We start from the raw sequence: 84671 nt of genomic DNA, 5'->3' as shown, positions 1-84671 counted from the left end.
GCGCGCCCCCCCCGCGGCCCCCCCCCCCGCCGCCCCCCCCCCCCCCCCCGCGCCCGGCCCCCCCCCCCCCCCCCCCCCCCCCCCCCCCCCCCCCCGCGCCCGCCCCTGTTGTGGCCGCGTTCACCCGCAGGACCGTCATCGGTCGCCCGCGACCGCGCGAATGTATCCGTCGCCATCGCCGAGCACCGCCCCGCGGGGGCCGCAGGCCAACCGCACGAACCAGCCGAGGAGTGCAGTCGATCATGGCATTCGCCGCTCCGGACACCGACTCGTCCGATCACACAGAAGGAGTCGGCGAGCCCGGCGGCGACTGGCGCGAGGCGGACCGGCCGCGCGCCATCTCGGCGCCCGTCGCGGTCGGCGACCAGATCTTCCGGTGGGTGCTGCGGTGCGCGGGGCTCTCGGTCTTCGCGATCATGGGGCTCATCGCGTTCTTCCTCTTCTACCGGGGCCTCAAGGCGCTGCGGGTGGTCGGCTGGTCCTTCTTCACCGAGTCGAGGTGGCAGACGCAGTCGCACATCTTCGGCATCGCCGCCGTACTCCCCGACGGCATCATCATCGCCCTGGTGGCGCTGGTGATCGCCGTCCCCGTCTCGCTCGCCTCCGCGCTCTACATCTCCGAGTACGCCCCGGTGCGCATCCGCTCCACGCTGGTGTCGCTGGTGGACCTGATGGCGGCCATCCCCAGCATCGTCTACGGGCTGTGGGGGCTGTTCTTCCTCCAGCCGCGAATCGTCGGATTCGTCCGCTGGCTGACCATGCACCCGGGCGGGGCCGTCCCGTTCCTCAAGGTGCGCACCGGAGACATCGACACCTCCTACACCTCGTCCGCGTTCATCGCAGGAACCGTGGTCTCGCTGATGATCATCCCCATCATGACCTCGCTCAGCCGGGAGGTCTTCTCGCAGGCCCCGCAGGGCGAGCGGGAGGGCGCCTACGCGCTGGGCAGCACCCGCTGGGGAATGGTGCGCAGCGTGGTGCTGCCGTTCGGCAAGGGCGGTGTGATCGGCGCGGTGATGCTGGGCTTCGGCCGGGCGATGGGCGAGACCATCGCCGTCGCGCTGATCATCTCGCCCTCCTTCCACGTCACCTCGCACGTCCTGGAGAACGGTGCCAACTCGATCTCCGCGCTGATCGCGCTGCGGTTCGGCGAGTCCGACCCGCTGTCACTGTCCGCGCTGATGGCCGCGGGCCTGGTGCTCTTCCTGCTGACCCTGCTGGTCAACATGCTCGCCGCCGTGGTCATCGGACGCTCCAGGTCCGGCTCGACGATCGCGGACTGACCCCGGACCACGTGCACGCCTGACCCGAACCCAGGAGCCCGGCAGCAGCCGGCCCACACCGAGCGGACCGCACAGAGCAGGAGTACGACCCATGACCACGTTGGAGCCCGCAGCGCGGAAAGCGCAGCAGGGGACGGGGCCGGAGCCAGCCTCCCGCCCGCGGTCCGACCCGGCGAACGCCCCCGAAGTCCGGGTCAGGCTCGGCGCGACCGGCGACGGCGGGATCGGCGCCCTGGCCGGGGCGGCCGGCGGCTCGCTGGCCCTCACCTGGCTGCTGTTCGAGCGGATGCTGCCCCTCAGCGGCGCCTTCGGCTTCCTCGTCTGCTGGTACCTGCTCTTCCTCGGCATGCTCTGGGGCGTCGGACGCCTGATGTGGGACGCCAGGACCGCCCGCGACCGGCTGATCCAGACCGTCGTGGCCACCGCGGGGCTGCTGGTGGTGGCGCTGATCGCGGACCAGGTCGGCTACGTGCTCTTCCGCGGCGAGCACGCCGCCTCGCACCTCAACTTCTTCACCCAGACCATGCAGTCCACGGCCACCCTCTCGCCGATCACCTCGGGCGGCGCGCTCAACGCCATCGTCGGGTCGCTCGAACAGCTGGGCCTGGCCACGCTGTTCGCCGTGCCGCTGGGCATCGCCGCAGCGGTCTTCATGTCGGAGATCGGCGGCCGGCTGGCCCGCCCGGTCAGGACCGTGGTGGAGGCGATGACGGCGCTGCCGTCCATCGTCGCCGGCCTGTTCATCCTCGGCGTGGTCATCCTCACCCTGGGCCTGGAGAAGAGCGGCTTCGCCGCCTCACTGGCGCTGACCGTGATGATGATGCCGATCGTCACCCGTGCCGCCGAGGTCGTCATCCGGCTGGTCCCCGGCACGTTGCGGGAGGCGTCGTACGCGCTGGGCGGCAGCCAGTGGCGCACCGTGCTCAGCGTGGTGCTGCCCACCGCGAGGCCCGGCCTGGTCACCGCCGTGGTGCTCGGCATGGCCCGCGGTGTGGGGGAGACCTCGCCGGTGCTGCTGACCTCGGGCTTCACCTCGGGGATGAACGCCGACCCGTTCTCCGACCACCAGGTCTCCCTGCCGCTATACATCTGGAACTACGTGAAGTACCCGGCGCCCGACATGGTGGCGCGCGCCTTCGCCGCGGCCCTGACCCTGATGGTCGTCGTCCTGGTGCTGTTCGTCACCGCCCGGATCCTCGGCGGGCGCCGGCCCGGCGACCTGAGCCGCCGTCAGCGGCGCCGGATCAGGCGCGAGATGACGGCGGCCCCGTGAACCGCCGTCAGCAGGACCCTGTCCGCCCGACCCCCGCCGTCCCGCTGCCCGGAGGAGCCTCCATGTCCACCACGCCCACGGCGCACCGCCGTTGGCCCCGGCTGCTCGCCGTGCTGACCGCCGCGATGGCGCTGCTCGCGGTGGGGAGCGGCACGGCCGGTGCCACCACCTCGCTCAACGGCGACGGTTCCAGCTGGGCAGGCCCGGCACTCGACCAGTGGCGGCAGGACGTGGGACCGCAGGGCATCAACGTCAACTTCTCCGCCGTCGGCTCGGCCATCGGCCGCGCCCAGTGGGCGCTGGGCCAGGACGACTTCACCGCGTCCGACGTGCCCTTCCGCACCGGGGGCGACGCGGGGAACGTCGGCGGTGCGTACAACGGCGCGGAGAACCCGGTCTACGACTTCTCCTACGTGCCGGTGACGGCCGGGGGCACCGCGTTCATGTACCACCTCACCGTCGCGGGCAAGAAGGTCACCAACCTGCGGATGTCCACCGACACCCTGGTGAGGATCTTCACCGGGAAGATCACCTTCTGGAACGACCCGGCGATCGAACACGACTACGGCGGCAAGCTGCCGCACACCCCGATCACCCCGGTCGTGCGCTCCGACGGGTCCGGCGCGACCGCCCAGTTCACCCGCTACATGGAGCACACCCACAAGTCCCAGTGGGACGCCTACTGCAAGTCCGTCCTCAGCAGCACCTGCGGCGACTACACCGAGTTCTACCCGCCCAGCGGCCGGATGGTCGCGCAGAACGGCTCCGACGTCGTCGCCAGCTACATCCAGTCGCGAACCGGCGAGGGGACGATCGGCTACGACGAGTACGCGTACGCCAAGCGGGTCAACTGGCCGGTCGTCAAGGTCCTCAACCCGGCCGGCTTCTACACCCTGCCCGGCCCGTCCAACGTGGCCGTGGCGCTGACCGCCGCCAGGATCCGCGGCGTGGACGACAAGACCTCGCCCAGCGACCCGAACTTCCTCCAGCAGAACCTCGACGGCGTCTACACCATGCGTGATCCGCGGTCCTACCCGATCTCCAGCTACAGCTACCTGATCGTGCCGCGCTCCGGCGGGAAGCGAGGAGTACCGCCCCGCTTCAACACCACCAAGGGCTCCGCGCTCAGCCGCTACATCGGGTACATCCTCTGCACGGGCCAGGGCGAGGCGGGCCAGCTCGGCTACTCGCCGATCCCGCGCGGGCTGGTCAAGGGCGGCCTGCTCCAGGTCTCCCACATCCCCGGCAACCAGAGCGGCATCAACCCCAACACCCTGTCGAACTGCGCCAACCCGACCTTCAACTCGGCCGGCAAGCTCACCGTCCTGACCGACGCACCGCAGCCCAGCGCCTGCGACAAGGTCGGCGCGCCGCTCGACTGCACGGTGCGCAACGGCAAACCGGTCGCGGCCGGCGCGAGCTCCTCCGGCGGTTCCTCCTCCGGCGGCGGCTCCGGCGGCACCGGCGGCGGTTCCTCGGGCGCGACCGGCGGCACCTCCGGCGGTGCCGCGACGGGCGGCGGCACGGGCGGGACCGGCGGCACCGTCATCGATCCGCAGACCGGCCAGGTCGTCCCCGACGCGGGCGCGGGCACATCGGGCGGCACCTCTGACGGAGGCGGTTCCGCCGTCCCCGCCGACGTGGTCGCGCTGGCCGGCCGGGACGACGACTGGCTGCTCGGCTCCCTCACCGCCCTCGAACTGCTGGCCGTGGTGACGGTGCCGCCCGTGCTCGGCTACCACCTGCGCGGCCGCCGGCGCGCGACGGCCGCAGGTCCCGGGCCGCGTCCAGGCGGATGACCGGGGAGCGCCGCAGGGCGCACCCGCGCCGCCCGCCACCGGCACCGCACCCGTCCGGCCGGACCACAGGAGAGGAACCACAGCCATGAGCACGCCGACTCTCGCGAAAAAGGCGGACGCCGGCGGCGGCCGGACGCCCGGGACCGCGTCCCCGCCCGCCGGGCCGACCGCAGAACCCGGCGCCCCGGCCGCCGGCGTACCGCGCACCGGCTTCCGCCTGCGGATGAACGGTCCTGTGGCGGCCGCCCTTTCGTGCCTGCTGCTGGGCCTGCTGATGATCAGCTTCGTCGGCTACCTGTTCGCCGCGTCCAGGCTCCAGGAGGAGCACTTCCAGTCCACCGCGCGCAAGACCTTCGCCAACCAGCTCGCCAACGCGCTCGCCCCGGTCGGCACGGCCCCCGACGGATCGCCGGTCGCGGTCGTCGACATCCCGGCGATCGGGCTGCACCAGGCGGTGGTGGTCGAGGGGACCACAGGGCGCGACCTGATGCGCGGCCCCGGGCACCGCAGGGACACCGCACTGCCCGGACAGCAGGGCGTCAGCGTGCTCTTCGGCAGGCACGCCACCTTCGGCGCCCCGTTCGCGGACCTGACCGATCTGCGGATCGGCGACGTCATCCACGCCACCACAGGCCAGGGCGAGTCCACCTACACCGTCAACGCCTTCGGCGACAGCTCCCACCCGATCAAGGACACCGCCACCGACCGGCTGGTCCTGGTCACCGGCGACTCCGACTGGATCCCCACCCGCACGCTGCTCGTCGGGGCCCGGCTGGACGGAACCGGCAAGCCCGACCCCGGCGGGCGGCCGGCCGTCGTCGACACCGACCGGGCGCTGGCCTCCGACACCGCGGCCCTTCCCGCCCTCCAGCTGTGGGCGCTCGGCCTGCTCCTCGCGGTGATCGCGGCGGTCGTCGCCGCCCGGCGGCGGATGCCGCGCGGCGCCGTCCACCTGATCTTCGCGCCGGTCCTGGCCGCGCTGCTGTGGTGCGTCCATGAGAACGCCGCCGCGCTGCTGCCCAACCTCTACTGACCACCCGCCCGCCGCCCGGCGGCGACCGCCCCGGTCGCTCCCACACCACGGCCGACCGTCCAAGGAGTACCGATGACCGACACCAGCGCTGCCGGCGGGCACGCGCCGGAGGCGCAGCCCGTCCCGGTGGGGGCCGGAGCGCGCGCGTCCGCCACCGACCCCGACGCGACCGACACCGCCGTGCTGCCCCGTGTGCCGCCGTCCGAGGCGGTGTCGGCCCCTGCCGGATCCGGCGGCCCGGCCGAGGCCGCCGCTTCCGACCTCCACGGCATCGAGAGCCGTGCGGTGTCCGCCTGGTTCGGCGACCACAAGGTGCTCGACCGGGTCTCGCTGCGCATGCAGGCCGGCCAGGTCACCGCGCTGATCGGCCCCTCGGGCTGCGGCAAGTCCACCTACCTGCGCATCCTCAACCGGATGCACGAGATGGTCCGGGGTGCCTCGCTGGCCGGCGAGGTGCTGCTGGAAGGCGCCGACATCTACGCGTCCGGCCGCCGCCCCGCCGATGTCCGGCGCCGGATCGGCATGGTCTTCCAGCGGCCCAACCCCTTCCCCGGCATGTCGCTCTACGACAACGTGGCCAGCGGGCTGAAGCTCGCCGGGATCAAGGTCAGCCGCGACCACCGCGACCACCTGGTGGAGACCAGCCTGATCAGGGCCGGCCTGTGGAACGAGGTGCGCAACCGGCTCAGCACGCCGGGCGGTGCGCTCTCCGGCGGCCAGCAGCAGCGGCTGTGCATCGCCCGCTCGCTTGCCGTCTCACCCGACGTGCTGCTGATGGACGAGCCGTGCTCGGCCCTCGACCCGACCTCCACCCGGCGGGTCGAGGAGACCATCGCCGAGCTGCGCGGGCGGCTGACGATCGTCATCGTCACCCACAACATGCAGCAGGCGCAGCGGGTCTCGCAGTCCTGCGCGTTCTTCCTCGCCACCCACGACACCCCCGGCCGCATCGTCGAGGCGGGCGACACCGAGCAGGTCTTCGGCGACCCGGTGGACTCCCGCACCGCGGACTACGTCAACGGCCGCTTCGGCTGAGGGCGGCGATGTCACTGCGCGGGGCGGTGCGCGGGGCGGTGCGCGGGGCGGTCCTGGCCGCGGCCGCCGCGCCCCTGCTGGCGGGCTGCGGGCCCGGGACCCCCTCGGGGGCGCCCGCACCGGGGTCGGCCGCGCCCACCACCCGGGTGGCCGACCGGCCGGCGCCCCCGCCGTCCGCCGCCACCGGCACGCCCGCGCGGGCCCGCACCGTACCCGCACGGCGGCCCTCGCCGGCGCCCGCGGGCAGCACCGCCGCGGCGGCCCGGCCGCCGACGGCCGCCGCCACGGCTCCCGCCCCGCGGGCGAGCGCGACCGCGGTGCCCGCCCCGCGGCCCGGACACACCCCGGCCACCGCGATGGTGCTGCACATCGGCGCCTGGTCACGCCCGGTGGTCCGGGGCGACCAGGCCACGATCGACGGCTGCCGCGCAGCGGTCCTCTTCGCCGGACCGGAACCGGCCGTCGCGGACGGCTCCGGCATGCAGACCTCGGTCATCGTCGGCCACGACTTCTGCGGCTACGACCGTCTCGCCCCGCTGCCGGTCGGCACCCGCGTCACCCTCGACACACCCGGGGGCACGATCTCCTACCGCGTCTACGCCAACGACATCGCCCCCGGGCAGGGCGGCCCCGCCCACGGCCTGTACTGGGGGGACCTCACCTTGCAGACCTGCGTCGGGAAGGACACCGGCTTCAGCTATCTGATGCGGGACCAGGCCCCGCCGTCCTGACCGCCGTGGGCGGCGGGACGGCGGGCGCCGCCGCCCGGCAGGCGGGGCCGAGGCCCGGCCGCACATGCCCCGGTGGGCGGGTCCGAGGGGGTCCGAGGCGGGCCTGAGGGGGGTCCGTCACGCTCGGTCGGCCCGCGGTGTGCCGCGCCTGCATCGGCAGGCGGGGCTGAGGCCCGGCCGCTCATGCCCCGGTGGGCGGGTCCGAGGGGGTCCGAGGCGGGCCTGAGGTGGGTCCGTCACGCTCGGTCGGCCCGCGGTGTGCCGCGCCTGCATCGGCAGGCGGGGCCGAGGCCCGGCCGCACGGTCCGAGGCGGGCCTGAGGGGGGTCCGTCACGCTCGGTCGGCCGGCGGTGTGGCGCGCCTGCATCGGCAGGCGGGGTCGAGGCCGGGGCGCTCATGTCCCGGTGGGCGGGTCCGAGGCGGGTCCGCACCGTATCCGGGCGCAGGCCCGCATCGGCGCCCGCGGGCAGCACCGCCGAGGGCGCGGCATCCGCGGGGCCGGGCCTACAGGCCCGCCGCCGCGGCCAGGTCGGACTTCAGGGCGGCCAGCACCGCGGCGGCGGCCGAGCGGGCGGCCGGGACGACGCCCGAGACCGGGACGACGACCTCCAGATAGCACTTGACCTTGGGCTCCGTCCCGCTGGGCCGGACCACCACGCGGGCCGAGGAGACACCGTCGCCGGCCAGCCGGTAGCGCAGCCCGTCGGTGGGCGGCAGGCCGCCGGCGCCGTCGAGGAGGTCCTCGGCCGAGACGACGTCGAGTCCTGCCAGCCGCACCGGCGGCTCGGAGCGCAGGCGGGCCATCACGTCCGCGATCAGCGACAGGTCCGCGACCCGCGCCGAGAGCTGGTCGGTGGCGTGCAGGCCGTGCGCGACGGCGAGTTCGTCCAGGACGTCGGCGAGCGTACGGCCCTCGCGCCGCAGCTCCGCCGCCATCTCCGCGATGAGCAGTGCCGCGCTGATGCCGTCCTTGTCCCTGACGCCCGCCGGGTCGACGCAGTAGCCGAGGGCCTCCTCGTAGCCGTAGCGCAGCCCCGGCACCCGGGCGATCCACTTGAAGCCGGTGAGGGTGTCCTCGTAGCCGAGACCCGCGGCGGCCGCGATCCGCGACAGCAGGGAGGACGACACGATGCTCGCGGCGAAGACGTCCCGGCCGGGTTCCGCCGCGCCGCGCCGTACCAGGTGCGCGGCCAGCAGCGCGCCCAGTTCGTCGCCGCGCAGCATCCGCCAGCCCGCGTCGGCCGCGGGGTCGGGCACGGCGACGGCGCAGCGGTCGGCGTCCGGGTCGTTGGCGATCACCAGGTCGGGGCCGGCGTCCCTGGCCGTCTTGAACGCCAGGTCCATCGCCCCCGGCTCCTCCGGGTTGGGGAAGGCGACGGTGGGGAAGTCCGGGTCGGGCGCGGCCTGTTCCGCGACGGTCACCGGCGCGGGGAAGCCCGCACGCTCGAAGGCCGCCGTCAGGGTCTCGAGGCCGACGCCGTGCATCGGGGTGTAGACGGTGGACAGTTCGCGCGGCCCGCCGGGCGCGAGCACGGCCACCGCCCGTCGCAGATACGCCTCGACGACGTCCTCGCCCAGGACCTCCCAGCCGTCCGCGGCGAGCGGCACGGACGCCAGCGGGCCGATGGCCGCGATCTCGGCGGCGATGTCCGCGTCGGCGGGCGGCACGATCTGGGAGCCGTCGCCGAGGTAGACCTTGTAGCCGTTGTCCTGCGGCGGGTTGTGGCTCGCGGTCACCATCACGCCCGCGTCGGCGCCGAGGTGGCGGATCGCGTAGGCGAGGACGGGGGTGGGCAGCGGCCTGGGCAGCAGGTGGGCGCGCAGGCCGGCCGCGGTCATGACGGCGGCGGTGTCGCGGGCGAAGTCGTACGACTTGTGGCGGGCGTCGTAGCCGATGACGGTGGCCGTGCCGCCGTGTGCGCGCAGGTAGGCCGCCAGGCCGGCGGCGGCGCGGATCACGACGGCCCGGTTCATGCGGGTCGGGCCGGCGCCGAGGGGCCCGCGCAGGCCCGCGGTGCCGAACTCCAGGGTGCCGGCGAACCGGCCGGTCAGCTCGGGGAGGTCGCCGGCGGCCAGCAGCGCCTCGAGCTCCGCCTTGGTGTCGGGGTCCGGGTCCTCCGCGGCCCATGCGCGGGCCCGGGCGAGTACGTCGTCCATGGGGGTGCCTCCTCTTCTGCGGTGCCGGTGCGTTGTGCCTGGCGTGCGGACACGCCGTGGACACGCCTCAGAGACGGGCCAGGAGGTCCGCGAGCAGGCTGCCCATCCGGGTGGCGGACTCGTGGCCCGCCGCCAGGACCTCCTCGTGGTTGAGGGGTTCGCCGGTCATGCCGGCGGCGAGGTTGGTGACCAGGGAGATGCCGAGCACCTCGGCGCCCGCCTCGCGGGCCGCGATCGCTTCGAGGGTGGTGGACATGCCGACCAGGTCCCCGCCTATCGCCCGGACCATGCCGATCTCGGCGGGCGTCTCGTAGTGCGGGCCGGGCAGCTGGACGTAGACGCCCTCTTCGAGGGTAGGGTCTATGTCCCGGCACAGGGCGCGCAGCCGGGGGGAGTAGAGGTCGGTGAGGTCCACGAAGTTCGCGCCGGCGATGGGCGAGGTCGCCGTCATGTTGATGTGGTCGCTGATCAGCACCGGCTGGCCTGGGCGGAAGCCGGGGCGCAGGCCGCCGCAGCCGTTGGTGAGCACGACCGTCTTGCAGCCCGCCGCGACCGAGGTGCGCACCCCGTGGGCGACGCTCGCGACCCCCAGGCCCTCGTAGAGGTGGGTGCGGCCGAGGAAGACCAGGGCGCGGACGCCCCCGACGCGTACCGAGCGCACCCGTCCCGCGTGGCCGGCCACCGAGGGCGCGGGGAAGCCGGGCAGCTCGGTGATCTGCAGCTCGGCGTCTGCGGTGCCCAACCGGTCGGCGGCGGGTACCCAGCCCGAGCCCATGACCAGGGCGACGTCGTGCGTCTGCGCACCGGTCAGCGCGCGCAGACGGGCGGCGGCGGCGTCGGCCGCGGCATAGGGGTCGGGGTTCACGGAAGCGTTCACGCGCTGAGCGTAACCTGTCAGGGCCTACGCGCGTAGACGGCCTGACACCGAGTGCCGGAAAATCGGAGCATCCGACAATTGACGGCCGTCCCCCGCGGTCGCCGCGCGCTGCGGGGAACCGGCACCGCACCCGCCTTCAGCAGGGGCGCTTGCGCAGCCCCATCACATAGTCGTGCGGCGCACCCGCGGACTCCGCGGCGTCGGCGATCTCGCCCAGATAGCGGGCCGAGGGCAGGCCGCCCTCATAGTCGTTGAGCACGTAGAGCCACGCCGCCAGGTCGCCGTCCAGGGTGTGCACCCGGACGGTCGTACGCCGGTAGATCTGCAGCGGCACGCCCTCCCACCGGTCCATCGACTCCTCGTCGACCGGCGCGATGTCGTAGAGACCCACGAAGACCTGGCTGGCCGGGTCCTCCACCAGGGTCGCGAGGGCGCCCTCCCAGCCCATCTGCTCGCCGCCGAAGGTCAGCCGCCAGCCGTTCAGCCAGCCCGTGCCGCGCAGCGGGGAGTGCGGGGCGCGGCGCGTCATCAGCCGCGCGTCGAGGTTGCCTGCGTAAGCGGCGTAGAGCGACATGATGACGAGGGTACGGGAGCGGCATCGGCCCGGCGTAAGGAAGCGCGCGGGGCATCGGTGCTCCTTCGGCGATGCCCATGGCGGTGAGCACTTGGCGCGTGCGGGACAATGGGGTACGTGACAAGGATCGTGATCATCGGTGGCGGACCCGGCGGCTACGAGGCGGCGCTGGTGGCAGCGCAGCTCGGCGCGGAGGTGACCGTCGTGGACTGCGACGGCCTGGGCGGTGCGTCGGTGCTGACCGACTGCGTGCCGTCCAAGACGCTCATCGCCACCGCAGAGGTCATGACGACCTTCGATTCCTCGTACGAGGAGCTCGGCATCATCGTCGCCGACGACACCCCGCCGCTCCAGGGTTCCGCGCGGGTCGTCGGGGTGGACCTGGGCAAGGTCAACCGCCGGGTCAAGCGGCTCGCGCTGGCCCAGTCGCACGACATCACCGGCTCGGTGACCAGGGCGGGCGCCACCGTGATGCGCGGGCGCGGCCGGCTCGAAGGGCCGCAGACCGCGGAGGGCACCCGCACGGTCGTGGTCACCGCCGCCGACGGCACCGAGCAGCGGCTCACCGCCGACGCGGTGCTCGTCGCCACCGGCGCGCGGCCGCGCGAACTGGCCGACGCCATGCCCGACGGCGAGCGCATCCTGAACTGGACCCAGGTCTACGACCTCGACGAGCTGCCCCGCGAGCTGATCGTGGTCGGCTCGGGTGTGACCGGCGCCGAGTTCGCCGGCGCCTACCAGGCGCTCGGTTCGAGGGTGACGCTGGTCTCGTCCCGCGACCGGGTGCTGCCAGGTGAGGACCCGGACGCCGCCGCGGTCCTGGAGGACGTCTTTCGGCGGCGCGGCATGAACGTGATGTCCCGCTCCCGCGCCCAGTCCGTCAAGCGGGTGGGCGACGGCGTGGAGGCCACGCTCACCGACGGCCGGGTGATCACCGGCACGCACTGCCTCATGGCCGTCGGCGCGATCCCCAACACCTCGGGGATGGGCCTGGAGGAGGCGGGTGTGAAGCTCACCGAGGCCGGCCACATCTGGACCGACAAGGTGTCCCGCACCAGCGCGTCGGGCGTCTACGCGGCCGGCGACGTCACCGGGATCTTCGCGCTCGCCTCGGTCGCGGCCATGCAGGGCCGGATCGCGATGTACCACTTCCTGGGCGACGCGGTGGCCCCGCTGAACCTCAAGACCGTCTCCTCCAACGTCTTCACCGACCCGGAGATCGCCACCGTCGGCTACTCGCAGGCCGACGTGGACAGCGGCCGGATCGACGCCCGGCTGGTGAAGCTGCCGCTGCTGCGCAACCCGCGGGCCAAGATGCAGGGCATCAGGGACGGCTTCGTCAAGATCTTCTGCCGCCCCGGCACCGGCATCGTGGTCGGCGGTGTGGTCGTCGCGCCCAAGGCGAGCGAGCTGATCCACCCGATCTCCATCGCGGTGGACAACAACCTGACGGTCGAGCAGATCGCCAACGCCTTCACCGTCTACCCGTCGCTCTCCGGCTCGATCGCCGAGGTGGCCCGGCAGCTGCACAACCGCAAGGCGGGCGGCCAGGAGCAGGGCCTGTCGTAGGCCGCGGCTCCCTCCGGTCCATGCGGTACCCCGTCGCGGGCCCGCGCGCCCGGCGCGGCGGCCCGCGCTCTCATGGCGCGGGCGAACGTACTGTCGGCGTATAGCACTTGCCGGTCTGTTTCAGGTGCAACTTCCGTCATCTGGTGCAAAACGCTGAAAGTAGCGGTCGTTGGGGTTACTGTCGGTTCCGTGTTCGCTGCAGAACGTCGCCAATTGATCCTCGAAATGGTGCGGGCCAACGGAGCAGTGTCGCTCCGCGAGCTCGCCCGCGTCGTCCAGACCTCCGAAGTGACCGTGCGCCGTGATGTGCGGGCGCTGGAGGCAGAAGGACTGCTTGACCGCCGTCACGGTGGTGCGGTCCTGCCGGGTGGCTTCACCCGTGAGTCGGGCTTTCCGCAGAAATCCCATCTGGCGACCGCGGAGAAGACGGCCATCGCCGACCTCGCGGCCTCGCTGGTGGAGGAGGGTGAGGCCATCGTCGTCGGCGCGGGCACCACCACGCAGGAGCTGGCCCGGCGGCTCGCCCGGGTGCCAGGGCTCACCGTGGTGACCAACTCGCTGCTGGTCGCCCAAGCGCTGGCCCACGCCAACCGGGTCGAGGTGGTCATGACCGGCGGCACCCTGCGCGGGTCCAACTACGGCCTGGTCGGCAGCGGCGCAGAGCAGTCCCTCCAGGGGCTGCGGGTGTCGCGGGCCTTCCTGTCCGGCGCGGGACTCACCGCGGAGCGCGGCCTGTCCACGTCCAACATGCTGTCCGCCAGCGTGGACCGGGCGCTGGTGCAGGCGGCCTCTGAGGTCGTGGTCCTCGCCGACCACACGAAGCTCGGCGCCGACACGATGTTCCAGACGGTGCCGACCGATCTGATCACCCACCTGGTGACCGACGAGCCGCCGGCCGGCGACGAGCGCGCCGCGACGGAGCTCCAGGCGCTCGCCGACCGGGGCGTCCAGCTGGCGGTGGCCCCAGGCTGCCCCGGTGAACCGGCCGCGCCGCTCCCCGCCCCCCGCCGGCCGCACCCCCTGCGCCCGCCACCCGTTCCCCGCCTCGCCGACCTGCGTCCGCGCTGAGCCGGCCTGCGTCCGCGCTGAGCCGGCCTGCGTCCGCGCTGAGCCTTCAGGAGTCCCGCACCGCGCCGGGCCGCCTCCGGGCCTTGGCGCCGCGCCACTTGGTGCGGGCCCACACCGCCTGGGCGCCGCCGAGCACGAGCAGCACCGCCAGGCCGTCGAGCCGGTCCGCCACGCTGTGGCCCGGCAGGGTCCGCCGGGCGGCGCGTACGAGCACCGTCAGGTCCGCGGGCGCGGTCACCGAGGCCAGCGAGCCCAGGCACAGGACGGTGCCCAGCACCAGCACGGCACCGTAGGCGCGGACGGCACGGCGCCGCGCCGCGGACATGCCGCGGCTGGGGTCGGCGGCCCGTGACCTGCGGCCGGGGAGCGCACGCCGGACGAGGAAGCGGGCGTAGGCGCGGCCGTCACCGAAAAGGTCGGGGCAACCGGTGAGGTCCTGGAGGACGAAGTAGACGTCCGTCCGCATGAAGACCATGAACTGGAAGGGCAGCGGCAGCACCGCGACCAGGACCAGGATCTCCAGGGGCCGCAGTGCCGGCGAGCCGGGACCCGCGGCGGCCGCGGCCAGCAGCCCGGCGGCGGCCGTGGTGAGGTTGACGGCCATGCCGGCCAGGTAGGCGGTGAGCCGGTGCCGGCGCGGCGCGAGTTCGATGCCGCTCATGTCGGTCTGGGCGACCAGGAACTGCAGTCGGGTGCCGAGTTCGATCCGCGCGGGCACCCCGGTCGCGCGGGCCGCGAGCAGGTGGGCGAGTTCGTGCAGCAGCACCATCGACCAGCCGGCGCCGACCGTCACCAGCAGGACCAGGCTGCCGTGCCGGCTCCACAGCAGGCTGCGGTAGCCGGGGATCAGCCGCGGCTGCGCGGCCGCGGCGACGGCCGCGGCCGCGATGACCGCGCCCATGGCGACGGGCACCAGCGGGCTGAGCGACCACGCGGCGCGCCGCTGGGTGATCCAGGGGAAGGTCGGCCGCCGGGGGGCCGGGCCCGGCAGGGCGACCCCGTCGACGTCGGAGACGAATCCCAGCGCCGCCAGGCCGTCGACGAAGTCACCGACGTCGACGTCCTCGCCGGTCTCGGCGAGCACCGCCTTGCGGGTCTCGGCGACGGTCAGCCCGCGCCCCAGGCACTCGATGACCGCAAGACCGACCGCGGGGACCGCCGCGAAGTCCCCGGTGGCCAGCCGGCCGACGATCACCTCGTCGCCGGCGCGCCGGCTCTGCAGCGGGTGCAGCCGGACCCGGCTGCCGCCGGCGACGGCGGGGCGGGCCGGCGCGACGGTCACAGAACCGCTCCGCCACCCGGGATCGCGTCCGCCGCGGAGTGCGCGGCCATCGCCGCCTCACCGCAGGCCGGGCAGTCCGGGCGCCGCGGGTGGCGCTCGAGTCCCGGGTCGCCGAGCGCCGCGAGGTTGACGCCGAACCGGAAGCCGGGCTCCATCGGCGGGGCCCCGGTGAGCAGGGCCGTCGCGGCGTGCGCGATCAGCAGCCCGGACAGGCCGGCGGTGACGGCGGTCACCGGGTTCCAGGGCATCCGGGGGGACGCGGCCTCCTCGCCCTGCCCCGGCGCGAGTCCCAGGTCCCGCCGCTCGCTCTCGCCGAGCCGCTGGCACTGCCAGCAGCCGCCGGTGCCGGGGACGTGCACCCCCACGGTGGTGAGCGGGCCGCGGTAGCCGCCGTCGATCCACGGCGTGCCGGAGTCGAGGCAGACCCGGTTGGCCCACCGGCGGATCTCCGCCGGCTGGTCCGCGCACAGCAGCAGCAGGTCGTACGCGGCGGGACCGGCGTCGAGCAGGTCCGCCAGGTCGGCGGGGCCCGTCACCCGCGCCTGCTCGCTGGTGACCTCGACCTGGGAGTTGAGGGCCCGCAGGTCGTCCCTGGCCGCGTCGGCCTTGGGGCGCCCGACGTCCCTCTCGCGGTAGAGGGGCTGGCGGTTGAGGTTCGACAGGTCGACCGTGTCGGGGTCCACGCAGTGCAGGTGGCCGACGCCCGAGGCGACCAGGGCCTGGGCCGCGTACCCTCCGGTGCCGCCCAGGCCCACCAGCAGGACCCGGGAGGCCCGCAACCGCTCCTGCAGCTCCCAGGCGCTGCGGGCCGGGCTGCGGTCCAGCCACCGCAGGAGGGTGACGCCCCTGCTGTAGCGCTCCTGCTCCTGTGGCGTCAGCCTGGTGGCGGGGGCGGCCAGGTCCTCGAGGTGGCCCGCGGCCCCGAGGTCGGCGACGGCCTCCACGACATCGGCTGCGGTCACCTCCGGGTGGGCGGCAGCGACCGCCGCCGCGACCTCCGGGACGGAACGGCTGCCGTCCAGCGCCGCCACGAGGGTCCAGACCCAGCCGTCCGGGTCCTCGATCTCCACTCCGATCCCGTAGACGACACTGCCCAGCCGGACCGTTCCGTCGACCGTACGGTAGCCGGAATGCTCGGGTTTGATTCGCGGTCGTAACATGAGAAGAAGTCAACTCCGTCTAATGGAGGCGTGCTTGACAGTCCGCAGTCTCACATGACGTACTGATGGCACGTCAACCGTGTTCCGGCGATTGACGTTTGTCGCCAGCAGAAAAGGGGAGCATCGGTATGAAGAAAATTGTGATCAAGCCGCTCGACAAGAAGCAGACCACCTCGGGCAGCAGCGACACCGGTAACTGAGCGCAGGGTCGGGCGGGTGAATTGTCCGGCCGTGGTTAAAGGCGGCCGCCGGCCCGTGCCGGCGGCCGCCGCGACGTGAAATCGACGTCTGGGGTCGGGGGGACTCTTTGATGATCGACGCGTCTTCCGGCGCGGGCAGAGCGGTGATGGCCGACGACCGGTATCCGACGGTCGGTGAACTGACCGAAACCGCACGCCTGCTGGCCGCGCGGCACCCGGAAGTCTGCCGGGTGGACACCGTCGGCAGCTCCCGCGCCGGTCAGCCGCTCACCCTGCTCTCCGTGGGCCACGCGGCCGACGACGTGCTGATCGTGGCCGGGCCGCACCCGGACGAGTTCGTCGGCGGCGCGACCGCCATGGAACTCGCCCACCGGGTGCTCGCGGATCCGGCGCTGCGCGAATCGACCCGGTGGAATTTTCTGTTGTGTCTCGATCCCGACGGTGCGGGTCTGGCGAACAGCGGCCATGGGGTGCGCAGCATGCCCGAGTTCTTCGAGCACTTCTTTCGGCCGGCCTCCGAGGAGCAGCCGGAGTGGGCTCCTTCCACCGGTGTGACACTTCCGGAAAGTCGGATTCTTCTCGGCCTGATCGCGTCACTCCGGCCGTTTCTGCAGTGCTCGCTGCACGGTACAGACGTGGGCGGCACCTTCGTCCAGGTCACCCGTGATCTTCCGGAATTGGCCGAGCCTTTCAGAAGATCCGCGGCCGGACTCGGCATACCGATTGAATCGGGTTCCTACGACACCTTCTCCTGGCCGGAATCCGGACCGGGCATCTTCACGATGCCGCCGGCCGCCGGCGGACGGCGAGCAGACGGCAACAGCGGCCCCCGGGGGACCACCTGGCTGGCACCCCACGGATACGGCGGCGCGACCGCGATCGTCGAGGTGCCGATCTGGGCGAGCGACCGGCTGGGGGACCGCAGCCCGGTCCACGACCCGCGCGAGCAGCTGATCGCGTTCGCCGAGCAGATGCGCAGCAGGCGGCGCCGGATCGCGGCGCTGCTGGACGACGCCCTGCCCCACCTGCCGTCACACGACAGCCCCTTCCTCCGGTCGCTGCGCACCCAGCTGGCCGCGCTGCGGCAGCTGCCCGAGGAGTGGGATCCGCGGGTCGCCGAGGCCCGGCTGATCGGCGCCGGGCGCATGACGCGGGCGAAGCTGGCCGGCATGGAGGTGTGGGCGCACCGGCTGCCCGTCCGCGCGGTCGCGCTGCTCCGCCGCGCCCTCGAACCGGCCGGCAGGGCCGCCGCACCGGTCAAGGCCGGGATCGACGAGGCGCTGCACGACTGGTGCGCCGGCTACCAGCAGCGCTTCCGGCCGGCCTGGGTGCATGTCGCCCGGCAGGCCGAGCACCAGGCGAACACCGTGCAGGCCGCGGTCGCCCTCAGCCATCCGGCCCGCGGCGCGGGGCCGCGGGCCGCCCGGGTACGGCGGCGGCTCAGCCGCGACGGGTGAGCAGCCAGGGTTCGACCACGCCGAGTCCGCGGACCGGGCGCCGCCACATCGGCTGGAGCGCGAAGCGGTACTTCTCGGAGTCCGCCGCGTCCACGTCGGCCTCCGACAGCGGCGCCTCGCCCGCCTCCGCGAGCGCCTCCGCGAAGTCCCCGTCCACCAGGACGGCGTCCCGCGGCGCTATCGAGGTCAGGCGGGACGCGAGATTCACCGTCGTGCCGAAGACGTCGCCCATCCGGGTGGTGACGGTGCCGAAGGCCATGCCCACCCGGAGCGCGGGCATCGTCTCGTCCCCGGTCATCGTCTCGATGAGCCGTATGCCGATCTCGGAGGCGGTGCCCGGGTCGTCGGCGACGAAGAGCACCTCGTCGCCGAGCGTCTTGATCAGCCGCCCCCCGTACGCGGCGACCTGGTCGGCCGCCGTGGTCTCGAAGGCCTCGACGAGCTCGCCGAGCTCCTCCTCCTCCAGCCGCCGGGTGAGCCGGGTGAAGCCGACGAGGTCGGCGAAGCCGACGGCGAGCCGCCGGTCGACGGCCTCCTCGTCGTCGGACTGGACGACCCGGCTGGTGGCGGCCGCGACCTGGCGGCGCCACACGTAGATGAGGAATTCCTCCAGCTCCGGCAGCAGCAGCTCGACCAGCGGGTAGGCCACCTCGGCGCGGGTCATGCCCGGCTCCGGCGGCTCGGTGAGGCCTTCGAGGAAGGAGTCGGTCTGCCAGTCGGCGAGCCGCGCGGTGGTCTGGCCGGTGGAGCGGGCCACCTGGATCGCCATGGACTCGGACAGCAGTCCCGCCTCGACCAGGCCCGCGAGCCGCCGCAGCGCGAGGACGTCCGCCTCGGTGAGCGCCCTTGCCTGCCCGATGTCGGCGAAGCCCATGGCGCGCCAGAAGCGGGCGGCGAGGTCCATGGAGACGCCGGCGGTGCGGGCCGCCTGGAAGGGGGTGTAGCGGCGGGGCGCGCCGAGGATGAGCTGTTCGAGCCGCAGCGCCAGCGGATGCTCGCCGGTGTCCGTGACGGCCTCGCCGTCCGGGTCCGCTTCCGGACCCGGGTCGGCGGCGGACGGCTCGTCCGGAACGGGTGGGCCCGGGTCGTCCACGCTCATCGCCCGGCCCCTGAGGAATCCCTGCGCACAGCCCTTCCGATCATCGAGACGACGCAGCGGGTCAACGATACGGCAGGTGTGCCACAGCTCACTCTCACCGGGACCGACCCTCTCACGACCGAGGTCACCGGGAAGGCCGCAGGTGCACGACGTCGCCCGCGCCCACCGGTTGCTCGCCGTCGGGCCCGGCGATCACCAGCCGCCCGTCGCCGTCGACGGCGACCGCGGTGCCTGCCAGTTCCCGGCCGCCGGGCAGCTCGGCGCGCACCTGGCGGCCGAGGGTGGCGCAGCCGGCCGCGTAGGTCTGCTGGAGCCGGGAGGCGGCCGGGTCGCCGCCCGCCGCGCGCCAGGCGTCGTACCAGTCGGCGAGGGAGCGCAGCACGGCACGCAGCAGGGGGTCGCGGTCGGTGCCCTGGGCGCCGGCCAGCGCGAGCGAGGCGGCGGTGGGCACCGGCAGTTCGGCAGCGCGCAGCGACACGTTGACGCCGATGCCGATGACGACCCCGGTGCCGCCGCTGCGTTCCGCGAGGATGCCGCCGGCCTTGCGCTCCTCGCCGTCGACGGTGACCAGCAGGTCGTTGGGCCATTTGAGTGCCGTGTCCACGCCGGCCGCCCGGGACAGCGCGGTGGCGGTGGCGACCCCTGCCAGCAGCGGCAGCCAGCCCCAGCGGTGCGCGGGCACCGGTTCGCGTACGGGCGCCGTCGCGCCGGCGGCGGGCTCCGCGCCCCTGGCCGGGGGGGCGGGGGCCGGATCGCCCGGGCGGAGCAGCACCGAGAAGAAGAGTCCGGAGCGCGCCGGGGCGGTCCAGCGCCGGTCGAGCCTGCCGCGCCCTGCGGTCTGCTCCTCGGCGACCAGCACCGCGCCCTCCGCCTCACCCGCGGTGGCCCTCGCGGCGAGGTCGACGTTGGTGGAGCCGGTCTGCTCCACCACGTCGAGCGCGGTCCACAGCGAATCGCCGGTGACCACCGCACGGCGCAGGGCCGCGGCACTGAGCGGCGGTCGGTCGAGGTCGGACCAGCGGCTGGACGTCATGCTTCCACCCTACGAGCGCGGGCACCGGTGACACGCCGGGCCATGGCACCGGCGCCGCAGGTGCGGGAGGCGGTGGTGCAGTGTGGTGAACGCCGCAGTGTCCGTACCCCAGAGTCGCCACTACGCTACGGAAAACAGCGTTACTCACCAGTTAAGAAGCGTCCGTTCCCAGCAGGCGGTTGCCAGCAGCCGCCGGGCGCGTCAACCGCCGCCGAGAGCAGGAGAGCCGCCTCAATGGCCGAGCCGGACTACGACATCCACACCACCGCGGGCAAGCTCGCGGACCTGCGCCGCCGTATCGAGGAGGCGAACCACGCGGGCTCGGGGAAGGCGGTGGACAAGCAGCACGCCAAGGGCAAGCTGACCGCCCGTGAGCGGATCGAACTGCTCCTGGACGACGACTCCTTCACCGAACTGGACGAACTGGCCCGGCACCGCTCGACCAATTTCGGCCTGGAGGCCAACCGCCCTTACGGCGACGGGGTGATCACCGGTTACGGCACCGTCGAGGGCCGTCCGGTCGCGGTCTTCTCGCAGGACTTCACGGTCTTCGGCGGAGCGCTCGGCGAGGTCTACGGCGAGAAGATCGTCAAGGTGATGGACTTCGCGCTGAAGACCGGCTGCCCGGTGATCGGCATCAACGACTCGGGCGGCGCCCGGATCCAGGAGGGCGTCACCTCGCTCGGGATGTACGGCGAGATCTTCCGCCGCAACGTCCACGCCTCGGGGGTGATCCCGCAGATCAGCCTGATCATGGGCCCGTGCGCGGGCGGCGCGGTCTACTCCCCGGCCATCACCGACTTCGTGGTGATGGTCGATCAGACCTCGCACATGTTCATCACGGGCCCCGACGTGATCAAGACGGTGACCGGCGAGGACGTCGGCATGGAGGAGCTGGGCGGCGCGCGCACCCACAACTCCACCTCTGGCAACGCCCACCACCTGGCGGGCGACGAGAAGGACGCCTTCGAGTACGTCAAGGCGCTGCTGTCGTACCTGCCGGGCAACAACCTGGAGGAGGCGCCCTCCTTCGCCGCCGCGGCCGACCTGGCGGCCACCGCGGAGGACCTGGAGCTCGACACGCTGATCCCGGACTCGGCGAACCAGCCCTACGACATGCACAAGGTCATCGAGCACGTGGTCGACGACGGCGAGTTCCTGGAGACCCAGGACCTGTTCGCGCCGAACATCGTCACCGGCTTCGGGCGGATCGAGGGCAGGCCGGTGGGCCTGGTGGCCAACCAGCCGCTGCAGTTCGCCGGCTGCCTCGACATCAACGCCTCGGAGAAGGCCGCGCGCTTCGTGCGCACCTGCGACAGCTTCAACATCCCCGTGGTCACCTTCGTGGACGTCCCCGGCTTCCTGCCGGGCACCAGCCAGGAGTGGGACGGCATCATCCGCCGCGGTGCCAAGCTGATCTACGCGTACGCCGAGGCCACGGTCCCGCTGATCACGATCATCACCCGCAAGGCGTACGGCGGCGCCTACGACGTGATGGGCTCCAAGCACCTGGGCGCCGACCTCAACCTGGCCTGGCCCACGGCCCAGATCGCGGTGATGGGCGCGCAGGGCGCCGTCAACATCCTGCACCGCCGCACCCTCGCGGAGGCGGAGAGCCCGCAGGCCGCGGACGAACTGCGCGGCCAGCTCGTCACCGACTACGAGGACACCCTGCTCAACCCCTACATCGCGGCCGAGCGCGGCTACGTGGACGCGGTCATCGCGCCCTCGCAGACCCGCGCGCAGCTGGTCAAGGCGCTGCGGACGCTGCGCAACAAGCGCGAGAGCCTGCCGCCGAAGAAGCACGGCAACATCCCGCTGTAGCGGGACGGGCGGCGCCGCGGCAGGCGGGGCGGCACCGCGGGACACCGGGCAGGACAGTGCAGGAACGGTTCAGGAGGGAACGACCCGTGGTGATCAAGGTGGAGCGCGGCCGTCCGACGCCGGAGGAACTGGCCGCCGTCGTGGCGCTGGTCCAGGCGCGGGCCGCGGCGGCCGACGCCGAGCAGGAAGGCCCCGCGGGACCGCCCGCCGGCTGGTCGGCCCCGGCCCGCAACCTCCCGCGGGCCATGCCGCCCCCGGCGCCCGGCGCGTGGCGGATGTCCGCCTGGCCGGGCGGCCCCGCCTGATCCCCGGCCGCATGCACAGGTGCCGGGCATTCCGCTTGAGTACGCGTACTCAGGCGCCGCGAGGCAACGCGGGAGCAACCTGGGGTGCATGTTGTGGCAGGACGACCAACGCGACGAGCCCCCGGAGGAGATGCGGCACGCCCAGGTGATGCTCCGCAGGGCGATGGTGGTCGTGGCGGTGGTCGCGGGTGTGGTGATGGCCTTCGCCGGCTGGCACCTGTGAACCGCCGCCGGGACGGGCCCCCGGCCGCCCCCCGACCCCCCGCGGGCCGCCTGCCGGGGTGCGGCACCCGGCCGTGCCCGCGCTGCCTACGATGGTGCGATGACGTCGAACCGCCGTGTGCTCGTACTCGCCTCCGCGTCCCCCGCCAGGCTCGGCCTGCTGAAGCAGGCGGGGTTCGACCCGCGGGTCGTGGTGAGCGGGGTGGACGAGGACGCGATCAGCGCGGACAGCCCCGCGGAACTGGCCCGGGTGCTCGCCGAGGCGAAGGCCGCGGCCGTGGCCGGCGGCGGCATGCTGGACGGCGGGGAGATCGTCGTCGGCTGCGACTCGGTGCTCGACCTGGACGGCGAGGCGCTGGGCAAGCCCGCGGACGCCGCTGAGGCCACCGCCCGCTGGCAGGCGATGCGCGGGCGCGAGGGAGTGCTCAGGACCGGGCACTGCGTGATCGACACCGCGAGCGGCCGCCGGGTGTCGGCGACGGCGTCCACGACCGTACGGTTCGGCGCGCCGGACGACGCGGAGATCGCCGCCTACGTGGCCAGCGGCGAACCGCTGCACGTGGCGGGGGCCTTCACGCTCGACGGCCTTTCCGCGCCCTTCGTGGACGGGGTCGACGGCGACCCGGGCAACGTGATCGGGCTGTCGCTGCCGCTGCTGCGCGCGCTGCTCGCCGACCTCGGGGTGCGGATCACGGACCTGTGGACGTAGCCGGCGCGCCGGGCGGCGGGGCCGCGGGCGGGGCGGCGGCAGGCGCGCCGGGGGCGTCCTCCGGCGCGTAGAGCAGCAGGGTGCCGACCAGCAGACACAGGATCAGCATCAGCGCCGCGAAGGCCCACCAGCCGACCAGGCCGACCACGACCGCTCCGACCACGCCGTGGACCACCGCGCAGACGATGAGCACGATCCGGCCCACCCGCCCCGGCATCCGGTCGCGCAGCGCGATACGCGCGACCAGGACCGCGCAGGCGATCAGGAAGAGGGCGAAGAGCCCGCCGCCCACCCACGATCCGGCGGCCATGGCGTCGGGGTCGAGCCCGGCGAGCGACATCTCCTGGTGGCGTACGGCGAGGCCGAGTATCCAGTTCACGAAGGCGATCGCGAGGGCTTCGAGCACCAGGACCACGGCGGTGGCGACGGCTATACCTCTGCGCACGTGTGTCCCCCTCCGGTGGCCGAATCCCGCGGGTCGCACGCTACTCACGAGTAAGACGGCGGGCAAGGGTCGCGGCAAGGGTCGGGGCGGGGACAGTCGCGCGAACGGGCCCGCGGCGCGCCGGGTCCCGCCGGTCGGCCGTCACTCGTCAGGGGGGAACCGGTGGCAAACTTTGCGCGCACAATTCGTGGGGTTTCCACAAATGAACGTCAGTTCAGTGCGTCGACTTCGAGCGAGATGTCCCCCACACCCGGTAGTGCGGGACATCGGTGGGAGCGGGGCCGTACCGTGGACTGAGCAGGCGCTCGCGGGTTGTTGTGGCCCGTGGATCACCCTCCGTGTGGGCAACCTCACGTGCAGGGGTGCCTCGGCACCAAGTGTGGCCAGTACCTAAACTCGGCTTGTTTCATGGAGGGAGCCATCGTGCGCAAGGTGCTCATCGCCAACCGCGGTGAAATCGCAGTACGCGTCGCCCGTGCCTGCCGGGATGCCGGGATCGCCAGCGTAGCCGTCTACGCTGACCCCGACCGGGACGCGCTGCATGTCCGCGCGGCCGACGAGGCGTACGCACTGGGCGGCGACACACCGGCCACCAGCTATCTGGACGTCGCGAAAGTGCTTTCGGCGGCGGCCGAGTCGGGGGCCGATGCCGTGCACCCCGGCTACGGCTTCCTGTCGGAGAACGCCGAGTTCGCGCAGGCGGTGCTGGACGCAGGACTGATCTGGATCGGCCCGCCCCCGCAGGCCATCAGGGACCTCGGCGACAAGGTCGCCGCCCGGCACATCGCCCAGCGGGCCGGCGCGCCCCTGGTCGCGGGCACGCCCGACCCGGTGTCGGGCGCGGAGGAGGTCGTGGCCTTCGCCAAGGAGCACGGCCTGCCGATCGCCATCAAGGCCGCCTTCGGCGGCGGCGGGCGCGGCCTGAAGGTCGCCCGCACCCTGGAAGAGGTCCCGGAGCTCTACGACTCCGCGGTCCGCGAGGCGGTCGCCGCCTTCGGCCGCGGCGAGTGCTTCGTGGAGCGCTACCTGGACCGGCCGCGGCACGTGGAGACGCAGTGCCTGGCCGACACCCACGGCAATGTCGTGGTGGTCTCGACCCGCGACTGCTCGCTCCAGCGCCGGCACCAGAAGCTGGTCGAGGAGGCCCCGGCCCCCTATCTGACCGAGGACCAGAACAAGCAGCTGTACGCGGCGTCCAAGGCGATCCTGAGCGAGGCCGGCTACGTCGGCGCCGGCACCTGCGAGTTCCTGGTCGGCCAGGACGGCACGATCTCCTTCCTGGAGGTCAACACCCGCCTCCAGGTCGAGCACCCGGTCACCGAGGAGGTCTCGGGCATCGACCTGGTGCGGGAGATGTTCCGGATCGCCGACGGCGAGGAGCTGGGGTACGACGACCCGCCGCTGCGCGGCCACTCGTTCGAATTCCGCATCAACGGCGAGGACCCGGGCCGCAACTTCCTGCCCGCCCCCGGCACCGTGACCCTCTTCGACGCACCCACGGGACCCGGCGTGCGGCTGGACGCGGGTGTGGAGTCGGGCAGCGTCATCGGCCCGGCGTGGGACTCGCTGCTGGCCAAACTGGTCGTCACCGGTGCCACCCGTGAGCAGGCGCTGCAGCGGGCCGCCCGCGCGCTCGGCGAATTCCACGTCGAGGGCATGGCCACCGCGATCCCCTTCCACCGCGCGGTGGTCACGGATCCGGCGTTCGCGCCGCCGCAGGGCCCCTTCACCATCCACACCCGGTGGATCGAGACCGAGTTCGTCAACACCATCCCGCCCTTCACCGGTGCGGCGGTCGACGAGGAAGAGGCCCAGGGCCGCGAGACGGTCGTGGTCGAGGTCGGCGGCAAGCGCCTCGAGGTGTCGCTGCCCGCGTCGCTCGGCATGACGCTGGCCCGTACCGGACTGGCCGCGGGCGCCAAGCCCAAGCGCCGGGCGGCCGCCAAGGCCGGCGTGGCGGTGTCGGGCGACTCGCTCGCCTCGCCGATGCAGGGCACCATCGTCAAGGTCGCGGTCGAGGAGAACCAGAAGGTCTCGGCAGGCGATCTGATCGTCGTCCTGGAGGCGATGAAGATGGAGCAGCCGCTCAACGCGCACCGCTCGGGTACGGTCATCGGCCTCAAGGCCGAGGTCGGCTCCTCGGTGTCCTCCGGCGCGGTCATCTGCGAGATCAAGGACTGACGCGCCAGCAGGCCGGCGTACGAGGACGGCGGCGCGGCACCCGGACCGGGGTGCCGCGCCGCCGTCGTGCCGCGGGGGCTCAGGACAGCACGTGCCTCGGGGGCTGCCGGAGCGAGAGCACCAGCAGCAGGGCGACCGAGGTGAAGACGGCCGACAGCGTGAAGGCGGCCGTCGCGCCGTGGATGAACGGGTCGTCCCTGTGGTGCCGCGACACCGTGCCGAAGACCGTGACCAGCACCGAGAGACCCAGGCTTCCGCCGACCTGCTGCATCGTCTGGAGCAGGCCCGAGGCCGACCCGGCGTCCTTGGGCGCGACCCCTGACAGGATGAAGGTGTTGAGCGGCATCATGGTCCAGCCCATGCCGACGCCTATCAGGATCAGGGTCGGCAGGATGCCCCGCGCGTAGCCGTCCGACGCGCTGAGCTGGGTGATCCACACCGCGCCGACCACGGCGAGCGAGGAGCCGACGGTCGCGACCCGCTTGGCGCCGAAGCGGGCCAGCGCGTGCGGCGCGATCCTGGCCGCGAGGAAGAGCGGCCCGGCCAGCGGCAGGAAGGCGAAGCCGGTCTTGAGCGGGCTGTAGCCCAGGTACGTCTGGAGGTACTGCGTCGAGAAGTAGAAGGTTCCGAACATCCCGGCGGCCGTCAGCAGCATCACCGAGTACGCCAGCGCCCTGTTGCGGTCGGTGAACAGCCGCAGCACCACCAGGGGCCGCTCCACCCGGGTCTCGTTGACCAGGAAGGCGGCGAGCAGGGCGACGGCTGTCGCGAAGCTGGTCAGCGCCCTGGTGTCGCCCCAGCCGGTCTCGCCGACCCGGATGAAGGCGTAGACCAGCGAGGCCATGCCGAGGGTGCCGGTCAGCGCGCCGGCGACGTCGAAGCGGCCGCCGCGGTGCCGTTCGGTCTCCTTGATGAAACGGGGTGCCATCAGCACGATCGCGATGCCGACGGGGATGTTGACGAAGAACACCCAGCGCCACGAGCCCCAGTCGGTGAGCATGCCGCCCACGGTCAGGCCGACCGCGGACCCGGCGCCGGAGATCGCGGAGAACACGCTGAGCGCGCGGTTGCGCTCGCTGCCCTCGCGGAAGGAGGTGGCGATCAGCGCGAGCGTGCTGGGCGCGGCCAGCGCGGCGGCGGCGCCCTGGAAGCCGCGGGCGACCAGCAGGGTGGCGGAGTCGTTGGCCAAACCGCCGGCCACCGAGGCGAGGGTGAAGGCGGACACGCCCCAGACCAGCGCGGTACGCCGGCCGATCAGGTCGCCGAGGCGGCTGCCGAGGAGCAGCAGGCCGCCGAAAGCGAGGGTGTAGACGTTGAGCACCCAGGACATGCCGGTGGGCGAGAAGCCGAGGTGGGTGCCGATGCCGGGCAGGGCGACGTTCACCACGGTCGCGTCCAGAAGCAGCATCAGCTGGGTTCCGACGATTGCGGCGAGGGCGAGGAACGCGTGCATGCCGGAGGGGGCCGGCACACGGGTGGTCGAGGTTTGATCGCGCACGACGTGCGTGGACATGGCTGCTAAGCCTCCAGCGGAGAAGACAAACGGAGGTCGTCTCCGGAAACTATACGGAGACAACCTCCGGAACTACAATCGGATTCGGGGAAGCGATCCCCGGCACCCGGGAGGCGGGAAGAATGCGGGCAGACGCGCAGCGCAACTACGACCGGTTGCTCGAGGAGGCCAAGCAGGCCTTCATCGTGCACGGCACGGACGTCGCGCTCGAGGACATCGCCCGCCACGCCGGAGTCGGGATCGGTACCCTCTACCGGCACTTCCCCGACCGCTACTCGCTGATGAACGCGGTCTTCATCCGGGAGCTCGACTCCCTCACCGAGCGGGCCAGGGAACTCGTCACCGCCGCCGACCCGGCCGCCGCGCTCTTCTCCTGGCTGCGTGCGGTGGCCGCGCACTCCGGCATGTACCGCGGCCTGTCCTCCGCGATCCTCGCCCAGTCCGACGGGCGGATGCTGCAGTGCAAGACCCAACTGCGCGAATCGGGGGGCGCGCTGCTGCGGCGCGCACAGCAGGAAGGCGCGGTGCGGGAGGGCATCGAGGTGAGCGACCTGCTCAAGCTGACCTCCGCGATCGTCCTGGCCGCGGAGAAGAACCCGGAGGACCGCAAGACCTTCGACCGCCTGATGGCCCTCGCCGTCAACGGCATCCTCACCCCCCAGGCCGCCGAAGCCGCCGGTTAGGGTCCGCCGGCGGACTCCGGCGGATCCCGGCGGACCCTCACAGGTCGGACAGGCCCAGGGCGCCGGGGACCGTGGACAGGGCGACGTCGCCCCGCGCGGCCGTGCACAGCAGGGACTCCAGGCCCGACAGCAGCCGCGGTATCCGGTCCGCCGGCAGCCGGCGGGTGTCGGCCAGCAGCGAGACCTGGCAGTCCCGGCCCTGCTGGGCCAGGACCAGGCAGAAGGTCATGTCGTTGCTGTCGTAGCCGCGGACGAACGCGGGGCCGCGCTCGGAGCGCGCGCGGGGTCCCCCGGGGATGTCCCACTCGTGCGAGAGGCGGGCGTCGTTGAAGTAGCCGGTCAGGTCGAGGGGGTGGCGGCGGGCGGCGTCCAGCTCCCGGGTCAGCGCGGTCAGCGAGTCGGGATCGTACTGGGCCCGCATGTAGCCGCTGGTCGAGCGGCGGTAGACGTCGCGGACCGCGTCGTCCAGGCCCACGTCGGCGCGTTCGAAGACCATCAGGCCGTCCTGCGCGGTCGAGGCCGCCAGCCGCTGCCGGGGCTCGGCGAAGCGGTTGCCGGTGATCAGCTTCAGCGGCACCGTCCGCCGGCCGCGTATCGCGGACAGCGCGGTGGCCGCCACCGTCAGCAGCACCGCGGAGCTCGACGTACGGGTGCGCGCCGCCACATCGACCGAGGCCGCGGCCAGCGCGTTCGAGGTCAGCCACCACTGCTGGATCGGCGGCGCTGCCGGCGGGTCGTACGGCGGCCGCGGCGCGGTGTCCGGCACCTCGGCCAGCCGGGCGCGCCAATGCCGCATGGCCCGCGCGTCCTCGCGGCGGCCGCGCTCCGACCGCTCGTAGGCGGCCTGGTCCAGCGGCTGCCACACCCGGCCCGGTGCTGCCGGGCGGCCGCCGAGGATACGCAGCAGGTCGGCGCCGACCAGGTCGGCGGCCCCCGCGTCGAAGGCCACATGCGAGCAGACCACCGCCACGGCACGCACCCGGCCGCCGCGGCAGACCAGGCCGAAGCGGGCCGGCCACTCGTGGCTGTGCCGGAAGGGCTCCGCGGCCAGCTTCCTGGCCCTGCGCTCCGCCGCCGCCGCGAAGGCGCCGTCGGAGACGTGCCCGCCCGCCTCGTACACCTCGACCAGGTGCGCGCCCTCGCCCGCGACGCTCTGCCGCACCCCGCCCGAGCGGTCGGCGAAACGGGTGCGCAGGCTCTGGTGGGTCTCGACGAGCCGGCGGATCGCGGCCAGGCAGTCGGCAGGCGCCACGCCGGGCTCGGGCAGCGGCAGCACCTGGCGGAGGCTGAGGGTGGCGAAGCCGGCACCGTAGCGGAGCATGGGATGCCACATGTGGAGCTGACCCCAGGTCACCGGGCCCTCGCCGGGCTCCGCGGAGAAGGGGACCGGCTCCCATGACACCCGGGTGTCCTCCGCCGCCGCGGCCGCCGGTGCGCGCGTCGCGGACACTAGCGGCCCGTCAGGTGCGAGGCGAGCGTGTCGAGGTCGTCGACGAGGTCCCACCCGGCGTCGTCGAGGTCGATCTCGACCCCGTACTCGTCCTCCACCGCGTCGATCAGCCGCATCCTGGACAGCGAGCCGAGGCCCAGGTCGGACAGCGGGGTGCCGCTGGTGAGCGCCTGCTCCGCGGTGATCGCGCCGTCAGAGGACTCCGCGACGAGCTGGGCCAGCCGCTCCTTGATCGCAAGCTCGGTCATGCCGTTCCTTTCGATGTCGGTGAAGCGCCCTCGGCGAGCAGCCGGTCGGCCTCCGCGTCCGAGAGCTGCCCGATCTCGGCGAGCAGGGCGTCCTCCAGGGCCTGCGCGACGCCCGCGACCGTCCCACGGTCGAAGAGCGTCCTGATCGGCAGGTCCACCTCGGTGGCCGCCCGCAGTCTGGCGATCACCTTCACCGCGAGCAGCGAGTGGCCGCCGAGCGTGAAGAAGTCGTCCATGGCGCCCACCTCCGGCGCCCCCAGCACCTCGGCGAAGACCTCGGCGACCAGGATCTCCGCGTCGGTGCGCGGCGCCACCACCGCCGCGGCCCTGGCGGGCGCGGGCAGTGCGGCCCGGTCGAGCTTGCCGCCCGGGGTGAGCGGCAGCGCGTCCAGCTCGACCCACACCGACGGCACCAGGTGCTGCGGCAGCGCCGCGCGCAACCCGTCGGCGAGCCGCGCCGGATCGCCGACGGTGTAGCCGACCAGCGTCTCGCCGTGCACCGCGACGGCGCCCCTGCCGCCGAGACGGGCCTCGATCTCGCCCGGTTCGATGCGGAAACCGCGCAGCTTGACCTGGTCGTCGAGGCGGCCGAGGAATTCCAGCTGCCCGTCGGGCCGCAGCCGGGCGCGGTCGCCGCTGCGGTAGTACCGCTGCCCGTCGATCAGGACGAAGCGCTCGGCGGTCAGGTCGGGCCGCCCGAGGTAGCCGTCGGCGAGTCCTTCGCCGCCGATGCACAGTTCGCCGGGTGAGCCCGGCGGCACGGGTTCGCCGTGCGGGCCGCGCAGGACGATCCGGGTGCCGCCGATGGGCCGGCCGATCGGCGGCCGGCCGCCACCGGTCAGCTCGGCGGCCGTCGCGATGACCGTCGCCTCGGTGGGGCCGTAGGTGTTCACCAGCCGCACCCGGTCGCCGAAGCGCTCCCGCCAGCGGACCACCGCGGCCTCGTGCACCTGCTCGCCGCCGAGGATGACCAGGCGCAGGGTGTCGGGCCAGTCGATCCGGTCGATCTCGTCGACCAGGTGGTGCCAGTAGGCGGTCGGCAGGTCGAGCACGGTGACGCCGTCGAGGTGGTCGGTGAGGGTGATCGCCCCCTCGGGGAGCAGGTCGATCCGCGCCCCGGCAGCCAGCGCGGGGAAGATCTCCTCGGCGTGGGTGTCGAAGCTCAGCGAGGCGAACTGCACGATCCGGTCGCCGGGCCCCAGTTCGTACGCCTCCCGCATCCAGGCCACCCGGGCGGCAAGTGCCCGGTGCCCGACCGCGACCCCCTTGGGCACCCCGGTCGAGCCGGAGGTGTAGATCACGTACGCGGCGTCGGCCGCGGCGGAGCCCGGCTGCGGCTGCGGCCCCTCGGGTGTCAGGACCACCGAGGCACCGCTGTCCTGCGCCATGAACGCCAGCCGCTGCTCGGGGTATTCGGGATCCAGCGGCAGATACGCACTGCCCGCGCGCCAGGCGGCGAGCATGGCGGCGACCGCGTCGACACTGCGGCCGAGCCGGATGCCGACCACCCCGCCGCGGGGAAGCCCCGCGGCCAACTCGTCCGCGCGGGCGTCCAGTTCCGCGTAGCTGACCAGCCGGTCGCCGCAGGACAGCGCGACGGCGCCTGGCCGTTCGCGTACGGCCGCGGCGAACAGGTCCGCTACGGCAGGGGTCCCGCCGAGCCGCGGGCCTTCGATCACCGCGGTGTCGGCCGGGGTGAGGATCGGGATCGCGGAGAACGGCGTGCCGATGTGGTCGGGCAGCGAGCGCAGCAGGATGCCGAACCGCTCGGTGAGCCGCTCGACGGTGGCCGCGTCGAAGAGTTCGGCGTCGTAGACGAGCGAGAGCAGCAGTTCGGGACCGTCCTGCCAGGCCTCCAGCATCAGGTCGAACTTGGCCTGCTCGAAGCCGCCGTCGAAGGCCGTGCTGCGCAACCCGCGGAAGGCGTCCTCGTCGTGGTCGGCGCCCTGGGTGTGCAGGATCGCCATGGTCTGGAAGAGCGGGGTGCGCGCCGGATCGCGGACCACCCGCAGCTGCGCCGCCAACTCCTCGAAGGGGATGCCCTGGTGGGCGAAGGCGTCCAGCACGTCGGTGCGGGTCCGCTCCAGCAGCTCGGCGAAGGTCGGGTCGGCGGCCAGGTCGCCGCGCAGCACCAGCACGTCGGTGAGGTAGCCGATGGCCGGCTCCAGCTCCAGCCGGTCGCGGCCCGCCGTCACCGTGCCGACCAGGATGTCGTCGCCCCCGGTGTGCCGGGCCAGAATTGCCTGGTAGGCGGCGAGCAGCACCATGAAGAGCGTGGCCCGGTGCTCGCGGCCGAGCCGGGAGAGCGCCGAGGTCTGCCGCTCGTCCAGCCGCAGCGCGGTGAGGCCGCCGCTGCGCCGGGGGAGGGCGGCACGCGGGCGGTCCACCGGCAGCGCGAGCGGGGCGGGGTCGGCGAGCCGGCCCTGCCAGTAGTCGAGCTGCCCGGCGGTGTCCTGTGCGCGCTGCCAGATCGCGATGTCACCGAACTGCACGGGCAGCGCAGGGAGTTCGCGGCCCGAGTAGAGGGCCGCCAGCTCGTCGTAGAGGATGTTGAGCGACCAGCCGTCGCCGAGGATGTGGTGCATCACCAGGCACACGACATGGTCGTCGCCCGCGATGGTGATCAGGCTCGCCCGCAGCGGGGTCTGCGCCCCGAGGTCCAGCGGGGTGTTGGTCCTGGCCGAGACCAGGTCGAGGGCGGCCTTCTCGTCCACGGCCGTCAGCAGCTCCAGCGGCACCGGGCGCGCCGGCTCCACCACCGCGACCGGCGCCCCGTCGACCTCGGGGAAGCGGGTGCGCAGGATCTCGTGCCGTGCGGTCACCGCGTCGAGCGCGCGACGCAGGGCGGCCTCGTCCAGCGGGCCCTTCAGCCGTTTGGCCAGCCACATGTTGTAGGAGGCGTCCTGCGGGTCGAGCCTGGCCAGGAACCACAGCCTTTCCTGCGCGAAGGACAGCGGTGCCTCGGTGCCCGGCGGCCGCGGCACGGGAGCGGAGACCGTGCCGGGCGCCGCCGCCTCGACCAGCAGCGCCAGCTCCGCGACCACCGGGTGCCGGAAGACCTCCCCCATCGGGATCACGGCGCCGGTGCGTGCGGTGAGGCGTGCGGTGAGCATGGCTGCGCGCAGGGAGTGGCCGCCGAGGGCGAAGAAGTCGTCGTGGGCGTGGATGTCCTGGGCGTCGAGTACTTCGGCGAAGACGTCCGCGACGAGTTTTTCCGCTTCGGTCTGCGGGGGCCGGCTGCCTGTGGTGCGGTGTTCGTGGCCGGGGTGGGGGAGGGCTTTGCGGTCGATTTTGCCGTTGGGTGTGAGGGGGAGGGCGTCGAGGCGGATGTAGTGGGCGGGGACCATGTAGCCGGGCAGGAGGCGGGCGACGTGGTCGCGGAGGGTGTCGGGTTGCGCGGTGCCGGTGCCGGTGGTGGGTTCGGGGACGTAGAAGGCCAGGAGGTTTTCGTCTCTGACGGCGGCGACGGCTTGCCGTACTGCGGGGCTGGTTTCCAGGGCGGCGGCGATCTCGCCCAACTCGATGCGGTGGCCGAGGAGTTTGACCTGGTCGTCGGTGCGGCCGAAGAATTCGAGGGTGCCGTCGGGCAGCCGGCGCACGACGTCGCCGGTGCGGTAGACGCGGTGCCCGTCGTGGCGGGTGAAGCGTTGCGCGGTGAGCTCGGGGCGGTGGAGGTAGCCGTCGGCGACTCCGGCGCCGCCGATGAGGAGTTCGCCGGGCACGCCGATGGGGACCGGGGCGCCGTGCGGATCGACAACGTGGATCGTGGTGTTGGCGATCGGGGTGCCGATGGTGATGTGCCGCGGGTGCTCGGGGACGTCCCATGCGGTGGACCAGATGGTGGTCTCGGTGGGTCCGTAGACGTTGATCAGCCGGCTCGTTCTGGGCCGCAGTTCGTGTGCGAGCCGCAGCGGCAGCGGCTCGCCGCCGGTCAGCCCCGCCACCGGCGGGAAGTCCCCGGTGAGCAGGACCCGCCAGCCCGAGGGGGTGGCCTGGACGTGGGTGACGCCCTCGGACCTGATCAGCCCGGCCAGGGTCGCGCCGTCGCGGGCGGTGGCGGGCTCCGCGATGACCACCCGCCCGCCGGTGACCAGCGGCAGGTAGAGCTCCAGGGCGCTGATGTCGAAGGACAGCGAGGTCAGGGCCAGCCACCGGTCCTGCGCGGTGCTGCCGACCAGGGCCCGCATCGCGAGCAGGAAATTCGTCAGCGCCCGGTGGGGGACCACCACGCCTTTGGGGTTCCCGGTCGATCCGGAGGTGTAGAGGACATAAGCGGTGTCACCGGGCTCCGGCCGGGAAGCCGGAAGCGGCCCAGGCCCCGCACCCAGGACACGGTCCAGATCGGCGTCGGTGAGGACCAGCGCCGCCCCGCAGTCCCGGACCACATACGCGATCCGCGCCTGCGGGTAGTCCGGGTCGACCGGCACATACGCCGCCCCCGACATCGCCACACCCAGCAACGCCACCACCATCTGCGCCCGCCGCGAGACCCGCACCGCCACCAGCGAACCACGCCCGATCCCCCGGCCCCGCAACTCCTCCGCCAACGCCGCAGCCGCGCCGAGCAGTTGCCGGTAGGTGAGGACGGCGGTGCCGGCGACGACCGCGATCGCGTCCGGATCGGCCTCGGCACTGGCGATGACCAGGCCGACCAGCGTGAGGTCGGGCACCTCCGCAGCCGGGCCGTTCCAGGAATCCAGCAGGGCGCGCTCCGCCGGCGGCAGCAACTCCAGGGCACCGACCGGCTTTTCCGGTGTGGCGACGACCGAGCCGAGCAGGTGCACGAAGCGGTCGGCCATCGCGCGGGCGGTGCCGCGGTCGAACAGGTCGGTGCTGTGGATGAGGGAGGCGACCATGCTGCCGTCGGGCTGCTCGTAGAGGTCGAGTGACAGGTCGCAGCGGGCGGAGTGCCAGCCCAGCGGGAAGGGCTCCGCGTCGAGGCCGGGCAGCGGCTCGCTGACGGAGCCGTGCGTGTGGAGGGCGAACATCGCCTGGTAGAGGGGTGTCCTGCTCAGGTCGCGCTCGACACCGAGGGCTCCGACCAGCTGCTCGAAGGGCACCTCGGGGTGGGCGAGCGCGGCCAGCACATTCCTGCGGGTGGCCCGCAGCAGGTCGGAGAAGGACGGGTCGCCAGCGAGGTCGCAGCGCAGCACCATCGTCGTGGACAGGAAGCCGATGACGCGTTCCAGCTCGGGCCTGCCGCGCCCGGCCGCCGGGGTGCCGACGCAGAAGTCCTGCTGGCCGCTGTGCCGGGACAGCAGCACCTGGTAGGCGGACAGCAGCACCATGTACGGCGTGCAGCGCGCCTGCTTGGCCAGCGCCCTTACCCCGTCAGCCAGTTCGGAGGAGAGCTCGAAGCGCACGTCGCCGCCGGCGGTGCTGCGCTCGGCGGGCCGCGGCCGGTCGGTGGGCAGGTCGAGGTCGGGCGCCCCGGCCAGCCGCTCGATCCACCACGCGGGATCGGCCGGCACCTCCGTGGCAGGCACCAGGTCGCCGTACTGCAACGGGGCCTCGGGCAGCGGCAGTCCCGCGTAGTGCGCGGCCAGCTCGTCCCGCAGCACGTTGAACGACCAGCCGTCGCCGTTGATGTGGTGCATGACGACGCACAGCACATGGTCGTCATCGGCCAGCCGGACCAGCGTCACGCGGAAGGGCGGCGCCGCGGCAAGGTCAAAGGGGGTGTTGGCACGCTCGGCGACGATCCGCTCGGCCGCCCCGACGCCGTCGGCGTCCACCGACTCGACCACGACGGGGGACGGGTCCTCGACCACCGCCCGCGGCTCGCCGTCCTCTGCGGTGAAGCGGGTGCGCAGGGCGCCGTGCCGCGCGACGACCGCGGTGAAGGCCGCCGCCAGCGCCCCGGTGTCGAGCGCGCCGCGCAGCCGGTAGGCGTAACCCGTGTTGTGCGAGGGGTCCTCGGGGTCGAACTGGTGCAGGAACCACAGTCTTTGCTGCCCGAACGAGAGCGGTCCGGTCTTCACAGGTGACTCCACGTGCTGTGCTGGCGTGCATGTCCGGGGGGCGAGTCCGTCCGGCGCGGTCGGCGTCAGGAGGGTCTTCGCGGCGGCCCCGGGATCGGGATCGCAGGGTCGGCGGCTCGTGGCTTTCGTAAAAAAGGCCGACACATTCGAAAGGGTTGACGGCTCTGGGCGACAATGCCAGGGTGAGCCCGCTCAGTCAATGAGCTGTTGTAGGGGGTTTGCTCGCACCGAAAACGGAGCCAATCCCTTCACTTTGCCGGTGGCAGGCCGGCGCGATACGGGGGATCAGTACGTGAGCACGACCACCCTGTCCGAACTGTTGCGCGCCCGCGCAGTCGCAGAACCCGACAAAGACGCGCTAAAAGTTGCGGGCTCAGGAACGCTGACTTTCGAAAACTGGTGGCGCCGCTCGGACGCGGTGGCGGCGGGTCTGCTGCGCCGCGGCGTCGAGCCGGGCGACCGGATCGGCCTGGTCTTCGGCAACGCCGACTGGCTGGAGTACGCCGTCGCCTTCTTCGGGGTGCTGAAGGCCGGGGCCGTCGCCGTGCCGCTCTCCGACCGGCTGAGCGGCGCCGACATCGACGCGATGCTCGGCCACTGCGGCGCCTCCCTCGTGCTGCGGGCCGGCGGACTGCCCACCGCGGAGGGGACCGGGCGGCAGCCGGCGCCAGGCGACCTGGCCCAGATCCTCTACACCTCGGGAACCACCGGGCACCCCAAGGGAGTCGCCGCCACCCACGCGAACCTCGGCTACGGCTGGGGCGGCCGCCGCAGGCCCTTCGCCCACTCCAAAACCCTCGCGCACGCCTTCCCGATCGGCACCAACGCCGGCCAGTGGATGCTGGCCAACGCCGTCGGCGCCCACCCCACCGTGCTGACCCTGGGCCGCTTCACCCCCGGCCGCTTCGCCAGGATGATCGAGGAACACCGGGTCGGCACCGTCTTCCTCGTCCCCACCATGGCGATCGAACTCCTCGCCGCCGGGGCGCACACCAGGGCCGACCTGTCCAGCGTGCTGCTGCTCGGCTCCGCGGCCGCCCCGCTGCCCGGCAAGGTCGCCGCCGAACTCGCCGCGGCCTTCCCGCGCGCGACGATCGCCAACTACTACACCTCCACCGAGGCCGCCCCCGCGCAGACCGTGATGCTCTACGACGCCGCGCGACCGTCGAGCGTGGGCCGCCCCGCCTCCGGCGGCGCGGTCAAGGTCGCCACCGCCGACGGCGATCCGCTGCCCGCCAACGCCACCGGCGAGGTGTGGATGCGCTCACCGACGGCCTCAAGGAGCTACTACGGCGACACCGCCGCATCCGAGGGCGTCTTCCGCGGCGGCTGGATCCGCATGGGCGACCTGGGCTACCTGGACGAGGACGGCTACCTCCACCTGGTCGACCGGGAGAGCGACGTCGTCAAGTCCGGTGCGCACAAGGTCTCGACGCTGCATGTCGAGGAGGCCGTCTACGAGCACCCCGCCGTGGTCGAGGCCGCGGCCTTCGGTGTGCCGCACCCGGCACTCGGCAAGGCGGTCGCGGTGGCCGTGGTCGGCGCCGTCGACCACACCGACCTGCGGGCCTTCCTGAAATCCCGGCTGGCACCCCATGAACTGCCGCAGCACCTGATCACGCTCGACGCCCTGCCGCGCAACCACGGCGGCAAGGTGGACAAACGCGCGCTCCGAGAGGTCGTCCGATGAACAGCCAACTCTCCTTCACCCAGCATGGAATGTGGATCGCCGCGCGGATGGGCGCCGGCGCCGCCTACCACATGCCGATCGTGATCTCCCTCGACGGAGCACCCGACCGCGGCGCCCTCGCCAAGGCGTGCGCCGCCGTCGTCGAACGGCACCCGCTGCTCGGCTGCGCGCTGCACGACGCCGACGGCGACCCGGTCCTGGTGCCGGCGGCGCAGGCGCCCGCGCTGGAGGAGGCCGGCTCGGTGCGGGAGGTCGTCACCCGGCCGTTCGACCTCACCACCGGCCCGCTGGTCCGGTTCGCGCTGGTCGGCGACGAGACACTGGTGGTCGTCGCCCACCACCTGGTCTTCGACGGCCACTCCAAGGACCTGCTGGTCGCCGACCTGGCCGCCTACCACCGGGGTGCCGTGCCCGCGGAGCCGGCCGGCGAGACCGGCCACGCCGAGCTGGTGGCCGCCCAGCGCGACCGGGTCGCCGCACTGCTGCCGGACGCCGCCGCCTTCTGGGCCGGGCGGTGGCACGAGCCCGCCGACACCGCGGTCCCCGGCGGGTCGCTGCGCTCGCGCCGCGCCGCCGACGGCGAGGTGCGCGAATTCCCGCTGGACATACCGCGGCTCGACGCGGTGACGCAGTTCGAGGTGCTGGTCGCCGCGGTGCACGCGCTGCTCGCGTCGTACGGCAACGCCGAGGTGGTCACCGCGCTCGACCTCGCCACCCGCACCGAGCGGGAGGCCGGGCACATCGGCCCGTACGTCAACGAACTCCCGCTGTTCTCCCGGCCGTCCGGGCACACCCCCTTCGCCGCGTTCGCCGCCGCCGTCCGCACCGAACTGCGCGAGGTCTACCGCCACCGCGAGGTGCCGCTCGCCCGGGCGGTGCCGGGACTGCGTCCGCACGCGGCCCTCGCGCCCGTGTCGATCAGCTACCGGCGGCTGCCGGACACCGCGAGCACGCTGGGCGAGGTCGACTGGCTCGCCTTCAACCACAGCGTGCGCGGCGCGCTGCAACTCCAGGTCGCGCACGGGCCGCGGGGCGCGGTCGCCAGCCTGCGCCACGACCCGCTGGAATTGCCCGACGCGGGGCGCTTCGCGGCCGACCTGGCCGGGCTGCTTGCCGCGGTCGCCGCGGACCCCGACCGCCCGCTGTCCGACCTGCTGGACTTCGCTCCCGCACCGCACCCCGCGCAGCCCGCGGCGGCACCGGCCGCACCGGCGCCCCTGCCCGCAGCCGCCGGTGATCCGCCTGCTCCGGGCGATCCGCTGGTGGCGCGGATCCGCGGGATCTGGGAGGAGGTGCTGGAGATCTCGCCGATCGGGCTGGACGACGACATCTTCGACCTGGGCGGCCACTCGCTGACCATCACCCAGATCATCGCCAGGATGCAGCAGCAACTCGGCCTGGAGATCGGCCTGGACGACTTCTTCGACAACTCCACGATCGCCGGCGTGGCCGCGGTGGTCCGGCGGTGAGCGCCCCCGCCCCACTGCGGGAGCGCTCCCAGGGGCCCGCCCCGCTGCTCGGCGTCTCCGACCAGGACCTGTCGCTGATGCTGACCGTCCGCGCCTTCGAGCTGAAGCTGCTCGACCTGTTCGACCGCGGGATGCTCAACGGCACCACTCACACCTGCCTCGGCCAGGAGTACGTCCCTGTCGCGATGGAGGGGCTGCTGGCCCCCGCCGACCACGTGTTCAGCAACCACCGCGGCCACGGCCACTACCTGGCACGCCACCGCGACCCCGAGGGCCTGCTCGCCGAGATCATGGGGCGCAGCGGCGCCGTCTGCGGCGGGGTGGGCGGCAGCCAGCACATCCGGCGGGACCGCTACCTGTCGACCGGTGTGCAGGGCGAGAGCCTGCCGGTGGCCTGCGGGGTCGCCCTGCACCTGAAGCGGACAGAACCGGGGGCGCTGGCCTGCGTCTACGTCGGTGACGGCACCTTCGGCGAGGGCGCCGTCTACGAGGCGCTGAACATCGCCTCGCTGTGGGACCTGCCGCTGCTCGTCGTGGTGGAGAACAACGGCATCGCCCAGTCCACCCCGCTGGCCGGGAACATGGCGGGCAGCATCGCGGCACGTGCCGCCGCCTTCGGCATCGAGCACCGCCGCACCGACTCGGTCGACGTCGACGCGATCCGCCGGCTGCTCGACCCGGCTGTCCGCGCGGTCCGCGAAGGCCGGCCGCTGGTCGTGGAGTTCGCCACCCACCGCGTCGGCCCGCACAGCAAGGGCGACGACACCCGCAGCGCGCGGGACATCGCCGAGGCGCGCGCCGCCGACTGGTACCCGCGGTACGCGGCGGCCGACCCCGAGCGGTTCGCCCGGCTCGACGCGGCGGCGCGGGCGCACATCGACGCCGTGGCCGAGGACGTCACCGGGAGGGGCCCGTCATGAGGGTCGCCGAGAACATCAACGCGGCGCTGCACGGCCTGATGGAGCGGGAGCCCGCGCTCTACGTGCTGGGCGAGGACGTCGTCGACCCGTACGGCGGTGCCTTCAAGATCACCCGCGGGCTGTCCGGCCGCTTCCCCGACCGGGTGCTGTCCACCCCGATCAGCGAGAACGCCATCACCGGTGTCGCGGCGGGCCTCGCGCTGGCCGGCGACAGCGCGATCGTCGAGATGATGTTCGGCGACTTCACCACGCTCGCCTTCGACCAACTGGTCAACTTCGCCGCCAAATCGGTGACCATGTACGGCTCCCGGGTGCCGATGCGGATGGTCGTACGCTGCCCCGTCGGCGGCGGCCGCGGCTACGGACCGACGCACAGCCAGAGCCTCCAGAAGCACTTCGTCGGCGTGCCGGGACTCGCCCTGTACGAGGCGTCGCCCTTCCGCGACCACGCCGACGTGCTCGACGAGATGCTGCGGCGCGGCGAGCCCTGCGTGCTGTTCGAGGACAAGGTGCTCTACACCCGCCCGATGTACGAGGTCGAGGCGCCGTTCGCGCTGCGGGTGGACGGTGGCGTGGCGGAGGTGGCGCTGCCCGGCGCGGAGCCGGACTGCGTGGTCATCGCGGGCGGCGGGGTGGCGCACCGGGTGATGGACGCGATGCGCTCGCTGCTGGTCGAGGAGGAGATCGTGTGCACCCTGCTGGTGCCCTCCCGGCTCTACCCCTTCGAACTCGAACTGCCCGACGCCCGCCAGGTCTTCGTGGTGGAGGAGGGCACCGCTGGCGGCACCTGGGGGGCCGAGGTGGCGCATGTCGTCCACCAGCGCCACTGGTCGCGGCTCGACCGCCCGGTGACCCTGGTCCACTCCGCGGACTCGGTCATCCCCACCGCCGCCCACCTGGAGCGCGAGGTGCTGGTCAGCGCCTCCGGCGTCCACCGCACGATCCTGGAGAAGCTCCGTGGCTGAGCTGCTGGTACCCAAGCTCAACAACAACGACACCGACTACGTACTGACCGACTGGCTGGTCGGGGACGGCGGCACCGTCACCGCGGGCGACCCGGTCGCCGTCGTGGAGACCTCGAAGGCGAGCGAGGAACTGGAGGCGGACGCGTCGGGCACGCTGCACCACATCGCGCCCGCAGGCGCCCGCTGCCGCCCCGGCGAGGCCATCGCCGACGTACGCGGCGGGGCGGCGCCTGCACCCGCGCCGCCGGCACCCGCGCAGCCGGCCGGCTCCGGTCCGCGGCAGGTCGCGGGCCCGCTGGTCACCCGGCCCGCGCAGGCCCTCATCGACGAGCTCGGCATCGGCGCGGAGCAGGTCGCCGCGCTCGGCCTGCCGGTCGTCCGCCGCCAGGACGTCGAGGCACTGCGACCCGCGGCGCCCGCCGCCGAAGCCGCCGCAACCCCCGCCCCCGGCCCGGCCGTCGGCGCCGGACGGCGCGAGCCGATCGGCCGGGTCCAGCAGGGCGTCGGCCGGGCCGTCGACCTCTCGCACCGGACCGTCCCCGCCGCCTACACCGTGGTGCGGATGGACCTCGGCCCCGCACTCGCGCACGCGGCGGGACTGACCAGGAGCGTCCGCAGGCCCGTCGGCCTCGCCGAACTCTTCGTGCGGCAAGTGGCCGCGCTGCACGGCGACTTCCCGCGCTTCTTCGCCGCCATCGACGGCACCGACGCGGTCCTCGCCGACGCCCCGCACATCGGGGTGACGCTCGACCTCGGCGAAGGGCTCTACGTGCCCTGCGTCCGCGACGCGGCGGCCCTGACCATGGCGGAGATCGCCACCCGGCTGATGAAGTACCGGATCGCCGCGACCACCGGCACCTTCCGGGAGAGCGACCTCGGCGGCGCCAACTTCGTCATCACCCTGCACACCGAAGGGGACGTGGTGCTGGCCATCCCCTTCGTCTTCCCCGGCACCGTCTGCGCCCTCGCGGTCACCTCGCCCGCCGACGGTTCGCCCGCCAACATCGGGCTCGCCTACGACCACCGGCTGATCAACGGGCGGGACGCCTCGCTCTTCCTGCACGCGCTCAAGACCTCCATGGAAGGGCTCGCCTGATGTCGGCCGTCGAACTGTCAGAGGCGAAGCGGGAACTGCTCAGACGCCGGCTCAGCGGCCGGCGGGACGCGCAGGCGGTCCCCGAACGGCCCGAGGGCGCCCCGCTGCTGCTCGCCCCTGCCCAGGAACCCCTGTGGTTCATGGAGCAGTACATGCCGGGCACGTCCACCTACACCATCGTCCTCGCGGTACGGCTGCGCGGCCCGCTGGACATCGCGCGGCTCCAGGAGGCGCTCGCGGAACTCCCGCGCAGGCACGACAGCCTGCGGATCCGCTTCCCCGCGGACGAGGAGGGCCACCCGGCGCTGCTGGCGGTGGACGAGGCGCCCGTACCGCTGGCCAGGGCCGCCGCCGCGAGCGACGAGGAGACCGTCGCGGCCGTCGACGCCGAGTGCGGCACCCCGCTCGACCCGGAGCACGGCCCGCTGCTGCGCGCCCTGCTGGTCGAACGCGGCACCGACGACCACGTGCTGGCCCTGCTGGTGCACCACCTGGTCGCCGACGGCCAGTCCGCCCAGCTGCTGATCCGCGACCTGGTCGCGCTCTACCGCGGCGAGGCCCCGGAGCCGCCCGCGGTCCGCTTCCGCGACATCGCCGCCTGGCAGCGCGACCGCACCCTCGATCGGGAGACCGGCCACTGGCTCGCCCGCCTCGCCGACCTGCCGCGGCTGGAGCTGACCACCGACCGGCCGCGCCCCGCCCGGCAGCGCTTCGAGGGCGCGTCCGTCGTCCGCGTGCTGGACCCCGGACTCACCGCGCGGCTGGAGGACCTGGGCAGGCAGTATGGTGCGACCCGCTTCATGATCGTGCTCGCCGCCTTCCAGACGCTGCTCGCCCGCAGCACCGGGCAGCGGCGGTTCGGCGTCGGCACCCCGGTCGCGGGGCGGACCAGGCCCGAGTTCGAGCGCGTGGTCGGCATGTTCGTCAACACCCTGGTGCTGCGCGCGTCCCTGGAGGACGACCCGACCTTCACCGAACTGCTGGCCCGCACCAGGGACGTGGTGATCGACGCACTCGACCACCAGGAGCTGCCCTTCGCCCGGCTGGTCGACGAGCTGAAGGTGCCGCGCGACCCGAGCAGGCAGCCGCTGATCGACGTGCTGTTCTCCATGCACGACTTCCCCGTCGCCACCGGCGCGGACGGCGGCGCGCAACTGCGGGCCGAGGACTACCCGCTCACCCCGGGCTCGTCCCGCCACGACCTGGAGCTGTACGTCGTACCGACCGGCGACGGCGGCCTGGGATGCACCTTCACCTACAAGACCTCGCTGTTCGAAGCGGCCACCATGACCCGGATGGCAGGCCACCTGGAGACGCTGCTGCGGGCCGCGGTCGAAGGCCCCGACACCGCCGTCAGCCGGCTGCCGATGCTCGACGGCACCGAACGGGCGCTGCTGGACGGCTGGAACAGCACCACGGCCGACTTCCCCGCGGACCGGACCCTGCACGGCCTGGTCGGCGACCAGGTGCGCCGCACCCCCGACGCGACGGCCGTCGTCTTCGGCGGCGGCACCCTCAGCTACGCGGAACTCGACGCGCGGGCCAACCGGGTGGCGCACCGGCTGATCGCCGAAGGCGTCGGCCCCGGTTCGCTGGTCGCGGTCTGCGCGGAACGCTCGCTCGACCTGCCCGTCGCCCTGCTCGGCACCCTCAAGACCGGCGCCGCCTACGTACCGCTCGACCCCGAATACCCGGCCGAGCGGCTGGAGTTCATGCTCGCCGACGCCGCCGCGCAGGTCGTGCTCACCCAGCGCCGGCTGGTCGAGGGCACCGCGCAGGGCGCGCTGGGCGACACCGCGGGGGCGGGCGCCGCACTGGCCGCCACCGATGCCACCGTGCTCGTCCTCGACGACCCCGAGCCGTGGCAGGACCTGCCCGCCACGGCCCCGGAAGCCGCGGGCGACCCCGGCTCGGCCGCGTACATGATCTACACCTCGGGCTCGACGGGCCGCCCCAAGGGCGTGCCCAACTCCCACCGCGGCATCGTCAACCGGCTGGACTGGATGCAGAAGCGGTACGGCCTGGCCGCCGCCGACTCGGTGCTCCAGAAGACCCCGGCGAGCTTCGACGTGTCGGTCTGGGAGTTCTTCTGGCCGCTGCTCAACGGGGCCAGGCTGGTGCTCGCCGAGCCCGGCGGCCACCGCGACCCCGGCTACCTGCGCGACCTGATCGCGGCCGAGGGCATCACCACGGCCCACTTCGTCCCCTCCATGCTCGGCCTGTTCCTGCCCCCGGAAGCCGGGACCGGGACCGGGACCGATACCGGTCCCGGCGCGGAAGCCGGCCCCGTCGCCGGCTGCGCCTCGCTGCGCCGGATCATCTGCAGCGGCGAGGAACTGCCGGTCGACCTGGCGCTGCGCTGCCTGCGCGCGCTGCCGGACACCGAACTGCACAACCTCTACGGCCCCACCGAGGCCGCCATCGACGTCTCCGCGTGGCAGTGCACGCAGGCGGGCCTGGCCGGACGGGCCCGGGTGCCCATCGGCAGCCCCATCCAGAACGTCACCCTGCACATCCTGGACGCCCACCGCGAACCCGTGCCCGTCGGAGTGCCCGGTGAACTGCACATCGGCGGCGTCGCGGTGGCGCTCGGCTACCACCGGCGGCCGGAGCTGACGGCGGAGCGCTTCGCCGACGGCCTCTACCGCACCGGCGACGCGGCACGCAGGCTGCCCGACGGCACCGTCGAATTCCTCGGCCGGCTCGACAACCAGGTCAAGCTGCGCGGCCTGCGCATCGAACTCGGCGAGATCGAGGCGGCGTTGCGCGACAAGGCCGGCGCCCGCGAGGCGGCCGTGGTCGTCAGCGCCGACCAGCGGCTGATCGCCTACCTCGTCGGCGGCCCCGACGACACCGCCGAGGCCCGCGACGCGCTCCGCGGCACCCTTCCCGACTACATGGTGCCCTCGCACTTCGTCGCCCTCGACAGCCTGCCGCTGACCCCCAGCGGCAAGCTCGACCGCAAGGCACTGCCGGAGCCCGAGGTCACCGCCGCCGCGTACCGCGAACCGGCCACCGAGGCGCAGAAGGTGATCGCCGCGGTATGGGCCGAGACCCTGGAGATCGAGCGGGTCGGCCTCGACGACGACTTCTTCGACCTCGGCGGCCACTCGCTGCTGGCGATCCAGGTGGTCGCGAGACTGCGTGCCGTCCTGCCCGCGGGCGGCCGTCCTGTCGGCCTGGTCGACATGTTCTCCTGCCGCACGGTCGCGGAGCTCGCCGACTTCGCCTCGCAGGCCGCCCCCGAGGGCCCGCGGGCACTGCTCCAGCAGCTCACCCCGCGCCGCCGCGCCACCGCCAGGGTCACCTACGTCTGCGTGCCCTACGGCTCGGGCAGCGCGATCGTCTACCAGCCGCTGGCCGACCGGCTGCCGCTGAACGAGGCCCTGTACGCGCTGTCCATACCCGGCAACGACATCGGCCTCGACGAGGACCCGATGGAATTCGACGAGCTGGCCGCGCGGACCACGCAGGAGATCCTGGCCATCGAGGGGCCGCTGGTCATCTACGGCCACTGCGGTGTCGGCGCCGCGCTCGCCGTCGAGCTGACCCGCCGCGTCGAGGCCGCCGGGCGCGCCGTCGAGGCCTGCTACATCGGGGCGATCTTCCCCTTCGCCAAGCCCGGCGGCATGTGGCGGGGCCTGACCCGGCCCGACTTCTTCGAGCGGCTGCGCAGCAGCCAGAGCGACCTGGACTCGCTCAAGGCCCGCGGCGTCGACCTGGACGAACTCGACCCGGCGGTCGCCGACCGCATCATCCGGACGATGCGGCACGACTCCAAGGCGGCGGAGGAGTACTTCACCAAGCTCTTCGACGCGCCCGACCGGCGGAAGCTGGACGCCCCGATCATCTCCGTGGTGGGCGACCGCGACCCGGCGACACAGCTCTACGAGGAGCGCTTCAAGGAGTGGCGCTTCCTCACCGACACCTCGGCGCTCGTCGTCCTCGACGAGGGCGGCCACTTCTTCCTCCGCTACCGCGCCGAGGAACTGGCCTCGGTGATCAAGACCCACACCCGGCTCGACGACCCGCCGCCGCGTACCGCCGCCGACACCTGGTGGGTCGAGGACATCGCGACCCCGGAGACGGAGGCGGCGGCCAAGGCGAGGTCGGCCTCGGAAGTGCGCCCGAGCATGGGCCGCTTCCTCACCATCGCCAGCGGCCAGCAGATCTCCCTGATCGGCTCGGCACTGACCGGCTGGGCGCTGCCGCTGACCGTGCTGGTCGACCACAAGTCGATCGCCCAGTTCTCGCTGCTCGCCGTGCTCAACCTGGCCGGCCTGCTGATCTCGCCGCTGGCCGGGGCCATCGTGGACCGCGGCAGCCGGCGCCGGGTGATGCTGCTGGCCGACTGCGCGTCGGGCGCGATCGAAGCGGTGCTCGCGGTGCTGCTCCTGACCGGCGGCATCCATCTGTGGCAGATATACCTGCTGGTCACCGCGCTGTCGGTGAGTACGACCTTCCAGCGGCTCGCCTACGGCTCCGCGGTGCCGCAACTGGTGCCCAAGCAGTACCTCGGCCACGCCATCGGCGTCACCCAGATGACCAACGGCGTCGCCCAGCTGGTGGTCCCGCTGATCGCCGCCGGCCTGCTGGACGTGATGGGCCTGGGCGGCATCGTCGTCATCGACGTCGTCTCCTACGCCTTCGCCATCGTCGTGGTGCTCCTCGTCCGCTTCCCCGACACGCTGCCGTGGCGGCCGCGGGAGCCGCTGACCACCGAGATCGCCAAGGGCTTCAGCTACACCTGGCGGGACCGCGGGCTGCGCTCGATCCTGACCTACTTCGCGGTGCTGAACATCTTCCTCTCCCCGCTGCTGCTGCTCGTCTCGCCGCTGGTGCTGTCCTTCGCGACGCTCGGCGACGTCGGCCGGGTCTCCGTGGTCAGCGGTCTCGGCGTGATGCTCGGCGGCACCACGATGGCGCTGTGGGGCGGGCCGCGCAGCCGCCGCTTCCAGGGCGTCCTGACCACCACGCTGTGCATGGCCGCGGGCGGGGCGCTGATCAGCCTGCGCCCCTCGCTGTGGCTGATCGGCGCGGGCGCCTTCGCGCTGACCTACTTCCTGACCATCATGAACTCGCTCTACACCACGATCGTGCAGCTCAAGGTGCCCTACCGCTACCACGGCCGGGTCTTCGCGCTGAACACCCTGGTGGCCTGGTCCACCCTGCCGATCGGCATGGGCCTGGTGGCACCCCTCGGCTCCCAGCTGTTCGACCGGCTGCTCGCACCGCACGGGGCGCTCGCCTCCAGCGCGGGCTCGATCGTCGGCGTCGGGCCGGGCCGCGGCGTGGCGTTCATGTTCCTGCTGTGCTCGGCCGGCATGGCGCTGGTCGTCGCCGGATCGCTGCGGATCAGGCGGCTGGCCCGCTTCGACACCGAGATGCCCGACGCGCTGCCGGACGACCTGCTCGGCGTCGAGGCGCTGGCGGAGAAGCGGGAGCCGGAGCTTCAGCCGGAACCGGAGCCGCAGCCGGAGCCGGCGGGCGTGCGAGGATAGCCGGGTTCACGGTCGTTAACCGGGAGGCGGTCCGATGGGTGAGGTGCGGTACGGCGAGTGGGTGCGGGTCGAGCGCCACGGCGCGCGGGTGGCCGAGCTGGTGCTCGACCGCCCCGCGGCGATGAACGCCGTGTCGTCGGCGATGGCCGAGTCCATCGCTGCGGCCTGCGCCGCGCTCGCCGCGGACCGCACGGTGAGCGTCACCGTCCTCAGCTCGTCCAGCGAGAAGGCCTTCTGCGTCGGCGCCGACCTCAAGGAGCGCAACTCCCTGACCGACGCCGAACTCGGGCGGCAGCGGCCGCTGGCCCGCGCCGCGTACACCGGGGTGCTCGACCTGCCGATGCCGGCCGTCGCCGCGGTGCACGGCTACGCGCTGGGCGGCGGCTTCGAACTCGCCCTCGCCTGCGACCTGATCGTCGCCGACCCGAGCACCGTGGTCGGCCTGCCCGAGGTGTCGGTGGGCGTCATCCCCGGCGGCGGCGGCACCCAGCTGCTGCCCCGCAGGGTCGGCGCCGCCCGCGCCGCCGAGCTCGTCTTCACCGCCCGCCGGGTCGCCGCCCAGGAGGCGGCCGCGCTCGGCCTGGTCGACCAGCTCGCCCCGGCCGGGGAGAGCGCCCGCGAGGCCGCGCTCGCCCTCGCCGAGCGCATCGCGGGGAATTCACCGGTGGGACTGCGCGCCGCCAAGCGCGCCCTGCGGCTCGGCCACGGCCTCGACCTGCGCGCCGGCCTCGACATCGAGGACGCCGCCTGGCGCACGGTGGCCTTCTCCGGCGACCGGGCGGAGGGCGTCGCGGCCTTCAACGCCAAGCGGACCCCGGACTGGCCGGGGGAGTAGCGGCGCTCCCCGCGGGGAGTTCCGCAGGCGCGGGTGCCGTCGGACGGCCGTTCGGCGTATCCGCCGCCCGAACCCGGTCAAAGCTCTCTAACCTGGGGAGATGGTGGACGGGACGGCCGATCTACGGCTCCGGGCTGTCGTCGAGCTGACACAGGCGCTCGCGACCGCGCAGACCCCGCAGGACGCGGCCCGCGCGGGTGCGCACCGGGCGCGGCTGGCGATGGGCGGCTCCTTCGCCGCGGTGTCCGCGTGGGAGCGGGAGACCGGGCGGCTGCGGGTGCTGGTCAACGACGGCGACCTCGCACCCGGCGAGGAGCCGGAGCCCGAGAACGAGACGTACTCCGTGCACGACTTCCCCGAGATCGCCGAATTCCTGCACGGCAGCTGGGCACGCGGCGGCGAACCGCACGCCTGGGTCGAGACCTCCGAGGGCACCGGCGCCTCGCCAGGCGGCAGCAGCTGGGGGCGGGCCGCGGCGCTGCGGCGGCGCGGGCGCGGCAGCTGCGTGGTCGCTCCCCTGGTGCTGCACGGACGGGCCTGGGGAGAGGTGTACGTCGCCCGCGAGCACAGCGAGCCGCCCTTCGGCCGGCCCGACGCCGACTTCGCGACGGTGCTCGCCGCGATCATCGCCTCCGGCATCGCCCAGACGGAGCGGCTGGCCGAGGTCCAGCGGCTGGCCTTCACCGACCCGCTCACCGGACTCGGCAACCGCCGGGCCGTCGACCAGCGCCTCGACGAGGCGCTGGAAAGGCACCGGGCCGACGGTACGGCCGTCAGCCTGGTGGTCTGCGACCTCAACGGCCTCAAGAAGGTCAACGACCAGCTCGGCCACGCCGTCGGCGACGGCCTGCTCGAACGCTTCGGCTCGCTGATGTCGCTCTGCGGGGCCATGCTGCCTGGCAGCCTGGCGGCCCGGCTCGGCGGTGACGAATTCTGCATCGTCGCCGTGGGCAGCCCCGCGGACGAGGTGGTGCGGGCGGCCGCAGAACTCTGCACGCGGGCGGCGAAGCTCGACGTGGGGGAGGGGGTCGCGTGCGGCGTCGCCTCCACCGACGACCCGATCGGGCCCGTCCGCTCCGCACGCCGGCTCTTCCGGCTCGCCGACGCGGCCCAGTACCGGGCGAAGGCGCTGCGCTCCGCCCAGCCGGTGGTCGCCGGCCGCGAGGGCCCGGAGGACCCGGTCCTCCACCTGGCCGACTCCCCGCCCCCCGCCGTGTCGGCCGAACGCCGCCGCCTCCGGGGCCACCCCCTGTAAGCCGGGGGTCCCACCCCCAGCCCGCGCGGCCCGCCCGCCTCCTCCCCCGGGACCGGCTGCTTCGGACGTGGCCTCCGGGTCGGCGGTCCGGTGGTGGCCTTCCGTGGGTGCGGGTCGGCAGCTTGGGTGGTCGGCTGCTGCTTTTGCCGGGTCGGTGGTCCGGGGTGGCCTTCCGCGCGTGCGGGTCGGCGGTCCGGGCGTGACCCTTCCGCGCGGCGCGGGGCGCGGGGCGCGGGTCGGTGGTCCGGTGGTGGTCTTCCGCGGGTGCGGAGCCGGAGCTTGGGTGGTCGGCTGCTGCTTTTGCCGGGTCGGCGGTCTGGGCGTGACCCTTCCGCTCGGTGCGGGTCGGTGGTCCGGTGGTGGTCTTCCGTGGGTGCGGGTCGGCGGTCAGGGTGATCGCCTGCTGCCTTTGCCAGGCTGGCTGCCCTGAGGGTCACCTTCCGCGGGCGCGGGCGCGGGCGCGGGCGCGGGTTCGGCGTCCGGGCGGTCGGCCGCCTCCGGGGCGGGCCCGTCGCTCGGGCGGGCGCAGTGTGCTTGCCGGCTTCGTCCGGGCGACCGGCTCGGATGGCTCGGGGCCGCACCTCCGCCGCCCGCGGCGGTCGGGTCCTCGGGGGACAACCGGCGTTCTCCCGGTCACGGCGGTGCCGCGACATGGCGGGTTTCGGGGCGGCACGGGCGAGTGCTCGTCTGCTCCCGGGGGTGTCCGGGGGCGCCGCCACCGGCCCTCGGACGGGCGGGGTCCGTGGAAGCCCCCGCTGCTGCGGCACGGCCCGGGTGCCGGGAAGGCGCCGGGAACCCCACCCGGAGGGTGACAGGCCGAGATTCAGTGCCTAGGGTGCGTGAATATGAATATGCACAACGTGGTGATCGGCCCCCACGGGGCCACGGCCGAGGACGTCCTCGCGGTGGCCCGCGACGACGCGCGGGTCGAGCTGGGCGAGGCCGCACGCGACGGCATGGCCGCCGCCCGGGCCACCGTCGAGGCCCTGGCCGCCAGGCCGGAACCGGTGTACGGCGTCTCCACCGGCTTCGGCGCACTCGCGGTGCGCCACATCTCCCCCGAACTGCGGGCGCAGCTCCAGCGTTCGCTGGTGCGCTCGCACGCCGCCGGCATGGGCCCGAGCGTGGAACGCGAAGTGGTCCGCGCCCTGATGTTCCTGCGGCTCAAGACCCTCGCCTCCGGCCGTACCGGCGTACGCCCGCTGGTCGCGGAGACGATGGCCGCGCTGCTGAACGCCGGCATCACCCCCGTGGTCCACGAGTACGGGAGCCTCGGCTGCTCCGGCGACCTCGCCCCGCTCGCGCACTGCGCCCAGGTGCTGATGGGCGAGGGCGAGGCGGAGGGCCCGGACGGCGAGGTGCGGCCCGCGGCCGAACTGCTCGCCGCGCACGGCATCGAGCCGGTCGAGTTGCGGGAGAAGGAGGGCCTGGCCCTCATCAACGGCACCGACGGCATGCTCGGCATGCTGCTGATGGCGTGCGCCGACCTCGCGGGCCTGTTCACCGCCGCCGACATCACCGCGGCGCTGTCCCTCGAAGCGCTGCTCGGCACCGAGCGGGTGCTCGCCCCTGAGCTGCACGCCATCCGCCCGCACCCGGGCCAGGCGGCCAGCGCGGACAACATGGCCAGGGTGCTGGCCGGTTCCGGGCTGACCGGGCACCACCAGGACGACGCGCCCCGCGTGCAGGACGCGTACTCCATCCGCTGCGCCCCGCAGGTGGCCGGCGCGGGCCGGGACACCCTCGCGCACGCCCGGCTGGTCGCGGACCGCGAACTCGCCGCGGCCATCGACAATCCCGTCGTGCTGGACGGGGGCACCTCCGAGGGGGGAGGCCGGGTGGAGTCGAACGGCAACTTCCACGGCGCCCCCGTCGGCTACGTGCTGGACTTCCTGGCCATCGCGGCCGCCGACCTCGGGTCGATCGCCGAGCGGCGCACCGACCGGCTGCTGGACAAGAACAGGTCGCACGGCCTGCCGCCGTTCCTGGCCGACGACCCTGGCGTGGACTCCGGGCTGATGATCGCCCAGTACACGCAGGCCGCGCTGGTCAGCGAGATGAAGCGGCTCGCGGTGCCGGCGTCGGTCGACTCGATCCCGTCCTCCGCCATGCAGGAGGACCACGTGTCGATGGGCTGGTCGGCCGCGCGCAAGCTGCGTACCGCGGTCGACGCGCTGGCCCGGATCATCGCGGTGGAGATGTTCGCCGCGACCCGCGCGCTGGAGATCAGGGCGGTCGCCGGCGGCAGGCCCGCGCCCGCCACGGCCGCCGTGCTCGCGGCGGTGCGGGACGCGGGGGTGCCTGGTCCCGGGCGCGACCGCTTCCTTGCGCCCGACCTGGAGGCCGCGCACGCCTTCGTACGGTCAGGCGCGCTGGTCCGCGCGGCCGAGACCGTCACCGGGCCGCTGGCCTGACCGGATCGATCAGAGCGCGGCCCGGCGTGCCCGCCGGGTCGCGTCGATCACCAGGGCCGCGCCGATGATCAGGAAGCCGGAGCCGCCGATCACGTACGGCTTGGTGTCGATGCTGCCGGTGTCGGCGAGGTCGAGGTCCTGCGAGGCCGGGACTCCGGTGGTGGTGGTGTGCGAGGCCGTCGCGGGCGCGTGCTGGGGGCTGGCGCTGGCGGACGGTACGAAGTACAGCGCTGCCAGGACGGCTGCGGCTGCGGCGGCCACGTAAGGGCGGGGCGAGGCCAATGGAACCCCCAGGGGTTGCGACGACTTGACCGTGGTGGCCGATCGTAGTGACTCAGGCCACTGCTTGGGAAGTCGCCTCCCCATCACCGCCCCGCCCTTCCACAGGTCAGCTGTGCCGGTCCGCCCGCCGGCGGCGTGCCGCGCCGAACGCCGGCCCCGCACCGCGTGCGCGGAGTCGGCACCTCCACGGCACGGAGCCTTCCGGACACGGACGGTCGCATGAGGGGCCACGGGCGCCCTGCCGGAGTGTGAAAGGCCACAATTGTGACCGGAAAGGGCGATTTGCACCGGGCTGGCTGTTTCCATGGATCGGAAGAAGCCCGTGGTTCTGCCGCGGGGGACCCCAGCCCCATTGGAGAGATGCGTGACGCCGCCCGACAACGGATCTGCCCCCGCCAAGCACCCCAAGATCACCAAGCGCCGCACCCTCGCGGCCGCCGCGGTGCTGATCGGCGGCAGTGTCGCCCTGGCCGCGTGCAACAGCGGCGGCGGCTCGCACGCGGACAGCAAGCCCTCGGCCAGCTCCTCGCCCAGCACGCAGGCGCCGACGCCGTCGCAGACGCCGTCCCCCCTCACCCAGTCCAGCCAGGACGCCGCCGCGGCCAAGCACACCTCGGCCGCGAAGATCACCATCACCCCGCAGACCGGCGCCACCGGCGCCAAGGTCAGCGGGGCGGTCAAGGTCTCCGTCACGGGCGGCACGCTGACCTCGGTGACCATGACGTCCAAGTCCACCGGGCACGCGGTGGCGGGCAAGCTGTCCGCCGACAAGAAGAGCTGGAGCCCGTCCGGCTCGCTGGCGCACAGCACCCAGTACGCGATCGCCGCGGCCGCCGTCGACGCGCAGGGCCAGCCCGCGGCCGCCACCTCCAGCTTCGGCACCGCCGCGGCCAAGCCGTCGAACTTCGTCGGCTACTTCACACCCGAGGACGGCTCCACCGTCGGCGTCGGCATGCCGGTGTCGGTGAAGTTCGACCACGCGATAGCCAAGGCCGACCGGGCCGCCGTGCAGCGGGGCGTCACCGTGACGTCCAGCAGCGGGCAGCAGGTGGTCGGCCACTGGTTCAACTCCAAGCGGCTCGACCTGCGCCCGCAGACCTACTGGGTCGCCGGCTCGCACGTCACGCTGGACCTGCACCTCAAGGGCGTCAAGGGCTCTCCCGGCGTCTACGGCGTCCAGGACAAGACCGTCGGCTTCGACGTGGGCCGCTCGCAGGTCTCCACCGTCGACACCAAGACCCACATGATGACCGTCGTACGCGACGGCCAGGTCATCAACACCATCCCGATCTCCGCCGGCGGCGAGGGCCACACCACCTACGACGGCAAGATGGTCATCGAGGAGAAGGACCAGACCACCCGGATGAACGGCGCCACCGTCGGCTTCACCGACGCAGACGGCAAGGGCGAGTACGACATCCCTGACGTGCCGCACGCCATGCGGCTGAGCGACTCGGGCACCTTCATCCACGGCAACTACTGGGGCGACCCGTCGGTCTTCGGTACGACCAACACCAGCCACGGCTGCATCGGCATCGAGGACGTCAAGGGCGGCAAGGACCCGAGCACCGACGCCGCGTGGTTCTACAACAACTCGCTGCTCGGCGACGTCGTCCAGGTCGTCAACTCGCCCGACAAGACGATCCAGCCCAGCAACGGCCTCAACGGCTGGAACATGACGTGGAGCCAGTGGGTGGCAGGCTCGGCTCTGTAACGGTACGGATCCATGTCGCGGGGTCGTCCAGCACGGTACGCACCGAGCTGTAGGCGGCCCCGCGCAGCACGCCGTCATGCCCGAGGCGTGAGATCAGCACGTCCTGCGCCCGCCACTGGCGGTCGGTGACGCGGGCGGCGAGCTCGCGGCGCACGCCCGGCAGCAACCAGGGCGCGAGGTCCGCGAGCGGGCCGCCGACCACCACGGCCTGCGGGTCGAGCAGGTTGACCGCACCGCTGAGGGCTATGCCCAAAGCGGCGCCTGCCTCCTCCAGCGCACGCAGTGCCGCAGGGTCGCCCGCGACGGCCGCCGCTTTCAGTGCGGGGCCGCGGCCCGTACGCACGCCTGCGGCCCGCAGCAGCGCCTCCTCGCCAGCGTAGGTCTCCAGGCAGCCGTTCGCACCGCACGAGCAGCGCGGTCCCTCCGGGCGCACCGGCACGTGGCCGAGCTCGCCCGCGAAGCCGCGGGCGCCGCGGAAGAGGCGGCCCTCCACGACCAGCGCGGCGCCGATGCCGATCTCGGCGGAGACGTGCACGAAGTCGGTCAGGCGGCCGTCGTGGCCGCCGAGCCACAGCTCGGCCAGGGCGCCGAGGTTGGCCTCGTTCTCCACCGCGGCGCCCTCCCCGAAGGCCGCGGCCAGCGGTACGTCCTCCCAGCCGAGGTTGGGGGCGCGCAGCACGGTGCCGTGGTCGGGGCCGATCAGGCCGGGCACGGCCACCGTCGTGCGCACCGGGTCGAGGCCGGCTTCCACCGCCTGCGCGGTGACGTCCGCGGTCAGCTCGGCGAGCTCGGCCAGGACGGCCGCCGCCGGGCGGCCGCGGTTGGCCGCCGGGCGCTGGGCCCGCACCCGCACCCTGCCGCGCAGGTCCACCGCGCAGGCCGCGAGGTGGTCGACGCCGATCTCCGCCCCGATGCCGGCCGGGCCCGTCCCGGCAAGCGCCAGCACCGTCCCCGGGCGGCCGACGGTGCCAGGGCGCTGGGCGCCCTGCTCCTCCACGAGGCCGGCCGCCAGCAGCTCGTCCACGAGTGAGGAGACGGTGGCGCGCGTCAGCCCCACCTCGGCGGCGACCGCCGCCCTGGTCACGGTCTCGCCTGCGGCGAGGGCCGTCATGACCAGGGCCATGTTCCGCTGCCGAAGGCCGGCCTGTGCGCCCGTTCCCTTCCCCACGATGTCCCTCCGGTCGGTCTGGATCACATCCACGCCCGCGTGTCCGCCGCGGCCCCGCCTCCGGATTCCCCCGCGCCCCGGAGGAGGGCGCCACATCCTGCTGCCGTTCACAGTGCCGTACCGCCGGGGCCTGCCGTGCGGTTCCCCGCGCCCCGAACCCTGCCCGCCGCCCCTCGCGGGAGGGGCCGCCCGCCCTGGAGCCGACCCCTCGGCGGAGGGTCCCGCGCCCCTTGAAGTCTGCCTCCGCCGCGGGCCCGCCCCTCCGGAAGCGTGGCCCCGGGGCCGGGCCACGCTCAGGGGGTGTGCGCCTACGCGGAAGCCAGGGGCATCGCCGCGGCCAGGCGGGAGAGTGCGGCGTCGTCGAGCGGAAGGGCCGGGTGGACCCGGCCCGCACTCGTGGACCAGCGTGCGGCGATGGAGGTCGCCGCCTCACCCGTGAGCGCGGCCGCGGCCTGTACCGCGGCGCCCAGGGCGACCAGCTCGCCGGCCTCGGGCACCTGGACCGCGCGCCCGGAGAGCCTGCGTACCGTCTCCAGCCAGGCGGTGCCGCGCGAGCCGCCGCCGATGACGAGCAGCGGCTCGTCCGAGGGGGCCCCGCCGTCCACGGCGAGCACCTGGTCGAGCGCGCCGAGCAGTGCGTACACGGCACCGTCGTAGGCGCCCTGGAGCACCTGGCCCGCTGTCGTGTCGTGGCGCAGCCCGGTCAGCAGACCGGACGCGTACGGCAGGTTCGGCGTGCGCTCGCCGTCGAGGAAGGGCAGGAAGGCGACCGAGCCGCCGGCTTCGACGTCCTCCCTCTCGCGGCCGAGCAGCGCGGCCACCTTGTCGACGGCGAGCGTGCAGTTCAGGGTGCAGGCGAGCGGCAGCCAGCCGCCGTCGGCGGCGGCGAAACCGGCCACCACGCCACTGGCGTCGGTCGGCCGCTGCCGCGACACCGCGTAGACGGTGCCCGACGTGCCGAGGCTGAGCGCGGCCCTGCCGGGCGTGAGGCCGAGGCCCAGCGCGGCGGCGGCGTTGTCACCGGTGCCCGCGGCGACCAGCGCGCCGGCCCGCAGCGGCAGCCCGTCGCGTACGGTGCCGGCCTGCTCGCCGGGGCCGAGCACGGTGGGGAGCAGCTCGGGTGCCAGCCCTATCTCGGCGAGCAGCCCCTCGTCGTAGCGCTCGGTGTCCGACCGCCACCAGCCGGTGCCCGACACGTCGCCGCGGTCGGTGACGGCGGCGCCCGACAGCCGCTCGGTCAGGAAGTCGTGCGGCAGCCGCACCGCTCGGGCCGCCGCGGCGGCGGCCGGCTCGTGCTCGGCCAGCCACGCCCACTTGGAGACGGTGAAGCTGGCTCCCGGCACCGAGCCGAAGCGCTGGGCCCAGTGCCCGGCGCCGTATTTGTCGACGAGGGCGGCGGCCTGCGGCGCCGACCTCACGTCGTTCCAGAGCAGCGCGGGCCGCAGCGCCCGGCCCTCCGCGTCGAGCACCACGAGCCCGTGCTGCTGCCCGCCGACCGAGACGGCCTCGGCGCGGCCGGCCCATTCGCCGAGTTGGCCGAGCGCCGACTGGAGCGCCGACCACCAGACCTCGGGATCGGTCTCCCGCCCCGCACCGGTGCTGACCGTGTGCCGCGCCTGGCCCGAGGCCAGGACGGCGCCGGTCTCCACGTCCACGGCAAGCACCTTCGTGGACTGCGTGGAACTGTCGACCCCGAGGACGACCGATCCGTGCGATGCGCTGTCCGACCCCATGTGATTCCTGTCCCTTCCTGAGCCCGTAGCGAGCTGCCACTTCCCATCATCGGCCTCGCATACTAATTTGTTCAACAGTCTGACGAATAGGAGCGAGCCGTAATGACTTCCGAGACGAACCTCACCCCGGGTCCCGAGCACAAGTTCACCTTCGGCCTGTGGACGGTGGGCTGGCAGGGTCGCGACCCCTTCGGCGATGCGACCCGCGCGCCGCTCGACCCGGTCGAGACCGTCACCAAGCTCGCGGAGCTCGGTGCGTACGGCGTGACGTTCCACGACGACGACCTGATCCCCTTCGGGTCCTCCGACGCCGAGCGCGACGCGCTCGTCAAGCGCTTCCGCGCCGCGCTGGACACCACGGGCCTGACCGTCCCGATGGCGACCACCAACCTCTTCACCCACCCGGTCTTCAAGGACGGCGGCTTCACGGCCAACGACCGCGACGTGCGCCGCTTCGCGCTGCGCAAGACCATCCGCAACATCGACCTGGCCGCCGAGCTGGGCGCCAAGGTCTATGTCGCGTGGGGCGGCCGCGAGGGCGCCGAGTCCGGTGCCGCCAAGGACGTCCGGGTCGCGCTCGACCGCTTCAAGGAGGCCTTCGACCTGCTCGGCGACTACGTCACCGAGAAGGGCTACGACCTGAAGTTCGCCATCGAGCCCAAGCCGAACGAGCCGCGCGGCGACATCCTGCTGCCGACCGTCGGCCACGCGCTGGCGTTCATCAACACCCTGGAGCGCCCCGAGCTCGTCGGCGTCAACCCCGAGGTCGGCCACGAGCAGATGGCCGGACTGAACTTCCCGCACGGCATCGCCCAGGCGCTGTGGCACAAGAAGCTCTTCCACATCGACCTCAACGGCCAGACCGGCATCAAGTACGACCAGGACCTGCGCTTCGGCGCCGGCGACCTGCGCTCGGCGTTCTGGCTGGTGGACCTGCTGGAGACGGCGGGCTACGAGGGCCCGCGGCACTTCGACTTCAAGCCGCCGCGGACCGAGGACTACGACGGCGTGTGGGCCTCGGCCGCCGGCTGCATGCGCAACTACCTGATCCTCAAGGACCGCGCCGCCGCCTTCCGCGCCGACCCGGCCGTCCAGGAGGCGCTGGTCGCCGCCCGCCTCGACCAGCTCGCGCAGCCCACCGTCGCCGAGGGCGAGGGCCTGGCCGGCCTGCTGGCCGACCGCGCCTCGTACGAGGACTTCGACGCCGACGCCGCCGCCGCGCGCGGCATGGCGTTCGAGCACCTCGACCAGCTGGCGATGGAGCACCTTCTCGGCGCCCGCTGAGCCACCCGCCGGGTGCGGGGAACCGGGTCCGCGGTCGCGCCGCATGTGCGGCCGGCCGCGCGGTTCCCCGCACTCTCGTGCTCGGGGGCGGGCCCGCCGGTCAGCAGTTACGTTCTGCGCGGAGCTTGAGCAGGATGTACATGACCTTCGCCTGACCTGCCGTGGCCCGGGTCAGTCCCTGGCGGCCGAACATGAAGACGTACTCGGCGTCCGGGCGCCCCGGCACCGCGGCCCAGATGTCACCGAACATCAGCAGGTCGTCCAGGTAGGGCGAGTCCGGTTCCGAGGGGGTCGGATACGCCCGGACGACCTCGGCGAAGGTCGAGCCCGCCGTGATGCCCTCGGGTGTGTGCACGTTCTCCGCGGTCAGCTTGGTGACGCCGTACTTCGGTGAGAAGCCGACCGTGATCCCGTTGAGCCCGGTGGCCGAGTTGCACAGGGACGGCTTGGTGGCGGGCCGGGTGAACTCGCCCGTCGCCGCTGCCTGGTCGAGCGTCATGCCGACGTCGAGGCCCGCGAGGCCTTTCGGGCCGATCTCCCTCGGCGGGTGCGACGGCGGGACGATCCGCCAGGACGGTGCGGCCGTCGGTTTCGCGGCGGGCGCGGGACTGCCCCCGCCGCCGATCGTGATCGTGCATCCCGCGAGTACCGATGCCAGCGCCGACACCAGCGCTGCCGCCCCCGCGGCGCCGCCGGCCCGGCGGGCGATTCCACTCCCCATGCCCCGCCCCTCCACGATCCCCTCGTGATCAGGAGCGGAGTGTACCGGGCGGCCGCGGAGGCGCCGCGCTGCGCGGGGGCGGGTGCAGCCGGGGCGGAACCCCGTGCCGAGCGGGGGCGAGTGGGGCCGGGGACACCCCCGGATCGTCCCCTCGGGCCCGGTCAGTTGCGGCTGTGCCCGGTGGCCGTGCGTGCGGACCCGGTGGCCGTTTCCCGAAGGGTGCCGAGGCGGCCGGCCCGCGCCGGCTCCCGTTTGAAGGGCCACGCCCAGTGGTCGTGGCCCGGCAGCGGCGGAGGCGGTTCCGTGACCGGGCCGGGGATGATCGCGAGCGCCAGGCCCAGCAGGGCGCAGCCGACGATGCAGTCCATCCAGTAGTGGTTGGCGGTGCCGACCACGACCAGCATGGTGATCAGCGGGTGCAGCAGCCACAGCCAGCGCAGGCGCGAGCGGTGCGAGGCGATCAGGCCGACCGCGATGGCCAGCGCCCAGCCGACGTGCAGCGAGGGCATCGCCGCGAACTGGTTGGCCATCGAGCCGCCGTCGGGTTTGCCGTAGACGGCGGGACCGTAGACCGCCGCGGTGTCGATCAGCCCGTCGCCGTGCAGCATCCGCGGCGGGGCGAGCGGGTAGAAGAGGTGGCCGAGCAGCGCGAGCATCGTCTGGATCACGATGGCCCGCCTGATCCACAGGTAGTGGGCGCGCTTCCTGACGAACATCCAGCCGAGGAAGATCACCATGGCGGGGAAGTGCACCGTGGCGTAGAGGTAGTTGGCTGTGTGGATCACCGTCTCGCTGTGCAGCATCAGCTGCTGCACCGAGCGTTCGCTCGGCAGGTGCACCGCGCGCTCGAAGGACCAGATGTTGTCCGCGTGCCGGTAGGCGTCGTCCGTCTGCCCGTTGGCGACCTTGCGGCCGTATTTGTACACCGCGTTCACCGCGATGAGCAGCAGGATCTCCGGCAGCAGCCGGGGCAGCCGGGCGGGCAGCGGGACCTGTGGTCTGGGGAAGGGCCGCTTGGCGATGACCACCGACGACGACCAGCTCCCCATCCCCATATCGCAGCCCTGCCCCTCCGTCACAATCCCACCGACTCCTCGGGCGCCCGCCGGGCGCAGCGTCGTCTGCACCGCCTGCCCCGCAGAGCCGACGTCAGTCCGACTGCTCCCGGCCATCCTCGCAAAACCTGAGCGAAATGTCCGTGAGGTTGCGCCGTGGCCCACTCGTATGAGACACGCGTCGCGAGGTCGGGCGTCCGGAGGGCCGACGTCCGCCCCGGCGGTCGCGGTGTGCAATGCACGTATCAGTTGCTGCAAAAATCTTGCAACTGTGCGTAGCTGGACGCCAAACAGACGAAATCATCTCGCATGACCCTTGTGGAACCGGACGTCGCCGCCCTAATGTCACCTCACCCCGACGCCCGTTTCCGCTCAGCCGTCAGACCGTGAGCGGAGCGGGCGTCCGGGCGACCCCCACCTGAGCCTGTCCCGAGAGAATCGAGCACTCGATGTCACGGAGCTTCACCGGTGCTGTGGCGAGATGGTCAAGAGGTCCGCGGCGAAGAGCCGCTGTGACGGTCGCTTCCGTGACCGCGGCAGCCGCCGCGCTCGGCGTGCTGACCGGCGGCACCGCGCTCGCCGGCACCGGCGCCGCGTCCCACGGCAGCGCAGGCAAGGCGGTGGTGACCCGCGCCGCGATCGCCCCGTCGCTCACCGCGGGGCGCGGCGCCGACGTCGGATTCGCCGAGCAGGAGGCCGAGAACGCCACCACCGACGGCACCGTCATCGGCCCTGGCCGCGACGCCTACACGCTGCCCGCCGAGGCGTCAGGCCGCAGCGCGGTGACCCTCCAGCCCGGTCAGTACGTCGACTTCACGCTGCCCGCCGCGGCCAACGCGATCAACGTGCGCTACAGCATCCCCGACGCGGCGGGCGGCGGCGGCCGCACCTCGCCGCTGAACGTCACGGTCGACGGCGGCGCGAAGAAGACCATGACGCTGACGTCGCAGTACGCCTGGCTCTACAACCTCTACCCGTTCTCGAACGACCCCGCGGCCGACATCCTGCACCCCGACTACTGGGTCACCGAGTGCGCCTGCGTGCCGCAGGCCACCACCCCGGCGCCGGTCTTCGCCAAGCCCTTCAGGCCCAACCACTTCTACGACGAGCAGCGGCTGCTGCTCGGCCGCACCTACCGGGCAGGCCAGACCGTACGGCTGAGCGTGCCCGCCGGCGCCGCGGCCACCACCGTCGACCTGCTCGACTCGCAGCTGGTCGCACCGCCGAAGGTCGACCTGCTGGCCGCGAACGTGCTGCTCTTCGGCGCCGACCCGACCGGCCGCCGCGACTCGGCCGGCGCGATCGACAAGGCCATCGCCTTCGCGCAGCGCGCCCACCTCAAGGTCTACATCCCGCCGGGCACCTACCAGGTCAACCGGCACATCGTGGTGGACCACGTCACCATCGAAGGCGCGGGCAGCTGGTACACGGTCATCAAGGGCCACCAGGTGGACTTGACCACGCCCGCGGCCGGGGGCACCTCCCAGCCCGAAGGGCCCGGGGGAGGCTCGGTGCACACCGGGGTCGGCTTCTACGGCAAGGACGCGGCGGCGGGCGGGAGTTCCGACGTCCACCTGTCCGGCTTCGCCATACAGGGCGACGTACGCGAGCGGATCGACACCGACCAGGTCAACGGGATCGGCGGCTCGCTCAGCGACTCCACCATCGACGGCCTCTACATCCAGCACACCAAGGTCGGCATGTGGTTCGACGGGCCGATGAGCAACCTGCGGATCACGGACAACGTGATCGTGGACCAGATCGCCGACGGCATCAACTTCCACACCGGCGTGACGCGTTCGGCCATCTCCGGCAACTTCCTGCGCAACACCGGCGACGACGCGCTCGCGATGTGGTCGGAGAAGACCGAGGACGCGGGCAACACCATCGACCACAACACCGTGCAGACCCCGGTCCTGGCCAACGGCATCGCCGTCTACGGCGGAACCGACAACACCGTGTCGGCCAACCTGATCGCCGACCCGATCCGCGAGGGCAGCGCCATCCAGGTCGGCTCGCGCTTCGGCTCCGAGGCGTTCACCGGCAAGCTGTCGATCACCGACAACACCACCGTCAGGGCCGGCACCTACGAGCTCAACTGGAACATCGGGCTCGGCGCGATCTGGTTCTACGCGCTGGAGAAGAACATCGACGCCGACATCCAGGTGTCAGGCGACCACTTCCTCGACAGCACCTACAACGCGATCATGCTGGTCAGCGACTTCCCGGTGAAGGACCTCTACTCGATCACCGGCGTCCACTTCAAGGACATCCGCGTCGACGGCACCGGCACCTCCGTGCTGAGCGCCCGCGTCAAGGGCGGCGCGACCTTCCAGAACGTCGACGCCCGCAATGTGGGCGCCGTCGGGATCAACAACTGCGGCTCCTTCAACTTCCCCGCGACCGGCTCGGAGTTCACGGTCACCGACCTCGGCGGCAACGACGGCGGCGGCACCACCGGCCCCTGGCTGGCCCCCTGGGAACTCCCCAACACGATCACCTGCGACGACCGCCCCGCTGTGGTCCCGCCGCCGGCCCCCTCGGCCTGGTGACGACCCGTCCCTGACCCCGCCCACCGATCCCCGGCCGGCCGCCTCACCGCGACCGGCCGGGGATTCGCAGCCAGGGGAGGGGCACCGGTGGCACTACGCTCGGCGCCATGAGCGATCAGCACTTCGAGACCCTGGCCATCCACGCGGGGCAGCCGGCGGACGCAGCGACCGGCGCCGTCGTCACACCGATCTACCAGGTGTCGACGTACAAGCAGGACGGTGTCGGCGGCCTGCGCGGCGGCTACGAGTACAGCAGGTCGGCGAACCCGACCAGGACCGCGCTCGAGCAGAACCTGGCGGCGCTCGAAGGCGGCAGCCGCGGGCTGGCCTTCGCCTCGGGGCTGGCCGCCGAGGACTGCCTGCTGCGTACCGTGCTCACCCCCGGCGACCACGTGGTGATCCCGAACGACGCCTACGGCGGCACCTTCCGGCTGTTCGCGAAGGTCGTGGAGCGCTGGGGCGTGACCTGGTCGGTGGCCGACACCTCAGACGTGCAGGCGGTACGCGACGCGGTGCGTCCCGAGACCCGGCTGATCTGGGTCGAGACGCCCTCCAACCCGCTGCTCGGCATCACCGACATCGCCGCGCTCGCCGGGGTGGCCCGGCAGGCCGGGGTGCGGCTGGTGGTCGACAACACCTTCGCCAGCCCCTATCTCCAGCAGCCGCTGGCACTGGGCGCGGACGTGGTGGTGCACTCCACGACCAAGTACATGGGAGGGCACTCCGACGTCGTCGGCGGCGCCCTGGTGACCTCGGACGCCGCGCTCGGCGAGGAACTGGCCTACCACCAGAACGCGATGGGCGCGGTCGCCGGGCCCTTCGACTCCTGGCTGGTGATGCGCGGCGTCAAGACCCTCGCGGTGCGGATGGACCGGCACAGCGCCAACGCCGCCCGGGTGGCCGAACTGCTCGTCGCGCACCCCAGGGTCCGCCAGGTCTACTACCCGGGGCTCCCCGAGCACCCGGGCCACGAGGTCGCGGCCAAGCAGATGAAGTCCTTCGGCGGGATGGTGTCCTTCCGGGTCGAGGGCGGCGAGGAGGCCGCGGTCGCCGTCTGCGACCGCGCCCGGCTGTTCACGCTGGGCGAGTCGCTCGGCGGCGTCGAGTCGCTGATCGAGCACCCCGGCCGGATGACGCACGCGTCGGTGGCGGGCTCTGCCCTCGAAGTGCCCGACGACCTGGTACGCCTGTCCGTCGGCATCGAGGCGGTCGACGACCTGCTGGCCGACCTGACCCAGGCGCTCGGCTGACGGCGGGGCGCCTCAGCTCGGCAGCAGCGGGGCGCCCACCCGGCCCATGCCGACCGGTGACCACCAGGTGCCGTCGCCCGGGTCGCCCGCGGGGGCGGCGCTGTCCGGCCAGGTGAGCACCGCCAGGACGATGCCGGCCGCCACGGCGGCCAGCAGCAGTACCCACAGCGCGTGGCGCAGCAGACGGCGGCGGCGCACGGTGCGCCGCCCCCGCTCGGTCGCCAGGGCCACCAGGCCGGCCGGGACCACCGGGTGCGGGGTGTCGAGCAGCCGCCGCACCTCGTCGTCCCGCCGGTTCGGCGCCGGCCGGCTCACGTCGCCGCCCCGCTCGCGGCCGCGCTCACGGCGCCACCTCCTGTGCGGCCCGCCGGGCGGAGCGGTCCGCGCGGTCCCTGGCCTCGGCGACCGAGCCGGGTGCTGCGCCCCGCCCGCCGCCCGGTGGCGGCGGGCCGTCGGCGGGCGGCGGTCCTGCCGGGTCGTAGCGGTGGCTGCGCAGGGCCGCGGTGGCCCTGGCGCCGATCGCCCTGACCCGCTCGGCGGGCAGCCCCAGCTGCGCGGCCGTCTGCTCCTCCGCGACACCCTCGAAATAGCGCATCGTGACGACCAGCCGCTCCTGCGGGGTCAGCCGCGCCAGCACCCCGCCGCGCGGGCGGCGCCACCACGGCCGGTAGGCGAAGCGGCGTACCAGCTCCGCCCGCGCCTGGTCGTAGGGGTCGTCGGCGCGCATCCGCAGCCAGTCGGCGTAGGTGCTGGCAAGGGTCGCGGTCAGCAGCCTCTCCGCCTGCTCCCGGTCGCCGGTGAGCAGGGTCGCCGTGTGCAGCAGTCGGCCCGCCGCCCCGGCACTGAATGCCGCGAATTCGGCGTCCCGTCGGATCTCCGATGCCGCCCGGCGCTTGCCCACGCGGCCATGGGACGGCAACTCGGTGTTCCGGGTCAAGCCCCTTGCGTGTCCCCCTGCGACTCGTACGTACCACCGGTACGCGCTGCCCCCTCCGTCGCTGCCGGTGCGTCGTCGTCGCCCCGGCCGAGGCCGGTGTGCCAGTCGGCCAGCGCGGTGTTGAACCGTACGAGGAGGTCGGTGAAGACCTCCCGTTCGCCGGTCGTCCAGCCGTCGGTGACCTGGGCCATCAGCCGGCGGCGCGAGTCCCGTACCTCGTCGAGCCGGCCCCGGCCGCGCGGGGAGACGGCCAGCACGACCGCACGGCCGTCGTCGGGGTGCGAGGTGCGCTTGACCAGTCCGGTGTCGACCAGCGGCGCCACCTGCCTGGTGACGGTCGAGGAGTCGATGCCCATCGCCTCCGCGAGTGCCTTGACACCCATCGGGCCCTCCCGGTCGAGCCGGTTGAGCAGCAGATATGCGGCGCGGTCCATGGAGTTGCGGGCCTTGCCCACACCGCCCAGCCGGGTCTGCTCAGCGCGGCGGGCGAAGAGCGCCACCTGGTGCTGGAGGCGCTCGAGGAGTTCGGACGAGGTCTCCGACGGTTTGGACATGACCTTGAAGCTCGCGTTCTGTCGGTCCTGTGAAGGGCGATCGGACGGCGGGAAGTTGGGAGAAGAGTACGCGGACCGGCTGCCTGAGTGACCCTGCACGCACAAACCGCAACCGGGTTCTGACCGCCGCTCGATCCCACCGGTGCACCCCTGCTCCGGGCGTGGCGCCGGCGCGGGGCTGCGAGACTGGGCATATGGACACAGCCGCATCCTCCGCGCCCCACCCGGTCACCCTCGACGACGTGCGCGGCGCCCACAAGATGCTCTCCGGTGTGGCCAGGATGACCGCGATGGAGACCAGCAGGCACCTGTCGTCGCTGGTCGGGGCACCTGTGCACCTCAAATGCGAGAACCTGCAGCGCACCGGCTCCTTCAAGATCCGCGGCGCCTACGTGCGGATCGCGGGGCTGAGCCCCGAGGAGCGCGCGGCGGGCGTGGTGGCGGCAAGCGCGGGCAACCACGCGCAGGGCGTGGCGCTCGCCGCCGCGCTGCTCGGGGTGCGCTCGACGGTCTTCATGCCGGTCGGCGCGCCGCTGCCGAAGGTGGCGGCGACCCGCGACTACGGAGCCGAGGTGCGGCTGCAGGGCGCGGTCGTCGACGACACGCTGCGGGCGGCCATCGACTACGCCGAGCAGACCGGCGCGGTCCTCATCCACCCCTTCGACCACCCGGACATCATCGCCGGGCAGGGCACCGTGGGCCTGGAGATCCTCGAGCAGTGCCCCGAGGTGCGCACCATCCTGGTCGGCATCGGCGGCGGCGGGCTCGCGGCCGGTATCGCGGTCGCGGTCAAGGCGCTGCGGCCCGACGTGCGGGTGGTGGGGGTGCAGGCGGCGGGTGCCGCCGCGTATCCGCCCTCGCTTGCGGCCGGGCATCCCGTCGCGCTGGACTCGGTGGCCACGATGGCGGACGGCATCATGGTCGGCCGCCCCGGCGACGTGCCGTTCGCGGTGATAAAGGACCTGCTCGACGATGTGGTGACGGTGTCGGAGGACCAGCTCTCGTCCGCCCTGCTGCTGTGCCTGGAGCGGGCGAAGCTGGTGGTGGAGCCGGCCGGGGCGAGTTCTGTGGCGGCGCTGCTCGCCGCGCCGGACGCGTACGAGGGCCCCGTCGTCGCGGTGCTGTCCGGCGGCAATGTGGATCCGCTGCTGATGCAGCGCACCCTGCGGCACGGCATGTCGGCGGCCGGCCGCTACCTGTCGCTGCGGCTGCGGCTGACGGACCGGCCGGGGGCGCTGGCCACGCTTCTCGGCGTGTTGTCAGTGGTGGACGCTAACGTCCTGGACGTCAGTCATGTGCGGACCGACCCGCGGCTCGGGCTCACCGAGGCGGAGGTCGAACTGCACCTGGAGACCAAGGGTCCCGAGCACTGCACCGCGGTCGGTGCGGCGCTGGTGGACGCCGGTTATGTGGTGATCGCCTGACGTGCGCGGCTGCGGCGGAGCCGTGAGTGCGACGGTTCGGGTTGACGCGATATATCGCGTCTGGCATTCTCGCGGTGTATCGCGAGGGTGCCCCGAAATCCGGTCGCACACGGCCGGGCATCCGGGGATCATCGGCCGATGAGTTTCGGCCGTCCGACCGGTCGTACAGCCGTACAGCACACAGCGAAGCAACGGACGGGAGCGAAAAAATGCCGGGCGCCATCTATGCCGAAGGTCTGGTCAAGACCTTCGGTGATGTCAGGGCACTGGGGGGAGTGGACCTTGACGTGCCGGAGGGCACGGTCCTCGGTTTGCTCGGGCCCAACGGGGCGGGCAAGACCACTGCCGTCCGCGTCCTGACCACCCTGCTGCAGCCGGACAGCGGCAGGGCCACCGTCGCGGGGATCGACGTACTCAAGCACCCCAACGAGGTCCGCAGGCACATCGGCCTGTCGGGGCAGTTCGCGGCCGTGGACGAATTCCTCACCGGCCGGGAGAACATCCAGATGGTCGGCGAGCTTTACCAGCTCAGCCCCAAGGCCGCCCGGCGGCGCGCCGACGAGCTGCTGGAGCGGTTCAACCTCACCGACGCCGCCAACCGGATCTCCAAGACCTACTCCGGCGGTATGCGCCGCCGGCTCGACCTGGCGGCCGCCCTGGTGGTCAGCCCGCCGGTGATGTTCATGGACGAGCCCACCACGGGACTCGACCCGCGCAACCGGCAGCAACTGTGGGAGGTCATCCAGGAACTGGTCGCGGGCGGCACCACGCTGCTGCTCACCACCCAGTACCTGGAGGAGGCCGACCACCTCGCGCACGACATCTGCGTCATCGACCACGGCAAGGTCATCGCCCGCGGCACCTCGGACCAGCTCAAGGCGCAGACCGGCGGCGAGCGCGTCGAGGTCGTCGTGCACGAGCGCGACCGCATCGACGACGCGGCCCGCGCGATGGCCGCGCACGGCAAGGGAGAGGTCAAGATCGAGCAGCACACCCGCAAGATCACCGTCCCGGTGACCGGCGGCGCCAAGCTGCTCGCCGAGGTGATCCGCGACCTCGACGCCGACGGCATCGAGATCGACGACATCGGGCTGCGCCGCCCCACCCTCGACGACGTCTTCATCTCGCTCACCGGCCACGCGGCCGAGGTGGAGGAGAACGGCGAGGACGGCGGGGACGCCGAGGACAACGCGGCAGGATCGGCCGCCAAGGACGTCAAGGAGGCTGTCAAGTGAGTGCCGTGACCGACACCCCGCCGCAGCTCACCCTGGCGCCGCACCCGCGCGGCGGCCTGCTCCAGTCCGCGCACGACTCGCTGGTCGTCGCCAAGCGCAACCTGCGCCGGATGATGCGCATCCCCGAGGTCGTGATCTTCGGGCTGATCCAGCCGATCATGTTCGTGGTGCTCTTCAGCTACGTCTTCGGCGGCTCCGTCAACGTCGGCGGCTCGTTCAGCGCCTCCGACTACCGCAACTTCCTGATGGCGGGCATCTTCGCGCAGACCGTCACCTTCGCCACCGCGGGCGCGGGCGCCGGGATCGCCGACGACATGAGCAAGGGCCTGATCGACAGGTTCCGCTCGCTGCCGATGTCCCGCGGCGCGGTGCTCACCGGCCGCACGCTGGCCGACCTGGTGCAGACCGCGCTGACCGTGGTGGTGCTGGCCTGCGTCGGCCTGCTGGTCGGCTGGCGGATCCACAACGGGCTGCCGAGGATGTTCGGCGCCTTCGCGCTGCTGCTCCTGCTGGGCTACGCGTTCTCCTGGATCGGCGCGCTGATCGGCCTGTCGGTGCGCAGCCCCGAGGCGGCCACCTCCGGCGGACTGATCTGGCTGTTCCCCGTGACCTTCGTGTCCAACGCCTTCGTGTCGCCGGAGAACATGACGCCGTGGCTGCGGCACGTGGCCGAGTGGAATCCGTTCAGCGCCATCGTCCAGGCCTGCCGGGTGCTCTTCGGCAATCCCGGCGTGGTCCACTCGGGCGCCTGGCCGATGCAGCACCCGGTGTGGGCCTCGCTGGTCTGGTCGGTGCTCATCATCGTGGTCTTCCGCACCCTGGCGGTCCGCAAGTACCGCTCGGCGACGGCGTGAGGCGCGGGGCACAACGGAGCAGGGCACACCAGCGCAAGGCGTGACGGCGGCCGAGCGCCGGGAGTACGGCAGCGAGCCCCCCGCGGATCTCCGCGGGGGGCTCGCTCTCACGTGGTGCCCGCCGGTTCAGCCCTGGTACGGCTTGACGTCGAGGATCTTCACCGACGCGCTCTTGCCGTTCGGCAGCTCATAGGTGGCGTCGTCGCCGGTGCGCTTCCCGGCCACGCCACGGCCCAGCGGGGACTGCGGCGAATACGTCTCCAGGTCGCTCGAAATGCCCTCGCGGGAGCCGAGAAGGAAGGTCGTGGTGTCGTCCGGGTCGCCGTCGAAGGCGATCGTGACCACCATGCCGGGCGCGACCACACCGTCGTCCGCGGGGGCTTCGCCGACCTTGGCCGATTCCAGGATCTGGTTGAGCTGCCTGATGCGCAGCTCCAGCTTGCCCTGGTCCTCACGCGCCGCGTGATAGCCGGCGTTCTCCTTGAGATCGCCTTCCTGGCGGGCTTCCTCGATCTTTGCGACGATCTCGGCGCGCGCCGGACCAGACAGATGCTCCAGCTCGGCCCTGAGCTGGTCGTACGCCGCCTGGGTGAGCCAGGTGACGTTGTCGCTGGTCTGGGTCACAGGTGCTCCTCGTCGGTACTGTCGTGAAGAATTGCATTGCCACCGGTAGCCGGGACGAAACCACGAGCCTAACAATTACCGGCGGGTGACGGGAGCGGGAACGGGCGGGCCGCGCCGGTCGGCAGCGGCGGCCGGCCAGCCGCGTCAGCCGCGGGGCGCGGTGCTGCAGCCGACCAGCTCGCCGGTCTCGCCGCGGGCCGTGGTGCGGACCGTGACGACCGTGTCGACCTGCTTGCCGTGCTGGGCGAGCGTCACGTCCTTGCGGCCCACCTCGACGTGGTCGGCGCCCACCGAGCGCACGGTGCACACCGCGACGGTGCCCGCGCCCTTGTGGACCTCCAGGTGGATCTGCAGCGACTGGGCCGAGACCGCCTCGAACGCCACCACCTGGCCCGTGACCTTGTCACCGGTCAGCGAGTCGTATCCGTACCAGCCGATACCCGCCGCGACCAGCACGCCCACCACGATCGCGGTGATGCGCAGCCTGCGGTCGGCGCGGGCGTCCGCGCCCGGTCCGTAGCGGCCCTCGGGCGGGGAGCTGTGCGCACCGGCCTGGACAGCCGACATGATCATCTCTCCCGTTCACTGACCGCGGAATTATTCGTCCCCTCGCTCGGTCACTATAGAAGGCGTGCCCTCCCGGCAACCGAGGGGGCTCGGAACCGCAGCAGGAACCAACGGGACTTAGAGGACACCAGCCTTGACTGAGCAGCTTCGACTGATGGCCGTACACGCCCACCCCGACGACGAGTCGAGCAAGGGTGCCGCGACCATGGCCAAGTACGTGTCAGAAGGGGTGGACGTGCTGGTGGCCACCTGCACCGGCGGCGAGCGGGGCTCGGTGCTCAACCCCAAACTCCACGGTGACAAGTACATCGAGGAGCACATCCACGAGGTGCGGGCCAAGGAGATGGACGAGGCCAGGGAGATCCTGGGCGTCAAGCAGGCCTGGCTCGGCTTCGTGGACTCGGGACTGCCCGAGGGCGACCCGCTGCCCCCGCTGCCCGAGGGCTGCTTCGGGCTGCAGGACGTCGACGAGGCGGCCGGCGCCCTGGTGAAGCTGATCCGCGAGTTCAGGCCGCAGGTGATCACCACCTACGACGAGAACGGCGGCTACCCGCACCCCGACCACATCATGACCCACAAGATCTCCATGGTGGCGTTCGAGGCGGCGGGCGACCCGGAGCGCTACCCCGAGGCCGGCGAGCCGTGGACGCCGCTGAAGCTCTACTACAACCAGGGGTTCAACAAGGCCCGCACCCTGGCCCTGCACGAGGCCATCGAGGCCCGCGGCCTCGAGTCGCCCTACGGGGAGTGGCTCAAGCGCTGGGAGGAGTTCGCCCGCCCCGAGCGCAACATCTCCACGCACGTGCCCTGTGCGGACTTCTTCGAGATCCGCGACAAGGCGCTGCTCGCGCACGCCACCCAGATCGACCCGGACGGCGGCTGGTTCCGGGTCCCGATGGACCTCCAGCGGGAGGTCTGGCCGACCGAGGACTACGAGCTCGCGAAGACCCGCGTCGACGTCTCGCTCCCCGAGGACGACCTCTTTGCGGGCATCCGCGAGGCGTAGGCGACAATGAGGGCGTGACAGCATCCAACGCCTTCGGACGCCCGCTGGTCTCCCTCGCAGAGGTGAACCAGGACAAGGTGACGCCGGGGCTCCTCGGATTCGTGATCTTCGCTGCCCTCGCCTTCGGGCTGTGGATGCTCATGAAGAACATGGGCAAGCAGATGAAGAAGATCGACTTCGAGGAGCAGCCGGCCGTCGAGAAGCCCACCAGGGCCGCCGCGGTCCCCGCCCCCGCATCCGGGGACGCCAAGGGCGAGGCCGGAGCCCGCAGGGGCTGACCCTCAGCCCGTCTCCGCCAGCCCCGGCAGCGCCATCACCATGCGGGCCGCGCGCCCCGGCGTCATGCCGAGCCGCCACGCTTCCCACGGCCCGCCCGGCACCGCGCTGCCCCGCTCCAGCAGCAGCGAATACGCCTCCGCGTACTCGTCCAGGTCCGGGTCGCGCCCCGGGTAGGCGTCCTGCGCCAGCAGGCCGTGCAGCGCCGCCCTCGCCTGCCGCAGGCCGTCCGCGGGGTCCGCACCCGGCGCGGGGGCCAGCAGCGGCAGCACGGTGGCCCGCAGGAAGGCCGCCCAGTCCTGGCCGCGCCGGTCGCCCAGCCCGCCGAACAGCTCGTACGCCTCGTCCAGCAGGGTCAGCGCCTCCACCAGGCGCTCGTTGCCCGCGTCGATCACCGCGAGCTCCACGCACGACCAGGCCTCGCCGTGCTCCACCCCGATCCGCCGGAAGTCCTGCCTGGCGTCCTGGAGCAGCTGCCGGGCGAAACCGCTGTTGCGCAGGTTCCCGGTACGGGCCGCCCGCTGGTCGCGGGTGACCCGGGCCGAGTGGTGCCGGGCGCAGGCCAGGCCGTAGACGTCCCGCATCCGGGAGAGCATCGTCCGCGACCGCTCCAGGGTGCGCAGCGCCGCGTCGGTGTCCCCGCACTCCTCCAGGGCCTGCCCCAGGTAGAACAGCGTCCACGCCTCGCCGCGCGCGTCCTCGTTCGCCCGGTGCCGCTGCACCGCCTCGTCCAGGTCGCGGGCCGCCTCCCGCGGCTCGCCCCGCAGCAGCCTGCCCCTGGCCAGCTGGGTCAGCGTCCAGGCGGTGCCGCGCGGGTCGCGGGCCAGGGCGTAGGACTGCCCGGCCGCCCGCAGCTCCGCCTCGCCCCGGTCGAGCCGACCGAGCCGCAGGTAGACCTGGCCCAGCTGGAGGTGCGCCCACGCCTCGCCCTGCACGCTCTCGTTGGCCCGGTGCAGTGCCAGCGCCTCGTGCAGCAGCCCCAGAGCGTCGCCGAGCCGGCCCATGTCCCGCAGCACCGCGCCCAGCGCGTGCATCGTCCAGGCCCGGTCCTCCTCCAGCTCGGGCGCGGCCTGGATCTCCATGCCCTCCCGCAGCTTGGCCTCGGCCTCCCGCAGGTTGCCCTGGTGGTGCAGGGTGATGCCGAGGCTGTCAAGGGCGCGGGCCGCGCCCGCCGGGTGCTGCGCCTCGAAGTACAGGTCCACCACGGTGCTCAGGGTGGACTTGGACTTGTCCAGCTCGCCCAACTGCCGGGCCGCGATGCCGGTACGCCACTGCACCGAGCGCACCAGCACCGAACGGTCCTCGTCAGGCCCCGACTTCTGCTGCCGCGCCTGCTGGGCCTGCGCCATCTCGCTGATCTCGCCCAGACGGTAGAGGTCGCCGCGCAGCAGGCAGTAGTCGCACAGCGCGCCCAGCAGCGCCTGCACGGCCGCCCGGTCCACGCCCGCGGTCTCGCGCAGCGCGGCGGTGATGAAGCTGGACTCGTCGTCCAGCCAGCGCAAGGCCGGCTCCAGCGAGGCGAATCCGTGGCTCCCGAACCGCCCGGCCCTGGTCGAGGTCTTGCCCTCGACCAGCCGCACCACGGTGTTGGCCAGGTCGGCGTAGGAGCGGATCAGCCGCTCGTGGGCCGCGGCCCGCTCCGCCGGGTCCTCCTCGTCGAGCAGCCGCTCCGCGGCGAAGGCGCGGACCAGGTCGTGCGGCCGGTAGCGGTTGCCGCGGACGTTCTCGATCAGCCCGGCGGCGGCCAGCTCCGCCAGCCTGCGGGCCGCCTCCTGGTCGTCGGTGGCCAGCAGCGCGGCCGCCGCCGCGGCGCCGAAGCTCGCCCGGCCGGCCAGCGCCAGCCGGCGCAGCAGCCGCCGGTTGGGCTCGGGCTGGTCGTGGTAGCGCAGCGCCAGTATCCGGTCGACCGGATCACGCGGGCCGAACACCTCGATGTCGTCGGCCAGCCGCTCCGGGCCGTGGTGGTCGGCCAGCGCCGCGCCGGCGACCCGCAGGGCCACCGGCAGGCCCGCGCACAGCCCGCTCAGCCGGTCCGCCTGCGCGGCGGCCGGTGCGGGCAGGCCCGCGCCCTCCGCCAGCTCCCGCAGCAGCTGCCGGGCGTCGCCCGACCCGAGCGGGCCGACCGCCAGCTGGTGCACCCGGGCGTCCGGCAGCTCCAGCGGCAGCGGCTCGCGCGCGGTGACCAGGACCAGGCTCTCGGAGCGCTCGGGGACCAGAGCCGACACCTGGGCCGGGTCCGCGGCGTCGTCCAGCACGATCACCACCGGCACTCCGGTCAGATGCTGCTGGTACTGCTCGCCGAGCCGGCGCAGGTGCTGGTCCTGATTCTGCCGCTCCCGGAAAAGCAGCTGGTCGCGCGGTGCGCCGAGCCGGTTCAGCAGGTGCAGCAGCGCGTCCCGTACCGGCAGCGCCGCCCGGCCGTCGCCCGCCCCGCGCAGGTCGACCACGCACGCGCCCCTGAACTGGTCCTTCAGCTGGCGCGCCGCGCGCACCGCGAGCGCGGTACGCCCGCTGCCGGGCGGCCCGTGCAGCACCACGACGGTGGGCTGTACCGCGGTGGAGGCACGGCCCTGGTGCACGGCCTGCGCGATCTGCGCCATCTCCGGCCTGCGGCCGGCGAAGGGGCCCTCCGCGGCCGGGAGCTGGCTGAAGGACTGTTCGAGCACCGCCCGGGTGCGGGCCGCGGCGCTGCGGTCGCCGCCGGAGCGCCGCTGGCGCGGCAGCCGGGCGGGGGAGCGCACCAGCGTCACACCCTTCTTGGCGGGCTGCTCGCCCGCGGCCTCGAGGAAGGGCCGTACACCGCGCCGCTCCAGCGCGGCCAGCCAGAGCAGCCGCAGCTGCTCGGCGCCGCCCGGCGCACCGCGTTCAGGGGCCGCCGCCCTTCTGGCCGCCCGGCCCCTGGCGGCCGCGGTGCCGAGCGTGGCCACCCCGGCGGCGCCGACCGCGGCACCGGTCACCAGCGCGGCGCCCGCCGACAGCCCGTGGCCCAGGTCGACGCCGAAGGCGACCGCAGCGGCCACCCCGGTCGCGAGACCGCCGGCCGTACTGCTCGCGGCCCCCGCCGCGCCACGGCCCTGCGCCGCGGGCGCGGGGGCCTCTCGGGCCTCCACGGCCCGCCGGTAGGCGGCGTATTCGGCCGCCGCAGTATCGGTGATCTCGTCGAACCGCTCCCGCGCCCGCCGCAGCGCGTCCGCCCCGCCTGCGGGGCCCTGCTCGGCGGCCAGCCGCGCCAACAGCCGGTCTGCGGCCGCGCGGTCGGCTTCCCGCAGTGCGATTCGTGACTCCGGCACATCGTCCTCCCGGTGACGCCCGACAGTCGTCGGATGGGTTTCGTGCCCGCCCGCACCCCGCGCCAAGCGTGGCAGCCCGGTCCGATCCCGTCCCAAGTCTGTTACCGAACGGCCCAGTTGAACCCGTCCATGGCGGGCCCGGCTGCCCGTCAGGCGGCCGGTCCCGTCCCCTCGGGGTCCGCCGCCCGGCGCAGCAGGAGGGCGCGCTCTGCGCCGTTGCGGGTCAGCGCGGCCGCCCGGACGAACTCCTCCCGCGCCTCCGCCGTACGCCCCAGCCGGGCCAGCAGGTCGCCCCGCACGCTCGGCAGCAGGTGGTAGCCGTCGAGCGCACCGCCCTCGGCCAGCGCGTCGGCCAGCGCGAGCCCGGCCGCGGGGCCCTCGGCCATGCCGACCGCGACCGCGCGGTTCAGCTCCACCACGGGGGAGGGGGCGATGCCGGCCAGCGCCCGGTAGAGGCCGGCGATCCGCGGCCAGTCGGTGTCCTCGGCCCGTACCGCCTGCGCGTGGCACGCGGCGATCGCGGCCTGGAGCGCGTAGGGCCCCGGCGCCCACCCGCGCGCCCTGGCCGCCGTGTCCGCCCTGGCAAGCGCCGCGAAACCGCGGTGGATCAGCAGCCTGTCCCAGCGCCTGCGGTCCTGGTCCAGCAGCATCACCGGGGCGCCGTCCCGGGTGCGTGCCGCCGACCTCGACGCCTGCACCTCCAGCAGCGCGGCCAGCCCGTGCACCTCGGGCTCGGCCGGCATCAGCCCCTGGAGCACCCGCGCCAGCCGCAGCGCGTCCTCGCACAGCCCCGGCCGCATCCAGTCGTCGCCCGCGGTCGCCGAGTAGCCCTCGTTGAAGATCAGGTAGACCACTTCGAGCACCGACGCCAGCCGCTCCGCCAGCTCCGCCCCCTGCGGCACCTCGAACGGCACCTTCTCCTTCGCCAGGGTGCGCTTGGCCCGCACGATCCGCTGCGCCACCGTCGGCTCGGCGACCAGGAAGGCGCGCGCGACCTCCTCCGTGGTCAGGCCGCCGAGCAGCCGCAAGGTCAGTGCGAGGCGGGCCTCACGGGACAGCACCGGGTGGCAGGCGACGAAGACCAGCCGCAGCAGGTCGTCCTCGATGGCGGCCCCGTCCTGGTCCGGCTCCTCGAAGGCCGCCGCGCCCTGCGCGATCTCCAGCTCGTGGCCCAGCAGGCCGAGCTTGCGCGCGAAGGCCTCGTTGCGCCGGATCAGGTCGATGCCGCGCCGCTTGGCGGTGGTCATCAGCCACGCCCCGGGGTTGCGCGGCACCCCGTCGCGCGGCCACTGCTCCAGCGCGGCGACCAGCGCGTCCTGCGCCAGCTCCTCGGCCACCCCTATGTCGTGCACCAGCCGCGTCAGTCCGGCGATCAGCCGCGGCGACTCGATCCGCCACACCGCCTCCACCGCACGCCTGGCCCGGTCCCGGTCGGCCCGCACAGGCGCGCCGGACGCGGGCGGGGGCGGGGTCGAGCCGTCGGCTGCTGTCACGGCCACCCATCACAGCAGCCGGGGGGCGACCGCGCAAAGCGGCCGCCCCGCCCGGACCTCCCCGCGGCTTACGCGGGTTCCTCCACCTGCCTGACCTCGGCCTCGATCTCCCACTCCTCCCCGTGGATGGCCAGGAAGCGCGACGCCCACTGCGCCGCCTCGTCCACCGACTTCGCCTGGAAGATGGCGTACCCCCCGATGACCTCCTTGGCCTCGGCGTACGGGCCGTCCAGCACGGTCTGCTTCCCGCCCGCCTGCCGGATCACGGCCCCCTGCCCCGACGGCTGGAGCCCGCCGGTGTCCAGCAGCACCCCGGCCTTGGTCATCTCCTCGAGCAGCTGCCCCATCTCCGTCATCAGCTCCTCGCTCGGCCCGGTGGCGGGGGCCTTCGCGGGGTCGAGCCGCAGCAGCATCATGTAGCGCATCGTGGTGTCCTCTTTCCGTCCGTCCGCTCTCGTCGAGGGCCCTTTCACCTTGCCCTCACCGATGCGTCGATCGGGTGGTGCCGGGATCGACACGGCGGGGCGATTTTTTCCGGCGGGCGCGCAGACCGCGCGGCGGGCGGGTGCGGGGGCCGCCGGGGCGCGGGGCGTTTCCTCCGGCAGAGCAGCCGGTGCGGGACCCGCGTCCTGCCCCGGGACGGACGCCGGCGGCCGGTGCGGGCGGGGTCAGCCACCGGCACCCGGCCCCGGTGACACCGCCGTCAGGCGGGGGTGTCGGCCGACGGGGCCGGGATGGGCAAGGATGGGGGTATGCCGAACCGCCTCGCCGACGCGACGTCGCCGTATCTTCTCCAGCACGCGGACAACCCGGTGGACTGGTGGCCCTGGGGGCGGGAGGCGTTCGAGCAGGCCCGCAAGCGCGGAGTGCCCGTGCTGCTCAGCGTGGGGTATTCGGCCTGCCACTGGTGCCACGTCATGGCGCACGAGTCCTTCGAGGACGAGGCGACGGCGGCGTATCTCAACGAGCACTTCGTCGCGGTCAAGGTCGACCGCGAGGAGCGGCCCGACGTGGACGCCGTCTACATGGAGGCGGTGCAGGCCGCGACCGGTCAGGGCGGCTGGCCCATGACGGTGTTCCTGACGCCCGACGGGGAGCCGTTCTACTTCGGGACCTACTTCCCGCCGCAGTCCCGGCAGGGGATGCCGGGATTCATGGACGTGCTGGAGGGCGTCGTCGTCGCCTGGCGCGACCGGCGCGAGGAGATCGGTGACGTCGCCGGGCGCATCGTGCGCGACCTCGCCGACCGGGCCGGCGGCTACGGGGCCTCCGTCGTGCCGGGGGACGCCGAGATGAGCGCCGCACTGCTCGGCCTCACCCGCGAATACGACGCCCGCCGCGGCGGCTTCGGGGGCGCGCCGAAATTCCCGCCGTCCATGGCGCTGGAGTTCCTGCTCCGCCACCACGCCCGCACCGGCGCCGAGGGCGCCCTGCAGATGGCCCGCGACACCTGCGAGGCGATGGCGCGCGGCGGGATCTACGACCAGCTCGGCGGCGGCTTCGCCCGCTACAGCGTCGACCGCGACTGGTGCGTGCCGCACTTCGAGAAGATGCTCTACGACAACGCGCTGCTCACCCGGGTGTACGCGCACCTGTGGCGGGCCACCGGCTCCGACCTGGCCCGCAGGATCGCGCTGGAGACCGCCGACTTCCTGCTCGCGGAACTGGCCACGGAGGAGGGCGGGTTCGCCTCCGCCCTGGACGCCGACAGCGACGACGGCAGCGGCGCCCACGCCGAAGGCGCCTACTACGTCTGGACCCCCGCCCAGCTCGTCGCGGAACTCGGCGAGGAAGACGGCGAGTTCGCCGCGGACTACTTCGGGGTCACCCAGGAGGGCACCTTCGAGGAGGGCGCCTCCGTACTCCAACTCCCGCAGGGTGGCGGGGTGGTGGACGCCGAGCGGGTCGCCTCGGTACGCGACCGGCTGCTGGCCGCCCGCGAACGGCGGCACCGCCCGGGGCGCGACGACAAGGTCGTCGCCGCCTGGAACGGCCTGGCCATCGCAGCACTCGCCGAGACCGGGGCCTACTTCGACCGCACCGACCTGGTGCAGGCCGCGGTCGACGCGGCCGACCTGCTGGTCCGGGTGCACCTCGACGGCCGCGGGCGGCTCACCCGCACCTCGCGCGACGGCGTCGCGGGCACCAACGACGGTGTGCTCGAGGACTACGCCGACGTCGCCGAGGGCTTCCTCGCGCTCGCCTCGGTGACCGGGGAGGGCGTCTGGCTGGACTTCGCCGGGCTGCTGCTCGACTCCGTACTGCACCACTTCACCGCGGACGACGGCACCCTCTACGACACCGCGGACGACGCGGAGGCCCTGATCCGGCGGCCGCAGGACCCGACGGACAACGCGACGCCCTCCGGGTGGACCGCGGCCGCAGGCGCGCTGCTGTCGTATGCCGCGCACACCGGCGCGGAGCCGCACCGCACCGCGGCGGAGCGCGCGCTCGGCGTCGTCGGGGCGCTCGCGTCGAGGGCCCCGCGCTTCATCGGCTGGGGCCTGGCCGTCGCCGAGGCGGCGCTCGACGGGCCGCGCGAGGTCGCGGTGGTCGGCGGCACCGGTGATCCGCTCACCGCGGAGCTGCACAGGACCGCCCTGCTGGGCGGGGCGCCCGGCGCGGTGGTCGCCGTCGGCGAGGAGGGCTCCACGGAATTCCCGCTGCTCCACCAGCGCCCGACGCGGGGCGGCCGGGCCGCCGCCTACGTGTGCCGGCACATGGTGTGCGACGCGCCGACCTCGGACCCGCGGGCGCTGCGCAGCCAGCTCCGCACCCCGCGCTGACCCGCGGCCCTGGGTCCTTCCGTCCCGGCAGGCCGTCCCGGCGGCCCGTCCGGGCGGCCCGTCCGGGCGGACCCTAGATCTCCAGGCCCCGGTTGAGGATCTTCAGCGAGCGGTCGAGGATGCCGAGGAGGTCGTCCTCCGGGGCCTTCTCGACCCAGAACATGATGGCCTCGTGGATCACCGCGAACACCGCCGCGCTGAAGACCCGGACCTCCAGCGCGTCCGCGACCCGCCCGGTGCGGCCCGCGATGATCCCGCCCAGCAGCCGCCCGGTGGTGGAGAAGTTCTCGTGGGCGCGGGCCCTGATCGCCGGCACGTCCCGCACCAGTTGCTCGCGCTGCACCAGCTCGGCCCGCTGGGCGGGATCCGTCAGGACCCCGCCCAGCGACTCGTGCATGACCATCCGCACCGAGACCAGCGGCGGCTCGCCGTCCGGGCGGGCGCGCAGCTTGTCCGCCATCACCTCGTCGAACTCGTCCATGAGGACGATGTCCTCTTTGGTCGGGAAGTAGCGGAAGACCGTGCTCGGCGACACGTCCGCCTCCGCCGCGATCCGGTCCACCGGCGTGGCGTCGTAGCCGTGCTCGGCGAACAGCCGGTAGGCGGCCGCGCGGATCGCCTGCCGGGTCTGGACCTTCTTGCGTTCCCGCAGGCCGGCTCGGGGGGTGGCATCGGAGGATCGAGGGGGCATGACGTCATTGTCGGGCATCCGCCTGCCGCGCGGGCATCGCCCCGGCTCCTGAGTCCACCGCGGTGTCCGTCGCGGTGGACGTCATGGGCGCCGCGGCCCGCTGCTGCCGCGGGTTGGGCAGCAGGGCGGCCAGCAGCAGCGCCGTGACCAGCGCGGCCGCCCCGCAGACCACCAGTGCCAGGTCCATCCCGTGCAGGTACGACGCGTCGGCTGACGCGGCCAGTGCCCGGTCGCCGGCCTTCGCGGCCACCGCGTGCGCGCCGATGACGGACTCGCGGGCGGTGGCCGCGGCCCCGGGCGCGAGCCCGCCGGTGTCCAGCCGCGCGGTGTAGCCGGCGGCCACCACGCTGCCGAGGATCGCGACACCGATCGCCGCACCGGTCTGCCGCAGCGTCTGGAGCAGTCCTGAGCCGCTGCCCGCCCGCTCCCTGGGCAGCGCGCCGAGCGCGCTGTTCATGGCCGGCACGACCGACAGGCCGAGGCCGACCCCGGCGATCGCCAGCCACAGGGCGGTACCGCCGTAGCCGTCGCCGGTGCCGGTGGTCGCCCCGAGGAAGGCTCCCGCCGCCAGCGCCAGCAGGCCTGCGACGATCACCGGGCGCGGCCCGCCCCCGGCGGTCAGCGCGGGGCTGAGCCGGGCGGCGACCATCAGCCCGCCCAGCATGGGCAGCAGCCGCAGTCCGGTGCCGAAGGCGTCGTAGCCCAGCGTGGCCTGGAGGTAGGACGGCAGGACGAAGACCATGCCGGTGAGGATGAAGCTGACCAGCGTGGCGGCGACGGCGCTCCACAGGAAGCCGCGCTGCCGCAGCAGGCTCATGTCGAGCATGGGCCGCTGCACGGTGCGCTCGCGCAGGACGAGCGCGGCCAGCAGCACGGCGGCGGTGCCGAGCGCCGCGAGGACCAGCGGGTCGCCCCAGCCGCGGGTGGGCGCCTCGATGATGCCGTAGACCAGGGCGCCGAGGCCGCCGACGGCGAAGAAGGTGCTGGACGCGTGCACCTTCGGCGCGGCCGGGTCGGTGGTCTCCGGCAGCAGCGTGACGCAGGCCACGACCGCGATCGCCACCAGCGGGACGTTGACCACGAAGACCGAGCCCCACCAGAAGTGGTCGAGGAGGGTGCCGCCGATGAGCGGGCCGAGCGGCATGCCGAAGGCGATGGCGGTGCTGGTGAGCGCGACGGCCTTGGGGCGTTCCGCGGGGCCGAACAGCGAAGGGATCACCGACAGCGCGAGCGGCATCACGAAGGCGCCGCCGAGTCCCATGACCGTTCGGGCGGCGATGACCGGCGCGGGGGTGTCGACGAGGGAGCCGAGCACCGATCCGGCGAGGAAGACCAGCAGGCCCGCGACCAGCATCCGGCGCCGCCCGAAGCGGTCGCCGAGAAGTCCTGCGGGCAGCATCGCCGCGGCGAAGACCACGGTGTAGGAGTCCACGATCCACTGCATGTCGCCGGTGCCGGCGCCGATGCTGTCGGCCATGGTCGGCAGCGCGACGTTGAGGATCGTGGTGTCGAAGCTGAGCACCAGCATGCTCAGGCAGATCGCGACGAGCGCCGCCCAGCGCCGGGGGTCCGGCTGCCGGGCTGCCGCGGAGGGCGAAGAGGACATCAGTACTCCTGCAAGAGGGAGTCAATTGATAGTTGCTTTCAAAAAAGAGTAGCTGTCATACTCTCCCGTGCCAACCCGCCCGGGAACACCACGCCCCGGCCCGCCGGCGGGCACGGCGAAGGCCCGCACCCGGAGGGGGGGTGCGGGCCTTCGTATGAGCGGATCGCGGGTTATGCGTGCTGGTAGGCCACCAGCGAGATGCCGACGTAGTGGACGATGAAGGCGGCCAGTGTGAGGGAGTGGAAGACCTCGTGGAAGCCGAACCAGCGCGGTGACGGGTTCGGCCGCTTGAAGCCGTAGACGGCCGCTCCCGTGCTGTAGAGCAGCCCGCCGACGACCACGCAGACCAGGACGGCGACGCCGCCGGTGCGCAGGAAGTCGGGCAGGAAGAAGACCGCGACCCAGCCGAGGGCGATGTAGCAGGGTGTGTAGAGCCACCGGGGTGCGCCGACCCAGAAGACCCGGAAGGCGATACCCGCGAGCGCCCCCGCCCAGACCAGCCAGAGCAGCAGGTGCGAGGTGCCGCCTGGCAGCAGCAGTATGGCCAGCGGGGTGTAGGTGCCGGCGATGATCAAAAAGATGTTCGCATGGTCAAGTCGCCGCAAAATTCCGGCGCCGCGCGGACCCCAGTCACCGCGGTGGTAGAGCGCGCTCACGCCGAACAGCGCACACGCCGACACCGTGAAGATCGCACAGGCGATCCGGCCCCTGGTGCTCTGTGCGAAGGCGGTGAGCATCACGCCCGAGATCAGTACCGCTGGGAACATGCCCGCGTGCAGCCACCCTCTGAGCTTGGGTTTTATGGGTTTCAGCGGGTCGAGTGCATCGACGTCCGAGGGCACTTCTGCAGTGTGATCGACGGCGCTCATGGCGTCAATCTTACCTACGCCACCGTAGGTTGCCCTGCCGCAGCACTCCGCCGTCGGTGTCATACCTGCCCGTGGCGGGGCTCACTTCCGGTCCTCTGGACAGACTCCTTCGACCGGGCTCACACTCATATGAGTGCGGTCGGCACCGGATGAGCACTCTGCGAACGCGTCCGGGCCGCAGCCCCCAAGGGGCCGAACCAACCCTCAACTCTCACGCCGGTCTGTGCGGACCCGGCGGGATGGAGTGATTGTGGCGCGCGTCAACACGGCTCCCACCGAACACCAGGAACTGATCCGCTGGGTCGGCGAGATCGCCGAGCTCACCCAGCCCGACGAGATCGTCTGGTGCGACGGCTCGCAGGCGGAGTACGACCTGCTCGCGGCCGAACTCGTCGCCAAGGGCACCTTCACCAGGCTCGACCCGACCCTGCGGCCGAACTCGTACCATGCGGCCTCCGACCCCTCCGACGTGGCGCGCGTCGAGGACCGGACCTTCATCTGCTCGCGCCGCGAGGCCGACGCGGGCCCGACCAACCACTGGATGGACCCGGCGCGGATGCGGGCGATCTTCACCGGCGGGGCGGACGCCTCGACGAGCGCGGGCTCCTCCGGGGCGGCGGCCCCGGGCCTCTTCCGGGGGGCGATGCGCGGCAGGACGATGTACGTCGTCCCCTTCTGCATGGGGCCGCTCGGCTCACCGCTGTCCGCGATGGGCGTGGAGATCACCGACTCCGCCTACGTCGCGGTGTCCATGCGCACCATGACCCGGATGGGCACCGACGTACTGGAGGAACTGGGCACCGACGGCGACTTCGTCAAGGCCGTCCACTCGGTCGGCGCCCCCCTCGCCGAGGGCCAGGCCGACGTGCCCTGGCCGTGCAGCGACACCAAGTACATCTCGCACTTCCCCGAGGACCGGGAGATCTGGTCCTACGGGTCCGGCTACGGCGGCAACGCCCTGCTCGGCAAGAAGTGCTACGCCCTGCGGATCGCCTCCGTCATGGCCCGCGACGAGGGCTGGCTCGCCGAGCACATGCTGATCCTCAAGCTCACCCCGCCGCGCGGCGAGGCCAGGTACGTGGCCGCCGCCTTCCCCTCCGCGTGCGGCAAGACCAACCTGGCGATGCTGGAGCCCACCATCTCCGGCTGGACCGTCGAGACCGTCGGCGACGACATCGCCTGGATGCGCTTCGGCGACGACGGCCGGCTCTACGCCATCAACCCCGAGGCCGGCTTCTTCGGCGTCGCCCCCGGCACCGGCGAGCACACCAACGCCAACGCCATGAAGACGATGTACGCCAACTCCGTCTTCACCAACGTCGCCCTCACCGACGAGGGCGACGTGTGGTGGGAGGGCATGACCGAGGAGCCCCCCGCGCACCTCACCGACTGGAAGGGCAACGACTGGACCCCCGCGTCCGGCACCCCCGCCGCCCACCCCAACGCCCGCTTCACCGTCCCCGCCGACCAGTGCCCGATCATCGCCCCCGAATGGGAGGACCCGCGCGGCGTCCCGATCTCCGCGATCCTCTTCGGCGGCCGCCGCGCCTCCGCCGTCCCGCTGGTCACCGAGTCCTTCGACTGGCAGCACGGCGTCTTCCTCGGTGCGAACATCGCCAGCGAGAAGACCGCCGCAGCCGAGGGCAAGGTCGGCGAGCTGCGGCGCGACCCCTTCGCGATGCTGCCCTTCTGCGGCTACAACATGGGCGACTACTTCGGGCACTGGATCGAGGTCGGCAAGGCGCACGACCCGGCGAAGCTGCCGAAGATCTACTACGTGAACTGGTTCCGCAAGGACGCGGACGACCGCTTCGTGTGGCCCGGCTTCGGCGAGAACAGCCGCGTGCTCAAGTGGATCGTGGACCGCCTCGACGGTGTGGCCGAGGGAGTGCCGAGCCCCATCGGCGTCCTCCCCGCGCCCGGCGCCCTGGACACGGACGGGCTGGGGCTCTCGCCGGCCGAGCTCGACCTGCTGCTGACGGTCGACCCGGTGGTCTGGCGTGACGAGGCCGCGCTGATCCCCGCCCACCTGGAGACCTTCGGCGAGCACACCCCGCCCGAGCTCTGGGCGGAGTACCGCGCCCTGGTCGCGCGGCTGGCCTCCGCGTAAGGCGGCGCCCCACGGGGGCGCGGGGACGGGCCGCACGTCGCCACCGGCCCGAAGGGGCTGCCGTCCGATCCGGGCCGCAGGCCGTCGGGTGGCCGGGCGTCGCATTCCCCGCGCCCCCGCGCCCCTCGGGACGTACCCGGGGGCGCTGGGAACCCTCGCCTACGGCTGGGAGTAGCCGTCGAGGAAGCGGCCGATACGGCCGATGGCCTCGGTCAGGTCCTCCGCGCGCGGCAGCGTGACGATGCGGAAGTGGTCGGGCTCGATCCAGTTGAAGCCCGTGCCGTGCACGATCATGATCTTCTCGGCCCGCAGCAGGTCGAGCACCATCTGCCGGTCGTCCTTGATCTTGTAGACGTGCGGGTCAAGCCGCGGGAAGGCGTACAGCGCGCCCTTGGGCTTGACGCAGCTCACCCCGGGGATCGAGGTGAGGGCCGCGTAGGTGGCGTCGCGCTGGGCGCGCAGCCGGCCGCCGGGCAGGACGAGCGAGGTGATCGACTGGTGGCCGCCGAGCGCGGTGGCGATGGCGTGCTGGGCCGGCATGTTGGCGCACAGCCGCATGTTGGCCAGGATCGTCAGGCCCTCGATGTAGCTGCCCGCGTGTGTCTTGGGGCCGCACACCGCCATCCAGCCGCTGCGGTAGCCCGCGACCCGGTAGGCCTTGGACAGGCCGTTGAAGGTCAAGGTGAGCAGGTCGGGCGCGATGGCGGCGGTCGGGGTGTGGGTGACGTCGTCGTAGAGGATCTTGTCGTAGATCTCGTCCGAGCACACCACCAGGCGGTGCCGGCGCGCGATGTCGGTGAGGCCGCGCAGCAGTTCGTCGTCGTAGACGGCGCCGGTCGGGTTGTTCGGGTTGATGATGACGATCGCCTTGGTGCGGTCGGTCACCTTGCGCTCTATGTCGGCCAGGTCCGGCATCCAGTCGGACTGCTCGTCGCACCGGTAGTGCACCGCGGTGCCGCCGGCCAGCGCGACCGAGGCGGTCCACAGCGGGTAGTCAGGCGCGGGGACCAGCACCTCGTCGCCGTCGTCGAGCAGCGCCTGCATCGACATCTGGATCAGCTCGGACACGCCGTTGCCGAGGTAGATGTCCTCGACGTTCAGCGGGATGCCCTTGGTCTGGTAGTGCTGCATCACCGCCCGCCGCGCCGACAGCAGACCCTTCGCGTCGCCGTAGCCGTGCGCGTCCTTCAGGGTGCGCAGCATGTCCTCGAGGATCTCGGGCGGGCACTCGAACCCGAACCCGGCCGGATTCCC

Annotated in this window: 64 protein-coding genes (1 of these 64 cut by a window edge); 35 read left to right on the top strand and 29 right to left on the bottom strand. The window is 73.2% G+C overall.

Translation table 11 applies throughout. The annotated features are described in order from the left end of the window. Positions 1-242 precede the first annotated feature (242 nt). The 6 genes from pstC (at position 243) to ACGFMP_RS29870 (ending at position 7154) form a co-directional block, all read left to right on the top strand. Positions 243-1283, top strand: coding sequence for a phosphate ABC transporter permease subunit PstC (pstC, locus tag ACGFMP_RS29895; protein ID WP_393676192.1), 1041 nt, complete (start codon positions 243-245; stop codon positions 1281-1283). 91 nt (positions 1284-1374) lie between these two features. Further along, complete coding sequence (gene pstA / locus ACGFMP_RS29890; RefSeq protein WP_393676190.1) at positions 1375-2556, top strand: phosphate ABC transporter permease PstA; 1182 nt, start codon at positions 1375-1377, stop codon at positions 2554-2556. A gap of 62 nt (positions 2557-2618) precedes the next feature. Beyond that, positions 2619-4355, top strand: coding sequence for a substrate-binding domain-containing protein (locus ACGFMP_RS29885; RefSeq protein WP_393676189.1), 1737 nt, complete (start codon positions 2619-2621; stop codon positions 4353-4355). An 85-nt stretch (positions 4356-4440) separates the two neighbouring features. Further along, positions 4441-5388 carry a sortase gene (locus ACGFMP_RS29880; RefSeq protein ID WP_393676187.1) on the top strand — a complete coding sequence of 316 codons (948 nt, stop codon included), beginning with the start codon at positions 4441-4443 and terminating at the stop codon, positions 5386-5388. A 72-nt stretch (positions 5389-5460) separates the two neighbouring features. After that, a complete protein-coding gene (locus ACGFMP_RS29875; protein WP_393676185.1) occupies positions 5461-6423 on the top strand; it encodes a phosphate ABC transporter ATP-binding protein in 963 nt (320 codons plus the stop codon). Positions 6424-6431: 8 nt separating this feature from the next. Continuing rightward, positions 6432-7154, top strand: coding sequence for a hypothetical protein (locus tag ACGFMP_RS29870; RefSeq protein WP_393676183.1), 723 nt, complete (start codon positions 6432-6434; stop codon positions 7152-7154). 504 nt (positions 7155-7658) lie between these two features. Here the strand turns inward: ACGFMP_RS29870 and ACGFMP_RS29865 are convergent. The 3 genes from ACGFMP_RS29865 to ACGFMP_RS29855 form a co-directional block, all read right to left on the bottom strand. Beyond that, positions 7659-9311 (bottom strand): phospho-sugar mutase, encoded by a 1653-nt coding sequence (locus ACGFMP_RS29865; RefSeq protein ID WP_393676181.1) that lies wholly within the window; start codon positions 9309-9311, stop codon positions 7659-7661. Positions 9312-9378: 67 nt separating this feature from the next. Continuing rightward, positions 9379-10188, bottom strand: a complete 810-nt coding sequence (locus tag ACGFMP_RS29860) for a purine-nucleoside phosphorylase (RefSeq protein ID WP_393676179.1) — start codon at positions 10186-10188, stop codon at positions 9379-9381. A gap of 136 nt (positions 10189-10324) precedes the next feature. Beyond that, on the bottom strand, positions 10325-10762 hold the full coding sequence (locus ACGFMP_RS29855; protein ID WP_393676177.1) for a gamma-glutamylcyclotransferase: 438 nt from the start codon (positions 10760-10762) through the stop codon (positions 10325-10327). Between the two features lie 108 nt (positions 10763-10870). Between ACGFMP_RS29855 and ACGFMP_RS29850 the strand changes: the two genes are divergently transcribed. Beyond that, positions 10871-12331 (top strand): NAD(P)H-quinone dehydrogenase, encoded by a 1461-nt coding sequence (locus tag ACGFMP_RS29850; RefSeq protein ID WP_393676175.1) that lies wholly within the window; start codon positions 10871-10873, stop codon positions 12329-12331. A gap of 225 nt (positions 12332-12556) precedes the next feature. Then, complete coding sequence (locus ACGFMP_RS29845; protein WP_393676202.1) at positions 12557-13399, top strand: DeoR/GlpR family DNA-binding transcription regulator; 843 nt, start codon at positions 12557-12559, stop codon at positions 13397-13399. A gap of 46 nt (positions 13400-13445) precedes the next feature. On the opposite strand, the gene ACGFMP_RS29840 is transcribed toward ACGFMP_RS29845, so the two are convergent. Then, complete coding sequence (locus ACGFMP_RS29840; RefSeq protein ID WP_393676174.1) at positions 13446-14681, bottom strand: hypothetical protein; 1236 nt, start codon at positions 14679-14681, stop codon at positions 13446-13448. Then, entirely contained in the window at positions 14678-15841 is a 1164-nt protein-coding gene (locus tag ACGFMP_RS29835) for a HesA/MoeB/ThiF family protein (RefSeq protein ID WP_393676172.1), read from the bottom strand. Before ACGFMP_RS29835 ends, ACGFMP_RS29840 begins: the two co-directional genes overlap by 4 nt. Positions 15842-16151: 310 nt before the next feature. Between ACGFMP_RS29835 and ACGFMP_RS29830 the strand changes: the two genes are divergently transcribed. Further along, positions 16152-17498 (top strand): M14 family zinc carboxypeptidase, encoded by a 1347-nt coding sequence (locus ACGFMP_RS29830; protein WP_393676171.1) that lies wholly within the window; start codon positions 16152-16154, stop codon positions 17496-17498. On the opposite strand, the gene ACGFMP_RS29825 is transcribed toward ACGFMP_RS29830, so the two are convergent. Together ACGFMP_RS29825 and ACGFMP_RS29820 are read right to left on the bottom strand one after the other, a co-directional pair. Beyond that, positions 17482-18597 carry an adenylate/guanylate cyclase domain-containing protein gene (locus ACGFMP_RS29825; protein WP_393676170.1) on the bottom strand — a complete coding sequence of 372 codons (1116 nt, stop codon included), beginning with the start codon at positions 18595-18597 and terminating at the stop codon, positions 17482-17484. The two genes, ACGFMP_RS29830 and ACGFMP_RS29825, sit on opposite strands and share 17 nt — an antisense overlap. A gap of 124 nt (positions 18598-18721) precedes the next feature. After that, positions 18722-19630 carry a biotin--[acetyl-CoA-carboxylase] ligase gene (locus ACGFMP_RS29820; protein WP_393676168.1) on the bottom strand — a complete coding sequence of 303 codons (909 nt, stop codon included), beginning with the start codon at positions 19628-19630 and terminating at the stop codon, positions 18722-18724. Positions 19631-19864: 234 nt separating this feature from the next. On the opposite strand from ACGFMP_RS29820, the gene ACGFMP_RS29815 reads away from it, so the two are divergent. The 4 genes from ACGFMP_RS29815 (at position 19865) to ACGFMP_RS29800 (ending at position 22690) form a co-directional block, all read left to right on the top strand. Then, positions 19865-21454, top strand: a complete 1590-nt coding sequence (locus ACGFMP_RS29815) for an acyl-CoA carboxylase subunit beta (RefSeq protein ID WP_393676166.1) — start codon at positions 19865-19867, stop codon at positions 21452-21454. 86 nt (positions 21455-21540) lie between these two features. Beyond that, the gene (locus tag ACGFMP_RS29810) at positions 21541-21759 is read left to right on the top strand and encodes an acyl-CoA carboxylase epsilon subunit (RefSeq protein WP_393676165.1); all 219 of its coding nucleotides are present in this window, start codon (positions 21541-21543) and stop codon (positions 21757-21759) included. A gap of 88 nt (positions 21760-21847) precedes the next feature. Beyond that, entirely contained in the window at positions 21848-21982 is a 135-nt protein-coding gene (gene mmpB / locus ACGFMP_RS29805) for a morphogenic membrane protein MmpB (protein WP_393676163.1), read from the top strand. Between the two features lie 99 nt (positions 21983-22081). After that, entirely contained in the window at positions 22082-22690 is a 609-nt protein-coding gene (locus ACGFMP_RS29800; protein WP_393676161.1) for a nucleoside triphosphate pyrophosphatase, read from the top strand. Here ACGFMP_RS29800 and ACGFMP_RS29795 read toward each other — a convergent pair. Continuing rightward, entirely contained in the window at positions 22671-23135 is a 465-nt protein-coding gene (locus ACGFMP_RS29795) for a hypothetical protein (protein ID WP_393676160.1), read from the bottom strand. The genes ACGFMP_RS29800 and ACGFMP_RS29795 overlap by 20 nt on opposite strands. Before the next feature lie 423 nt (positions 23136-23558). Between ACGFMP_RS29795 and ACGFMP_RS29790 the strand changes: the two genes are divergently transcribed. Further along, positions 23559-25316, top strand: coding sequence for an acetyl/propionyl/methylcrotonyl-CoA carboxylase subunit alpha (locus ACGFMP_RS29790; protein WP_393676201.1), 1758 nt, complete (start codon positions 23559-23561; stop codon positions 25314-25316). Positions 25317-25395: 79 nt separating this feature from the next. On the opposite strand, the gene ACGFMP_RS29785 is transcribed toward ACGFMP_RS29790, so the two are convergent. After that, positions 25396-26829: an MFS transporter gene (locus ACGFMP_RS29785; protein WP_393676158.1), complete on the bottom strand. Its 1434-nt coding sequence runs from the start codon at positions 26827-26829 to the stop codon at positions 25396-25398. Between the two features lie 122 nt (positions 26830-26951). Between ACGFMP_RS29785 and ACGFMP_RS29780 the strand changes: the two genes are divergently transcribed. Continuing rightward, positions 26952-27512: a TetR/AcrR family transcriptional regulator gene (locus tag ACGFMP_RS29780; protein WP_393676156.1), complete on the top strand. Its 561-nt coding sequence runs from the start codon at positions 26952-26954 to the stop codon at positions 27510-27512. 37 nt (positions 27513-27549) lie between these two features. Here the strand turns inward: ACGFMP_RS29780 and ACGFMP_RS29775 are convergent, their stop codons facing one another. Genes ACGFMP_RS29775 through ACGFMP_RS29765 form a run of 3 tightly spaced genes read right to left on the bottom strand, consistent with a single transcriptional unit; the run spans position 27550 to position 35191 of the window. Beyond that, positions 27550-28914: a condensation domain-containing protein gene (locus tag ACGFMP_RS29775; protein ID WP_393676154.1), complete on the bottom strand. Its 1365-nt coding sequence runs from the start codon at positions 28912-28914 to the stop codon at positions 27550-27552. Positions 28915-28961: 47 nt separating this feature from the next. Then, the gene (locus tag ACGFMP_RS29770; protein ID WP_393676153.1) at positions 28962-29210 is read right to left on the bottom strand and encodes an acyl carrier protein; all 249 of its coding nucleotides are present in this window, start codon (positions 29208-29210) and stop codon (positions 28962-28964) included. Continuing rightward, complete coding sequence (locus ACGFMP_RS29765) at positions 29207-35191, bottom strand: amino acid adenylation domain-containing protein (protein ID WP_393676151.1); 5985 nt, start codon at positions 35189-35191, stop codon at positions 29207-29209. Before ACGFMP_RS29765 ends, ACGFMP_RS29770 begins: the two co-directional genes overlap by 4 nt. 292 nt (positions 35192-35483) lie before the next feature. Between ACGFMP_RS29765 and ACGFMP_RS29760 the strand changes: the two genes are divergently transcribed. From ACGFMP_RS29760 to hutH, 9 genes are all read left to right on the top strand, one after another. Further along, positions 35484-36881, top strand: a complete 1398-nt coding sequence (locus tag ACGFMP_RS29760) for a class I adenylate-forming enzyme family protein (RefSeq protein ID WP_393676150.1) — start codon at positions 35484-35486, stop codon at positions 36879-36881. Further along, positions 36878-38350 (top strand): condensation domain-containing protein, encoded by a 1473-nt coding sequence (locus ACGFMP_RS29755; RefSeq protein ID WP_393676148.1) that lies wholly within the window; start codon positions 36878-36880, stop codon positions 38348-38350. Before ACGFMP_RS29760 ends, ACGFMP_RS29755 begins: the two co-directional genes overlap by 4 nt. Further along, positions 38347-39270: a thiamine pyrophosphate-dependent dehydrogenase E1 component subunit alpha gene (locus ACGFMP_RS29750; RefSeq protein ID WP_393676147.1), complete on the top strand. Its 924-nt coding sequence runs from the start codon at positions 38347-38349 to the stop codon at positions 39268-39270. The genes ACGFMP_RS29755 and ACGFMP_RS29750 overlap by 4 nt, the downstream gene beginning before the upstream one ends. Beyond that, entirely contained in the window at positions 39267-40235 is a 969-nt protein-coding gene (locus tag ACGFMP_RS29745; RefSeq protein WP_393676145.1) for an alpha-ketoacid dehydrogenase subunit beta, read from the top strand. Before ACGFMP_RS29750 ends, ACGFMP_RS29745 begins: the two co-directional genes overlap by 4 nt. After that, positions 40228-41331, top strand: coding sequence for a 2-oxo acid dehydrogenase subunit E2 (locus ACGFMP_RS29740; protein WP_393676143.1), 1104 nt, complete (start codon positions 40228-40230; stop codon positions 41329-41331). The genes ACGFMP_RS29745 and ACGFMP_RS29740 overlap by 8 nt, the downstream gene beginning before the upstream one ends. Beyond that, a complete protein-coding gene (locus ACGFMP_RS29735) occupies positions 41331-46832 on the top strand; it encodes an amino acid adenylation domain-containing protein (RefSeq protein ID WP_393676142.1) in 5502 nt (1833 codons plus the stop codon). The genes ACGFMP_RS29740 and ACGFMP_RS29735 overlap by 1 nt, the downstream gene beginning before the upstream one ends. A gap of 34 nt (positions 46833-46866) precedes the next feature. Further along, positions 46867-47667, top strand: a complete 801-nt coding sequence (locus tag ACGFMP_RS29730) for an enoyl-CoA hydratase/isomerase family protein (protein ID WP_393676140.1) — start codon at positions 46867-46869, stop codon at positions 47665-47667. A gap of 100 nt (positions 47668-47767) precedes the next feature. Next, positions 47768-48922, top strand: a complete 1155-nt coding sequence (locus ACGFMP_RS29725) for a diguanylate cyclase domain-containing protein (RefSeq protein ID WP_393676139.1) — start codon at positions 47768-47770, stop codon at positions 48920-48922. Between the two features lie 845 nt (positions 48923-49767). Continuing rightward, on the top strand, positions 49768-51336 hold the full coding sequence (hutH, locus tag ACGFMP_RS29720; RefSeq protein ID WP_393676137.1) for a histidine ammonia-lyase: 1569 nt from the start codon (positions 49768-49770) through the stop codon (positions 51334-51336). Positions 51337-51345: 9 nt separating this feature from the next. Here hutH and ACGFMP_RS29715 read toward each other — a convergent pair whose 3' ends face one another. Beyond that, on the bottom strand, positions 51346-51597 hold the full coding sequence (locus tag ACGFMP_RS29715) for a hypothetical protein (protein WP_393676136.1): 252 nt from the start codon (positions 51595-51597) through the stop codon (positions 51346-51348). 385 nt (positions 51598-51982) lie between these two features. Here ACGFMP_RS29715 and ACGFMP_RS29710 point away from each other — a divergent pair, with 385 nt between their 5' ends. Further along, the gene (locus ACGFMP_RS29710; protein WP_393676134.1) at positions 51983-53332 is read left to right on the top strand and encodes an Ig-like domain-containing protein; all 1350 of its coding nucleotides are present in this window, start codon (positions 51983-51985) and stop codon (positions 53330-53332) included. Here the strand turns inward: ACGFMP_RS29710 and ACGFMP_RS29705 are convergent. Together ACGFMP_RS29705 and xylB are read right to left on the bottom strand one after the other, a co-directional pair. Further along, positions 53280-54443, bottom strand: coding sequence for an ROK family protein (locus ACGFMP_RS29705; protein ID WP_393676199.1), 1164 nt, complete (start codon positions 54441-54443; stop codon positions 53280-53282). The two genes, ACGFMP_RS29710 and ACGFMP_RS29705, sit on opposite strands and share 53 nt — an antisense overlap. 365 nt (positions 54444-54808) lie before the next feature. Beyond that, positions 54809-56233, bottom strand: coding sequence for a xylulokinase (gene xylB / locus ACGFMP_RS29700; protein ID WP_393676132.1), 1425 nt, complete (start codon positions 56231-56233; stop codon positions 54809-54811). 102 nt (positions 56234-56335) lie between these two features. On the opposite strand from xylB, the gene xylA reads away from it, so the two are divergent. Then, positions 56336-57517: a xylose isomerase gene (gene xylA / locus ACGFMP_RS29695; RefSeq protein ID WP_393676130.1), complete on the top strand. Its 1182-nt coding sequence runs from the start codon at positions 56336-56338 to the stop codon at positions 57515-57517. Positions 57518-57617: 100 nt separating this feature from the next. Here xylA and ACGFMP_RS29690 read toward each other — a convergent pair whose 3' ends face one another. Both ACGFMP_RS29690 and ACGFMP_RS29685 read right to left on the bottom strand, forming a co-directional pair. Next, entirely contained in the window at positions 57618-58238 is a 621-nt protein-coding gene (locus tag ACGFMP_RS29690; RefSeq protein WP_393676128.1) for a hypothetical protein, read from the bottom strand. A gap of 161 nt (positions 58239-58399) precedes the next feature. After that, positions 58400-59287, bottom strand: a complete 888-nt coding sequence (locus ACGFMP_RS29685; protein ID WP_393676126.1) for a phosphatase PAP2 family protein — start codon at positions 59285-59287, stop codon at positions 58400-58402. A gap of 455 nt (positions 59288-59742) precedes the next feature. Here ACGFMP_RS29685 and ACGFMP_RS29680 point away from each other — a divergent pair, with 455 nt between their 5' ends. Both ACGFMP_RS29680 and ACGFMP_RS29675 read left to right on the top strand, forming a co-directional pair. Continuing rightward, positions 59743-61845, top strand: a complete 2103-nt coding sequence (locus ACGFMP_RS29680; RefSeq protein ID WP_393676124.1) for a glycosyl hydrolase family 28-related protein — start codon at positions 59743-59745, stop codon at positions 61843-61845. Between the two features lie 107 nt (positions 61846-61952). Further along, on the top strand, positions 61953-63095 hold the full coding sequence (locus ACGFMP_RS29675) for a cystathionine gamma-synthase (protein ID WP_393676123.1): 1143 nt from the start codon (positions 61953-61955) through the stop codon (positions 63093-63095). Between the two features lie 12 nt (positions 63096-63107). Here the strand turns inward: ACGFMP_RS29675 and ACGFMP_RS29670 are convergent, their stop codons facing one another. Genes ACGFMP_RS29670 through ACGFMP_RS29660 form a run of 3 tightly spaced genes read right to left on the bottom strand, consistent with a single transcriptional unit; the run spans position 63108 to position 64586 of the window. Next, positions 63108-63410 carry a hypothetical protein gene (locus tag ACGFMP_RS29670; protein ID WP_393676121.1) on the bottom strand — a complete coding sequence of 101 codons (303 nt, stop codon included), beginning with the start codon at positions 63408-63410 and terminating at the stop codon, positions 63108-63110. Between the two features lie 25 nt (positions 63411-63435). Beyond that, complete coding sequence (locus ACGFMP_RS29665; protein WP_393676120.1) at positions 63436-63996, bottom strand: sigma factor-like helix-turn-helix DNA-binding protein; 561 nt, start codon at positions 63994-63996, stop codon at positions 63436-63438. 32 nt (positions 63997-64028) lie between these two features. After that, the gene (locus tag ACGFMP_RS29660; protein WP_393676118.1) at positions 64029-64586 is read right to left on the bottom strand and encodes a MarR family winged helix-turn-helix transcriptional regulator; all 558 of its coding nucleotides are present in this window, start codon (positions 64584-64586) and stop codon (positions 64029-64031) included. 194 nt (positions 64587-64780) lie between these two features. Between ACGFMP_RS29660 and ilvA the strand changes: the two genes are divergently transcribed. From ilvA to ACGFMP_RS29645, 3 genes are all read left to right on the top strand, one after another. After that, positions 64781-66010, top strand: a complete 1230-nt coding sequence (ilvA, locus tag ACGFMP_RS29655; RefSeq protein ID WP_393676116.1) for a threonine ammonia-lyase — start codon at positions 64781-64783, stop codon at positions 66008-66010. 209 nt (positions 66011-66219) lie between these two features. Next, positions 66220-67245: an ATP-binding cassette domain-containing protein gene (locus ACGFMP_RS29650; protein WP_393676115.1), complete on the top strand. Its 1026-nt coding sequence runs from the start codon at positions 66220-66222 to the stop codon at positions 67243-67245. Continuing rightward, positions 67242-68099 carry an ABC transporter permease gene (locus ACGFMP_RS29645; protein ID WP_393676114.1) on the top strand — a complete coding sequence of 286 codons (858 nt, stop codon included), beginning with the start codon at positions 67242-67244 and terminating at the stop codon, positions 68097-68099. The genes ACGFMP_RS29650 and ACGFMP_RS29645 overlap by 4 nt, the downstream gene beginning before the upstream one ends. Before the next feature lie 126 nt (positions 68100-68225). Here ACGFMP_RS29645 and greA read toward each other — a convergent pair whose 3' ends face one another. Together greA and ACGFMP_RS29635 are read right to left on the bottom strand one after the other, a co-directional pair. After that, on the bottom strand, positions 68226-68723 hold the full coding sequence (greA, locus tag ACGFMP_RS29640) for a transcription elongation factor GreA (RefSeq protein WP_327289035.1): 498 nt from the start codon (positions 68721-68723) through the stop codon (positions 68226-68228). A gap of 144 nt (positions 68724-68867) precedes the next feature. After that, positions 68868-69290 carry a DUF4307 domain-containing protein gene (locus ACGFMP_RS29635; protein ID WP_393676113.1) on the bottom strand — a complete coding sequence of 141 codons (423 nt, stop codon included), beginning with the start codon at positions 69288-69290 and terminating at the stop codon, positions 68868-68870. A gap of 133 nt (positions 69291-69423) precedes the next feature. Here ACGFMP_RS29635 and mca point away from each other — a divergent pair, with 133 nt between their 5' ends. Together mca and ACGFMP_RS29625 are read left to right on the top strand one after the other, a co-directional pair. After that, positions 69424-70296: a mycothiol conjugate amidase Mca gene (mca, locus tag ACGFMP_RS29630; protein ID WP_393676112.1), complete on the top strand. Its 873-nt coding sequence runs from the start codon at positions 69424-69426 to the stop codon at positions 70294-70296. A gap of 14 nt (positions 70297-70310) precedes the next feature. Beyond that, a complete protein-coding gene (locus tag ACGFMP_RS29625; RefSeq protein ID WP_393676111.1) occupies positions 70311-70574 on the top strand; it encodes a hypothetical protein in 264 nt (87 codons plus the stop codon). A gap of 3 nt (positions 70575-70577) precedes the next feature. Here the strand turns inward: ACGFMP_RS29625 and ACGFMP_RS29620 are convergent, their stop codons facing one another. The 3 genes from ACGFMP_RS29620 to ACGFMP_RS29610 form a co-directional block, all read right to left on the bottom strand. Continuing rightward, positions 70578-73862, bottom strand: coding sequence for a tetratricopeptide repeat protein (locus tag ACGFMP_RS29620; RefSeq protein ID WP_393676110.1), 3285 nt, complete (start codon positions 73860-73862; stop codon positions 70578-70580). 149 nt (positions 73863-74011) lie between these two features. Further along, entirely contained in the window at positions 74012-75304 is a 1293-nt protein-coding gene (locus ACGFMP_RS29615) for an RNA polymerase sigma factor (RefSeq protein WP_393676197.1), read from the bottom strand. 119 nt (positions 75305-75423) lie between these two features. Beyond that, entirely contained in the window at positions 75424-75780 is a 357-nt protein-coding gene (locus ACGFMP_RS29610) for a YciI family protein (protein WP_393676109.1), read from the bottom strand. A 327-nt stretch (positions 75781-76107) separates the two neighbouring features. Between ACGFMP_RS29610 and ACGFMP_RS29605 the strand changes: the two genes are divergently transcribed. Then, positions 76108-78141, top strand: coding sequence for a thioredoxin domain-containing protein (locus tag ACGFMP_RS29605; RefSeq protein WP_393676108.1), 2034 nt, complete (start codon positions 76108-76110; stop codon positions 78139-78141). 73 nt (positions 78142-78214) lie between these two features. Here ACGFMP_RS29605 and ACGFMP_RS29600 read toward each other — a convergent pair whose 3' ends face one another. The 3 genes from ACGFMP_RS29600 to ACGFMP_RS29590 form a co-directional block, all read right to left on the bottom strand. Beyond that, positions 78215-78832, bottom strand: coding sequence for a TetR/AcrR family transcriptional regulator (locus ACGFMP_RS29600; protein WP_393676107.1), 618 nt, complete (start codon positions 78830-78832; stop codon positions 78215-78217). 4 nt (positions 78833-78836) lie between these two features. Beyond that, positions 78837-80438, bottom strand: a complete 1602-nt coding sequence (locus tag ACGFMP_RS29595) for an MFS transporter (protein WP_393676106.1) — start codon at positions 80436-80438, stop codon at positions 78837-78839. A gap of 170 nt (positions 80439-80608) precedes the next feature. Then, positions 80609-81307, bottom strand: coding sequence for a hemolysin III family protein (locus ACGFMP_RS29590; RefSeq protein ID WP_393676105.1), 699 nt, complete (start codon positions 81305-81307; stop codon positions 80609-80611). Positions 81308-81557: 250 nt separating this feature from the next. On the opposite strand from ACGFMP_RS29590, the gene ACGFMP_RS29585 reads away from it, so the two are divergent. Beyond that, positions 81558-83417: a phosphoenolpyruvate carboxykinase (GTP) gene (locus ACGFMP_RS29585; protein WP_393676104.1), complete on the top strand. Its 1860-nt coding sequence runs from the start codon at positions 81558-81560 to the stop codon at positions 83415-83417. Positions 83418-83576: 159 nt separating this feature from the next. Here the strand turns inward: ACGFMP_RS29585 and ACGFMP_RS29580 are convergent, their stop codons facing one another. After that, a protein-coding gene (locus ACGFMP_RS29580; RefSeq protein WP_393676103.1) for a pyridoxal phosphate-dependent aminotransferase crosses the window boundary here: on the bottom strand, positions 83577-84671 show its 3' portion. Its footprint extends 117 nt past the window's final position; 1095 of the gene's 1212 nt are visible here — the last part of the coding sequence; the start codon falls outside the window, past its right edge; its stop codon occupies positions 83577-83579.

Source organism: Streptomyces sp. NPDC049040, from assembly GCF_043197715.1.
Taxonomy (GTDB): Bacteria; Actinomycetota; Actinomycetes; order Streptomycetales; family Streptomycetaceae; genus Actinacidiphila.
This window is presented reverse-complemented; position numbering and strand designations above follow the sequence as displayed.

What these genes read in the sequence shown, in the direction of transcription:
- ACGFMP_RS29675 (WP_393676123.1), top strand. Translation starts at nt 61,953, where the DNA reads ATGAGCGATCAGCACTTCGAGACCCTGGCCATCCACGCGGGGCAGCCG.
- xylA (WP_393676130.1), top strand. Translation starts at nt 56,336, where the DNA reads ATGACTTCCGAGACGAACCTCACCCCGGGTCCCGAGCACAAGTTCACC.
- ACGFMP_RS29845 (WP_393676202.1), top strand. Translation starts at nt 12,557, where the DNA reads ATGGTGCGGGCCAACGGAGCAGTGTCGCTCCGCGAGCTCGCCCGCGTC.
- mmpB (WP_393676163.1), top strand. Translation starts at nt 21,848, where the DNA reads ATGTTGTGGCAGGACGACCAACGCGACGAGCCCCCGGAGGAGATGCGG.
- ACGFMP_RS29820 (WP_393676168.1), bottom strand. Translation starts at nt 19,630, where the DNA reads ATGACGTCCAGCCGCTGGTCCGACCTCGACCGACCGCCGCTCAGTGCC.
- ACGFMP_RS29635 (WP_393676113.1), bottom strand. Translation starts at nt 69,290, where the DNA reads ATGTCGGCTGTCCAGGCCGGTGCGCACAGCTCCCCGCCCGAGGGCCGC.
- ACGFMP_RS29880 (WP_393676187.1), top strand. Translation starts at nt 4,441, where the DNA reads ATGAGCACGCCGACTCTCGCGAAAAAGGCGGACGCCGGCGGCGGCCGG.
- ACGFMP_RS29680 (WP_393676124.1), top strand. Translation starts at nt 59,743, where the DNA reads ATGTCACGGAGCTTCACCGGTGCTGTGGCGAGATGGTCAAGAGGTCCG.
- ACGFMP_RS29735 (WP_393676142.1), top strand. Translation starts at nt 41,331, where the DNA reads ATGTCGGCCGTCGAACTGTCAGAGGCGAAGCGGGAACTGCTCAGACGC.
- xylB (WP_393676132.1), bottom strand. Translation starts at nt 56,233, where the DNA reads ATGGGGTCGGACAGCGCATCGCACGGATCGGTCGTCCTCGGGGTCGAC.
- ACGFMP_RS29650 (WP_393676115.1), top strand. Translation starts at nt 66,220, where the DNA reads ATGCCGGGCGCCATCTATGCCGAAGGTCTGGTCAAGACCTTCGGTGAT.
- ACGFMP_RS29595 (WP_393676106.1), bottom strand. Translation starts at nt 80,438, where the DNA reads ATGTCCTCTTCGCCCTCCGCGGCAGCCCGGCAGCCGGACCCCCGGCGC.
- ACGFMP_RS29590 (WP_393676105.1), bottom strand. Translation starts at nt 81,307, where the DNA reads ATGAGCGCCGTCGATCACACTGCAGAAGTGCCCTCGGACGTCGATGCA.
- ACGFMP_RS29785 (WP_393676158.1), bottom strand. Translation starts at nt 26,829, where the DNA reads ATGTCCACGCACGTCGTGCGCGATCAAACCTCGACCACCCGTGTGCCG.
- ACGFMP_RS29605 (WP_393676108.1), top strand. Translation starts at nt 76,108, where the DNA reads ATGCCGAACCGCCTCGCCGACGCGACGTCGCCGTATCTTCTCCAGCAC.
- ACGFMP_RS29610 (WP_393676109.1), bottom strand. Translation starts at nt 75,780, where the DNA reads ATGCGCTACATGATGCTGCTGCGGCTCGACCCCGCGAAGGCCCCCGCC.
- ACGFMP_RS29745 (WP_393676145.1), top strand. Translation starts at nt 39,267, where the DNA reads ATGAGGGTCGCCGAGAACATCAACGCGGCGCTGCACGGCCTGATGGAG.
- ACGFMP_RS29730 (WP_393676140.1), top strand. Translation starts at nt 46,867, where the DNA reads ATGGGTGAGGTGCGGTACGGCGAGTGGGTGCGGGTCGAGCGCCACGGC.
- ACGFMP_RS29780 (WP_393676156.1), top strand. Translation starts at nt 26,952, where the DNA reads ATGCGGGCAGACGCGCAGCGCAACTACGACCGGTTGCTCGAGGAGGCC.
- ACGFMP_RS29685 (WP_393676126.1), bottom strand. Translation starts at nt 59,287, where the DNA reads ATGGGGAGCTGGTCGTCGTCGGTGGTCATCGCCAAGCGGCCCTTCCCC.
- ACGFMP_RS29600 (WP_393676107.1), bottom strand. Translation starts at nt 78,832, where the DNA reads ATGCCCCCTCGATCCTCCGATGCCACCCCCCGAGCCGGCCTGCGGGAA.
- ACGFMP_RS29690 (WP_393676128.1), bottom strand. Translation starts at nt 58,238, where the DNA reads ATGGGGAGTGGAATCGCCCGCCGGGCCGGCGGCGCCGCGGGGGCGGCA.
- ilvA (WP_393676116.1), top strand. Translation starts at nt 64,781, where the DNA reads ATGGACACAGCCGCATCCTCCGCGCCCCACCCGGTCACCCTCGACGAC.
- ACGFMP_RS29800 (WP_393676161.1), top strand. Translation starts at nt 22,082, where the DNA reads ATGACGTCGAACCGCCGTGTGCTCGTACTCGCCTCCGCGTCCCCCGCC.
- ACGFMP_RS29850 (WP_393676175.1), top strand. Translation starts at nt 10,871, where the DNA reads ATGGGGTACGTGACAAGGATCGTGATCATCGGTGGCGGACCCGGCGGC.
- ACGFMP_RS29825 (WP_393676170.1), bottom strand. Translation starts at nt 18,597, where the DNA reads ATGAGCGTGGACGACCCGGGCCCACCCGTTCCGGACGAGCCGTCCGCC.
- hutH (WP_393676137.1), top strand. Translation starts at nt 49,768, where the DNA reads ATGAATATGCACAACGTGGTGATCGGCCCCCACGGGGCCACGGCCGAG.
- ACGFMP_RS29770 (WP_393676153.1), bottom strand. Translation starts at nt 29,210, where the DNA reads ATGACCGAGCTTGCGATCAAGGAGCGGCTGGCCCAGCTCGTCGCGGAG.
- ACGFMP_RS29865 (WP_393676181.1), bottom strand. Translation starts at nt 9,311, where the DNA reads ATGGACGACGTACTCGCCCGGGCCCGCGCATGGGCCGCGGAGGACCCG.
- ACGFMP_RS29660 (WP_393676118.1), bottom strand. Translation starts at nt 64,586, where the DNA reads ATGTCCAAACCGTCGGAGACCTCGTCCGAACTCCTCGAGCGCCTCCAG.
- pstA (WP_393676190.1), top strand. Translation starts at nt 1,375, where the DNA reads ATGACCACGTTGGAGCCCGCAGCGCGGAAAGCGCAGCAGGGGACGGGG.
- ACGFMP_RS29725 (WP_393676139.1), top strand. Translation starts at nt 47,768, where the DNA reads ATGGTGGACGGGACGGCCGATCTACGGCTCCGGGCTGTCGTCGAGCTG.
- ACGFMP_RS29830 (WP_393676171.1), top strand. Translation starts at nt 16,152, where the DNA reads ATGATCGACGCGTCTTCCGGCGCGGGCAGAGCGGTGATGGCCGACGAC.
- ACGFMP_RS29855 (WP_393676177.1), bottom strand. Translation starts at nt 10,762, where the DNA reads ATGTCGCTCTACGCCGCTTACGCAGGCAACCTCGACGCGCGGCTGATG.
- ACGFMP_RS29875 (WP_393676185.1), top strand. Translation starts at nt 5,461, where the DNA reads ATGACCGACACCAGCGCTGCCGGCGGGCACGCGCCGGAGGCGCAGCCC.
- ACGFMP_RS29705 (WP_393676199.1), bottom strand. Translation starts at nt 54,443, where the DNA reads ATGACGGCCCTCGCCGCAGGCGAGACCGTGACCAGGGCGGCGGTCGCC.
- ACGFMP_RS29755 (WP_393676148.1), top strand. Translation starts at nt 36,878, where the DNA reads ATGAACAGCCAACTCTCCTTCACCCAGCATGGAATGTGGATCGCCGCG.
- pstC (WP_393676192.1), top strand. Translation starts at nt 243, where the DNA reads ATGGCATTCGCCGCTCCGGACACCGACTCGTCCGATCACACAGAAGGA.
- ACGFMP_RS29870 (WP_393676183.1), top strand. Translation starts at nt 6,432, where the DNA reads ATGTCACTGCGCGGGGCGGTGCGCGGGGCGGTGCGCGGGGCGGTCCTG.
- ACGFMP_RS29885 (WP_393676189.1), top strand. Translation starts at nt 2,619, where the DNA reads ATGTCCACCACGCCCACGGCGCACCGCCGTTGGCCCCGGCTGCTCGCC.
- ACGFMP_RS29815 (WP_393676166.1), top strand. Translation starts at nt 19,865, where the DNA reads ATGGCCGAGCCGGACTACGACATCCACACCACCGCGGGCAAGCTCGCG.
- ACGFMP_RS29835 (WP_393676172.1), bottom strand. Translation starts at nt 15,841, where the DNA reads ATGTTACGACCGCGAATCAAACCCGAGCATTCCGGCTACCGTACGGTC.